Here is a 97,208-nt window from a genome sequence, read left to right on the forward strand (position 1 = left end):
ACGTACCATTATTATCCTACCGGACCGCTCCCAAAAGCAATCCGTTCCATCCTCATCGTTTCAATGAACTTCTCCCCGCGGATCAACCACGGGAAATGCCGGGAAACTACTCCCCCAGAAAGCGACCGCAAAGGTAATTGAATTTATTTCAACAACAATGCCTGGTCAATATTTTTTTGCAATTAAATCAAATGATCTTTACCGCTTTGGGAAAATCCTGCAAATGACGCAAAAATTTTCTCAAATGGGCTTCAAATGTAAGAGTCGAAAGCAAGATAAGCAAATGAAAAAGCCAGAAAATGAAATTGAAATCCAAAAAAACCTATTTCCCAACTTTGTAAAGCGGCACGGTGCTGCAAGGCTCTCCATACATGATAGATCTGGCAACAGGCTGCAATAATGATAATATCCTGCCATATGCATATAGAGGGACAGCAACCTTGCTACACCCCTTCACAACAACCGGTCTATTCCGATAGATTTCAATATCAATCTTTGTAAATGCCTTTTCAAACAAATACTGCTCCAAAGCATTCATATCGCCAACTACATATTCAATCCCCAATTTACCAAGGTAAGTTCCGACCAACATAAAGGCCCAATTGGGCACAATTGCATCTACACTGCAAAATACAGCCACACATCCATTTTCGAATTTACTCCATTCGAATTCCCTCAAGGCGTCCCTAAATTCAGCTTCCCTGAGAACAAGCCCTTGATAAAGATAATCCTTGATGTCAAACTGATACCTACTAAGTGGACTATAAAACTTCTCCAAATCAATGGTAACGATCGGACTATTTGCCACACGATTGACTATTTCATTCATATTTCCAAAGGATTTTTCTTCGAAGCGATAACTCTGAACTCCTTCAAGTAGTTCGGCTCGAAGTATGCCAGGTCTTCAAATTTTCCGTCCAAATATTTCTTGTACGCCAAAACCCCAACACCAATCGCGGAATTCCGCCCTTCCATAAAAACTGAGTTGGCGTGGCCCAAAACCGTTTTAAGTTTTTCTACACCATCACCGACAAAGTATATCTTGCCACTTTCCAACAAATCCAAAAATGGGTTGGTGTCCACAATAAGGGCATGGGAAGGCTTCAGTACACACCCATCCGAACCAAACACCGCCGTGTAGACTTCCCTACGCCTCGCATCCAGCATCGGGATTATGTAAGACACCGGATCGACAGATTTAGTTACTTGGCAAGCCATAGCCTCTAAGGTATCAACGCCAATCAATGGTATATCCTGCGCAAAACATATTCCTTTTGCCGTGGAAACACCAATTCTTAGCCCGGTGTAAGAACCTGGTCCCGCAGACACAGCCACAGCCTGTATTTGGGCAATATTCATTGACAATTCCGAAAAAAGTCCTTCGATCAAACGCAGTAGTTTTGCACCGTGGGCATTCTCGATGTTTAACTCAGAATGCCCCAAAAGAACGCCATCTCTGTGTAACGCTACCGAGCAGATCTGAGAGGCTGTCTCAATGGACAATATGGTAACGGCTTGATGCATTTCGCCTACTTGGCTGATGCAGTAAGGATTCCAGACATCTTGGCCGGGTTAGACAATATGCCCATAGCTGCCTTAATTTCGCTGTCATCTACGAGCGAAGCTTCGATCACGCCTTCCTGGAAGTAGTATCTAGAAACCAACTCCTCTCTCAATGCTTCCCGGATTTCACCTTGGAATGTTATCAAATCCTGCTCTTTATTATGGCTTACTTTCTTGCGCAGGTCCTCGATCGTGCCTTTGATTTCGTCGAAATATTTCTCCCGCTTCGCATACTTTTCAAGGTCATCCAAAGACTTTTCCACATAGGTAGTGTAATCGTATTCTTTTCCTTCCAACCATTTGACGAAATCATTGTAAACTACATCACTTACCACAAAACTCCTTGGGTTGCCAATTTCCTTATTTTCGAGGAAAAAATTATTCCCGTATTCAAAAATGAGATCCCGACCCACCAGGCTATAGGTAATCGGCGCATAGGATTTTGATCCGACCGCTTCGTCCGGTTCAATCCCCGCACCATCCAATACGATACGGCCATTTTTGGTCTTGAATTCTCTCCGCAGAGAATCTGGGATAGAATTGGAATTCCCGTTTTCATCTCTTTTCTCTCGGCTGTAATCAATCGCCTGGATACAGCGCCCACTCGGGATATAATACTTCGCGGTCGTAACCTTCACCTGCGCATTGTACGAAAGCGGGACCGTTGTCTGTACGAGCCCTTTTCCAAACGTTTTCCTGCCAACCAAAACCGCTCTATCATAATCTTGAAGTGCGCCGGCCACAATCTCGGCTGCAGAAGCACTTCGTTCGTTGATCAGCACTACCAAGGGAATATCCTTATCCAGTGGCGCTTTAGTGGTTTTGTAGGTGACATTGGCGCTTTGAAGCTTGCCAATGGTCCTTACCACTTCTTTTCCTTTTGGAATGAAGAGATTGACGATATCAACAGCCTCGTTGAGTATTCCTCCTGGATTGTCACGTACGTCAAGAACGAGCCTTGTGATTCCTTGGGACTTAAGATCGACCAATGCCTTTCGCACATCCGAACCGGCATTGGTAGTAAAATCGGAAAGCTTGATATAACCTGTATTTTCGTCCAATTTGCCATAGTACGGGACATTGGAAATGACGATCTTTTTCCTCATTAGATCCACTGAAATTGTATCATCTCCCCGTTTTACCTGAACGAAAACCGAGGTATTGGCAGGCCCTTTAAGCAATTTGGAAATTTCCGAGGTAGGCAAGTTGGTTGCCATTACTGTATCCACCTTCAATATCTTATCCCCGATCCTGAGTCCGCCTACTTGAGCAGGAAAGCCCTTGTAAGGCATCAGAATCATATTCGATCCCACCCTGTTGCCAATCAAAGCTCCGATACCTGCATATTCGCCCGTGGTCAAAAGGCGAAAGTCATCGGAATTTTCCTCGGGAATAAATTCGGTGTATGGGTCCAGTTCATTCAACATCGCGTTGATCCCGACGGGGACCAACTCATCCGCGTCAATCTCATCGACATAATAGGAATCCAACTCTCTCACAAGCGAAGCAAAAATGTCCAGGTTTTTAGCGATCTTAAAAAGCTTGTCATTTTTTGCCGCAAACGAAAAAAGGAGGCCAAGGGTCAGAATTACCAGTACAATGGAGATGTTTTTTCTAGTCATAAATCGTTTCATGCGAAAATCAATTACTTTTTGGGGAAAGGCTGGTAAGTACCTTCAGCATTTTTGCTTCAATGGTTTGAAAGGTAAGTATATCTGAGGAAACGTAAATAAAGGCGATTAATTTTTTGTCGGGCTCGGTTGCTGGTATGAGGTGCTTGTGAAGGCGATAGGCCTCACGCATCCTCCGCTTTACCAAATTCCTGTCCACGGCCTTTTTGAATTTCTTCTTCGAAACGGAAAATAGAGCCTGGTTGGTTCCAATTATTTCAGAGGGGACATTCAAAACCAACACCTTGAAGGGGAATAAAAAAAAAGAGGAACCTTTGTCAAAAAGTTCCTTGATCAATTTTTGGGAATGCAAACGTTCGCCTTTGGAAAACCCGTAAGTCATGGCATATGAATTGACGTATGATATACGAAAATCAAGGCCAGATTACTTTTTCAGCGTTTTCTCGGAAGAAACTGAGAGTTTATGTCTACCCTTTGCCCTTCTTGCCCTCAACACTCTTCTGCCGTTGGCTGTGGACATTCTTTCCCTGAAACCGTGCTTGTTTCTTCTTTTTCTACGAGAAGGCTGGAATGTTCTTTTCATGACTGTATGCTTTTATTGATTTCCGTATCTTTTGATTCATTTCGGAGGATGCCCCACCAAAAGGAACGCAAAGATAGAACCCATTTTTTTATTTACAAACGGTGGTCTTACTTTTGTTTGGAATATAAAGGCTCATGGAGTACTTCATCACACGTAGTTCAATCCCATCCCAATACATAGAAATCACGCTGAGCATTCACTGCGAAAGAAATGAATGCATATGCCTGCAGCTTCCAGCATGGCGTCCTGGGCGGTACGAGTTGGCAAACTACGCACAAAAGGTTCGGAACTTCTCTGTCAGGATTAGCGAAAAAAGCGTTGAATGGAAAAAAACAAGCAAGGATCGTTGGGAATTTGAAGCCAATGAACCCGGAGCGTATTCCGTTACCTATCAATACTATTGCAACCAAATGGACGCAGGGGGTTGCTGGTCGGACGATGAGCAGCTCTACCTGAATTTCAGTAATTTTTGTTTCGAGGTCAAAGGGCGCGAGGAGGAAGTGGTTTTGGTAAGTATAGACCTACCTGACAACTATATCGCAGCGACTGCGCTTCCCCCTCGTGGAAAATTCATCTGGTCTGCCGACACCTTCCTGCATTTGATGGATAGCCCATTATTGGCCGCAGCATCATTGACGCATTGTTCCTATCAGATCGACGGGACAGTGTTCCACCTTTGGTTTCACGGCCAAATCCATCTTGACGCGAGCGTCTTGGTAGATGTGTTCAAAAAATTCACACAGAAACAGATCGATGATTTTGGACAATTCCCGGCAAGCGATTACTACTTCATTTTCCAATTGCTTCCCTATAGGCATTATCACGGTGTGGAGCATGCATATTCTACGGTCATCACATTTGGACCCGCTGGCAGTTTGGTTGAAAAAAGCCAAATCGATGAATTGATTGGAGTGAGTTCTCATGAGCTCTACCACTTTTGGAATGTTTGCCGCATTCGTCCAAAAGAACTTCTTCCATACGACTTATCCAAAGAAACCTATTTGGAATCCGGGCTGGTGATGGAAGGGGTGACGACCTATTTTGGGGACATCTATCTTTTGCGATCCGGATATTTTACGCTGGATGAATATCTGGAAAACCTGAAAACCCAAATCCAAAAAGAATTTGACAGTTTTGGCTGGAAAAACCAATCGATCGTCGAATCCAGCTTTGACCTTTGGCTCGACGGCTACAAACCGGGCATTCCAAACAAAAAAGTAAGTATCTACAACAGAGGGGCACTAATTTCACTTTGTTTGGACTTGATGCTCTTGGAACAGGGGAGCAGTTTGGCGATTGTGATGCGGCAGATGTGGGAAAAATTTGGGAAGAATAGGATTGGATATACCCTTGCAGATTTTGAACAGTTTTTGTTGGAAGGTACAGATAGCGAAAAAGAGTTGTATGGTTTCTTGGAAAAAATCGTCCGAGGCAGGGAAGATCTTCTTCCCTATTTGGAACAACAGCTTTCTACCGTCGGCATTTCACTTCAAAAAGAACCCAATCCAGATCTCTTGACTGCAGACTTTGGAATCAGGATAAGCGAATCCAAGGAAGTCTTCGATGTGCATCCCGAGAGCCAAGCATATCAATTGGTCATGATTAGAGACCTTGTTGAATCTATAGGGGGATTGGAAGAGTCCAGATTGCAAGGAAACACCAAATCTGAAATTACGATCAATCTCATACGTGGGGGAAGAAAGTTAAGCGTAAAATTACATGCAGAAAACGTTGGATTCTTTCCTGTTTTCAAGCTTCAAAAATTCTCAAATCCTGACAAGCAAAAGCTTTGGATAAATTAATAATATCCTGATTTTCAATTTTTTGAATCATTTTTTCGTAACTTTTTCCATCAATCAAACCAGACGAAAAAATGAACACCGTATCCAAAATCGAAACTTGGGCGGATTCCCATCATCCAAAATGGATTGATTTCATCCGTGTGGCTTTAGGTTTATTTATCCTTTACAAGGGTGTCTTATTTGTCTCCAACGTTGACGTCTTGATGCAGATGACCCAAAATGCAGATATCGCATTCTTCAATATGGCCTTGGCACATTATGTGGCCTTTGCACATTTGGTAGGTGGACTATTGATTGCCATTGGACTGCTAACGCGAATTGCTGTTATTGTTCAGATCCCAATCTTGATAGGCGCGGTATTTTTCGTGAATATCAAAGAAGGATTTCTTTCTACGATCAACAACATGGAATTTGCATTTTCACTAGTCGTACTTGTCTTGTTGTGCGTGATTCTGTTCTTTGGATCAGGAAAATTTTCTGTGGATCGGTGGATGAAACAGCATCCAAATGAATAAAAGTCCGAATACTCACAAAAAAAAAATCATTTGCCGAAAACCAAAAAGCCTCCCGATGAGGGGAGGCTTTTTGGTTTGGAATATATTTGAAAACGGCGTCAATTCAGACCCCAATCGTAAAACCTGAGCTAAAGCTTCTAAACTTTTTCAATTGAAATCAGCTTCGGAGAGTTGTTGATTGAATGTTAATGACACCAACTTCGTCTGCAACTCCACGGGAAGCATCGGACTCTTGATGATGATCAGACTTGGGAACTTCATTCCATCATAATCTTTATATTCAGAATATGTGATCTCTCCCGCCGCATCTGATTTCGTCATCAATTTCAGCCCAGTGGCAACGGAGTAATACTCAGTCGTCACATTACCTGCAGAAGTTGTGATAGAAAGCTTGTGGGCTTCCTCTCCTTGGATAGTCTCTGTGCCATCCAAAGCAAGTGTGTATCCAAACTCTTTGTATCTCGATTCCGGAAATGCGTAAGTCTGTGCTTTCAAGGCCTCTGCCATTTCGGAAGGAAGCTCTTGTTGCTGGCCTCCCGCAAGGACGATTCCCTTACCGTCTTTGTAGATTGTCTTTGACGCCAAATTACCCGCTACGGTGGTCTCTTGCACCATGCGACTATTTTCGGAATCCGCTATCGCCTTGATGACGATGGACATCCCTTGGAACTCAGCTTCCATAACCATCGTGGAGTTCTTGATTTTGTCAGTTTTTGACTTACCTCCAACCGCTTCGATATACTTTGCAATAATCTGCTCAGGATCGTTCAAATTGTGTACAATGACGGTTTCAAATGAGGCAGTTTTGGTCGCTGCATTAGAAACGGGACTAACTACAAGCAAAGCAAGAGCTAGAAAAAGCGATGGGGATTTTTTCATGCGATACGGATGGTTTTTGGTTTTTATTTGAATTCTTCTTCTGAAATGGGCTTGTTCAATTCGAGTTTCTCCACCTTTGCAGCCATCGGAACAGGCAGCATGGGGGATTTGATTGTCATCGTCATGGGAAACTTAACCCCTTCCACTTCTTGATAATCTGAAAGATAAGTCTCACCCGCTTCTCCATTTTCGGATTTCACTTTCAACCCCGTGGATACGCTGTAATAGTTAACCTGTGAATTTCCAGTCGGGTTTTTAACGATCACCTTGTAGGCTTGATCGCCTTCCACATCTTTGATCCCGTCGAGTTCGAGCGTGTAGCCCATATCTTCATAGTGCAACTCTGGAATGATGAACATAGACATCTTCATCGCGTCCAATTCCTGGTCGTTGAGATCCCTGGAAGGCTGGCCCATTTGAGTCATTGTGCCCTTTCCGTTTTTGATGACTGTGTTCATTGCAACATTTCCCATGACCATCACTTTGTTGGCATACGCATGATTGGATTCGTCATAGGCCATGACGAAATTCAGTTTTGTGGTCCCAATTTCAGCGACTGACTCCATGCGGGAAGTTTTGATTGCACTTGCTTTTTGTTCGCCGCCGATAGCATTCAAATACACTTCGATAACTTGGTCCACGGTGACATTGGCGTCCATGGCCACCTGTACTTCTGGGTTGCCCATGTTGTTGAATTTGGAAACTTCACCAAATGCCGCAAGGCTCTTTTCGATCACCGCACCGTTGCCGACTACAGTGATGTACATATTGTCAGGTTTCAGGTATTTTTTTGCAGCTGCATTGATATCATCCACTGTCAGTGCGTTGAGACGCTGCAAATAGGTGGCGTAGAAATCTTTTGGGAGCTTGTAGCGCTCGGTGTTGATTGCAAAATTGGCAATGGTGGAAGGGCTTTCGAGAGACCGGCCAAAAGAACCGCTGAGGGTTGCTTTGGCGTTTTCCAATTCGGTGGCATCCACACCTTTATCCCTCAGGTTGCGGATTTCATAGATAAACTCGTTGATTGCTGAGTCAGTCGCCACTTGCTTCACAGAAGCTTCGGCGGAGAAAGTTGCCACCAGTTTATCCGCACCGATCGAAGAATACGCGCCATAGGTAAACCCTCTTTTTTCCCTCAAATTCATAAACAATCGGGAAGATGAACCGCCACCCAAGATGTAGTTGAGAAGGCGGGTTGCGATATAATCAGGATGGCTGAGGCTCATTTCCATAGGGTAGGTCACCTCCACGACAGATTGCACGGAAGCCGATCTGTCTACCAACGCGACCATGTTTTTTTCCGGAAGCTTTGGCATTGCATATTGATGGTTAGGGACAGTTCCTTTTTCCCATTTACTGAAATACTTTTTCACCAAAGCCTCTGCCTCGCGGCTATTGATGTCACCGACGATTGCGAGGTAGGCGATATTGGGCTTGAAATAAGTATTGTAGTAAGCCTTAATATCTTCAACGGTGATGTTTCCAATGGTAGCTTCGGTCTCAACTTCGCCATAAGGATGGTTCCTGCCAAAATTGAGAGCGGATGCCAACCGGGATGAAATCGCGTTGGGGTCATCCTTGCTTGCCGCCAAGCCGGAGATTGCCTGCTTTTTCAATTTATCCAATTCAGCTTGTGGGAATGTCGGGTTGTAGAGAACATCCGTCATCAACTCCAAAACCTTCTCCTGGTGTTTTTTCAAGGCAGAACCAAATATTGATGTAGAGCTGGCGCTAAGACTGGCTCCGATAAAATCCACTTCTTCATCCAATTGGTCCTTGGAGCGGTTTTTTGTGCCGCCGGTCAACATTTCGCCGACCATGCCCGACATTCCCGCCTTATCGCCTTCCATGATTGGATCCCTGTCAAGGACCAGAGAAAAGGCAACACGTGGCAATTTGCGGTTTTCCACAACAAATACTTTCAGCCCATTGGGAAGCGTAAATGAATGCGCGTCACCGAGTTTGATCTCACGGGCGGGACCAGCTGGCGGATAAGTTGATCTGTCCACTTGTGCCCAAGATGTCTGGACCAATAAGACAACAAAAAGATATATGATTAACTTTTTCATGATTTCTGGAATTAGTTGATTCAATGTCAGACAAGCTTCGATAATCAATTGGAGTTGGATTTGATTGCAGCACCCGCTGGAGTTTCAGGGGCTTGCGCGGACTTTGGCATGTAATACAACACCACCCTCCCGTCGAGGCTGAGGTATTGGTTCGCGACACGCTTCAGGTCTTCCGCGGTCACTTTACCATAATGTTTCATCTCCTCATTGATGTAGTTGGCATCACCGAAGAATACGCGGGACTGGGCCAAGTTCTGGGCAATGCCTGCCATCGAACTGTTTTTTATCACCAAGTTGTTTTCGATGATATTTTGGAGTTTTTGGAAGTCTTTGTCAGAAACGCCCTCCTGCTGCACTTTTCTCAGCAACGCATCGATCTCACCTTCCAAGGCTTTGGGTTCCACTCCCATGTTGGCGATGCCATACATGATAAATACACCGCCATCCTCAAGGTCGAGTGGTATCGCTGCTACGGCCAAGGCTTTTTGTTGTTTGTCAACAAGTTCCTTGGTCATGAGCGAAGAGTTGCCGCCGGTGAGGTATGTAGAAAGCATGGACAAAGCATACGAATCCGGATGGTTTTTCGGAGGCAAATTGTAGGCTTGGATGATTGCTGGTATTTGGATGTTGTCGTAAATCACGTCACGTACTTCCGCGGTTTTCTTTGGTTCGGTGACGTTTGGCCTAAAGAATGCCTGTGGTCCGGATGGAATTTCCTCAAAATAAGCCCTTACCCATTTTTCTGCCTGCGCATAATCTATGTCTCCCGCTACAGTCAACACGGCGTTGTTGGGCACATAATAGGACTTATGGAAATCCATGAATTCCTGCAAACGCGCAGAATCCAAATGCTCCATGGACCCGATTACTGGCCATTTGTATGGATGGACGTTGTATGCCCTCTTCATGGTTTCGGGCAAAATCGTCCCATAGGGACGGTTATCATAGCTTTGCCTTTTTTCCTCCTTGATTACCTCACGCTGCGTATCCACACCGATCTGATCGATTTTTGGATGCAGCATGCGCTCGGATTCCATATACAATGCAGTCTCCAACTGGTTGGAAGGAACGATCTCGTAGTAATAGGTAATGTCGTTGGAGGTAAATGCATTCAGCGTACCACCGATTGCCTGGATTTTATTCATATACTCGCCCCGACCGATGTTTTCTGTCCCCTCAAACAGCAAGTGTTCGAAGAAGTGCGCGAAGCCAGTCCTATTCGGATTCTCGTTCTTGGAACCCACATGGTAAAGCACAGACACCGCCACTATCGGTGTCGTGTTGTCTTGGTGTAGGATCACATGAAGGCCATTGTCCAGTGTAATTTCCTTGAACTCGATTTTGTTCTGGGCCAAGGCGGACAAGGACAGCACGGCCACTAGTAAGATTGAAAAGGTAAACTTTCTCATGATAGTTTATTTGGTTATTTCCGTTACATAAATACTATATTCTTTGGAGTTTGTTTCGCGATTTGCGGATAAATGCCGATTTCGGGTTATGGATAAAAGGTATCAAATCCTCCTAGAGGCAATTCGTTTCAGGTTGAGAAACTGCTTTGGAAACCGACAATTATCCAAGATTCATGATTTATCCTGTAACCACAGGCTACAAATCGAGGATCGGAGGATCTTACATCATGATTGGTTTTGTCCCATGGACCCCTTCACCGAAAATCCCCGACCAATATTTCCAAGATTTTGTCTGAGAGTCTTACTAGTGAAATAATCCACCAGAATCCTTTGCTAGTCTCTTGGAGGATTCCAATAGGGAGGTGGGTCGAGCGTCGCGCCGGGAACGGTGAGGCAGTCATCGGGGATAATCCTCGGAGTGATGGATTCAGAAAGCCTTGAACTTTCGATATAAAGCGGCATACGACTCACGGATGCCACGATGAAATAGCCCAAGACAACTTCGTCCGGATCGGTCAGACCAATGATATTACCGCGAATATTGGCAGGCGGCTGGTCAAAAACGCTTCCGGTAATGTTGATTTGCTGCTGCACTAAGCGCAAAAACCGATAGGCCTCTTGGGACACAGCCATCTGGAGAATCTCAGTCCTGTAGGTACGCTTGAATCTCAATCCATCATCCTGTATGTAGGCAACAGGAATTTTTTGTGACAAACCATTGAAACTCTCATCGGCTGCTATCGCAAAACTCTGTATCCTGGAATTTTCTTTGGCGAAGCATATTTCGCAGCAATCCTTCGGCGCTGGACCTCTTGGATTGGTCGGATGGGTCGGAGGAAGTGTATAAAGTTCCGGGTTGGCAACCAACACATAATCGCCTGGACCGGATCTCCAATAGTAAAAATTGGTCTGATCGCTCGGATCCTTGAAATACGCATAAATCTGGGTGCCTACTTTGTCGTTCAGCCGATCGCTGGTAAACGTTCGGACAGATTCATAGGAGAGCGAATCAATCTGGGGAACACTATTGGCGATCTCCGGCAACGAGGAATAGGTCTTCCCATTCTGAAGCTCTATTTGGAGGATGTAACTTCTCCCTACCTGCACCTGAAATCCTGCCGGAGTGAAATAGGAACCTCTTTCCACTTCCTCAGAAAGAAACGTAACGTTGCCTTCACTGTCCCTCAAAGCGACTTTCGCTTCGGTTACTGGCCTAATCAAGCCCTCAAATACACTTCCATAAGTATCGGACCTTGTCAAGCGAATCAAATGTGGTCCGGGTTCATTGGTAATAAAGCCCTCGACCGTCAAGAGTTGTTCGCCTTCGGGAATCTCTACCTTATAGGGGTCGATACAGGAAAGCGTAAACAAAAGCAATATATAAAGTGATCTCTTCAACATCGTCCTATCAGAATTTTACCGAATAACTTAAAGTTGGAAGTGGGACGCCCAAGATCGCCAATCGGTATGGCTGTGGCGGTGAACCCGGCTGGTCTGCAAAGAAGATCGAATATGGGTTCTTTCTTCCATACACGTTCATGATCGCAAAGGTCCAATCTCCTTGATAGAAAAGGCCTTTGCCCTTCAGCTTGAAATTGAATGAAATATCCAGACGGTGAAAATCCGGCAAGCGCTGCAAGTTTCTATTTGGGAAATAGGCAAGTGAGTTGCCTGCAAAGTCGAACTTGGCTTCCGGAAACGAAACAGGGCGACCTGTGCTGTAGGAGAATGTGGCCGAAAAAGAAGCGTTGGTTGCCAGCTTGTAATTTCCGATCAGCGTGAGGTCATGGGGTTTGTCAAAATTTGCCGGATACCATTCGCCGTCGTTGACGATTTCCTCCTCAAAGGGGGTGATCACACGTCGAAAGGTCCTGGAATACGTGTAACTCGCCCAACCTGTCGTCCTGCCCAGGTTTTTCTTTACATAAAACTCCGCGCCATAGGCTTTTCCCTGTCCCGGGATAATCTCCGTTTCGAGGTTGTTTTGTAGCAGTAGCCTAGCGCCGTCCTTATAATCAATTACATTCTGGATGTCCTTGTAATACACTTCCACTGAGGTTTCAAAGATGTTTCCTTTGAAGTTCTTGTACACACCCAACGAAAGCTGGTCCACAATCTGTGGCTTGAAGAATTGGTCACTTAGCTTCCAAACATCCGTGGGCGCAATGGTAGCGGTATTGGAAATCAGGTGGATAAACTGGTACATCCTGTTATAGCCACCCTTGATGGAGGTCTTGGAATCGAAGGAATACCTGAATGAAGCCCTTGGGCCGAGGCCATCATATGATTGGATCAATTCCCCGTCCCCGTAGGTTCTTTCCCCAATCACCGTCCCATTGCTAATTGGCAGGTTTGGAGCGTATTCCCGGACCGTTCGAGGGCCAAAGTATTGGTAAAAATCATAACGCAAACCGTAGGATATCCCAAATTTTTCACCAAACTCCAATTCGTGCTGTGCATACACTCCAGATTCCCGGCCAAACTCATTTTGGACACTTTGGGGCAGTACACTCGATTCGCCATCACTCGGCAGCGGAATCAAATCTCCTGGCCTGATCGTGATTTGTTTCGAATCAGCACCAAATGAAATCTTGTTCCGCTCTCCCAAATTGTAGGTAAAATTCAACCTCAATCCCAAATCTTGGATACCGGACTGCAGGTCGAAGTTGTTGATACCGGATTTGTTGAAAATGGAAAAATCGTATTCTGTGTAAAACCCGATAATATCCAGATTGGTCCGCTCTCCAAACTTGCCCTGATAGCGTAAGGTATGGCTCATATTGGTCCACGAAATAGTGGTATCCGAGGCCAAAGCGAAATCATCGTAACTTCTGTAGAAGCTGTACGTGACGTTGTGGTTTTCATTAATTTCCCCGTAAAGGATCCCATTCATGTCGTTGAAGTTGGCATTGGAGGAACGCAAATCAGGATTGTTGAGTGAGTTTAGCAACCAATTGATATATGAACCTCTAAAGCCTACCTTGGCGGAAAGATGGTTTTTGATAATCGGGCCGTTCAACGAGGCTTTGCCGGAAACTGTCCCGACCATGAGGTCTCCTCCCCAGCGATCCAGGCTACCCGACCTTGGCGTGATATCGAGGATCGAGGAACCACGCCCACCAAATTTGGTTGGGATGATCGCCTTGTAAAGTGTGAATTCATTGACCATATCCGGATTAAAAGCCGTAAACAAGCCAAACAAGTGGGATGGGTTGTACACAGGTGCCCCCGCGAAAAGTATCAGGTTTTGATCGGCGCCACCTCCACGGACATTGAGTCCCGAAGATGCTTCGCCCGCCTGGCTAACACCAGGCAAGGTCGCGATCGATCGAATTATATCCACTTCACCCAAAAAAGGAGGCAATTCCTTCAGCGTATTCATGTTGATGCTGACGGCTCCCATTTCCGTACTCCGGATGTTCTTCTCTGGATCCGAACCAAAAACCACCACATCATCCAAATCAAAATCCTCTTGGATCATCGTCAGGGTAATCCGACCATCTCCGACGGCCACAAAAGGGTAAATGATTGTTTCGTAGCCCACATACCTGATTTCAAGGATATACTCAGCACGATCCAAGACAAGGTTGAAGCTCCCGTTTGTGTTCGTCACCTCGGTTTTGTTAAGTTCTCTGACCGTGACGGTAGCGCCTACCAACGCCTCTCCGGTGATTTGGTCCGTCAGACGGCCACCGATCTTGATATCCTTCAGCTGGCCAATATCGCGACCAATGACGGTTTTCTGTTGACTGTACGCAGTCAAATGGCAAACCGAGAAAAGCACCAGAAGGAGTAAATATTTTCTCATATCGTATCGTTAAAAGCCCCTCGGATCAAAAACCCAAAACTGCATGGGACCTGACACCTGAATCTCCCCGTTTCTAAGGATATAAATGTTGCCGGAATCCTGGAAAGCACCCACATTTTGCCCTTGGGCAAGTCCAGGGAAATCATTCTTGGCCACCCAATTCATCGTACGCAGGTCAAGTTCCCAAACCTGTTCGGAGCGGTTTTCCATTCCGACGTAAGCAAGGTCTCCGATGGTCAAGCCAAATCCCCTTATATTTGTGAGTACACCCGGATAGACACTCACCACATTCCATGACTCATTAGCTGGATTGAATTCATACAGCCCTTTGCTGACTTGGTCGATGAAATACTGCTTGCCTTGGTAATGGAAGTTCATCACGTTGAGATTGATTGAAATGGGGGCATCATTGATCCTCGTCCAAGTATCAGTAGACTTGGAGTATTTTAGGACTTCCTTCTCTGCGCCAAAACCTCCACCCAAAACAAACACAGCGTCTGCAGTCTCAAATGCCGCAGCCCAATAAGCGGGCCGGGGAAGATCACGCAATTTCACAAATGCGCCATTTTCGAGTTTCCAAAAATCCAAAGTAGCGCTGCCAGGGTTGATAGAAAAACTCAACGAACCGCCTCCAAAATATTTCCCAGTGGAAAATGCCCTTAAATGATTGCCCCCAGGAAAAGACACTTCATTCCAAGTACCGGAACCGAAGTCATATTTCCAAAACCGGTTGTTGAGGTTTTGGGCCGATCCCTGGGTCAGGTTACCCAAACCCACATAAAAATCACGGCCTTCCTGAAGTGCGACGTTCTCAAACAGACGCAAGCCCTCCGGGAAAACACCGATTGTCGAAAACTTACCCGTGGTATATTCAAAAGGCTGCGGAAGCACCATTTCCCTGCCCTGACTGACGACACGCACCTGCACGACCGGACTCACCGTAGGCGCCGGGACGATTACCCGAATATTTGATTCAAAGTCTATTCCTAACACCTGCCCCCTATTGGGTCCGAAGAAAACTTCCGTGTCGGAAGTGAAATTCCTTCCCGAAATGGAAACTTCAATTCCTGATTTACCATTGTTGGGAGCCATGACCAAAGCAGCAGGAACCAGGCTTTCCAATGTGATCGCATTTCCAAATATCTCCCCTGAACCAGTCTTCAGATAAGTTCTGGCATAGTACCTGGTCCCTGCCTTAAGGCCCCCGGTTTCTCCGATAAACCTGCCGGGACCAGTTCTTTCGCCTAAAGAGATTACAATCGGTTGGGAAAACTGCTCCGATTCCGAAACTTGGAAACCGTGGTCGGAAGCCTCGATATTTTGGTTGGTGATCACCCTCCCCAATAGCCTTACCCTTTCTCCACTTAGGAACAAAACCTCCTCCGTAAGCAAGGAAGGCTCAAAATCGACCTCCTCTTGACAGGCATTAAACAATCCCAAAAGGACAAATAAGATGATGACGGGAGTAAACCTGAATTTATTCATTTACTAGATGCTATACGCAGCCGCCAAAAATAAAGGAATAATTATTCAAAAAAAATCAAATAGGGGGTCCGATTGCTTTCTAAAAACTAAAATATGATGAGGAAATCACGCAACAAATCAGAATATTCTTTGGAATAAATCCCCTCAGTGTCCTTGATTGAAATGATCCTGCTTTCAAAGCCCCGATCCAAAAAAGAAAAACCCTGAATCCGCCTGTGGCTCCTCTTTTGGGGCTGATCACAAATTTCCAACAAAAAAAATGGGAAAAGACCCCTTTTTTGCAACTCACTTTCCAAAGAAACCATTTGTATGGGTGGAAGAATCACCCAAAAAACTCCCGTTTCGCCAAGAAGCTTTGTGACACCATCCGCCAAAGCATCAAAATCCAAGCGCTCTTGGTGCAAAGCCAGATTCCGCTTTTGATCGACAGAAAGTAGGTGATTCGGAAAATAAGGCGGATTACTGACTATCAGGTCAAAGGTTTTCTCCCATGCTTTTGCGAAATCTTGGAAAGGGGTGTGCCAAACGTGTACCCGATCATCCCATGGACTTCCTACCACATTTTCCTTTGCCTGCAAAAAGGCAGACTCATCGATCTCTACCGCCTCGATCCTCGCGGTGGGAAATCGCTGGGCAAGCATCAAGGCAACCAGGCCAGTACCCGTGCCGATATCCAAAATCCGGTTGGGTGATCCCGTGCCCGCCACAGCCCCTAACAGCACCCCATCCGTGCCGACTTTCATCGCACATCGGTCGTGATGGATTTGGAATTGTTTGAATCGGAAAGGCTTGGACATGCGGGCTTCTTAAAAGAGTGAAGAATCTTCCTTCTCGTAGCCTTCGTCAGGGGGAAGATTGGCCTGACTTGCAGCCTCCACGGCAAGTTGGTCGCAGCGCTCATTCTCTGGATGTCCCGCATGGCCTTTGACCCAAATAAACTTCGGCTTGAACCGCACATGCAGCGTGATGTAGTGCTTCCAAAGGTCAGGGTTTTTCTTTCCCTGAAAGCCCTTTTTCTGCCAGCTCCATATCCAACCCTTTTCTACCGCATCTACGACGTACTTGCTGTCGGAAAAAATAGTCACCGGAATATCCCTGACTTTCAGCGCCTCCAATCCGCGGATCACGGCAAGCAGCTCCATACGGTTGTTGGTGGTCAAGCGAAAGCCTTCCGAAAGCTCCTTCCGGTGCTGCTTGTAGATCATCACGACCCCATATCCTCCCGGTCCAGGATTGCCTTTGGATGCGCCGTCGGTGTAGATGGTGATCATGGGTGGGTTTGGAGTATGGATTTATGTACGAAGTACGAAGAACAAAGTACCAAGAAATAGGGGCCTAAAAGAGGTTCCGAAAATTTTTGATGACACATCAAGCATCCGACAATTCCGGACACCTAAATCATCTCCCCCGAAAACATCGCGCTCTTGAAAATCTTGATCGCAATGGATAGCAGGATGATGCCGAAAATTCGGCGCAACACATCCAAACCGGTTTTGCCTAGCTTCTGCTCCAGCCAGTTGGTACTTTTCAAAACGGCATATACAACAGCCAAATTGATCACAATCCCAATGGCAATATTGGCCTGGGTATACTCAGACTTGAGGGTCAAAATCGTCGTCAAAGTCCCAGCCCCCGCGATCAGCGGAAATGCAATCGGCACAATACTCGCGCTCGTCGTACTCGCCTCCGGGTCCGGCTTGAACAGCTCGATTCCCAAAATCATCTCTGCCCCCAAGGCAAAAATGATCAAGGCTCCCGCTATCGCAAAGTCATCCACCCCAATCCCGAACAGCTTGAGGATGGATTGACCCAAGAAAAGGAAAAGGATCATCAGCAGACCCGCGGCAATGGTTGCCTTTCCGGATTGAATATGGCCGACCTTTTTGCGGAGATTGATGATGATGGGAATGGAGCCCAAAATATCGATCACCGAAAACAGTATCAAGGTCACGGAAAATATCTCCTTCAGGCTCAGCATGCTCAGTATTTCTTCAGAAAGGCAATCAATTTGTCAAACTCCGCATCGGTGATGGCGGGGAAGTTGGCAATGCGGAAACTGGTCGGCTTCAATGGTCCATAGCCGCCACCGAGCTGCATGCCCGCTTTCTCCGCTTCTTTCTTTACCTGGGCAATAAATTCCTCCTTGCCACTCACTGCCATGACAGTGCTGCTGCGGGCCTCGGGATTTTGGATCAGCATTCGCATGCTGGCGGTATTGGCAATCGTATCTTCCAATTTCCGCATCCGAGCTTTGGTCTTTTGATCAATATGCTGGATCTCGGGCATATCCTGCAGCACCCGGTACAAAAGGTAAATCCCAAAAACATTGGGCGTGTAATGCGTCTGATAGGTCGCGGCATTTTCCAGCATAAAATTCAGGCTGTTGTAGCGGCCCTTCTCGCCCTTGTCCGCGGCTTTTTGTACGGCTTTTGGGGAAATGATCAAAATACCCAAGCCTGCGGGCAAGCCAAAGCACTTCTGTACCGAGGCATACCAAATGTCAGCCAAGCCAAAGTCCAACTCAATCCCCGCCATGGAAGATGTGGTATCCACCGCAATCATCTTTTCGGGATACTTGTTTGCAATCGCCGCAATGGTCTCCATCCGCACTTGGGTGGCATTGGAAGTTTCATTTTGTGTTATCGCGATCAAGTCAAACTCCTCGCCGATATGCAAATTCGCCACGTCAACCGTTTGGTCGGCATCCAGCTTGTGCGCAAAGGTTTTCGGCTCGATGTATTTGGCGTACTCGTACCATTTTTTCCCAAAAAATCCCGAGAAAATATGGTAACCCGCCGACTGTACGATGGATTGGCTGATGATTTCCCAATTTTCCGTGGCAGAGGAAGTGAAAAGCAGCTTGTAATCGGCCGGCATATGCAGCTTCTCCCGCATCAGGGTCTCGGTCTCCTGATACAGATTCATGAAAACGGATGAGCGGTGGTTGGCGCTCAAAATACCTTTCTCGTAAGCCTCCTGCATGTAGCGGGGGAGGCTGTCATAGACCTTGGAAGGTCCCGGTGCAAAAGTCAACATGTAACTATGGGATAAAATAGCGGATTCCTAATTCGTAACCTCTGAGGCCCAAGCCCGAAATCATCCCCACGCATTCCTTGGTGATGATGCTTTTGTGGCGAAACTCCTCCCGCTTGTAGATATTGGAAATATGGACCTCCAATACGGGCGTCTTGATGCCTGCGATCGCGTCCGAAATCGCTACCGAAGTATGGGTATAGCCGCCCGCATTCAGCAAAATCGCATCATACGAAAACCCCACTTCATGGAGCTTGTTGATGATTTCGCCTTCGACATTGCTTTGGAAATAGTGCAGGTCGACCTGCGGAAACATCGCCCGCAGCTCGGCAAAATAGTCCTCAAAGGACCTGCTGCCGTAGATTTCGGGCTCGCGCTTGCCCAGCAGGTTGAGGTTGGGGCCGTTGATGATGATGATTTTCAAGGTAATGGTTGGGAGTGGTTACGGTCGCCAAAGTTAAGGAAGGATTTCTTTTTCTACTTTCCCGACCTTAGATTTAAATTCCAAAACCAGCGCCAACATGTCCCAATGGACTTCACTCCTGAAGCAATTCCAGCACCACCTCAAATTGGAGAGATCGCTCAGCGAAAATTCCATCCTGGCCTATACACAGGACATCGAGAAGCTCAGCCGCTACATGGAGTCGAGTTTCCCGGATGTGCATCCTACGACTGCCAAACTCGAACACCTGCGCTATTTCGTCAATAGCCTCGCCGAATTGGAGATTTCGGAATATACCCAAGCCCGCATCGTGTCGGGCATCAAGGCCTTTTACAGGTTTCTGATGTACGAGGACAAAATCCGCGAAGACCCCGCCCAACTCCTCGAAGCACCCAAACTCGGCCGCAAACTCCCCGATACCCTCAGCTTCCACGAAATCAACGATATCCTCGAGAGCATCCCCCTCGGCAGCCCCGAGGGCCACCGCAACCGCGCCATGCTCGAAATCCTCTACAGTTCGGGTCTCCGGGTATCGGAACTCACGGACCTCAAGACCGGCCAAATCTTCGCCGACATCGGCTTTCTGCGGGTCATCGGCAAGGGCAACAAGGAGCGCCTCGTCCCCATCGGCCGGGATGCCCTGAAGTACCTCCGCATCTACCTCGACGAGGTCCGCGTCCATGTCCAGCCTGCCAAAGGCCACGAACAGTTTGTCTTTCTCAACAAAAGGGGCAAAAAACTCAGCCGGGTGATGGTATTTCTCATCATCAAAAAACAGGTTGAGAGTATCGGGCTCAAGAAAAACGTCAGCCCGCACACCTTCCGGCACAGTTTCGCCACCCACCTCATCGAAGGTGGTGCCGACCTGCGTGCCGTACAGGAAATGCTGGGACACGAAAGCATCACTACCACCGAGATCTACACCCATCTCGATAGGGATTACCTGAGGCAGGTACTGAACGAGTTCCATCCCAGGAAGTAGGTTTTTGGATGCAGTGGCAGAGTTCAGTTGGCAGAAGCTTGATCAGTTGGCAGTAGCAGGGTGTTTCTTTCGGTGATCGCCGAGGGAAATCTTTCCATAATTGAGGAAAGAGCGTTTGCGATTTTTTTAGAACCAAATGTTACATCCTACTTTCTCTTAGGGTGAAAATCAATTTTTCCTACTTTTGAAAAGGGGAACCCGATCAATGCTTCACGGTTACTTCCGATCGCTTCCACAAACTTTGGTCAAAAAATCAATCCCAACCCATGTCCGAGGGAACAAGAATCAATAAATACCTGAGTGAAGTCGGTTTTTGTTCCAGAAGGGCTGCCGACCAACTCATCGAGGAAGGCCGCGTGACCATCAACGGCAAGGTACCCGAAATGGGCACCAAAATCCACCCGGGCGACGAAGTCCGCGTCAACGGCAGATTGATTTCCAAACCAACAGAGCAGCACGTTTATATCGCATTCAACAAGCCCGTTGGCATCGTCTGCACCACGGACGTCAAGTCCGAACGCGACAACATTATCGACTACATCAAGCACCCCAAGCGGATTTTCCCCATTGGCCGCCTCGACAAAGACAGCCAAGGATTGATTTTCCTCACCAGCGACGGGGACATCGTCAACAAAATCCTACGCGCAAAAAACAACCACGAAAAGGAATACGTGGTGACGGTCAACAGGCCCATCAACGGGGAGTTTATCGAACGAATGTCCAACGGCATTCCCATACTCGGGACCATGACCAACAAATGCCAAGTCAAACAGCTCGGCCCTAAGGTATTCAACATTATCCTGACCCAAGGACTCAACCGACAAATCCGCCGTATGTGCGAATACCTCGGCTATGAAGTCGTGAAGCTGCAACGCATCCGCATCATGAATATCCGCTTGGATATTCCCATCGGCAAATGGAGGGACCTCTCCCCAAACGAAATGAAACAAATCAACCTCATGGTTTCCGATTCCTCAAAGACGCATGATTGATGCTAATCTCTCTGCAATTTTTTTGAGAAGACTCGCCATCCAGAGGTTTGGGCTTTTGTGGCAGGTGATGATTCGATTTTACGCTATTTGGCTAAAGCCAGGAATATCTTTCGCCATTTCCCCAAATCCAATCTATCCAATTTTGAAGGGCTCACTTGTACTCATTAGACAAGGAAATCTGTCTCCAAAATTAGGGACCCGCCTTGCAGCTCTGTAAATGCATTTAAGGTCGATTCCGTCTACTTTGAAGCTGCGAAAAAAACTCCTTGTGTTCAATCTACGTCCATATAGCTTTTCATGATGTTCAATGAAATCATTTAAAAAATCAACCATATCATTGCCATTAAACCCTGATATGCGATAGGCTAGGCCTGTTTTTCGGTTTAGCGCCAAGACCATCTCGGTATTAGGACCATGGAAAAGACTAAGCAGCTGATCTTGTTGATCGAAGTCTGAAAAATTGTATTCTACATTCTTCAAATCCGAGTAGAAGAATGTAACAAAATCGTCCATCCCGCTAGGAGACGATGATATTCTCAATGAATCAATATCAAGGCGAACCGAGGATTTGAACTCCAAATACCTCCTGTGATCCTTGGCATATCCGATCGTCGTGTTTGCAACGACGTTTTTTCGATCCAAATAAACTTGCAGGTGAAAAATATCCTCTGCGTTTGTGTCTGTCTGGGCAAATTACTGTAGACTAAAAAGGACAGCCTGACAAGCAAATATCAACAGATTTCTCATCATTTTTCCCGATCATTATTTTCTATTGGCGAATTAAACCTTTCCTGCTAGCGTCTATTGCGTGATAAATGCAAATATCAGATATAGTTTAATTCTGATCCTTTTTCCAAACCGCCCACAATAGAACGATTTGTCGAAATTGAGTAAAATCCACCCCATCCTCACTTCATTTCCAATACCCACCAGTCGCTCCCGAAAGTCAGCCCGTTGCCTTCGTCGCCGAGACCGAGATAGACCTTTTCTCCAAGGACTTCAAGCACTTTCAGCGTAAACCCACTTCCCGGATAGTCACCGATCTTCTTCCAAGTCTTTCCCTTTGGCTCAAACTGCCAAATGTCGCGAAACCTTTGGTTTTTGCCAAAAAAGTCACTTTCCTTCCCTCCAATCAGGTAGCCATAGCCGTCCATCGCAAACCCACTCGCATCGTATCTACCCTTTTCCGGGAAATCGGGAAGTATCTCCCAAGTTCCGTTAACTAGATCGTAGCTGACACAGCGCTTGTTCCCAAGTCCACTATCCATACCCGTCGTGTAGTACATTTTATCATCAATTCTAAAAAAAGCCGCAAAATTGATGAATACAGGGGGAGCCGGTTTCTCAGTGTAGCTAAAGTCCAGCAAACTAATCTCGAAAGCCTTTTTATCGGTAACGAAAAACACCTTATCACCGATAAGTGTTGCATGGCCGTCCCGCAGGCTGGGAATGGATGAAAAGTCCGCGACCTGCTGCCAAGTATCCGAGGCTGGATCGTAGGCGTGGACATAGTTGTATTCAATATGATCGCAAGGCACTTCCGGACGACTGCACTCAACTGTGCCTCCAAAAAACACATATCCCTTGCCGTTGTAGGCAAAAGCGTCCTGCCCAAAAAATCGCCCTAATGGAAAAGGTGCTTTTTCGGTCCATGTGTTTGAGGCCACGTCATACTCCCAAAAGTCCGCCAAAAACGTCTGTCCCGAGGCGTCACGCCCAAATCCGGCACCTACATAAACCTTGTTGCCGATGGCAAACGAAAACGCGCTCCGGCGACCTGAACCGGGTATTGCACTTAAACCAGTGAAATCAGCTTCAATTTCTGTTTCCGGATCGCTGGGATCTTGGTCCGCCGATTCCGAGCAGGCAAAAAGAACAAAAGCCAAAAAGAATACAACCAATCGCATGTACATATTTGAGTTATTTAGAATTGAAAAATTAGGTAAAAATAAAAATCTTGGATTCATTTGTTCCTTTTTTTATATAAATAGTTTGAAGTCCAAATCGACTTTGGAACAAAACCCTCTTCAAGTAAAAAAACAGTACAAGAATGAAATTTTAGCGTGGAATTCCACGCTACATTCGCCCCATTTCCCAAATCAGTAAACACTTTCAAATCAAAAAGATGGATAATCAAATTAATCCCCAAAGAAAAGATAGATTTACCTTAATTTTACCCCAACATCAATTTTCCGAGAAGTGTACAAGTCCATCCTGAAGCCGCTGCTTTTTAAAATGAACGCCGAAAAGGCGCACCACCTCACTTTTGCCTGGATCAAACGGACCTTCAACCTTCCCTTCGCGCGGACGGTAATCCAGCGGCAGTTTGCCTACGACGACCCCATTTTGGAGCGGGAGGTGTTTGGATTGCGGTTCAAAAACCCGGTCGGATTAGCTGCAGGCTTTGACAAGGACGCCAAGCTCATCGACGAAATGGACCTCTTGGGATTCGGCTTTATCGAAATCGGGACACTCACACCAAAGCCCCAAGAGGGAAACCCAAAGCCGAGGCTCTTCAGGCTTCCCCAAGACCTTGCCCTTATCAACCGCATGGGCTTCAACAACGGCGGGGTGAAGGATGCAGCCATTCGCCTGCAGGAACGTAAATCGGATATCATCGTCGGTGGCAACATCGGCAAAAACAAAAATACGCCCAACGAAAAGGCGGAGGAAGACTACCTGATTTGCTTCGAGGCGCTGTATCCCTACGTGGACTACTTTGTCGTCAATGTAAGCTCCCCCAATACGCCGAATCTACGAGACCTCCAAGAAAAAGAACCCCTCAAAAAACTGCTCCTTTCTGTCAAAAAGGCCAACAAACGCAAGGATTATCCAAGGCCGATACTCCTGAAAATCGCTCCCGACCTCACCGTCGGACAACTCGACGATATCATTGAGATCGTGATGGAAACCAAAATCGACGGCGTCATCGCCACCAATACGACCATTGACCGGAGTTTGCTCAAAACAGATAAGAGTGCGGTAGAAGCCATCGGCGCGGGAGGCGTCAGCGGAAAGGTCCTCGCCAAACGCAGCACGGAAGTCATCCGCTACCTCCACAGCCAATCCAACGGTGCATTTCCAATCATCGGTGTCGGGGGGATTTTTTCGGCTACGGACGCCATCGAAAAGCTGGAAGCGGGCGCATCGCTAGTGCAGGTCTACACGGGCATGATTTATGAGGGACCCAGCCTGATCAAAAAAATCAAGAAGGGAATTGCGGCACACTACAAAAAGAACAAGGTCCTCGCATAGAATTTGTTGCATTGCTGCGTTAGGCTTTTTGGGCAGGAATCCCCGAAATATATCCGAACCGATTGTTTGGAAATCTGTATATTTCCGCCGCCTTCATAAAAAGAGATATGTAAGTTGATGCTCTATGGCTTCAGAGACTCCCAAGACAAATACCTTTAGAAAGAAAAACGAACCCAAACCAAGTCCCAAGGCAGCTTGGAAACCCGGGTTTTCCCTGTCTTTTGCCAAAGACCAACGCATTCCCCTGACTTTGGGGATCATTTTCCTATCGTTTTCGATCTTCCTCTTTTTCGCCTTTGTCAGCTATATCTTCTCCGGCAAGGCCGACCAAAGTCTGGTAGCCTCCGAAATCGACCAAAGCCTCCGGACCACGGCCACGGAAGCCCGCAACTGGCTTGGGTTGTTTGGCGCCAAGCTTTCTGACATTTTGATCAGGAGGTGGTTTGGGTTGGCTGCATTTTTCCTTCCGCCCTACCTGTTTTTGTTGGGATTCAAATTGACCTTCAAAAAATCCCTGATGTCCCTGAGTCGGTTCAGCAGCTTTGCACTGTTTTTCGTCTTTTGGTTGGGCCTGACAATCGGGTACTTGGTACAGCTGGCAGATGGATTCACAAGCTTTGGCTACCTCAGTGGGGGATTTGGCTATGAATTGGGCCTGCTGGCACAGGAATTTCTGGGTTGGGGAAGTTTTATCCTTATCCTGGGTTCGTTGATCATTTTCCTCGTTTTCTATTTTGACATCAGCCAACTCAATTGGTCATTCAAATCCGAGCCGGCCACAAAACCGGATCCGATGGCAGCTGAAACGAAGGAAAAACTGGAAGACGAACTGGATGAATTGGAGGACGAGGTTCCGATGTTGACAGAGGAAGAAATCGAGGAAGACGTCAGTTCATGGACATTGAAATCCGAGGAAAAAGAAACCAAAAAACCCCTGAGTACCCCCGTTTTCAACATCGAAGGTGAAGACGTGCTGTTGGACGAAGAACCGATCTTGCCAGCAAAAGAGGAGAAGAAATTCTCCGTCGTGACGAATATCGACGAGGAAAAAACCGCCGAAATGGTAGAAAACCTCGATCCCTATGATCCGACCTTGGATTTGCCGCATTACAAATACCCGACACTGGATCTGCTCAATGAATACGATGTCCAAAAAGTCACCGTATCCCGACAGGAACTCGAGGACAACAAAAACAAGATTGTCGAGACCCTTGTCAACTTCAAGATTGGTATCCAGGAGATCAAGGCAACCATCGGCCCGACTGTGACGCTCTACGAAATCATTCCTGATCCAGGGGTGAAGATTTCCAAGATCAAAAACCTGGAGGACGACATCGCGCTAAGCTTGGCAGCCTTGGGTATCCGAATCATCGCCCCGATGCCCGGCAAGGGCACCATCGGTATCGAGGTTCCCAACAAAAACCGGGAGCTCGTGCCTGCCAAAGCAGTATTGGGTACGGACAAGTTTATGAAGAGCGACAAGGACCTGCCTGTTGCCTTGGGAAAAACCATCTCCAATGAGGTCTTTGTAATTGATCTGGCCAAGATGCCACACCTCCTGATGGCGGGTGCCACGGGTCAGGGAAAATCTGTGGGTTTGAACATGATTTTGGCTTCCTTGGTCTACAAGAAGCACCCGTCCCAACTGAAATTCGTCCTTGTCGACCCCAAAAAAGTAGAACTCACCCTTTTCAACAAGATCGAAAGACACTTCCTTGCCAAGCTTCCCGGTACAGAGGAAGCGATCATCACCGACACCAAAAAGGTCATCTATACGCTCAATTCGCTTTGTATTGAAATGGACCATCGGTACGACTTGCTCAAGGATGCAGGCTGTAGGAATCTCAAAGAATACAATTCAAAATTTGTGGCGCGGAAGCTCAATCCGGAAAAAGGACACAAGTTTATGCCTTACATCGTTTTGGTCATCGACGAGTTGGCGGACTTGATGATGACGGCCGGAAAGGAAATCGAGGCACCAATCGCACGCTTGGCACAGTTGGCGAGGGCGATTGGGATCCACCTCGTAGTGGCGACCCAGAGACCCTCCGTCAACGTCATCACAGGTATCATCAAGGCCAACTTCCCGGCAAGGTTGTCGTTCCGTGTGACTTCAAAGATTGACAGCCGCACCATCCTAGATGCAGGCGGTGCAGAGCAGTTGATCGGGATGGGCGATATGCTTTTGTCACAGGGTTCGGATGTGACGCGCCTCCAATGCGCCTTCTTGGACACCCCTGAGGTGGATGCGGTATGTGATTGGATTGGTGAACAAAAAGGCTATCCGGATGCTTATCTATTGCCGGAGTTTGAAGGCGAAGAGGGCGAGGGCAGCTTGGCGGATATTGATTTGGCGGATCGCGATCCGCTGTTTGACGAGGCAGCGCGATTGATTGTCCTGCATCAGCAGGGAAGCACTTCCCTGATCCAAAGGAAGCTCAAACTCGGCTACAACAGGGCCGGTCGGATCGTCGACCAACTGGAGGCCGCGGGAATTGTCGGCCCATTTGAAGGCAGCAAAGCCCGCGAAGTGCTGATTCAGGATGAGGCCAGTTTGGAACGGTTATTGAACAGCCTGTAGATTAACTGTACAAAGTACCAAGTACGATGTACCAAGCCAGGGGTCCGTTTGTGAGAATTTAGGAACATTGGTCATCCTGCATCCAAACGAATAAAGAAACATATTTCATCATACCAAAATGAAGCGTTTACAGACATTACTTATTTTTTTTCTCGCATTTTCTACCATTGCCTTTGCGCAAAAGGATCCCAAAGCCAAGGAGGTTTTGGATGCCGTAAGCCTGAAATACAAGGGATTGAAAGGCATGAAAGCCAGTTTTGATTTCACCGTCACCGATGCGGGCGAATCGCGTGCGCAAAGTAAAACTGGCGAAATCGCTATCAAAGGCAACAAATACCACCTCAAGCTGCCGGAGCAGGAGATTTACAACAACGGAAAAACCGTCTGGACCTACATCGAAACAGATGGCTACAAGGAGGTTACGATCAACAACGCAGGAGAAATGCAGGATGAATTGACCCCGTCGACGGTGTACACGATTTACCAAAAGGGTTACAATTACCGGCTTGTCGGCGAACGGACAGAAAACGGGGTTCTGATCCAAGAAGTCGAACTAACGGCAGAAAAGGCGAATGCACCATTCAAACGGGTGAAACTCTTTGTCGACAAAAACAAAAAAGACCTGACCGGATGGGAAATCTACGACGACCAAGGCGGAATCTTCAAATACAAGTTCAAATCCGTCAATACCAACGTCGATCTACCGGACGAATATTTCAACTTTAACCCGCAGAAGTACGGCAAGGTTGAGATCATTGATTTGAGGTAAAAGCCCCTTTTCCGATCCATGAATAGACAGGAACTCATCCAGCAAATCAAGGCTAAGCAATCATTCCTTTGCGTCGGTTTGGACACCGATCTGCAAAAAATCCCCAGCCACCTCCAAGGCGCAAAAGATCCAATTTTTGAGTTCAACAAAGAAATCATCGACCAAACCGCCGATTTTGCGGTAGCCTACAAGCCCAATATTGCCTTTTATGAAGCACTCGGGCCCAGGGGTTGGGAAAGCCTCGCCAAGACCCTGGAGTATATTCCCAAGGACATTTTCACGATCGCTGATGCCAAAAGGGGCGATATCGGCAACACTTCCGGGCTGTACGCCAAGGCCTTTTTCGAAACGATGGATTTTGACTCCATCACTGTCGCACCATACATGGGAGTCGACAGCGTGGGTCCTTTTTTGGAATATGCGGGAAAATGGGTCATTCTGCTCGCCCTCACTTCCAACGAAGGCAGCCAGGATTTTCAGGTCACGACACTGCAAAACGGAAAACCGCTTTACCAAGAAGTGTTGGAAAAAAGCAGCCAATGGGGAAGCCCCGACAACATGATGTATGTGGTCGGAGCAACCCGGGGGGAAAAAATCGGGGCGGTTCGCAAGATTGTTCCTGATCATTTTTTCCTGGTCCCTGGTGTGGGCGCCCAGGGCGGAAGCCTCCAGGAAGTGGCAAAATATGGCATGAACAAAAACTGTGGCCTTTTGGTGAATTCCTCCCGCGGCATCATCTACGCAGGGAAAGACAAGGATTTTGGAAAAGCCGCACGGCAGGAGGCCAAAATACTCCAGGCCGAAATGGCCGATCTGCTGGCCCTTTACTCCGAATTGTAAGCCTTAAGCTAACTAGCTTCAAATTAGTCGACTAATTTCACCTCTAGGGACTCGGCAAAGTGCGGGCACCAAGATTATCTTTTTAAATTAGATCATATAGTTGATCTTGACCTAAGATAATTTTAGAAAGCCTATGGAATTCCGGGAAGATTTTCTCCAGGCAGTCTGGAAATACCAGTATTTTGACAAAAACAGCCTGTTCACCACGGATGGCCAGTCCCTCGAGATCAAAAAAATCGGCTATCACAACCAGTACGAGGGGCCGGATTTTTTGGAGGCACATGTCAGGCTTGGAAAAATCGACTACCACGGACATGTCGAAATCCACATCCATTCCTCCGATTGGAATGCACACGACCACTCAGCAGATACGAAATATGCTCCGGTAATCCTCCATGTGGTCTGGTCCCACGACAAGGAAATCAACAACCAAGATGGCACTGCCATACCGACATTGGAGTTACGTGGAAGGATTTTCCTCGATACGTTGCGCAACTATGAGCGATTGACCAGCAGCCGAGAGGAAATCATCTGTAGCCCCCACATCGAGCGGGTGCCAGAAATTGTCCGCTTTTCGATGCTGGAAAAAACCCTCGTAGAAAGGCTGGAACACAAATCCCAAAAGCTGGCGGGGATCTTGACGGCGACCAACAACGACTGGGAAGAGACTACTTTCAGATGGTTGTTGTATTGCTTTGGGTTCAAAACCAACGCAGATACTATGCTGCAACTTGCCAAAAAGCTCCCTTTCCGGCAATTGCTGAAGCTTCAGCAACAACCCCAAACGATTCGGGCGATCTTATTTGGCATGGCAGGATTGCTACCTGATCAGCCCGAAGACGAAGAGGGAAAAGCGCTGCAAAAAGAATTCGCCTACCAACACAAAAAGCTGAAGCTTTCTCCCCCACTCCACCGCAACGACTGGAAATTCCTCAGCGTCAGGCCTCCGGGTTTCCCGACGGTACGCTTGGCACAATTGGCCGAACTGATTGGTAAGCAGCAGGGATTTTTCTCGACGCTTTTGAATGGACTGGATTCATTTGGTCAATTCCAAAAATCAATGGACATCCAGTTACCCGAATACTGGCGAAACCATTACCAGCTCGGGCAGCCAAGTCCAAGAATCCAATCAGCGAAATTGGGTTCTTCCACATTGCACCTTTTGGCCATCAACCTACTTGTCCCCCTTTGGTATGAATATGGAAAATATACCCAGCAAAACGAATGGAAGGAAAAGTGCTTCGATTTTCTCCAAACGCTGCCTGCCGAGGAAAACCACATCATCCGAAAGTACACTTGGATAGAATCCCAGCAACAATCTGCTTTCGAATCGCAGGCGCTAATCGGGCTTTTTCAGGATTACTGCCAGCCCAAACGATGCCTGCATTGCAAAATTGGCCAAAGTCTGCTCAAACCAGAAAAGAAATGAATGTTGGTTAGGTAGTCATTTTCCCGTATTTTTGCACTCCGAATTCGCAGAAACCATGGAAAAACCAGTCATAATTTTGGGTGCAAAAGGCATCGCCCATCCTGCTTTGGAGATATTCAACAGCAACCAAGTCATGGTCTATGGATTTCTCGACGAAGACGAAAAGCTCTTTGGACAGGAAATCAACACCGTTCCTATATTGGGCCATACCGAAGATGAAGGCTTTCTCAAATTGATTGGAAAAAAATGCGAGGCCTTTGTCGCCGTGGATGACAACAAGTACCGACAGTTTCTGGTGAAAATGCTCCACGAAAACCGTAAGGTACAGCCAGTCAATGCCATCCATGGCATGGCGTATATTTCCACAGACGCAACGATCGGGCACGGAAATTTCATCAACGCGAAGGTTACCCTAGGTGCAGGTAGCAAAATCGGCAGCCATTGTATCCTCCACACGGGCGCGATTGTGGAGCATGGGGTAGAATTGGCTGATTTTGTGCAAATTGGCGCAGGGTCTGTTATCAACTCTGGTGTACACCTTGGCGAAGGTGCATTTGTAGGCTCCGGGGTCACCGTAGTATCCGGGATCTCGATAGGCAAAAACGCCCGAATCGGCGCAGGTTCGGTGGTGATCTCAAATGTAAAGGACGGTGAGACCGTCTTTGGAAACCCTGCTGCACCCATCAAGAAGTAAATTATTTCTATTCAAATAAAACCAAACACCCTGCTTGAAACAGGGCGATCGTTATGGAAAACAACAATTACAGCATTCTGCTTTACTATTGCTATGCCCAGATCGAAGATCCGGAGGCATACCGCGAGGAACATCACCTCTTTTGCGTCGAAAACAATATCCGCGGACGAATCATCATTTCACCCGAAGGCTTGAACGGAACCGTCTCGGGACTCAAGGAAGACTGCGAAAGGTACATGGCCTATATCCATGGCGACCCGAGATTTGCCAAGACCGAGTTCAAGATCGAATCCCACAACAAGCATGCCTTTGCGAAAATTCACGTGCGGGTAAAGCCAGAGATCGTGCATTCAAGCCTACGACATATTGATCCCAACGTCCGCACAGGGAAGCATTTGGAACCAGAGGAATTCAAGGCGCTCAAAGACCAAGAAGATGTAGTCATCCTCGATGTCCGATCCAATTATGAGCATGAATTGGGCAGGTTCAAAAATGCCATTACGCTGGATATCGAGAACTTCCGGGACTTCCCTGACAAGGTAAAGGAGCTCGAACACCTCAAAAACAAAAAAGTCCTCACCTATTGTACCGGGGGTATCAAGTGCGAAAAGGCATCCGCATTCCTCTTGGAACAGGGATTCTCAAATGTGTACCAGCTGCATGGCGGCATCATTAAGTATGGCCTCGAAGCGGGTGGTGAGGACTTCGAGGGAAAATGCTACGTGTTTGACAACAGGATCGCTGTAGACGTCAACAAGGTCAATCCTGTGGTGATATCAACCTGCCACGTATGCGGCACTACCTGCGACCGCATGGTCAACTGTGCGAATCCAAGCTGCAATGCCCATTTGGCGATTTGTGAGAAGTGCGGCTGGGAATTGGAAGGAGCTTGTTCCACAGAATGCAAGGAACATCCAGAAAAAAGGCCATATGATGGCACTGGATATTACCAGAAAAACACCAATGGCTACAATCCCTACAAGGGACTATTTCGAAGACAGGACAAAGAGAAAATCAAAACTACGATCCATGGCCAAAAGGATTCCAGAGTCGGAACTGATCATCAATCCTGACGGGAGCATCTACCACCTCAACTTGAAGCCAGAACACCTGGCTTCAAATGTTATTGCCGTAGGTGATCCTGATCGGGTGCCAAAGATCTCAAAGTACTTCGACGAAATCGAGTTCAAAATTTCCAAGCGGGAATTTGTGACCCATACAGGATGGTACCGGGGTACCCGAATTACCGCGATTAGTACCGGAATGGGGACGGACAACATCGAGATTTTCATGACCGAACTCGATGCCTTGGTCAACATAGACCTAAAGGAAAGGATGGTAAAGGATAAACATACCAGCCTCAACATCGTGCGCGTCGGCACCTCCGGCAGTATGCGTCGAGAGATTCCAGAAGGTTCACTCCTTGCATCCGAATATGGAATTGGATTGGATACGTTGATGGCATTCTACAAGACCGATTACACCGAATTGGAGGAAAAAGTCGCCGAGAAAATCCAAGGTTCATTGGGGCTGGGCTTTCGACCTTACTGCATTCGAGGCTCAGAAAAGTTGATGCAGACGGTAGGAAAGGGACTTATCATCGGCAACACCGTAACCTGTCCGGGATTTTTCGGGCCACAAGGACGGGAAGTTCGGCTTAAGCCCGCTATGCCGGATTTGATCGAAAAACTCGGAAACCTGGAAATCGGCGGTATGATCTTGACCAATTTTGAAATGGAAACCGCCGGATACTACGCCATGGGACGGCTACTTGGGCACGAGGTACTAAGTCTCAATGCCATCATCGCCAACAGGATAAGCAAAAAGTTCTCCAAAGATCCGTACGGTCTTGTGGATCAACTGATCCGACACACATTAAATGAAATGGCGGGTATCTAGCCCGCCATTTGAGTTTATTACTGGTAATTACTAGGCATTCGACCTGTAAAACACCTGTTCCTGATCTACCTGAAGGTGGTCCCAATCTTTGTAATCAATGTTTTTCAACATTTCGTTAATCGCCTCCAGACATTCCCGTTTTTTCAGGTAGACGCCAAACACCGCATCTCTTTTATCAATCATAAAAATCCGACTTGCTTCAAAAAGATGCTTCAAGCTTTCCCATTTGGACAACACAAGGAGTTCATCCTTATCGCTAACAGATTGGATTATCTTGAACTTGCCAAACCCACATTGAATATTCATATCTTAAAAATTTAAACAATACAACAAAAATAAAACCTATTGACGTCATTTTCAATACGTATTAGTACTTATTTTTCTTTGAATAATACCAAACTAACTGATCAACTCTTTGTTTTTCTGTGCCCAAATCAATAATGCGTTCGGTCGTTTGTCCAAAGAAAGCTTTTTGATGATGTTACTCCTGTGCTTATCCACCGTTCGTTCGGCAATCGAAAGCGTATCAGCGATCTCCTTGGTCGTCAGTCCATCCGCTACATATTTGGCAATCTTCATTTCTGACCGCGTCAACAAATCGCCTTTCTCATCCTTCTTCTGCATGTTCGTCGCCTTCTCGCCACCAATGCCAAAGTACTGCCCACCGCCCAGGACTACTTCGATGCACTTTAGCAGGTCTGCAGGTTCAAACTCCTTGGAAATAAAACCCCCGACTTGCTCAATCTTTGCCAGTTGGAGAAACAAAGGGTCCTTATGGAAAGTCAGGAAAATAACCTTTGTCGGGAGTTTGGCAGCTTTGATTTGCCTCGCCACCTCTAATCCTGACTTCACGGGCATTTCATAATCCAAGATCGCCAAGTCCGGTCTCAACTCTAAAATCAAATCCAAGGCCTCTCCCCCATCCGTCGCTTCCCCCACGACTTGGAAATTTTGTTCATTCAGAAAGGTCATGATACCCCTTAAAAACAAAGGGTGGTCGTCGGCAATCAGAATCGAAATACTCATATCAATAAAAGTAGGTTAGAATAAAATGAATTATTCAATGATTAAACTTAAACAAACAATTAATATTTTAACTTTTGTGAACTTTTCAAAAGTAAATTTAAATATACTTGTTAGATTCGAATTATCTTAATGATTGGAATTTCTTTTGGCGCGGGACATTTGAAAATGGGATAATTCCCTTTCTTCCAATTATCTGGGCCCTATCAGTCGACCACGGCGCTTAGAATTTCCACATGCCACAACCAGCAATACTCCATGACTGCTAGCGCGATAATCCAAGCACTCTCAGATTTGTCAGATCCCGAAAAAGCCGCTTTTCTTCCAGGTTTTTTTAAGGCATTCCCGGGTGGATATGGAGACGGGGACAAATTTTTGGGTGTGACGGTCCCCAACCAAAGAAAAGTTGCCGCACAATTTGCCAAGAAGACGACCGAGGGGGACTTACAGCAACTTATCGAAAGTCCCTATCACGAGGTGCGGCTCACCGCGCTCCTGATCCTCGTTTCAAAATTCAGAAAAGCCTCTGAAAAGGGATTTTGGGTCGATTTCTACTTGCGAAACCTGAAATATGTCAATAATTGGGACTTGGTGGACAGCTCGGCGCACTTTATTCTTGGTGAATGGCTTTGGGATAAGGACCGAACAATGCTGCATGACATGGCGCGGCGGGGAAACCTTTGGGAGCAACGGATCGCGATCATCAGTACTTACCATTTTATCCGGAAACAAGACTTCGCAGACACCTTCACAATCGCCGAGACACTCATAGACCACCGGCATGACCTGATCCGTAAAGCCGTGGGTTGGATGCTACGGGAGATTGGCAACCGGGACTTCGAAGCTGAAAAGGTGTTTTTGGAAAAACATTACAGACAAATGCCCCGAACCATGCTGCGGTATGCCATCGAGAAATTCCCGGCAGTGGAAAAGGAAAATTTCATGAAAAAGGGATGATTTTTCCTTACTTTAGCGTAGTCCCAAACCCAATAGCCATGAAGACTTTGTTCACGTTCGCCCTTTTTTTCGGATTCCATATATTTGGATTAGCACAGACTATTCCCTCCAAAGAAATCCAAATAAAGACTGCGGTGATGGCTGCGCCTGAAGAAAAAAGGGACGGGGCGACCGTGTTGGGTTTCGATGAAAAAGGAAACCTTGTAACGCTACGGAAAGGCAGCAATGATCTCATCTGCCTTGCCGACGACCCCCATTCAACAGGATTTAACGCTTCCTGCTACCACAATACCCTAGAACCATTTATGGCGCGGGGCAGGCAACTTAAGGCTGAAGGCAAGACTCCAAAGGAGATTTTTGATATCAGGGAAGCCGAAGCAAAAAGTGGAAAACTCAAAATGCCCAAGGATGGCGCTACGCTTTTTGTTCTGACAGCAGACCAACAAAATTTTGACCCAAAAACCGGTGAAGTCAAAGACAGTTACCTACGCTATGTCGTTTACATTCCGTGGGCCACTGAGGCTAGCACTGGTTTACCATTGAAGCCTTCAGGGCCTGCTATGCCTTGGATTATGGATCCAGGCACCCATCGGGCCCATATCATGATCAATCCGCCGAGAAATTAGAAATTTGAAAGATTTCCAAAAGGCAGCGGTCACTTCTTGTATTTCCCTTGGGCACCTAATTGGTTCCGGTTTTTCTTGGCCTTAAACTTCTTGCCTTTCTTCTTTTCAGTAGGCTTTTCGTATTTTGAAAATGGCTTCTTTTCATGGAAAGCGCCCTTGAATTCAGGATTTTCCTTCCGTTTCTGATTGTCAATTTCCCGTGCGTACTCCTGTTTTTCTTCAAAGGGAGTTTCGGTCACCTCGACGATATCAGGAATACTTTCCTGGGGCACTGGCATCCGGATGATTTTTTCGATTTTTTCGAAATGATATTCCTCTCCCGGATTCACAAATGTGATGGCCATCCCTTCATTTTCGGCCCGTCCGGTCCTCCCGATCCGATGGACATAATCCTCATAGATCAAGGGGACGTCGAAGTTGATCACGTGGCTGACCATACTGACATCAATCCCACGGGCTGCCACATCAGTCGCGACAAGGATTCTGACTTCCCCGGATTTGAAATCGTCCATGGAATTGATTCTCGTGTTTTGGCCCTTATTGGCATGTATCACACGGATTTGGCCGAGGTTTTTCCTACCAAGATATGAAAACACGGCCTCGGCATTCTTCCTTGACTTCGCAAAAATCATTACCCTGCTGACACCTTCGTCCTGCAAAAGGAAGTGTAGCAAGTTAATCTTTGTCTTGATGTTTGGCACAAAATACTTGATCTGCCTGATTGTGTCAGCAGTAGTCGCCTGAGGCGCCACTTCCACCCGCTCTGGGAATTCGAGGAATTCCTCGGACAATCGCTCTACCTTGGAACCGAAAGTGGCCGAGAAAAGCAGGTTTTGACGCTTGACCGGAATCACTTCCAAAATCGCCCTGATTTGAGGTAAAAAGCCCATATCCAGCATTTTGTCGGCCTCATCCATGACCATGGTTTTAATCTCCTTGGTCAAGATCGCCTCCTTCCTATATAGGTCCATGAAGCGGCCTGGCGTGGAAATAATGATATCGACCCCCTCTTGAAGTTTTTCGATTTGGGTTTTTGGTCCCAATCCTCCAAAGAGTGCCACATAACGTAGGTCGGTGTTCTTGCCAAGCTGCTGCACAGCTTCCTCTATCTGCAAAACCAATTCCCGTGTCGGCGCGAGTATCAGCGCTCGCGGCAACCTACCCTGTGCATATTTCACCTTCATCAAAATGGGAAGAACATAGGCTGCGGTTTTACCGGTCCCTGTCTGTGCTATGCCCAAAACATCATGTCCTGCCAAAGCCAGAGGAATCGCCTTTTGCTGAATCGGCGTGGGTTTGTCGTATCCGGCTTCGCTGATGGCATCCCACAACTGTCGGTTCAATTTAAAATCTTCAAATTTTGGGAGGCTATCGGACATGTTTTGTAATTTTGAAATGAATGAAATTGTGGAACGTTGCTTGGGTTTCACCTGCGTCTAAGCAATTTCATGATACAGAAGCATTCTCCTAAAACCATGAATCTGGCTACATTGTACTAATATGAAAAAGAAAAGCATTCTTATCACCGGGGCAAATATAGTGAATGAAGGCCGAATCAGGCCATCGGACGTATTAATTAAGGATGGTTTCATCGAGCGTATTGATGCGAACCTCTCCTCACTCTCCGCCGATATCCTGATCGATGGCAGTGGAAAATACCTCTTCCCTGGGCTTATTGACGATCAGGTGCACTTCCGTGAACCGGGCCTGACACACAAGGCGGACATCTACACAGAAAGTAAATCAGCAGTCGCGGGAGGCGTAACTTCCTACATGGAGATGCCAAATACGGCTCCCCCGGCGACGACGATACCGCTTTTGGAGCAAAAATTCAGGATTGCCTCCGAAAAATCACTTGCCAATTACTCGTTCTTTTTTGGTGCTTCCAATGACAACATAGCGGAAATCCTACAGGTAGATCCTCAGAACGTCTGCGGCGTAAAAGTATTTCAGGGTTCATCCACCGGGAATATGCTCGTCGACAATCCGGAGAGCTTAGAACGGATATTCGCAGAATGCAAGCTGCTTATCGCCACCCATAGCGAAAACGACGATATCATCAAAACTAATCTTGAAAAATACAAGCGCGAGTTTGGGGAAGATATTCCAGTCAAATATCACCCGCTGATTAGATCCGCAGAAGCATGTTATGATGCCTCCAAGAAGGTGGTAGCATTGGCAAAAAAACATGGAAGTAAGCTCCATATTCTCCATATCAGTACCGCAAAGGAAGTTGGGCTCTTTGACAATTCCTTGCCGCTGGAACAGAAACGAATTACCGCTGAAGCATGCATCCACCATCTATGGTTCTGCGACGAAGATTACGAAAGCAAGGGGAACTTCATCAAATGGAACCCTGCTGTCAAGACAAAAAATGATCGGGCTACAATCCTCCAAGGGGTATTGGATGGGCGGATTGATGTGATCGCAACCGACCACGCCCCCCATACCCGTGAGGAAAAGTCCAAAGCGTATTCCTCTGCACCATCGGGCGGCCCCTTGGTACAGCATAGTCTAGTAGCTCTTTTGGACATGTACCACCAAGGTAAAATCAGTCTGGAAATGATCGCCCAGAAAGCCGCACACAATGTTGCGATATTGTTTGAAATCGAAAAACGTGGATTTATCAGAGAAGGCTTTTATGCCGATTTGGTATTGGTCGATTTGAATTCTCCTTGGACAGTGGCACCAGACAATATCCTGTCGAAATGTGGATGGTCGCCTTTTGAAGGACATACTTTCCGCTCAAAGGTGACGCACACGATCGTTTCCGGACATTTGGCATACGAAAACGGCACTTTCCATGAAGAACAAAAAGGTGTGCGTTTAAAATTTTCCAGAAAAATCAATAGCTAATATTGTAAACAAATCCGGCAAGCGTTACCTTTGCAGTCCAATCAACAAGCTGGTTGTATTGGAAAATAAAATGGTGATTGTAGCTCAGCTGGTTAGAGCGCTGGTTTGTGGCACCAGAGGTCGCCGGTTCGATCCCGGTCATTCACCCAATAAGACCCCTTTAGAATTGAGGGGTCTTTCTTTTTGAATTAGGCAGTGAACCCAAATGGCATTAAATTTGTACTAAAGGTTGAAATTTAATTTGAAAGGTATGTTCACGTTATTCATGAATTCTCCCAGGTTTCCAAAAGTGAAACCTGTCAATTTGAAATTTGTGCAATCCTACATCCAGAAATTTGAGGAATCCTTCAAAGTTTACGAAGAACTCCAAAAGGAAAGCGCACGGTAAAATGCAGGACAATCGATAGCAATAAGGTTATGGTAACGTAACCTTTTATTTTTATACCAATATTTTTTTCTTTCACACTCAAAAAAGTATTTTTATCCTGAATCTCAAATTTTTGACCCAATGAGTTATATCCACTTCGACAAAACCCAATTAATCAATCTTAATTACTCTTTGGATCGGGAAATCATCAGGACCAACAGAGGCGGATGCTATACAAGTACAACTATCATTGGATGCAACACCCGAAAATACCACGGGCTTTTGGTTGCCCCACAGCCGCAGATCGATGAGCAGCTCCATGTGATGCTGTCGACAGTTCATGAGACGGTGATCCAACGTGGTGCATCCTTCAATTTGGGAATCAGCAAGTTTCCAGGAAATTACTACCCTAGGGGCCATAAATATTTGGAGGATTTTGATTCCGAACCTATTCCAAAGCTCACTTACCGGGTCGGAGGTGTTTTGCTTCAAAAGGAGCTTATCCTCGACACCAACCGCGACAGGGTGATGATTCGGTACACGCTGCTGGAAGCCCATTCACCGACAAAAATCCGGATCAGCCCATTTATGGCATTCAGGGGCTACCACAATCTGTCCAAGGCCAATGATAGAATCCAGAAGGACTTTGAAAAAGTGCCAAATGGAGCAAAGTATCAACTCTACCCAGAGTATTCTCCGCTGTACCTACAGCTTTCTAAGAAAAACGAATACGTTTCCAAACCCGATTGGTATTACAACATCGAATACATCATGGAACGGGAAAGGGGTTATGATTACCAAGAAGACCTTTTCGTGCCTGGTTATTTCGAGTTCGACATCTCCAAAGGCGAATCGGTGATTTTTTCCGCAGGACTTACGGAAGCAGATCCGAGTACAAGACAGCGCGCATTTGAGAAAGAATTGGCAAGAAGGATACCCAGAAACAATTTTGTGAATTGCCTCAAGAATTCGGCGGGACAGTTTATCCAAAGACGAGATGGCAAAACCCACGTAGTCGCGGGGTATCCATGGTTTGGATGGTGGGGAAGGGATACTTTCGTCGCATCGCCAGGCTTGGTTTTGACCCAGGGCGACAAGGAGACTTTTCTTGAGATAATGGATACCATGGTCGCCGATCTACATGGCCCGCTTTTTCCAAATGTTGGCAGCGGGGTGATGCGAAACTTAGCTTCCATGGATGCACCACTTTGGTTTTTCTGGTCACTTCAGCAATACATCAAGTTTACCGGAGACGAAAAAACCGTCAAGAAGAAATACCTCGAAAAAATGAAGGGAATCATCGGCGGCTACATGAAAGGAACGGATTACGGCATCCACATGCTTGAAAACGGACTCATGTACGGTGGTCAGGAAGGGGTAGCATTGACTTGGATGGATGCCGTCAACTCAGATGGCCCGGTAACTCCAAGGATTGGCTGCCCGGTAGAAATCAATGCCCTTTGGTACAATGCGCTTTGTTTTTATGCAGAACTGACAGGAGACAAAGCGATATCGGAACTTTCCGAAACTGTCAAAAAATCCTTTGTGGAAGTATTTTGGGACGAGAAGAGAGGCTATCTGGCAGACTACGTAGATGGGTTTTATAAAGATTGGGCCATTAGGCCAAATATGGTTTTTGCGACATCTTTGCCGTATTCACCATTGGAAGAATCCCAAATGCAGCGCATTCTCGAGATTGTCAAATCAAAACTGCTTACTTCCCGTGGATTGAGATCGCTCTCGCCTGACGACCCCGGATACAAGGGATATTATCAAGGCAACCAATTTTCCCGTGACAATGCCTACCACAACGGTACGGTTTGGGCTTGGCTGTTGGGGAATTTTGTCGAGGGATACCTCCGGCTACATGGGAAGTCAGGAAAGCATTTTGTCGAAAAAATCGTCCAGGGGTTTGACGAAGTAATGAGCCAATACGGGATCGGTACGGTAGCGGAAATATACGATGGAGATCCACCCCACCGGCCAAAAGGTTCGATTTCTCAAGCTTGGAGCGTTGGGGAATTGCTCAGGATGATGTATTTGTTGGAAAAAATATAGATAAACTCTTTTTGTATGAAGGTACTGATGTTTGGTTGGGAGTTTCCTCCACATATTTCCGGAGGCTTAGGTACTGCTTGTTACGGATTGGTGAAGGGACTTGTCCACCACAAGCAAGACATAATTTTCGTGGTTCCAAAATTGTGGGGTGACGAGGAGCCTTTGGCGGATTTCGTCAACGCCTCGGACGTCACTATCGATTACCGTGAAAGGAAATTCAAGAAGATATGGAAAAACCTCACCTATCTAGAGGTCAGTAGTTTTCTGGTACCCTACCTGGGTCCCGAAGAGTTTAAAAAATACACGGACTATGCGATGCACGACCGGGTAGATGTCGACGAAAGCGTGTTTTCCAACAAGTTCGAATTTAGTGGCAAGTATGGAAAAGACCTGATGAAGGAGGTATCCCGTTATGCCCTTGTTGCCGCCCAAATCGCCAAATCCAAGGAACATGAAATTATCCATGCGCATGATTGGCTGGCGTTTCCCGCAGGTATTGCCGCCAAGGAAATCAGTGGTAAACCACTTGTATGCCATGTACATGCGACCGAATTTGATCGGTCTGGCGAGTCAGTCAATAAGCCGGTCTACGATATCGAAAGGGCTGGGATGTTGGCAGCGGACCATGTGGTCGCAGTGAGTCATTTGACACGAAAGGTTTGCATCGAGCGCTATGGAGTCCATCCTGACAAAGTCAGCGTACTGCACAACGCCGTCTTGGACGCAAGCATAATCAAATCGGACGCCAAGAAGCATGTTCCAGAAAAGATCGTGACCTTTTTGGGTCGTATCACTTTCCAAAAGGGACCGGAGTATTTCGTCGAAGCTGCAAAAAAGGTGCTGGAACGCGATGACAATGTGCGATTTGTGATGGCAGGAAGCGGAGATCTCCTCAACCGTATGGTTGAACGCGTCGCCGAACTTGGCATGGGTACCAAATTTCACTTCACCGGGTTTTTGAAAGGTAAAGATGTGGACGATATGTATGCCATCAGTGACGTATATGTAATGCCATCCGTTTCCGAACCCTTTGGCATTGCTCCCTTGGAAGCCGTACGTCACAATACACCTGTTATAATTTCCAAACAGTCTGGCGTCGCGGAAGTGCTTCGAAATGCCATCAAGATAGACTTTTGGGATGTGGATGGCATGGCAGATGCAATCTTTGGATTGCTTCATTATGAGAGCATCGCCAAGATGTTCAAAGAACTTGGAAGCGAAGAGCTCAAGAAGCTCAAGTGGGAACACGTCGCAGCCAAGTTAGTTACTGTTTATGAAAAACTCACAAAAGAATAGCCATGAGAAATATCTGCTTTTACTTTCAGGTACATCAGCCACTCAGAATCAAACCTTATCGCTTTTTTGATATTGGCGAAGACCATTATTATTGGGACGACTACAGCAACAAAAGCATTATCCGAAAGGTAGCCCAAAAATGCTACCTGCCGATGAATGCCTTGCTTTTGGAACTGATCCATGCATACAAAGGCCAGTTCAAAGTCGCTTTTTCGATATCGGGTGTTTGCCTGGACCAATTTGAAGCATATGCGCCTGATGTATTGGAAAGTTTCAGAAAATTGGTGGCAACCGGACATGTAGAGATGCTAAGTGAAACAGACGCCCATGCACTTTGCTCTTTGAAAAGCAAGTCTGAATTTGAGCGGATGGTAGGTCGGCACAAGGACAAGCTGAAGAAACATTTTGACGGTTACGAACCAAAGGTTTTCAGAAACACTGAGCTGATTTACTCAGATAAGATCGGAGCAATGGTCGCAGAAATGGGATTTGAAGGCATGTTGACCGAAGGTGCCAAACATATTCTAGGTTGGAAGAGCCCAAATTTCGTGTATCAAAACGCCATCGATCCAAATTTGAAAGTTCTCCTCAAGAACTTCCAACTCAGCGACGACATCGCGTTCCGATTCAGCAACAAGACCTGGAACGACTATCCTCTGACGACGGAGAAATTCGTCACTTGGATCAATGCCATCCCTAAAGAGCAGGAGGTCCTGAACCTGTTTATGGATTATGAGACATTCGGGGAACATCAGTGGGCCGAAACGGGGATTTTTGAATTTATGCGCGCCTTGCCTGGGGCAGTTTTCAAATACACTAATTTCGGCTTTGCAACACCGACTGAGGCTGTACGCCAAGGCACTCCTGTCGCAAAAATCCACGTTCCCACGCCAATTTCGTGGGCGGACGAGGAAAGGGACTTGACCGCATGGCTGGGAAATGATCTGCAAAAGGAAGCATTTACCAAGCTTTATGAGCTGGAATCCAAGGTCGTTAAAATTGATGATCCGGATATCCAACGCGACTGGAACTGCCTGCAGACCTCCGACCACTTCTACTATATGTCCACCAAGGCCCTGTCAGATGGTGCTGTACATACCTATTTCAGCCATTACGATACGCCCTATGATGCGTTTATCAATTACATGAATGTGCTCAGCGACTTTATCCTTCGGGTGAAAAATAAAGAAAAACAACTGGCTGAGGCTGCCGAATAAATCCAAACTCAGAGAAAGGCTTGAATTTCAAGCCTTTTTTTAATCAAATCTATCCCTGCGATTATGAAAACCCTGCCATTGATTCTATTCACAGTCTTGTTATCATCTTGCTTCACTTTTTCAAAAAAGGAAGAAGTGGTGGAGCACTTGGCACCCATCGTTCGATACGACAGGTCGGATGCAGCAATTTTGAAGGGAGTTTTTATACCGGAGGGAAAAAGCTACTACCTGACTTCTGGCTTGGTGGCTACGGCAAAAAACCCTGACGCAGTGCCGGGAACTTATGAGCGTTACGGAAATACCTACGAGCAGAGCATCAGCATCTTGGAAAAAATCAAGGCGACCCTCCAGGAAGCTGGCTTTGAAATGCACAATGTGGTTTTTCTGCGGGTTTATCTCGCTCCGGACAATGAGGGGAAAATAGACTGGGACTCTTGGTTCAAGGCCTACGGCGAGTTCTTCAACAATGAACAAAACCCAAATAAAGTAGCGAGATCGACGATTGGCGTTTACGCTTTGGCAAATCCTGATCTCCTGGTAGAAATCGAAGCCGTTGCTGCGAAATGAAACCCATCAAACTTGGCCTAGCTCTTCTAGGCTTTTCAATCCTATTGCAAGCCTGTTCCTGCGAGCCCGAAAACCTCACGAAAGGATTGTTTTGGGGATTCAACAAAATCGCGGGTGAAGGATATTTCCCTTCGCCCGAGCTTATTGCTCTGGGCGGTTTTGAACAAGTGGAAGTAGCCGTAAACCATAGCATCGTCAATGGTGAAGACCAAAGCAGGATAGAACTGAAACTCTATAATGGCAAAAGCAGGGAGTTTTTGGAAAATGAGGCCAATGTCGCCAGAAAATGCGCCGAATTGTACGCCGCCAACTATTCTAGAATCAGCGAATTCAAGACAATAGACATACAATTTGTAAAAGTCGACCCAATCAATCCGGAGAACTACACCATCGCAGAATACAATTTTGAAGTAAATGACCTTTTGACCAAACCCTAAACTCAGCCATGGACAACTACATGAATTTCCCCGAGCAGCCAAAAGCGCCAATTGTCAAAACCAGCGATTGGTTTTTGACGATATTGATTTCAAGTATTCCACTGATTGGATTCATCATGCTTGTCGTTTGGGCAATAGACAAGGAAGGCAATCCCAATAAATCCAATTGGGCAAAGGCGACCCTTATTTGGTATGCCATTGGATTTGGCTTCGTAATGCTGGTTTTGTTCTTTATCGGATTTGGGGCGATCACCGGGGTATTTGACGACGTTCCCACTTGGGATTAAGGAAATAAACCTACAGCAAACCCCCTCCATCTAAGCGTAGTATAGACTTTCGGTGGAGTCTGGGTGTATCCGGATAGCCGTCGCGGATGCAATTTCCCCTCTAAGCGTAGTATTTACTTTCGGTGGTGGCTGGGTGGATCCCGAGATTCAATGCGGATTCAATCCACCTTTTTATCCTATTCAATAGAAATACGATCCTAAATCACTGATCGGAATATAGATTGAGATCAGTTGAATTACAAATTCAACTAGATACAAAGGGATAAGTAAAAAAACTACAGCAAACCCTCACAGGTCTCGGAGTCTTCCACTGCCCTGGACAGGAAATCATGAAAGGGCTTCATGATTTTGAATCCCTCCACGGCCTTCTCTTTATAACTTCCATCTTCAATTTCCTTGTCGGACAAGGGACTCGAGACAATGAAGCTTTTGAACTTCAACAAATCCAGGTAAGGGTGCTCGCTGTCAAATCCCTTTGGCGCCGACTTCAACTGCTCCCCTTCTATTCCTTTGAAAACACTTTTGAATGAAGGCGCTTCCAGAATTTCCCTGAGTTCATGGCCGGAATAATCGATTTCCTGCCTAATCTTCTTGAGAGAGTCCGCCTCGGGCATCCAAATCCCTCCGGCAAAAAAACTCTGCCCCGGCTGCACATGGACATAATATCCCGGACCCATTGATTTTTTTCCACCCAAAGCGAAGTATGCGGCAAAATTGGTCTTGTAGGGATCTTTGTTGGCAGAAAACCGGATATCACGATTTTGCCTGAATACACAATCCTTGGGCTGAAAGGAAGCAAAACCGGGTTCCCATTCACTGATGTGGGCTATCATCCAAGCGACGTCCTCCAAAAACCTTTCCCGATTCTTCTGATACCAGTCTTTGTTGGCATCCATCCATTGTTTGGTATTGTGTGCGCTGAGTTCGCTGAGAAAATGCAGGTATCGCGTGTCCATAAGGAAAAGGTCTACGGATGAAGTATTGGTATAGAATCCCGTGAAGTTACAAATCCAACGACGGACGACCACGGATCTTACCAACAAAAAAACCCAGGATAGTCTCCCGGGTTTTATATTGTTCGATTTTTTTTTTCAGAAAATATGCGTGTTGACCCAATCCAACTCCTCCTGGCGAATCGTATGCATCGTGTCTTGGAAAATCAGCTTTTGGACATTTGCACCCAGGGACTGCATCAATTTGGCAGAAGCCTCAATTCGCTCCAAGGGCACATGCATGTCACGGAAACTCGCTCCGATAAATACCGGTGTCCCTGCAAAATCCCCCGAGTATTTCCCAGGCTGAAGTTGCTCGCCGATGAGTCCTCCCGTGAAAGCCACAACCCCTCCATACCTCTTGGCATGTCGGGTGGCAAACTCCAAGGAAAGACAAGCACCCTGCGAAAATCCAATCCAGAAAATCTGTTTCGATTCAAATCCTTGATTGTACAAGCCGGACACCAAATCCTCCAAGTGCCGAATGGAATTGGACAAGGCTGGTTCGTTGCTTGCATCGGGCGCCATGAAACTGAATGGATACCAGGTGTTTCCCTTTGCCTGTGGCGCTAACAAAGCAAAATCTTCCAGGTTCAGATATTTCTCGAGCTCCAAGATGCTATGTGCCGAGGCTCCGCGACCATGCAGCATGATGGCTACTTTCTCCGCCCGATCCAAGGAAACGCCGCGTTGTACGATCTCAAGCATAGTTTTCTACCTGTAGTTTGACTTTTGGCAATCTCTTCTCGATACCCTCCCGTTGTGGTTCAGCCCATCCCGGCAGCTTGAGCGCTTCTCCCAAGTGTGCCTCGTCCTCGTCGATGGCGAATCCAGGTTCATCTGTCGCAATTTCAAACAGGACGCCTCCCGGTTCACGGAAATAGATGGATTTGAAATAGTTTCTGTCACGTACTTCGGTGACATTGAAGCCATTTTTGAGCAAAATATCCTGTATCTCCAGTTGGGTTGAGGTATTCGGGGTACGGAAAGCAATGTGGTGTACAGTTCCAGCGCTTTGAATCCCATGTCTCCCGTTTGGATCCAGGACGATATCCACAATATCACCCGGCTTGCCTTCGGTTCCGTAGCGATAACGGCCATTTTCCTCGGCAATAAATCGGTAATCCATCAATTCGACCAAGAGTTTTTCAGTCAAATCCTTGGAACGCAGATTCAAAGTCGCACCATAGAAGCCACGAATCGACATTTCCAAGGGGATATGCCCATAGGTCCACCCTTTTCTCGAATCCGAACTATTGGCAATCAGTTCTATACCCATCCCATCATGGTCTTCAAAACGGATCAGTTTTTCCCCAAACCGGGTCAACACCGTCGAAGTTGGAATATCATATTTCGAAAGCCTGTCGATCCAAAAATCCAAAGCATCCTCCGGTATCGAAAAGGCCGTGTAGGTCAACTCCCCGGTTCCTTTCGTACCTTTTCTAGCGCCATCAAATGGAAACGTCGTGAAAACCGTACCCGGTGCGCCCAGTTCATCCCCAAAATAAAAATGGTAGACGTCCGGTGCGTCGAAGTTGATGGTTTTCTTTACCATGCGAAGCCCCAAGATTCCAGTATAGAAATCGAGGTTTTTTTGCGCATTTCCCGCGATTGCGGTAATATGATGTATTCCTTTGATGAGCGTTGCCATGGGAATAGGATGTTTTTAGTGAATTTAGTGATAATAGCCGCCGATACAGCTGTACCGGCGGATTTTGTGGCAAATTATGCCTGCTTGACAACTTGGATGTTGGCAAGGATTCTCACTTGGTCGCCCACGACCACGCTTCCTGCCTCCGTCACATAGTTCCAAGTCAAGCCAAACTCTTTGCGGCTGACTTTGCCTTCCAATTCAAATCCAGCCTTGGTGTTGCCATATGGATCCTGTACCACGCCACCGAACTCGACGTCCAACTCAACGGCCTTTGTGGTACCTTTGATTGTTAAGTCACCTTTCAAGGTATTGCCTTCCAACACACCTTCGAAAGTCATTTTTGGAAATGTCTCGGCATCGAAGAAATCGGCAGATTTCAAATGGTTGTCACGGTCTGCTTGGTTGGTGTCGATGCTCGCGATATCCGCAGAGAAAGAGATTTTTGCGCCTTGGAAATCATCGGAAGCAGTCTCGGAACTGGCGTCGAAAGTCTTGAAATAACCAGTGACGGTGGAGATTACAAGGTGCTTTACCTTGAATGAAACCTCAGAATGTGTAGGGTCCAAACCCCATTTTGTAGTTGTTGCTGTTGCTGTTGCAGTACTCATTTTGATTATTGTTTAAGTGAATGAAAATTGATTTATCTACATTATTTGTATATACATTAAATATTTTAAATTTTTTTACCCCCTGAGTTTGTCCAACAAATCGTTCAGCTGGTTGACTTCCTGCTCGTCCAGTTGGATCAACGCTCTGTTGTGTCCATCGGTTTGTTTTTCGATTTCAGCCAAGACGTCGAGTCCCTTTTCCGTGATCAATACATCGACTTGCCTCCTATCGCTTTCGCATTCCCTGCGGATGACCATGTCTTTTAACTTCAACTTCTCCACCAACCTCGAAGCGTTAGACATGCGATTCAACATGCGCTCCTGTATCGAAGAAACGGTAATCGCATTTCCTTTTTGGCCTCTCAGAATTCTCAGCACGTTGTATTGCTCCGGTGAAAGCCCGTATTTCTTGAACAAGCTACTTTGGGAATTGACAATATAACTTTGCGTGAAAAGAAGATTCACCACTGCCTTGTTATAAGGATCCTTGAATTCCTTCTGCTTGATGGCGTCCTCTATTCTCATCTGTATATAATGTTTTTGTATTTAATGTATATACATACAAATGTACGGGAAAGTTTCAGAACTTGAAAAAATATTGGAAAAAAATATCTGGGTCCCACTCCGGTATGTTCTGTCAGGTAATGAATTAATCTGTTACATTTAACATTTTACTTCCATTCTTTCAACCCTTCCAGGGTTGGAATGCTCTCCATGCGATGTCTTCGCTTCTCACCGTTCCGATAGCTATCGGAATTACCCGGGGTAAATACCACCTTGTGGATTCAATCACTTCGTGATTACGTAAATCCACCCAATTCTTCATACCTCATTCCCCATCCCTCATTTGCAATTTCATTTCTCCCTATCTTTGCGCCCGAAACCCAAATAAGAATACCCATGAAAAAAACCATGATGGCTTTAACAAGCAGCATTTTACTCGCCTGCGGTACAGCTGACCAAGAATCCATGAGCACCAACCCCTTCTTTGAGCCTTACAATACCCCGTTTGAGGTTCCTCCTTTTGACAAAATCAAAAACGAACATTTTGCGCCCGCCATTCGGGAAGGCATCAAGCAACAGCAAGCAGAGATCGACGCGATAGTCAACAATGCGGAAGCTCCGACTTTTGCCAATACGATTGAGGCGATGGAAAATTCCGGCGACTTGCTCGCTCGGGTATCGACGGTATTTTACAACCTGAATTCCGCCAATACCAACGACTCGATTCAGGCAATCGCCAAAGAATTGGCACCTGAGATTTCAAAACACGGAGACAACATTTCCCTGAATGAAAAGCTTTTTGCGAAGGTCAAGGTGATTTGGGATGGCAAGGACCAACTGGGTCTGAATCCCGAGCAACAAAAACTTCTGGAAAAAACTTACAAGTCATTTGTCAGAAATGGGGCAAACCTCAATGAAGCTGACAAGGAAAAACTACGGGAAATCAACTCCAAGCTTTCTGTCCTGAGCCTGCAGTTCGGCCAAAATATCCTTGCCGAGACCAATGCATTCAAGCTCTTCATCGACTCCGAATCTGATTTGGCAGGGCTTCCACAGGAATTGCGGGATGCAGCATTTCAGGATGCTGAAACTGCCGGCGAAGAAAACAAATGGCTGTTTACCCTTCAAAATCCAAGTGTGATGCCATTCTTGCAATACGCCGATAACAGGGAATTGCGGAAACAAATTTGGGAAGCCTACCAAATCCGTGGAAACCAAGGAAACGACAAGGACAACAAAACGATCCTGATCGAAATGGCAAATTTACGCCAGCAGAAGGCCCAACTTCTTGGCTACAAGACCCATGCGGATTATGTTTTGGAAGAATCCATGGCCAAAAATGCCGACAACGTCTACAAACTGCTCAACCAACTTTGGACACCTGCCTTGGCCAAGGCAAAACAGGAACGTGACGAGATGCAGGTTTTGGCCAAAACCGAAGGCGCAGACTTCAAAATCGAGCCATGGGATTGGAGGTATTACGAGGAAAAGCTTCGCAAGCAAAAGTTTGACTTGGACGAACAGCAAGTCAAGCCGTATTTCTCCCTACAAAATGTACAGAACGGTGTATTCATGGTCGTCAATAAGCTTTTTGGTCTGACTTTCGAAGAAATCAAAAACATCCCAACGTACCATCCTGACGCGAAAGCCTACGAAGTAAAAGAGGCCGACGGACGCCATGTGGGGGTACTGTACATGGACTTCCACCCAAGAGCATCCAAAAGAGGCGGTGCCTGGATGACATCCTATCGCCCGCAAAAGACTATCAACGGCGAAAGAAAAGCTCCCGTTATCTCCATCGTATGTAATTTCTCCAAACCGACTGGAGATGCCCCTGCCCTATTGACATTTGATGAAGTGACGACATTCTTCCATGAATTTGGACACGCGCTTCATGGATTGCTTTCCAACGTGCAATACAGAAGCCTGGCCGGAACCTCCGTGCCGCGGGACTTTGTCGAGCTGCCCTCCCAGATTATGGAGAACTGGGCTACCGAACCGAGCGTCCTCAAGCAATATGCGCTTCATTATCAGACGGGAGAAGCCATTCCCGATGAGTTGATCGCCAAGCTCCAGAATAGTGGAACATTCGGCCAAGGATTCGCGACGACCGAATACCTTGCTGCTTCGCTTTTGGATCTGGATTACCATACCCAAACCAGCGCTATCAGCGTTGGCGCCGATGAATTCGAGAAAGCGTCGATGGAAAAAATCGGATTGGTTTCCGAAATCATCCCACGCTATCGCAGTACCTACTTCCAGCATATCTTCTCCGGTGGATATTCCTCGGGCTATTACAGCTACATTTGGTCAGGTGTATTAGATACCGATGCTTTCCAAGCTTTCAAGGAAACCGAGCTTTTCAACCAGGAAAAAGCTCTTGCCTTCCGAAAAGAAATCCTAGAGAGAGGCGGCACGGATGAACCCATGAAAATGTATGTCAATTTCCGTGGCGCAGAACCTAAAATCGACGCGCTGCTCAAAAAACGTGGCCTCGATCAGGTGACGGTAGATAAAAAGTAATTTTTCAAAAAGCTTTCCGGAACCCAAACTCCGGAAAGCTTTTTACTTTCTCAAGTTTGAAGTGTTGATTTTTTTTTAAAATCAAGATTGAACCTTGAATAGCGTTTGCCGAAAAGCGACAAAAAAACCGATTCCCGAATTCCACTTTTCGAATAAAAATCAGTGGGAAATTATCACTCCTTTGGCTTGAGTTTGAAATTCAATCCTTCCAAATAATCCCCTTCCGCCAAGGCGCGGATTTCAAATTCCAATTCGCCTGGCTCGGACTTCACATTCATGAATTCCAATTGTTTTGGATCGACAAAAGCGCGGTATTTCCCTGGCATCAAGCCAAAGAGATAGAATCCTCCATCGGAGAAGGTCCGCACAATCTGCAATTCCTCTCCGGAATGATCCAATCGCTCAACAACTAGGCGCAATCCGCCCAAGCCTTCGACCCTGCCATATTGCTCGATGGTCACAACCCCTTCGATCAAACCGGTCTGGTAGAGCGGGATATCGATCGTACGGAACCTGTTTGGCTCGGCAACGAATTCGAACCGACTGACTTTCGGCGCCAAATTTGGATTGGGCAGCGCATGCTGATCCACCTCCATGATGTATTTCCAGTAGGATTGGAGTTGGGTGATCCTCAAAATCCCATCGGAGCCTAGAAGCATATTTGCGGACCGGTCCAACCTTACTGCCTTGGCTGGTATGACGAGCTCGTTGGCATCGAATTTCCCGTTTTCATTGGCATCGACAAAAAGCCTCACAGCCACGCCAGATCTGGTAACCTGATCCCGGTTATCTGGAAGGATGAAGCCCTTGGGGTCGATCCCAAGCGAGCCTGTGAATGCCTGTTGGGCGATGTAGCCAACTTCATTTTTGGTAAATTGCGTAGAAGTCCTGATGCCTCTGAAGTCATACAAAAAGCCAATCTGCAATAATCCTGTCTGTCGGGGAATGTCCCTATCATAGCCAATGGTAAGCCTTCCCATTTTGAACAAAGTCTGTGAAAGCATCAAACTTACCGTCGCAGGCTGCTTGTGATAGGTGTCATATTTGAACTGGCCACGGAGGAAAAGACCCCGCACAAAAACGGGGACGCTTGGCGTTCTCTTTAGGGTGTAAGTAAGTGACGCTGTTGCTTGCCCCATAGACAAAGACTGCTCCGGAAGCGGCGGTAAATTGCCCAAATCCTCAATGCCATTGATCCGTGTGCGGTAGTTAAAACGGGCGATAACCCGGCCGATCTGAGTATTAAAATCAGACTGCAGGTTGGTACGGAAGCCATTGTCAAACCACTGCCTTTCACCCGTCAGCCTAAATCCCGAAAACCGCCCGAAGGCTTTGAACGGGAAAAAAGTATTCAAGCTTGCCTCCCGCAGCTTGCCCATCGGGTTGAATTCAGAACCTTGGACAAACTCGGTGAATTGGCCATTGATACTCGTATTATTGGCATAAAACACAGAACCTGAAGCTTGGTAATAGCGGTCAGGAAGCACATCCACGTTGACCAGATATTGCTCAAAGACCCTCGCCGACAATCCATAAACAGGATAGGTTTTGTTCAAGCCGAAAACCGCTCCATGGTCCACTCCTGCCCTTACGGTCAAGGCATTGGTCAGCCCGTATGCAAAATCCAAATGGGCAATCGGTTCTTGATCGAAGTTCAAGGTATCTCCCATCGGCAGGCCAGCCTGGAAATTATAGGTTGCAAATCCTTTTGGCAAAAAAGTAAAGGGAATCTGCAGTTGCCGGTCTTGGATAATCACCTCGCCCTGTGGGGTGTAAATCCTGGTGGTGATCCGCACCACTCCAAAGGTAATCGGTGCATTGAAACGATAATAGCCGACCTCGTCAGCTCTCAAAAAATCCACCAACTGTCCGCCAATCAGCAATTCCACCTCTGAATCAGGCTCCGTGTAGCCATCGATCACAAATACATCCAGCTTCATGCGGGGAATGATCGGATTATTGGTCACGGCCAAGCCAAGAATACGAGCGGAATTGGTCATGCCAGTCGTCTGTAATTGACCTACGGCGATACTGGTAATGCCGACATTGTCATCAGGTTCCAGTCCACCTTTGAAAACGTACCTCCACCGGGCGCCAGATACCCTTGATACCAGGTTCCCGTCGATCACATTGCCCGCATAAATTCCTTGCAAATCGCCCCCAAACAACTCCATACCGGCATTTAACAGTGTGGAAAATGTCGAATTGCTCTCCGTTTGGGTATAGCTGAAATTGTAATCGAGCATGCCGGGTGCAAAACCCTTTCGGTCACGATCATACATCAAAGGTGCAGGCGCTTGTTCGCGGGCCGCTCCCATCTGTTGCATTTTTCGACGGAGTGCTTCACGCTTTTGCCGCTCGTCTATCGGAAGCGGAAAATCAGCCTTCAGACTGAGTGTAAGCGAATGGAAATTCACGGAGAAATTGAGTCCAAACATCCGGCTGAAATACTCGGGATGGAGGTAAAGGTCCATTTCGCCCAAATAAAATTTATCGGCAGGAAGTACTTCAGTATTGTTGCGCATGGTAATCACACCCTGTACCGGGTCGACTCGCCAGGCATCATTTTTGGTCGGATAAAATCCAGTAAGTCCTTTTCCACTTTCGGTCTTTTCGTTGTGGATGTACATCATACTCAAAATCTCCCCAAGCGGCAGGTAAGGCACCTCCTCAAAAAATACCACGTTGACATATTCCTGTCCCAAAGACGGATAGGCAAAAAGCACCAAAGCTTCGCCATCCGGCTCACGCTGCGCATGCGCTTTGGTCGATGGCAATAGCCACCAAAGCGCCATGCAGACAGTAAGAGCCTTTGCTGTCTGGGTAAGGGACAGAAATGATAATTCTTTTAACAAAACAATGAAGAGTAAAAATTGGGTGACTAAGATGGGCTTGACTGTAATGCGACCGTGGCGGCCTTATGGAATCTTGACAAAAACCCGCTTCGCAACTGAGCTGGCTTGCACCAAATCCGTGGATGGAATATCGGATCGCTTGGTTTCAAACCGCATTTCTACCTGATATTCACCTGAGGGCAAACCTTCCGGAATAGCGATGTCCAAACCTTTCTTTCCGCCGAAATACAAGGCAATGGATTGCTGCTCCTCGGTTACGGTTTTGTTGTTGCTGTCCTTGAGCGAGGCGATAACACTTCCCAAAAACGGAGAATTTCCAGTAGTCTGGTAAGGAGCAATGACCCTGATTTTTTCGGTATCCTGCTGCATTTGCAAGTCGCCAAGTTCCAATCCCGTGGATGTCTGTCCCTGCTTGAAGAACACCGCGATCACTTGGTCAAATTTGAAATTGACTTGGGTTGCAACCTCGTTTTCGACTGGCTGACCAACTTCCTGGGCCACGTTGTTGGAGGTGACTTTTACCCTGGTGAAATAAGTACCCGCAGGCAAAGACCTATCCGGCCTCAATTGAAGTCTAACCGTCTGCTGTTGCTGGGGAGCGAGGACAAATGTCCTTGGGAAAGAACGCAGCCTGTCTCCCATGCCAAATTGTTTTTCTTTGACGCTATCGCCATAGACCATAATCAGGTTGCCGAGGTCGTCATTTCCAGGATAGCCAAAAACAAAGCTGACGCTGACTTCCTGAGGAACTTCAGCAGGGTTGGTTACATAGATCGAAGCAATTCCATTTTCATCCAAGAAAACGGAAGTAGGGGCAATGGAAATCTGGGAAAAAGCAGGAAAGGTCATTCCCAGCATCATCACGGCCAACAGGTTTTTAATGTGCTTTTTCATTGATCGAAGAGTTTTGATTGAAGGAGAAATAGGCCGACGGGAAATCCGTCGGCCTTGGGTTTTTGATGATTAGTTGTATTCAACACTGATATTGAATGTACCGATATAAGTACCTACAGGCTGCGCGGTCAATTGAGGAATAGTACCACCAATCCAAAGGAAATATGCATTCGAAGCCAGTGTCACAGTTGAGCCGCTGGCAACCGCAGTGGCAATAGCCCTGTTTGCAGTCGATGCATTTCCGACCACCTGAGGGGTCATTACAAAGTTGTCAGGTCCTGAAGTCATGGTAACAGTCGGATCATAAAATACGGTTGCACCACCATTGGCACCAGCCAAGTCGAATCTTGCCACGTTGGTTACCGAACCAGTGTTCAAGTTGTTCGCATCAGTGTTGGCATCCAGTCTGATAATACCTGGCGTAGTAGAGGATACGCGACCAAAGTTGATAGCGTTCAAGGTTCCATCCAAAGTGATGGTCAAATCCTGAAGGATTTCAGCCGATGCGGTAGCAGATGAAGCTTTCTGAGCAGATGCTACTTGAGACAAGCCTACCATAAAGAAGGCCAAAGCGAGAATTTTTACTGTTGTTTTCATAATTTGTGTTGTTTTTAATTGTTTAGATTTTGTTTAGAATTTGTACTTGTTTGTTGTTTGCTTGAATTGTTTTTGAGAATAAATACTTTACTGAATTTGAGATAATTGGTGATCTTTTGATGTTTCATAAGCATTTGATTGAAGGGTGATTTTATCGTTTGATTAGAAATATTCAATTGTTGTGATCGTTCCGTTTTTTGCCGGAACACCTATCCAGGTACTTACTTGGTTGATTTTGGGCCTTATGTTATGTACCAAAGTTCCGTGTCGCATCATTGTGGTACTGACATAGCCTCTTGTAAACTGGTCGGCATTGGCAAAATCAGCGCTGCCGTCGTTTAGTATGTAAATCGGGTTCTTGGAAAAACTCCCCGACTCATCCCGCAGCGACACAAAGAGTTGGATGTTCTCCCGCGTCACCATCTCGATCCACATATAGGCCTCAAACCCGTCCTTTTCCGCAGCCTTCAGCACCCGCGATCCCAAACTAGCGCCTGCAGGAATCTCAAGCCGAAATGACAAGGCCTGCGCATTAGCCTGCGAAAACCCGCAAACTCCCAATAGAACCGCTATCGTCATCGCCTTAATCATTGGTGGTGAAGGATACATTGATGTTGATTTCCGCTTCGTAGCGACCCGTTGGTACATTGCCAATTGGGCCCAAGGAACCATAGAAGTAGACAAAAGCCTTGGTCTTTGGTCTGGTAAATCCTCCGTACTCTGGACTAGGTGGTGCAGCAGGCAAACCACTACTGTTGCGGCTGACTGGAAATGTGATGCTATTGAAACCAATCGGCATTTCGACGGCTTGTAATTTTCCCGACACCGGATCGATAGGACTTTGGTTGTTGTAGGCCATTCGCATTTGAAAAGGAATGGTCTCGCTCGGATTATCCAACAAAGTGAATGCGATCGGCGCGCTTACCTCAACAGTCAAATCGTACCCTTCCGGCGCCTCCAATTCGAAGATTACCGCCAGGTTATCGTTTAAGTCAATCGAAACCGCCTCTGAATTGGGCAAAATCACCCGCTTCTTTTGGCTGAAATCCAAAGCTGGAAGGACACCCTGCGGAGAAGTGATATTGATCTCGTCACTACCGGTCCAAGTACTGAATGTGATCCGCTGAGCCAAGCACCAGCCATGGGTCTGCAACATCATGACTGCGATGACAGTCAAGATTTTGCCTTTGAGACGATATGGATGCATACTTTTCATCGATCAGATATATTCCAGTTCGAGGATAAATTCAGACAAATACAAGCCAGGACTCGATTTGGACAAGTCAAGATTGGCACCCAGCCATACATAGAGAAAGCCATCCGGTCCAATCCTGAAAATGCCTTCACCAACATCCAGCAGCACACTTTGAAACTGCAGGTCTTCGAAACCCGCACTCAACACGTATTTGGCCTCGACTTCACCGTGACCTTCATAGATTTCGCGCAGGACCTCCGATTGCAGATAAGTAATCCTGATCCTTGAACCGGGATTTCCGACGATTTTGAACATGCCGGCATGTTCACTCGTGATCGGTGACACCACAATGGCATCATTCTGCACGGGCGGGTTGACCAAATCCACGTTTCTGATCGTCAGCATCTGGAGGTTGTCCGTGACGGTAGCTGTTGCCTTCACGTTCAGCGTGGCAATCCTGCCGTTCTTCTGCGCCAACGAGACTGTACTCCAAAAACAGCCGATCATTAGAATCAACAATACTTTTCTCATGGATTAGCTCTTTATCAGTTTTTGGGTGAATCGATAATTTCCCGCCGTCATGCTGACGACATATAGGCCCGATCGAAGGGAATTTCCTTCAGCAGACCATTGGATTTCATGTGTTCCCGTTGGGTAGGTTTTGGCCGGAAATGAAGCAGCTACCTTTCCCATCAGGTCATAGATATTGATTTCGACCATGGTCGTTTCAGGTACAAAAAACTTAATCGACGCCTCATTCCTGAATGGATTCGGATAGGGTGCAAACAGCTTTGGCAAGTCCGGAAGGTACTCTTGGGATTCCCCTTGTATCGCCTTGCCGATGTAGATCGTAAATGGACGCTGTGGCGCGTCAGGACTTTTTCTTGCAGCCGGATCACCTGTTGCGAACGGTGATTGGAAAATCGGGTTCCCGGGCGTCTTGAAGGAATCTGATCCCAAGCGTGTATTTTTCGCTGGCCGTTCGGGACCTTGGAAGGAAAAAGCGTAAACCGATTCCTCCTGCATGTTGACTGCCTTCTGATGGATATGGTCCATCAGCGTGACGGTCTTTTCAGAGGGCCAGCCCAGGGGCAACTCCCAGCTGAGTAGGTAATCTCCTGACACTGGTTTTCCACCTTTGGAAGCCGCCAGGTGCAGTGGGATAATGCGATCCTCATCTCCCAATTCAGGCAAGTGATTGATCACCAGAGGCATATCAGCCCTTAGTGAACTATAAGAGTAAAGGAAAAGCCAGTCATTTCCCAAAGACTCCAATTGATATGCGTCATAGGCATCCGGGCCCTCGACTCCACCACGACCAAAACTGATATAGGAAGCCGCTTGCATGGTTTCACCATTGATCCTTAACCTGATGGCAAAAGGATCTTCTTCTTTTTTCCTGCCAAAAAATTCCTTCGAAGTGCTTGTCTTTGCGTCGTTGTTGGTCAGTTGAAGAACCGGGTTGGATCCATTCGCCTTTACCCAAAACGCCTGGTAAGGTGCGATGCGACCATTTTCTAATGTTCCCAAAACCCCGTTATGGGTCAGGAAAGCGTTTGTTTCAGGATCCCAAACATAGATCGTATTGTCGATATTGGTCTTTGTCCAACCTGAAGGAGAAAAGAAATCAATAAAGGAAGCTGTCGGATTTGCGAGGAGATTGAAGCCTTCATCGGCCAAGCTTACTTCTGAATAGTCATTGCCGTTTTGGACGAGATCGGTACTTCTTGGCGTATAAGTGACGCTAAAATCAAATGTGCCTGTGTTTAGGTTGGGCTCGGTTCCAGTCACATCAGTCGTGAGTGGCAGCAGGTCTGCGTATGTTCCCCCACCCGGCTTGTCCGCGCCATCAAACACAAATAGGTAATGGCCACGTCCAGTTGGAACAATGTCGGCGATTTGGGAAGGTGCTCTCCATCCCTGAAGGCTGGTTCCGTTATCCGTTTCATCAAACCACAAAACATTGGGTTGTAGTGAAGGATTGGTAGAACCAGGAAAGCCTTGGCTCTCCACACTTGAAAGTAGATCAGCATAAGTCGAACCAACGGGCGTTCCCATCATGCGCCAACCACGCGATCCGTTGAATTCCTGCCTTACCTCCAGCGTCGGATTGCTGGCGGACAAATTCAAGTATCTGGCGCTGGGTTGCAGGATAATCTTAGCAGAACCCGAAGTAGAAACACTGACATTGGCTGGAACCTGCATAAGGGCATTGGACGCCAAGAGCAAAGACGATCCATCCAATAGTTCAATTGGACTATCAACTACAAAACCTTCCGTAATTGTAGCCGGGGCGCTGAATGTCTTCAGTCCAGCACCCTGTACCACCAACTCTCTGAATTCACCGCCCGGTATATTCAGGGGAGTCAATGAATTGATCACTACGCGACTGCCCGCACTTTGAAGTTGCCCTTCCAGGTTCCAAGCTTGTGCCTGAAGTGTGAACTGTTGGGTTTGAAAGACCGCATCAGGCCCGAGTGAAAATTCCCCTCCGATCGAAAGGTCGTTTCCGGCAACAGCGGTGACGGTACCTGTAAGTGCCAAGTCACCGCAAATAGAGGTAGTACCTCCTTGGAACGTCTTGGTCCCAGAACCACTCAATATGATGTTGCCATAATTCGCCCCGCTATTGAGGTCTGCGATGCTTTGGTTGGTTCCTGTGTATGCTACGGTCGCGTCGCATCCCATGGTGTGGGTTTGAAAATTGGCAGGAAAAGTATTGGTTCCCCCTATTCTCAAGGAGGCACCATCTGCCATCAGGATCTGTCCACCAAAAATCGACCGATTAGCCAAAAATGTACTGATGTCAAAAGTCCCATCGGAAATGCTCAAATTACCTGTAATGCTGGTGTTTCGAGCAAGGCTGACGACATTGCTGCCTTCAGCCCCTGAATTGGCCACCGTGAGGTTATTCACCGTGACGGGCAATCCGTTTCCGACGGTTTGGTTAGTATTACCATTAAAAATATAATTCGCTGCGGTATTGTAAGTTCTTGTTCCCGTGACCCTCACCAAGCCTGTGGCGCCGGACGTGGTGATCCCCTGTGGGGACCTGATTCCAAGCGTAGCTCCGGCCGAAAGTGTAAAGGTACCTCCACCCAAGATGGCCGTATTGGCGTCTGCCGCCTGTACGACTGCCCCTGAGGCAATCGTGTAATTGATCGTATTGGAAACAGTACCGCCGGAAGTGAATGTCTGTGTCTGCAAGCCGTTTCCATTGAAAGTAATTCTGCCGGAACCCGAGCTTGTTTCTGTGATCGTGCCAGCGGTGTGGGTGAAATTTCCCGCGACATTGATGTTACCAATGGCGCCGCTACTGCTACTCATGAACAACGTACCCCCAGCCACGTTGACGTTTCCGGCTACAGTAAGAGATCGGTTTGAGTTGGTTCCGTTGCCGATGGCATACCTTCCACCGAGCATTTCGAAATTACCTCCAATTGCTATGTTGTTAACTGTTTGGCTGATTTGTCCAGTCGTGTTGGCGTTGTTTATGATGAGGTTACCGGCGATGGACAATGGTGCAAAGGACATATTGACCGTTTGGGCAGGAGATTGGAAAATCACGTTTCCAAAATTCTGGTTGGTGGACCCAACAGTCGAAGAAGTGATCGCCGTAAACCTCACCGTCGATGTCGCATTCCAAGTAGCGACTGGCAGAGAACTCCCATTTCGTGCGTGATTATATTCGGATCCAGGCCCGAAACGCATCTTTGCCGCGGTTGTAGAAGAAAACGAGCCGTTGATATTTGTCAACTTGCCATTCACTGAAAACAAGACTCCGGAACTAGCCAAGTTGATGTTTCCTAGGTTACCCAAAATCAATTCTCCATTGATTTCCGCGGTGGCACTTGCCGCCAAGGTAATTCGAGATTGGGTTGTTGTGCTTGTTAGCGTTAGGGAAGAGTTCCCATCCACCACCATGTCGGTACCAGTACCATTGTTGATAGTAAGTGTTGTACTAGTGGAAGACGAAAGGGTGATTCTGGATCCGTTGGTGATAAACAGTCCGCGGATTGTCTGGGAAGGCACGCCTGTTACGGTCAACGTTTGGCCAGATGTGAATTGGAGAATATCAGTAGTCGCTACCGGCGTTCGGGTTGGAGACCAGTTGGTAGCAGTTGCCCAAGATCCGTTGTTGGGACCTATCCAGGTGTATGTAACCTGCGCCAGGCCAACGAATGGCAACAACAAAAGCATCCACACCAATACTGCCGTGGCAGCTGGAAACTTTGGAAGCGATATGTTGAATTGCCTTGTCATTTTGTGTTCAAAATATTTTCTTCAGAATTGGGCATAGCTATTCCAGGGAAGGGACTCACGTTTTCCTGAACTATAAACACAGGAATTTGAGTATCCAAGCCGGAAGCCTAGGCTTCAGTCAAATCTGTTTGATGAAATCGGTTTTGTTTTTTAAAAAGGATGATCTCGGTTTTGGGCTTTTACAAAAGCTCGGTCTGCTTTTGGGAAAAGTCAAAATTCAATCAATCACTAGGGCGAAAGGGTAAAATCAAAAAAGGTGAATCAACCAGTGAAGTTTTTGCGACTTCGGTAACTTGTTTTAAAATATCGGTCAGTTAAAACAAATCGGGTGACGCTGGTGAATACGCTCCGTTGATTTTTTCGAAATATCGAGAAAAAAAAATCTACCAAACAAATGCAAACCCCTCAGAAGCTGCCCAGCGGGGGGATTTGGCAAGGAAATCGAAAAACCCGATTTTTTACAAAATTTCTATTTTGCATTATCCCTTGGACATTTTGTTTTTCATGTGGCATTTTTTCATGCGTTTGACTTTTGTCAAAATAATAACAGGAATCAATTATTTTTTACCAAAAAAAGGGATTTTGATCACCGATCAGGGAATTAATTGAACATTTCCCAGTGGATGGTGTAATTCAGGATCACGTTCACATGAATCATGTTGACCTTATTGTATATCCACTGTGGCTTCATTTCCCCTGATTTCATATTGAATTTGCCCATGACCAGCGCATGGATGTCGAGACCTCTCAGAAAATCCTTGGGCGCGTATTTCCATCCCAGGTTTACCTGTGCATAGGACGGAAAGGCATATTTGTTCACTTCAAAATCAGTCGGATCGGGAAGTCTCACAAATCCTCCATGTACATAAACCTGACCCTGATTTTCGCCATAGGATCTTTGAATCAAGCCAGTAATTGATTGGGCATAGCCATATCCCTCGGTCCTTTCTCTCGGAATAAATGTAAAAAACGGCTCCCTACCCCATTCCCTAGGGCTCAAAAAACGCCCATCCCCACTGATATTGGTATAGGCAAGCACCACTTGGGTTTGGCGATCTTTCCATCCGAGTCGACCACCAAGGATGTAATTTATATCATCGGGATTCTTGTATCGCTTGTTTGGGTCATCATTTCCACCATTTCCAAGGCCCTGCTGCACGATGACTTGCAGGCCTGAAATGATTTTGGATTGGGTTCCATCTACAGACCAATCTTTGGTAAATTGGGAAAATACCGTGCTGGAGATGTTTTGGACCAGAGTGTGGTTGAGGTTCAGTTCGGTAGAGCTATCCAATTTCCATTTCCAATCCAATGAATTGATAAAATCACTCTTGGTGACTCCAAAATAAGCTCCGGGCTTTCCTGATTCACCCAAACCCATGGGATAGAGCCCCATCGATTCTCCAACACCAAACCATCCCGAGGTCGACCGCGGACTTATCCTTGTGATCAAATCCCAGGAAAATTGGTGCTTTGGATTTGGACGAAAGCCAAGCTTCAATCCCTCTGCAAAGGTCGGCCCGAGCCTGCCGTCCTGCGGATTGATGAAAGGCGTATTGACAGACATTTTGCCAATGGTCGCGGAGAGTTTTTTACTTTGGTAGGAAATCTGCAGCTCCTCGACTTTTCCATAGGCCCGACTTTCGGGATTTGCGATATCAAATAAGCCAACTTCATAGCGGTTTCCCGCGCCGGTCCTCGGATCGGGAGCGAGCAGGTCAGAACTCAATACGCGCCCATAAGCACCGAATCGGGCCTTTGCTGAAAAACCTTTGAAACGCTTCGTGGCGAGTTGAACATAAGCCCCTTGGCCAAGGGCATAATCATTTTTGAAATCCTCCCAATAGTTGGTCGACATCCAAAATGTCCTCAATCCAACGGTCGCCGCAACCGGCGCTTGGGATGGCGTCTTGGTCTTGATGGTATCCTGCGCAAAACCCTGAAAAACTACGCCTATCGCGAATAACAAAACCAGCAAACCTCTCATTTTGCGGCTACCTGTCTTGCTTCCTTGATGGGTTTGAAAGGTCCAAACTTGTGCTGCTCCTCTGTGAAGCCATCAGAAAATGGCCCAAATGGATGATCTATCGGTTTTTTGGAAATATCAGGCCAGTCGGCACTCAGGTCTTTTTTGGGCCTAGGGAGCGAATTGACATAGGCAGCCACGTCCCAAGCCTGCTCGTCGGTGAGTAAGGGTCTTTCGAAAGTAGCTCCCAGCGGCATGTTGGTTTTCACATAGCCTGCGAATCTTGACATCCTGAAAAGGCCGGCACCTTCATTGTAGCTGTTTTCTCCCCAAAGCGGCGGATAGATGTAACCAGTCTTGTCGGGTTTCATCATGCCTTGTCCATCTTCCATGTGGCAACTTTGGCAGAGTTGGGCATAGGCAGCCTTGCCTTTGATGGGGTCGGCGGGTCGATCCAAATAGGCCAATTCGTATATTCCAGCACCCTGCGGAGTTTCTCCCTTTGGAACGTCTTTGCCCAGCCATTCCATATAGGCAACCATCGCCTGCATCTCTCGGCTGTTCCGTTCAAGTGGTTTGCCATTGAGGCTTCGTTCAAAGCAATCATTGATACGTTTTGGGATATCCTCCATTTGGCCGGAGCGGGCACGGACCTTTGGATAAGTAGATGCGACAGCACCATAGTTGTTACCCAAAGGAGCGGTACCGGCATTCAGGTGACAGTTTTGGCAATTCATCCCGTTGCTCATTTTGCGCACTTTGCCCTGTGGGCCGAGGTACTCGGAGGTATTTGCGACCAATTCTTTGCCATATTTGATCATATCCGCATTGGGCTCGGCATCAACCGTCGTCCATTCAGGAGCCTGCCACATTCCCTCTTTGGGAGCAACACCCCGATAGATTTCCTTCTCAACCGGGGCTGCTGCTGATTGTACTGCGACCCCAGCATCCTTGGATGGTCCCAATATATTTGGATTATGTGCCAAAAAGACCGTACCAATGATGATCACGACCAAAAGCGTGACCCCGACCATCAATCCCAGTATCAGGGTGAGTAATTTGACAAAAGCCTCTGAATTGTTTTTCATAGGAAGTAATGTAAGCAAGCACAAATTTGCCACATAAGCATGCTTGCTTGCAGTGATTTAAATCACAGTTGGGCTTATTCGATAGCTGCCGAAAATATCCCTTTGCCTTCGTGCATCCCGGAGATAAAGGTTTGGTTTCCGACTTTTGTAGCTGCGATGTCGATTGCCTCACCACAAAGAGCTTCCGCCAAGTAATTGATTCTAAGCGAATTCATTGAAAATTCATTGCTCAGTGCTACGTCTTCGATCCAGCGGATATAGCTCACGTTATTGACATGGTTGTTCATGTCCAAGTCGGAAGGTAAGACCTTGATTCTTGTGTGATGATCTTGGATAAGAGGGATTTCGACCCTGGATGGCACAATATTCTCATCCGCAATGGGATCAAAAAGTTCACTTGGCAATACCGCCGCGGGGCGTTGTGGTCGTTTGGAATTGATATCCAACAGTAGCCAAGCAGACATGGCCCAGGCAAGTTGGTTTCCCGATACATCTGAGACAGAAAATTCACGTAAGGCAAATAGCTTAGATACGCCGCGCCCCGCGGTTTCGACTCTTATTTTGTCTCCCCAGCGCGGCATTTTCTTGACCTCTATGTGGAATCTTGAGAGTACCCAGACCAGTCCTTTGTCAAAAAGTGCCTGTCCAAAATCCCGGCTGTCGGCATGCTTCCAGGCCACTTCCTGCAATAAGTCCCCCAATGAAGCCCAACGCAAGTTTCCCTTCGGGTCTACTTGAAAGGACAAAACCTCAAATTCCTTGGAATACTGAAAGGGCTGATTGGTGGGCATATTGAATACAATTGGAGCATCGGAAGGTACGAAAAATTGAGAAATTGACCGACCTAACCTAAGCATTAGGTAGGCAAATGGCAGTCCTGCGTACGGGTCATTTTCGCGTTACCTCCATCGACTCAAACACTGCAAGCCTGATACTGGTCAACAGCGCGATGCCCAAGCCTGCAATCCCGACCAAAATAAAGGAAGCCTTCAAACTCAGTAAATCCGCAATAAAGCCGATCATCGGTGGCCCCAACAAAAATCCGAAGAAGGAAATCGTAGAAATCAAAGCCAAAGCCACTCCGGGGGAGTAAAGCTTGGACCGGCCTGCAATACTGTAAGAAACAGGGATAATCGCCGCGACGCCCAAACCAACCAACAAAAACCCTATCGTCGCCAATACGGGCGTTGGGAAGATCACCGAAAGCAACAAACCCGAAAAAATCAAAATGCCGGAAATCCGTAGGATCAAAATCCTTCCAAATCGGTTATTTAAACTGTCCGAGGCAAACCTTCCCGTCGCCATAGCCCCCATAAAAGAAACGTAACCCAAGGCCACCAAACCGGGGTCGATCTGCACCACTTTCTTGAAATACACCCCACTCCAGTCAAACATACAGCCTTCGCTCAACATGCCCAAAAAGGCAATAGCTCCAATCCGCAGCAACAAATCATCGGGTTTTCGCAGCACCAAGCCACCGCCGCCGCCATGGCTTTTCTCCTTGATGAGGTAAGATTGGGATAAAAGCAACATGAGCAATACGAGACCGGAGACAATCAGAAAGTGATACCTAGGCATCATGTCCAAATAAATCATCACCGCGCCAATCCCAGCACCGGTGAAACCCGCCAAACTCCAAAGCCCATGAAAAGAAGCCAAAATACTTCTGCCATAGCTATCCTCGAGTGCCAAAGCTTGGGTGTTAAGGGATATGTTCATCATATTTCCCAACATGCCAAAAACCACTAAGACAGGTACCAGCATCCAAATCGACGTACTCCATCCGATCAAACTCAGAAAGCTCAGATAACAGAGCGCACTGATGATAATCACGATCTTGCTGCCAAACCTATGTACGGCCCAACCCGCCAAGGGAAGCGCCACCAAAGAACCTAACGGTAATCCAAGCAGGAGGCTGCCCAATTGGGACTCCGAAAGGTTGAATCGAAGCTGGATATCCGGAATTCGGGAAGCCCAGGAAGAAAAACAAAGCCCCGCCAAAAAAAACAGGCTGCCGAGAGCGATTCTCCTTTTCTGCAACAAGGTCATGAAGTTCAATAGGTTTTGGCGCGCAAGTTAACTCAGAATGAGCCAATATTTTGACCGGTGGGAAAAAAATCGAGTTCGGACAAACCTATTCCCGCGGGCGTTGTTATTTCGGAAACATTGCACATGGAATTCGTCATCGTCGGCACCATCATCGTCGCCATCATCCTGATGATCAGGTTTATTTACAAGCGGGTTTTTGAATAAAAAGAAAAAACCATCCAGCAATGGATGGTCCCGTTCTTTGTTCAACTTTGAAATGTATCATGTCAATTCGGCAGCCTGTCCGAAAACTTGCCATACACCCAAGTTCCCGCAATCGCGCTCAATAGCGTGACTGCGACCACCGTGAATCCACTTCCGATCTGTGCGAAAATTGGTCCCGGACAGGCACCCGTCAGCGCCCAACCCAATCCAAAGATGAATCCTCCAATGATTTGGCCTTTTCTGAATTCTTTTTTCTGAAAGTTGACCTTCTCGCCCTGGATGGTTTTGATGTTAAATTTTTTGATCAAAAACACTGAAATCATCCCCACGACGACAGCCGAACCAATCACGCCAAACATGAAGAATGATTGTAGTCTGAACATCTCCTGAATCCTAAACCAGGAAACGATCTCGGCCTTGACGAATACAATGCCGAAAATGATCCCAACGACGAGGTATTTCAACAATGCTGCACCACGTTCTTCTGATTTCTGAAGGTTAGGTGCCTCGCACTCGATGGGTTGACCATTGAGGGAGATATTTTTTTCGATTTCTTTAACTGCGCTCATGTTCCTGTTTATTTTAGAATCCTACCAATTTGACCAAAGGCTCAAAAAACACATGGGTCATCAAGAAACCACCGACCATGAAGAAGATGGTGGCTACAAGTGATGGCCACTGAAGCGTGCTAAGTCCCATAATCGCATGCCCTGACGTACAACCTCCGGCATATCTGGTTCCGAATCCGATCAAGAATCCACCAACCACAAAAAAGAGAAGTCCTTTTGCCGTAAAGACGTTTTCCCAAGTGAAGATATCTGATGGCATCAAACTCGTGTAATCGGTGATTCCCAAGGCAGCCAAATCACGCTGCGTGCTCTCCGCAATCACAATCGCGTCAGGATTGGCAAGAAAAAACGTAGCGATCACGCCACCGATCAAAACACCAAATACAAACACCAGATTCCACAATTCCTTTTTCCAATTGTAGGTGAAGAAAGGGATCCCGGCAGGCATACATGCGGCACAGATGTGGCGGAGTGATGATGAAATCCCGAAGGATTTATTGCCCAATAGCAACAGCGCGGGCACCGTCAGACCAATGATTGGCCCTGCGACCCACCAAGGCCACGGCTGAGAAACCAATTCGATGAATTTTTCCATGTAATTTGAATTAGAATGATTTAGCGAAATCTATAACATTTGATAATCACAAAATTGTTCACAAATGTCAGGTTTGCCAGTGACATTTATCACGTTTTTGGCAGGAAATCAAAAGTCCATTCACAGGACTCTCGAATAATAAAAAAACAGGACCGTAGTCCTGTTTTTTTGGGGTAATGTAAACAACGTTGTTCTACCTAATGCTTACAATAGCGTCGTCGGGCACACATATTCGCTCACTGGGAACAGTCCGGAAGACTTCAGCGCGGTAAAGCCACCTTTTACGTCAATCAAATTATCATATCCTCTGGCTTTGAGAATCGAGGCAAAGACCATGGACCTGTAGCCACCCGCGCAATGTACATAGTAGGTCATGTTTTTGTCCACTTTGGTCATACTGTCATTGATGTAATCCAAAGGTGCATTTTCTGCATCCAGCACGTGTTCGCTCAGATACTCACTGTTTTTACGCACGTCCAGGATGTTCACTTTCCCTTTTTCCTCGATGATTTCGGCCAATTGCTCAGCGGAAACTGACTCGATATGGTCAACTTCCCTTCCATCGGCCTTCCAAGCAGCAAAACCTCCCTTGAGGTACCCGATGCAGTAATCATAGCCTACCCTCGCCAATCTGGTAATTACCTCTTCTTCCCTTCCTTCTTCTGCCACTACCAATATCTCCTGTTTTAGATCAGGGATTAAAGCACCAACCCACACAGCGAAGCTGCCATCGATGCCGATGTTGATTGAGTTAGGAATGAAACCTTTTGCAAATGTCTGAGCATCCCGCGTATCCAGGACAACCGCTCCAGTCTCATTTGCCGCAGCCTCAAATGCCGCAGGACTCAATGGATTGATGCCTCTGTGCAAAACCTCGTCGATAGAATCATATCCTTGTATGTTCATCATGACATTTTGCGGAAAATAGGATGGCGGAGGCGTCAAACCTGTTGTCACTTCCTTGATAAATTGCTCCTTGGTCATGTCTTGGAGCGCATAGTTTGTCTTCTTTTGGTTACCCAAAGTATCGGAAGTCTCTTTACTCATGTTTTTGCCGCATGCACTGCCCGCACCATGTGCAGGGTAAACGATGATATCGTCGGCCAAAGGCATAATTTTATTTCGCAAAGAATCATAAAGATGTCCAGCCAATTTATCCTGGGTCAAATCCTTCACGACTTTTTGCGCCAAGTCAGGTCTACCGACATCACCGATAAACAAAGTGTCTCCGGTAAACAATGCTTCCTCTTTTCCTTCCTCGTTGATGAGCAAGTAGCAAGTACTTTCCATGGTATGTCCCGGAGTGTGAATGACCCTGATCTTTGCCTTTCCGATTGGGAATTCCTGGCCATCGGTAGCGACAATCGCATCAAAACCCATCTTCATGGAAGTAGGTCCAAACACGATGGGGGCACCGGTTTTTGCGGAGAGATCCTTGTGACCGGACACGAAATCAGCGTGAAAGTGCGTCTCAAACACATATTTGATCTTGGCGTTCCTTCTTTCGGCCTTTTCGATGTAAGGTTGTACTTCCCTCAATGGGTCAATGATAGCTGCTTCTCCATTAGATTCGATGTAGTAGGCACCTTGTGCAAGACATCCAGTGTATATTTGTTCTATCAACATATTTTTTAGATTTTCTAGTTTTTCCAAATTTATTGGTGACCAGTTTGGCACCAAATGACTTTTGTCACAATTTGAATTTACACGTTTTCGGTCACATTGTCCTCCACGACTTTGACCAAATGATGTGCAGGGACCACTCCGGATTGTCTCCAAAGTACCTTACCATTTTGGAACAAAATCAAGGTCGGAACGCCACGCACTTGGAATTTGCTGGCGGCCAAGGGATTTTTGTCCACGTCGACTTTGATGATCTTGATCTTGTCACCTAGCTGCTGGGCAGTATCCTGGAGGATTGGCTGCATCATTTGGCAAGGACCGCACCAAGTGGCGAAGAAATCCACCAATACGGCTTGGTCTGAATTGATCAACTCGCTGAATGTTTTTGGTTGTGCACTCATGGTTGTTTTGATTTTAATTTGTTTCAAAATTAACTGAATCCCTTCCGGTCAACAGTAATTTTTATCACAATGCCTTAAATGAGGTTAAATCCACCGTCATTCAGGATTAATTCTTTATTTTCGCCCGTCATTATTTCTTCAAAAACAATGCTTGAATATAGAAAAGTCAATAACCTGACAGGTTGGCTGGTATTCTTGGTTTCCACCATTGCCTACGTGCTTACCGTAGAAGAAACCGCCAGTTTCTGGGATCCGGGAGAATTTATCGCGGTATCCTATAAGTTGCAGGTGCCACATCCTCCGGGAGCTCCTTTTTTCCTGTTGATATACCGGATGTTTGGCTTTCTGGCTTTTGGCGACGGTCTTTCGGTAGCCTATTGGATGAACATCGGTAGTGCGCTGTTTTCAGGTTTTACCATCTTATTTCTGTTTTGGACCATCACCCTGTTTGCCCGCAAATTGATGGGCATTGAATGGGGAAAAGAAACCAAAGGCCAAATCCTGACCCTGATGGGTGCAGGATTGGTCGGTTCACTAGCTTATGCCTTCACGGATAGTTTTTGGTTTTCCGCAGTAGAAGCGGAAGTATACGCCATGTCCTCATTCTTCACAGCGATTGTGATTTGGGCATTTTTGAAATGGGACGTAATCCAAGACCCAAGGGAGGAAAACCGCTGGATGATTTTCATCGCGTACCTGGTCGGACTTAGCATCGGTGTCCACTTGCTGAATTTGGTCACTTTGCCGGCTTTGGCTTTGATTTATTACTTTAAAAAATACCCAAACCCCAACATCAAAGGAGGAATCATCGCCTTGGCTTTGGGCGGTGTAGCATTGATTGTGATCAACAACATCATCATTCCAGGATTGCCGAGCATCGCCGGTTCGATGGAAATTTTCTTTGTCAATAACATCGGCCTGCCATTTGGATCGGGAATCGTCGTCTTCATTGCGCTATTCTTGGCTGTTCTGACATATTCAATCAGGTATTCGATCAAGCATCAGAAGGTGGTACTGAATACAATTTTGGTCTCTTTGATCTTCATTCTGATCGGATATGCCTCCTATACCTTGATCATCATCCGCTCCAACCAAGACCCCGTTATCAACGAGAATGCTCCTAAGGACATCATTAGCTACGTGTCTTACCTGAAGCGGGAGCAATATGGCTACAGGCCATTGCTTCACGGACAATACTTCGATGCCGAACTGGTGGACCAAAAGGAAGGCGCGCCAATCTATCTCAAAGGGAAAGACAAATATGAGATAGTCGATTACGCGACTGTCAATGTCTATGACCCCGAGCGGACAACCATCCTTCCGAGGATCTATTCGACCCAAGATCGCCACAAGCAGATTTACAAATCCAAACTCGGCCTACGGGAAAACCAAAAGCCGAAGTTCGGCGACAACTTGGCCTTTATGTTTTCGCACCAGCTTGGCCATATGTACTGGCGTTATTTCATGTGGAATTTCTCCGGTCGGGAAAGTGACTTCATGGATGCACCTTGGATGGGTATCACTGATTTCTTCTCAGACATTTATCCGGACTATATCAAATCCAACAAGGCGCACAACAACTACCTGATGCTCCCACTGCTGCTGGGGATCATCGGATTGGTCTATCAGGCACGTAAGGACCAAAAATCCTTCATCGTCAATACCATGCTTTTCCTCATGATGGGCGTGGTCCTGGTACTTTACCTAAATTCACCGCCGGTTGAGCCGCGCGAACGGGACTACATCTATGTGGGTTCCTTTTATGCCTTTGCCGTTTGGATGGGCTTGGGTGTGATCGCGTTGGCCAATTGGATCGCCAAATTGACCAAAAATACGGTGACGGCCGGCGTGCTTGCAACGGCACTGACACTTGCCGTTCCCGGTATTCTTGTGGCCGAAAACTGGAATGACCACAACAGACAGGGTAGATTTTTCTCTGTCGATTCAGCAAGAAACTTCCTCGCCTCCTGCGCTCCAAACGCGATTTTGTTTACGGGCGGAGACAATGACACTTTCCCGCTTTGGTACGTACAGGAAGTGGAAGGATTCAGGACGGATGTAAGGGTAGTTGTGCTGAGCTATTTCGACACGGACTGGTATGTGGAGCAAATGACCAAAAAAGTCAATGATTCAGATCCGCTGCCTTTTTCCCTGGATTATGACAATTACAAGAAGGGCACCAACGACGTGCTCTATGTGATGGAGCGGGAAAACCTAAATGCGATTTCTTCCAGGGAATACCTGAAACTCCTGAAAAGTGGAAGTGACCTGCTGAAGCTGAATTCCTCAGGAAGAATGCGGTACAATATGGTACCCTCCAGAAACCTGATCTTGGACGTGGACATCCAAAAAGTCTATGACCAAGGTCTGATTCCTGCAGGAATGGAAAGCCTGATGACCGAGCAAATGAACCTCCGCATCAAGGGCAACTACCTGACAAAAGGCAACCTGATGTTGATCGACCTGATCACTTCCAACAACTGGGAGCGGCCAATCTATTTCAACAACACATCCATGGCAACGATTAGTCTGGATTTGGAAGAATACGTGGTCATGGAGGGATTGACCTATCGCTTGCTGCCAGTGCGTAAACCACAAGGCATGCGCTCTGAATTGGTCAATAGCGACTTGGCATTTGAAAACATGAAGGAGAAATTCGCCTACCGTGGCATGGACGATCCGAGCAACTACTTCGACGACGAGTTCCGAAGGTTTACTTCCAACCACAGGTCGGCGATCAATTCCGTAGCAATCGCCCTTTTGGACGAAGACAAAATGGACAAGGCTGCAGAACTACTCAAGCACGGCCTCGAGGTAATGCCTGACAAAGCCGTAGCCTACGATCTTGCGAGTGGGCAATCCGTTCCTTTGTTGTTTGAGGTAGGTGAAGATGAATTGGCCTTGGATATTGTGGAGAAAATCTCCCACAAATCCGTGCAAATGCTGGATTTTTATTCGAAAACCAATCGGCCTTATGATCGGGAAGCGATGATTTCTGCAGAGATGCTGAAGTTTTTCGTGCCATTACTGGAGGAACGCGGATACGATGAACTTGCTTCTAAGTTGAAAAAAGATCTGGACAGAACCCTTGGGCCCGGTGCAAGCAGAGGCAGTCTTTTGGATCCGAGATAAAGAAAAACCGGGAAACTAAGCCCGGTTTTTCTTTTTCGTTTTGGGAATAAAATTCATCGCTATTTTGATAGAAAATCTATCTCTTAAGCCCAAAGGAAACGATTGATAAATATGCTGGAATTTGTAAGCGATTCCATTCAGGTTTTCAAATTTGATATTGATATATTTAGGATATGGAAACGATTTCAATAGAAATCCTCGATGAAAAAGCCAAAGCGCTTCTTGATAATCTCGTAAAGAATAATCTCATCAGGATCAAAAAGTCTCGTAAAACCCAAAAAGTGAAAAATCAACCGAAAGCAGGTTCAATTTTTGATTTTGCGGGAATTTGGAAAAACAGAGAAGTGGATTTAACAGCGCTTAGGGAAAAAGCATCGCCAAAAAGGACCTAGTTCTTTGTGATACGAATATTCTGATTGAATTGCTGAAAAACAATCCGACGATTGTGGAACGGCTCAACTCAATTGGCGAGGAAAGGATATCCATCTCTATGGTTACAGCTGCGGAATTGATTTTCGGCGCTTTAAACAGAACTGAGCAAGATCAACAAGCTGATTGCACTGACGAGTGTATTTCAGATTAATGAAACGATATCTTCGATTTCACTTGAACTCTTAAACAAGTACACACTAAGCCATCATCTCATCCTACCTGTTTCGATCATTGCGGCCACAGCGATTTTTTATGAAATTCCCCTATTCACCCTGAACACCAAAGATTTTCGTTACATTGATGGCATCACGCTGTGGGGCTAGACAGTTTTATACAACACATAAAACAAATCCAGTCCTTCTTCTGGATTATCCACCACCAAGTAATCCTCATGGCTGATCGCCGTTACCGATTCGGCGTCTTGTTGGTGGAGTTTGTTCCTGTTGATCCGGTTGAGAATTTCATAGGGCAAGCGGAGTACAGCGGCTGGAAGCCGATGCTGCAGATCCAGGATATCAAAGCGCATGATCTTATTGACGGATTTCCGATTGGCTTCATGATAAGCCCAAACTTTGTCGTTTCCTCCAATACCCTTGGCCTCGACAATATCAAATATCCGCCCGCAGATTGATTTCAATCCACCAGGCTTGTATTCCCGGATATGCCAGGGATTGCGTGACAGCGTATGGTTGATATTGGGCGTTGATATGATAGCCTTTCCTCCGGGTTTCAAAACCCTGTAGATTTCCTCCAGAAACAGGCGGTCATTTTCGATATGCTCGATGACCTGAAAGCTAACCACGGTGTCGAAAGTATTGTCCTTCAAATTCGAAAACGGCGGTATGATTGCCTTTTCAAAAGACACAGTCGGATATTTGGCTTGCAGTTTCTCCACGACTTCGCCGATCTTATCTATTCCGAGATAGCTCGTCGCATGCTCCAACAACACCTCCACGCCTCGCCCTTCCCCACAGCCCACTTCCAACACATCTCCTCCCACAAGTGGCTTGGCGGCAATGTAGGCTTTCAGCAGCCGCATGTGGATAGGATTGTCAGAAACCAACTTGTCCGAAGCTATTTCCGTTGTATAGGTAGCCATTTAAAATTTCATTAATTTGGGCAAAATTAAGCTTAATTTTTAAAACCAGATGTTCAGAAAAAAAATCAACCCTGTGCGAATTTTCATCCCCATACTTTGTTTGACATTTTTCGCAACGCTGAATTTTTCTTTTGCACAGCAAACCTTGGAAACGATCAACCAAGCACTGCGGTATTCCCGGTACGCAAGGGTGTCCCCAAAAATCATCCCAAGACTTGAATCCGAACGGACCTTCTTGCTGCAAATGCCCGTAGAAAAAATCGAGCCTGAAATCGAATTTGAGACCTATCAGTTTGCCTATGCTGTCCTCTCCAGTTTTAGCGAACCGATTTCTGCCCAAAACCTAGTCAACCTGGAAAAAAGCGATGTCATCCGGGAGACAGATTATCATTATTACTTTGAAAAAAGAGTTACAATACCTGAGGGACAGGAAATGGCCTTTGCTCTGATTCAGGTCACTGACACAAGGCAGGGTGATGTTTACTATTTTCACGTCGATCTCCTGAGTCCATACATCTTTGGGCATACGAGCTATTGGGCCTATTACGCTGATGGGATACCTTTTGACCAGAGTTTCCTGAGCATCAAGGAACCACTTGAGTTCAAGGGCCGCTCGGTTTTTACCCTACATAGCTTTCATTATCCGGCCACTTTTGAGCCGCCTTTACCGCCGATGGAAATTCGTCCACCAGCGGTCCCAAAGGAAATCCAAGTCAATTATGAGGGTGGTTTTTTGCTCAATATCCCTAAGTCCTTTGACCAAGATGGTTATTATTTCATCCAATCGGATACCACATCGGCCATAGGGATGATGGTCAAAACGGTGCACGAAGCTTTTCCTCGAATCAAAGACTACGACGAAATGGTGGACATGGTCGCGTACATTTCGACAAGAAAAGAGCACGAAACCCTCATGGCTGCCGAAAACAAAAAGATAGCCTTGGACCAATATTGGTACGGGCTGACCAAGGATGAGGAACTGGCCAAAAAAGTCATCAGGGAGTACTTCAAACAGATTGAGTTTGCCAATATCCTGTTCACAGACTTTAAAGAAGGCTGGAAGACCGACCGTGGCATGGTCTTCACCGTGATGGGACCTCCAAATGAAGTCGTCTTCCGGCTCAACGCCGAGATTTGGTCATATGTCAGCCCGGATGCCAATTCGAAAATTACCTTTACCTTTACGCGGGTCAAAAACATTTTGACCAATAGCTACTACACACTCAACCGATCCCGGGCCCTCCAGCCTGATTGGTTCAAAAGCATCACGACATGGAGAAACGGACAGATGGATTTCTGATCAACAAAGGCGCACAGGACAAGGACTTTATTTTTGGAACACGGGCCGTCATGGAAGCCATCCATGCTGGCAAGGAGATCGACAAAATCCTCGTCGAGAAAGAGGCCGACAATGAGTTGATCAAGGAATTGCTGCATCTGGCCAAAACGGAAAGGATCCCCGTGGTCCGAGTGCCGGAAGCCAAACTCAACCGGATCACCCGTAAAAACCACCAAGGCGTCGTTGCCCATATGTCGGCGATAGAATACGCATCCCTGGACAACGTCGTGGATGAATGCTATTCCAATGGTGTTGCTCCATTGATCTTGGTTTTGGATAGAATCACCGATGTGCGCAACTTTGGGGCGATCGCCCGTACCGCCGAGTGTGCAGGAGTCCACGCGATTGTCATTCCTGAAAAAGGAAGTGCCCAAATCAACTCCGATGCAGTCAAAACTTCTGCCGGAGCCTTGAATCACTTGCCGGTAGCTAGGGTCAAAAACCTCTATTACATCGTCAAAGACTTAAAGAAAATGGGCCTCAACGTCGTAGCCGTGACTGAAAAAACTGACCGGCTCATGTACGATACCGACTTCACGAGTCCGACTGTTTTGATCTTGGGATCGGAGGAAGATGGAATTTCTCCAGAACTTATGGGACTGAGTGACGAATCCATCAAGATTCCAATGGCCGGAAATATCGAAAGTCTCAACGTATCCGTATCCGCGGGCGTAGTGATCTATGAGGCGATCCGCCAGAGGAGATGATTACTTGTACCCTGCCTGCATCAAGAGGATCAACAACGCCTGTTGGGCTGCTTTATGTCCTTCCCTGTTGACAAACCATTCGTCCAGACTGTGGGCGCCGCCTCCTTCTCCCCCGCGACCGATCGTCACGGCAGGTATCCCCATCGATAATGGGACATTGCTGTTGGTTGAAGCGGCGCTGAGCTCAGGGTTTTTTCCACCTGTCATAAAGTCTGCTGCAGCCATCACTTGCTGAATCAGCGGCGAGTCCGGAGATGCAAGGCCACTTGGCCTGTCACCTACTTTGTCTATTGACACTGTCAGTGGGTTTCCGCTTCTAACAATGCTGTTTTCTTTTCTCAGTCCCTCCTCTACAGATTCCAAAAAGAGTTTATTGATACCTTGAAGTCTTTCTTGGCTTTCGGAGCGCATATCCACCAGCATCCAAGATTCGAATGGGATAGAATTGACCGAGGTACCGCCGCCAAGAACAGATATGCTGTAAGTGGTTTTGGGGCCCTCTTTGGTGAAGGCGTCAGCTTTTGGAATAAACGCGGCAACTGCTTGCGCCAAAGCGTTGTGTGGATTACCAATGCCGAAAGCGCCATAGGAATGTCCTCCAGGTCCCTGATACGCGACTTTGTAGCGCAGCGAACCTATGCCACCGTTGACAATGTCCTCTAATCCACCTCCATCGATCGCGATAAATGCATCGATTCCTTTTCCTCCGTCCCGGAAAAGATGCTTCATGCCCTTCAAGTCTCCCAAACCTTCCTCACCGACCGTTCCGGTAAACCAAATATCCTTATCGGTACGGATGTTATTTGTATGCAGCGTTTTCACCAAAGCGACTACAAGTGAAAGCGAGCGATTCGCATCCGTAATTCCCGGAGCCAATAGGGTATCCCCACGCTGTTTGACGGTCACATCGGTCTCGAGTGGAAACACCGTATCCAGATGCGCATCGACGATGATTTTGCCACCTTTGCTTTTTCCTTTTCTGAGCGCAATCACGTTGCCGACCTCATCCATCCAGACAGAATCCGCTCCAGCAGTCCGCAACATGTCGGCGTATACTTTGGCTTTGTTGGCTTCCAAAAAAGTCGGAGCCGGAATCTCCGTCAGCCTAATCATATCCCGAATCGTCTCGGAGTCGATAGTTTCGATGTAGGAGAATGCCTTTCTGATCTCAGGCTTTTGGGAAAGGGCACTGACTTGGGCCTTATAGGTGGGCTGGATGGACTGGGGAAGTGCAGCAAACTGAAAAAGGAATGCAAGCGCTAACGTGAGGAGAAATCTCATTTTTTACTTTTTACCTGAAAATTGGACAAAACGTGACTATTTGGCAACACCGCCTGTAAATTAAAATTCTTGAAACAAAACCAAAGGATCCTGCCGAAGCAAAACAGCCAAGGTCTCATACAGCTCCGCCCGTGCGGACTTCAGTTCGGCCGGCTTTTCGAAAAAGACTTCCACCGCCACAGCAAAGAACTCGTGGAGGTTTCTGGTGGCGGAATTCCTGAAAATCGATTCTCCGCCGTTGTCAATCAACGCGATTTCTTGATTTGCAAGGTCTTCAAAAGCCTTCCAAGTCCGAGGATTGAAAAAATTGCTCTCATTGTTGTAATGGATCAGGTTTTCGAGCTTCAGCGCGTGGGCCATCTCGTGGATACCGAGATTGATGCCGTCTTGGGCATGCCCCAGCCCATGGACAAAATTGGACCAGGAAACCACAATAATCCCCAACTTCGGATTGACCTCGCCCTTGTGGTACTGTTTGGTGATGGTCGAATAGTAATTATCGGGATACACAAGGATTTTCTTGAAGTGCAGAAAATTGACCGAATCAAATCCATAAGCAACCATCACAGCCGTCGCGCTGATCAAAACGACCATTTCCCGCGTGACCGCTTCGAGGCCACCCCGAGGGACGAACTTCTTGATAGAAATAAAATAAGCAAGCTTTTTCCTGAACGCTTTCTGATTTTTTGGGGAGAGTTTGGCGTAGTAAGGGAAATGCTTTGCGAGGATCTCAAGGTCCTTGGAGGGCATCAATCTCTCTAGCAGGGAGTAGCGGATTTGCCTGTATTTCTGGTAAAGGATTTCACCAATCTCGAAAAAAGCTTCCTGACTCATAGGAAAAGGATTGGATCAAAAAAGAAATTCCGGGCCAAATGGCCCGGAATTCCAACTGGATAATTCAATTTATTTTGCATAGCTGACTGCGCGCATCTCCCGAATGACGGTGATTTTGATCTGACCGGGATACTGCATTTCCTTTTCGATTTTTTGGGAAATGTCGAAGGAAAGCTTGTTGGCTGTCTGATCGTCTACGTTTTCGGCATCGACCATGACCCGAAGTTCACGCCCTGCCTGCATCGCAAAGCATTTGTTGACACCGTCGAAGCTCAAAGCCAAGTCCTCCAACTCTTTCAACCGCTTGATATAGCTGTCCATGATTTCACGCCTTGCGCCAGGCCTAGAGCCAGAAACGGCATCACAGGCTTGCACGATTGGGGAAATCATGGAAGTCATCTCGATCTCGTCATGGTGTGCACCGATAGCGTTGCAGACTTCGGGATGCTCTTTGTATTTTTTGGCGAGTTCCATGCCCAAGACCGCGTGTGGAAGCTCAGCTTCCTCGGGCCATACTTTACCGATATCGTGCAACAATCCGGCTCGCTTGGCGAGCTTAGCGTTGAGTCCCATTTCAGCGGCCATTGTGGCGCACAGCTTGGCGACTTCACGCGAGTGCTGCAAGAGGTTTTGACCGTAGGAAGACCTGAATCTCATCCTTCCGACCATCTTGATCAACTCTGGATGCAATCCATGGATACCTAAATCAATGCAGGTGCGCTCGCCGATTTCGACGATTTCCTCGTCGATATTCTTTTCGGTCTTTGCCACGACCTCCTCAATACGGGCGGGGTGAATTCTGCCGTCTTGGACCAATCTGTGGAGTGAAAGCCGCGCTATCTCTCTTCTTACAGGATCAAAACCAGATATGATGATGGCTTCGGGTGTATCGTCCACAATGATCTCCACACCTGTCGCCGCCTCCAGCGCACGGATATTACGTCCTTCGCGACCGATAATTTTCCCTTTCACATCATCCGATTCGATATTGAAGACAGAAACACAGTTTTCGATAGCGTGTTCTGTTGCGGTACGCTGGATTGTATCGAGAACGATTTTCTTGGCTTGCTTCGTCGCCGTCAATTTCGCCTGGTCAAGGATATCCTTGATTTGGGAGGATGCTTTTGTTTGGGCTTCGTCTTTGAGCATTTCCACCAACTGTTCCTTGGCTTCATCCTTTGTTAGACCCGCAATCTTTTCAAGATCCGCGATACGTTGATTGGTAACCCGATCGAGTTCTTCCTTCTTGACCTGAACTGAATGCAACTGGGCAGTGAGGTTCTCTTTCTTGCTGTCGAGTTCTGCTTCTTTTCTCTTGATTTGCTCCAATTCCTTGGAAAGCACCTGTTCCCTTTGCTTTAGCTTGTTTTCATTGGTGATGATGATGGCCTTCTTTTTGTTGGCATCCTCCTCAAACTCTGCCTTAAGTTTTAGATACTTTTCCTTTGCTTCAAGGATTCTGTCTTTTTTCAGGGCCTCTGCATTAATCTCAGCCTCACGAATGATACTTTTTGCTTTTTCTTTAGCTTCTTCCTCAAGCTTTTTGGCATTGTTTTTCAGAAATAGGCTGGCAATAAAGCCGCCCAACCCTAGACCGACTAGGGCTGCGATGATAATATATGTTGTTCCCATAGGTATAAAATATGTAGTTTACCTACCGGGATCAGAAAAAAATCCACGAAAAAAGAGATTACTCTGGGTTATAAAAGGGAACTCAATTGGTCATTGACCTTGGACAGACTCGCTTCGATAAGTTGGCTGTCATCTGAATTGACCATATCCTGGTTCATGGACTCCACCATGCTATCAAACGCGACCATGGCCAGCAAATCCTGTCTATCATCGAGGCCAAATTCCTCTCGATACCTTTTGATTTTATCATTGATCAGTTTTCCCGCGTGCCTGATTTTGGCCTCATCCTCCGCCTTCACTTTCATGGGATATTCCCGATCACCGATTTTCAACCTGATTGAAAGTGTCTCCATAGTTACTCAGACAAGTAGGCAATGATATTATCGATTTCCTTTATATAATGATTGATCTTTTCTCTCAATTCGGCAGATTCCATTTCCTCCACCGGTATGCTATTCACAAGTTTAGCTATTTTAATTTGATTTTTAAAATCCTCCAACGCCAGTTCCCTTTCCTCCAGCTTTCTTCGGGTAGCCTGAATCTCTTCCCGAAGGGACTGATTGTCCTGCTCGAGTTGGGTTAATTTCCTACCGACCTGGAGGGTCAGTTTTTCCAATCGTTGAAGTTCTTCTTGAATCATTTTCTATTTTCTGATAAAGGCTCCTACCTCATTTTCAAAGCTTTGGATCAATCTGGACATGGTCCGCTCGATCACTTGGTCTGTCAAGGTCTGCTCGGAATCCTGTAGGAAAAAGCTCAAAGCATAGGCCTTTTTGCCTGCCTCGATCTTGTCTCCTTGATACACATCAAAAACCCCGATACGCTGAAGCAATTTACCTCCGGCTTTGACCGCGACTTTCTTGATTTTGTCAAAACTCACCTGTCTATCAATCACCAAGGACAAATCCCTCCTAACCTCCGGGAATTTGGATATTTCTTGGTACTTTTTCAAGCCTTTGGCTTTTTTCGTCAACAAATCCCAACTCAGCTCTGCAAAAAACACCTCCTGCTTCACTTCCCCCAGCTTACATATCTCCTCTTGCAGCAAGCCGACAGTGCCCAGAACCTTGGTACCCAATGTCAACTTGAGCGCGTAATCATAGGGCGCTTCGTGGATGATTTCGACTTCCGCCCCTTCATATCCAAGCTTTTCCAGGATCAAATCCACCACGCTGTACAAATCTGCAAAACCGACGGGCACAGATGCCATTTGCCAAGACTCGATATGCTTGTCACCTGTCATGAAAATACCCAGTCGCTTCTCCTCTTGGTATCCATTTTCGGTTTTGGCATACACTGTACCAAACTCAAACATCTTGAGATCCGTCTGCCGACGGTTGATGTTGTATGCCAAGACCTCCAAACCAGAAAACAACAAACTCTGCCGCATCACTCCCAAGTCTTCGCTGAGTTTATTGAGTATCTCGACATTCTGTTCAGGATTCAGAAAGCCGGATTTTTCCGAATAGACAGGTTTGGTCAGCGAATTGGTAATGATCTCGTAAAAGCCGATCCCGGACAATATCTCGCTGAGTCTGTACTGAAGTTTGTTGAAGTCCTTAGCTGGATGTTCGGCCAAAGAATCTGCTTTCAGTGTCTCGGACAAAGGCACATTGTCAAACCCGTGGATTCTCAGGATTTCTTCTATGACATCGGCCTCGCGGGTCACATCGACGCGGTACGGTGGCACTGAAACTTTGAAACCATTTTCCTGCTCATCAAAAACCCGAATATCCAAAAGACCCAAAGTGGTCCTGATTTCGCTTTTCTCCAATTCCTTGCCAATGAGCCTGTTGATGTTTCGATAGGAAACCTCTATCTCAAGATTTTGGATTGGATTCGGATACACATCCACTACTTCGGAAGAAATCTCCCCTCCTGCGATCTCTTTGATCAAGAGCGCAGCGCGTTTCAATGCGTATATAGGCATATTTGGATCGGTGCCCCTTTCAAATCGGAAGGAAGCATCGGTCTTGAGGCCGTGAAACTGTGAGCCTCTTCGAATCACGTCCGGAGAGAAATAGGCAGATTCCAAGAAAATGTTTTGGGTCGTGTCGGAGACGCCGGAGCCTTTCCCTCCAAAAATGCCCGCTATGCAAAGGCCTCCTTTTTCATCACAAATCATCAATTCCCCTCCTGAAAGCTTTCTTTCCTTATCATCCAAAGTGACAAAAGTGGTGCCTTTCGGCAGTTTCTTCACGATGATTTTTCCGCCCTGAATTTTGTCTGCATCAAACGCATGCAACGGCTGACCCAAATCATGGAGAATAAAATTGGTCACGTCCACGATATTGTTGATGGGCTCGAGGTCCAAGGTACGAAGGTAGTTTTGCAACCAAGCCGGAGAAGGTCCAACCTCTACATTTGAAATGGTCAAGCCTGAATATTTTGGGCAATCCGCCGCGTTTTCTACCACGACACTGATCGGTCGCTGATTGCTGTCCGACTGGAATGCATCCACGGAGGGAATGCAAATTTCCCTTTTCAAAAGCGCCTTGAGATCCCTAGCCACTCCCAAATGTGAAGCAGCATCGGCCCTATTCGGCGTCAGGCCTATTTCCAGTACATGGTCTTTACTCACTTTGAAGTACTCGGCGGCGGGAGTCCCATTTGGCAAATCCGTATCCAAGACCATGATGCCAGCATGGCTTTCACCGATACCAATCTCATCCTCGGCACAGATCATACCTTGGGAAACCTCTCCACGGATTTTTGCTTTTTTGATTTCAAAAGGTTCGCCCGAAATGGGGTAAAGCGTGCTACCTTCAGTGGCCACGACGACCTTCTGCCCCGCGGCGACATTGGGCGCACCGCAAACTATCGGCACAATGGCAGTCCCGATATCGACGGTAGTCACGCTCAGCTTGTCTGCATTGGGATGCTTGGCGCAAGTCATGACCTGTCCGATTACCACTCCATCCAGGCCGCCTTTGATAGATTCAAAGACCTCGATTCCTTCCACTTCCAATCCAGAGCCGGTAAGCAAAGCGGCGATTTCCTCCGGCTTTTGGTCCAGGGCTATAAAATCCTTTAATCTATTGATCGATATCTTCATGAAAATCCGCTTTTTTCAGAGCAAGGCACAAATTTAAGAGAATTGACATAGGGGGGAACCCCTTGCCGAAAAATTGTCGCAGCAATCTTGGCATTTACTTCTTGTAATCTTTCTCCCCTGCCAAGATGCCCACTTCCAAAATATTCTCCCTTGGCGGTAGCGGGCATGCAAAATCCGGGTTGTAGGCGCAATAAGGGTTGTATGCTAAATTGAAATCAATCGTGATGCTGTTTTTGCCATCCTGTCTAAGGTTCAGGTAACGCCCGCCGCCATAGGTATCGCTGCCACTCGTCGCGTCGGCAAAGGCCAAAAAGAAATTCCGCTTGTCCTGCTCCTTTGCAGCTTGCAGCAGCAGCAAACGGATAGTTTTTCCTTCCCATTCGAATTCGGCCCAAGAATGCTTCAAATATTTTTCAATTGAGCCGTCAGTCATCGGCAATTCCAACATCCTGCGGTCCTCCACCGGCACCATCTTAGCCCTCACCTTGTATTTGGGGTCAATTGGATAATGTTCCAAATCCGTCAAGTCCCTTTTTTGGCTTTCAGTAAGCGGAGACTCGATGTTGTACTTGAGGTATTTGAACTGGCGCTCACGCTCTTTTTCGACCTTTTCAAGGTAGGCTTCAGGAGACTCGGTGGCGGTCAGCGTGTAGCCGACAGCGATAGCAATCACGGCAAGAACGCCCAAAATCAGGATATTTCTACTTTTCATAATTCACATCAAACCTTCATCGGCGAAGCTAAAATAGCCAACATCCGTGAAAATGAGATGGTCGACGACGGGAACATCGAGATTTTTCCCGACCTCCTTGAGCTTTGTCGTCAGGCGGCGGTCTTGTTCGGAAGGCTTGGCACTACCTGAGGGATGGTTATGTACCAAAATGATGGAATTGGCGAGGCTGTCCAAAGCATATCTGAAGATAATTTTGGGATCGGCCACGGTGCCACTCGTGCCTCCGGAGCTGATCAACTGTTTTCTGATCACATAATTCGTCCTGTTGAGCAGCACGATATAAAAATGCTCTACAGGTTCGTCCAAAAGTTCTGTTTTCATCAGATTATATACATCCGCAGAGGATGTGATTTTTGGGCGCTTGGGGGAATCGGTGATCAATTTCCGCCTGCGGCCTAGTTCCAAAGCCGCCACGATACTTATCGCCTTGGCTTCGCCGATGCCTTTGAACTTCTGGAGGTCCGCCAGGCTCAACTTAGCCAATTCCGCCAAATCATAATTGACCTTGGAAAGGATATGCTTGGAAAGATCAACCGCGGAAAGGTTTTTGGACCCCGAGCCGATCAGGATCGCGATCAACTCCGCATCAGAAAGTGCCGCTTTTCCTTTTAATAAAAGTTTTTCCCTAGGTCTGTCCTCCTCCGCCAAAGCCGAAATCTTGATAGAATTGTATTCCTCCATAAAAATTCACCAATGATACTGTTGGAAAATTGTATCGACTAAAAATACCGAATGCACAAAAACAAAAAAAGCCCCAAGCTGCTGCAAGGGGCTATTTAAACGTTTAATTTCTTGTTTAGGAAAGCGAGCTAACGAATTTCGCCAATTTTGACTTCTTGTTAGCTGCGTTGTTTTTATGAATGATATTCTTCTTGGCGAGCTTATCAATCATAGAGGTAACTGTTTTGAACAGTTCGAGCGCTTCGACTTTATCGGTCACAGACTTCAACTTCTTGATAAAAGTCCTTGTCGTCTTGTGCTGATATTTGTTTCTCAAACGCTTGGCTTCGTTTGCACGGATTCTCTTAAGTGCCGATTTGTGATTTGCCATATCCTTAATTTACTTAATGTCGATTTACAACCCTTTTTCCCTAAAACGGAGTGCAAATGTAATTGATTAATTTTTAAACACAAAGGGAAATTCGAACAAAACCTGGTCAAGCCCGAAAATCAATGAATGTTGGTGATTACCGCCTACGGGCACAAAGGTAAATCAAAAAAAATTCAATTTTAATCACTAAAGAGTTATTTTTACACTATGCGACTGATCATCCTCTTTCTTTCCATTGTTATTCTTTCTTCCCAAAAAAGCCAAGCCTGGGGATTCTATGCCCACCAGCGGATCAATCGGCTCTCAGTATTTTCCCTGCCGCCTGAAATGATCGGTTTTTTCAAATACCATATCGACTTTATGACCGAAAATGCCGTCAACCCCGACAAACGGCGCTACGCGGTCCTTGGCGAAGCCGAAAAGCACTTCATCGACCTGGACGCGTATGGGGATAGCGCAGTACACAAACTCCCACGCTATTGGCAGCAGGCCTTGGAACAATATTCCGAAGCCGAACTTCGCTCCAAAGGAATCGGCCCATGGAATGTCTACCATACCAAAATCCTGCTGACCGAGGCCATGAAGCGCAAAGACCCCAAAGCCATCCTTCGCCTCGCAGCAGATTTGGGACATTACATCGGCGACATGCATGTGCCCCTGCATACCACCAAAAACTACAACGGCCAACTGACCAACCAATACGGGATCCACGGTTTTTGGGAAAGCAGGATTCCGGAACTACTATCGGAGGAATACGACTTCTTTGTGGGGAAAGCGGACTATCTCAGAAGCCCTCAAATCGAAATTTGGAACACGCTTATACAAACCCATGCGGCGCTGGATTCAGTACTCAGCTTTGAAAAAACCATCAGCACACGCTTTCCCGAGGACAAAAAGTACACATTCGAAGAGCGCGGAGGCATCAATACACGACAATACAGCCGTGAATTTACCTTGGCCTACCACCAAGCCCTCGGCGGACAGGTCGAGCGGCAAATGCGCAGGGCGGTCAAGATGGTGGCTGATTTCTGGTACACCGCTTGGATAGATGCAGGCCAACCCGATTTGGATGGTTTGATACAAAACAAGCTCGATATCGATCCCGAAAAATTTGATCGGGACGAAAAGCTAAACGTCCGAGAACATGAAGGCGGACTCGCGCTGCATGATAAAAATCGCCGGGATTTGTTTCGAAGAGAGGAACTTCTCTGGCTGATTGGGCCAGCCTAGTTAAGCCAATTCCTTCTTGGTCGAATTCAAATAAGCTTGGATCGCCCTGCCCAATTTTTCGAAAGTCTGCCTGAACACGGCTTCGTCTTCCTCCAGAAGCGTCACGCGAAAGCCCCGCAAGTCTGAGCAAAAGGATGAAATCGGCACGACACAGATATTTGCCGAAGCCAATAGATAGTAGACAAACCGTTTGTCCAAAGGCATTTCCGGATCCTGTGCCAGCCAGCCGTCCAGCAGTTCCTTGAGCTTGGGATCTGTGATGGGCAGAAATTGGTCTTTTTCCAAAAAGTTTTCATCGAAAACGACCGTATTGTAAAAGGCACCCTTGGTAGGGTTAAACTTTATCCCGGGAATATCGCCCAAAATCTCCGCCATGATACGGCTGCGTCTGCCAATCTTCTCGTTGGCGTCGGCACGATAGGCCGCGTACTGTGGATGCGACATGATCTTTGGAATGGAAAGCTGTGGCAGTATCGTCGAGCAAACCTCGATCATTTTGGCATTTTCGAGCGTCTGGACCAGCTTACTGAATTCCTTGGAAGCATTGCGGTTGTAAAACTCCATCCAGCCGCAGCGTGAACCCGGCCAAGGAAATTCCTTGGAAATTCCTTTCAGCGAAATCGCCGGCAGATCCCCAATCACTTCAGAAAGTGCCGTGGCCTTTACGCCGTTATAAGTAATGTTTTGGTAGATCTCATCTGCTATCAGCAGCAAATTGAACTCCCGTGCAATGTCCACAAAGCCCTGCAGGACTTCCTTAGGATACACCATGCCCGTAGGATTGTCGGGGTTAATGATCAAAATGCCGACAATCGCTGGATTGTACTTGACCTTGTTGTACAGGTCCTGCATGTCGGGTAGCCATTGGTTGGCAGGGTCAAGGGTATAGGTGACCGGGGCGGTATTGGCATGCGCGGCCTCAGCGGAACTGTGTGTACTGTACGCAGGCGAAGGTCCGATAATGCGGGCAGTGGGTAACAAGAATTGATACAACTTGGCAATCGCATCGCCCAAACCATTGAAAAACAAAATATCCTCTGCAGAAATTTGGGCGCCACCTTTTTGGTTGTTGAGTCCCGCGAGAAATTTCCTTGTTTCCAATACGCCTTTGGAATCAGCATACCCATAGGAACGGTCTTCGTTGACAAGCTCAGAAACAATCTCCTTCATCCATGCAGGCACCTTGTTGTGCTTCTGGATTGGGTCGCCGATATTTTCCCAGGTAATATCATAGCCCAAGGCCTCGATCTGACGGGCCTTTTTGACTATTCCCCTGATCTCGTAATTCAACTCTTCGGCGCCCGGCCGCAGCAAAATCGTCCTCATGGTGTGGGTATTTGGAAATTAGCAACAAATAAACAAAAAAGCGAAAGGAATATTCAGGATTCGACAGGAATTGTGGGGGAGCGATGCAAAATCGGCAACCCTAACCAGCGTTACCTAGAAAAAACGAACCAGAAAAATTTTCCTGAAATCAGTCACAATTCCAGCGGCGAATTCGCCTAGGATTTTAAAAATAGATGTAGCTTAACGTCATGAAAAAGTACCCAAAAGTCAAAACCCTGATTCCTGTAGTTCTTCTATTTGCTGCAGCCGGCGTGATTGGCTGTTCCAGAGACTGCGAGCCGAACTTTGCAACTTGCAGCGAAGTCCCTCAGACCGGTGAAGACTGCTCAGCCTATTTCGAAAGGTGGTTTTACAACAAGCAAAAACTCAGGTGTGAGTTGGTCGGCCACAGCGGCTGCTCACCTAAAGGCTTCGAGACAGAGGAAGAATGTAAGGAATGCAAGTGTTTGTGATTTGAGGTCCGTATTACCTGGGAGATTTGAAAAAAACTTCTACCGCACAATTCGATTCATTCAGGCTATAAGCAATCTGATGTTTTTGCGCAAAAGCGGATTGAGGTACCGCGATAGGCCTTTTTTTTGATTGTTTTGCTCGGAAAACACCAAAAACATTATCGTTTACTTTTGGAAGCCGTCCATACTGTAAGCGTCCGATCAGGTAATTTTCGGACCAAAAATTCAAAAATCAAGTCCGATTCTCTTTTTTCAATATCAGCTCGATCTCGATTTCAAACTTTGGAAGTACGTTTTCGACAACTCCCCAAACAGCCCAAATGTCAACGCCTATATAGTCGTGAATCAACTTATCCCGCATGCCGGAGATTTTCTTCCACTCGACTTGCGGATATTTTGCCCGGAAATCTTGAGGTAGCTTCTTGGCCGCTTCACCGATGATTTCAAAATTACGAATCACCGCATCCTGAATCATATAATTTTCCAGAAATCCAGCTTCTTCCAATCCCCTTGTATACTCCTTGATCCTTGAAATACAGGCAGCAATATGCTCGATATAGATGACCGGATCTTTCATCCGACGAGTTTGATAACATCCGATTCAATGTAGGGAATCAAGGACCGATTTAGCGAGCGCAGTGTAACAAGGTCGACTTTTACCCCCAGCACTTCACTGAGTTCCTGTTCGACCCCGATCAACTCAAGCAAATCCACTTTGTCGCCAAAATCAATCAAGATATCAAGATCACTGTGCTCGTTTTCTTCTCCGCGCGCATAGGAGCCAAAAACACCCAGGAAGGTTGGATTCAGCTTTTTTGTGACTGCCTTGATGATTTCCTTTTGCTGATTTGAGACCATAGCCTAAAGTTAGCTATTTTTCGTAAAAGACTTCTGCTTCCAGCTGTACCCCAAGCAGATTTAGGCATTGGAGGTAATCAGTCATTTATGCCTCCTACAAAACCCCTCAGGTAATATCGACAAGGCCTCTGAAATCCTCAGATTCAGGGATACCACCCCAAATCCTACTTGTTCACAGAAGTTTCAAATTGTCATTTCCATGATTTTGCTCAGACATTCCCAAAACAGCGCTATTTTTATTTTTTTGGTAAATCCCTCAAAAGCATAAATCCCTATTTTTACAACAGACTGAAAAGCCAACCCAGACACCTTTCGACGTCGGCTTTCTTCGAAAAAAATCCAAAATAACGAACCAACAGCCATGTCAGATAGCACCCGTTTTGCCGCATTTTTGTGGGAAGTTTTGAAGCAGCAAAGTGAAGCATCTTCAATGGATTGGCTGGGGCTACAGGGCGAAGAAATCCAGAAAAGCCAAGCTTCGATGAAGTTTTTCCTCGCCTTTGGCAAAGCCTCCCGGTACTTCAAGAAAGAACCTTTGATCCTCTCCGCCTCCAAAATCCATGAAGCAAAATCCCTTCGTCCGGGATTCAGTCCCGAATCCTGGGACCAGTTGCAGGCGGCGCGGACTTATTTACTGTTGCAATACCCCAGCCAGGACGAAGCCGCTTGGATGAAAAGTGTGCGCCAGCTTTTCGAAACAGCCGACATGCACGAGTTGAAATCGCTTTATGCTGCCCTGCCGCTGATGCCATTTCAGGAACACCTTGTAGCCAGGGCAGTAGAGGGCCTACGGACAAATATCACGTTGGTGTTTGATGCTGTTGCGCTCAACAATCCCTTTCCGGCAGAGCACCTGGAAGAAGCTGCTTGGAACCAAATGGTTGTCAAAGCCATCTTCATGCAGCGTCCGTTGTTCCAAATCCTTGACTCAGACCGCCGCGCCAATGAAAACCTGGCGCATACCCTGGTCGATTTCGCCCACGAAAGATGGGCTGCGGGAAGGTCCGTGATGCCGGAAGCATGGCGGTTTGTGGCTCCGTTCCTGAATTCCCAGCGCTTGGGCGATATCCGGAAAGTGATTGCCACAAAAGACCCCTTGCAGGTAGAGGCAGCATTGTTGGCCTGTCACCAAAGTCCGCTGCCTGAGGCAAAAGTCTTGCTGGGCGAATTTCCAGAGCTCAAGAAAGAAATCGAAAGCGGTTCGATCAACTGGACCTCCATCGGGGAACGGTTCCGCGAGGCGAATCCATAATGCCCCAGAATCCTTGCCTGCATCCCAATTAACCGATTAAATTTACCATCCTTTAGATACCCTTACCCATGGAAATGTACATTGACCCACATATTCACGTCACTTCACGCACCACTGATGACTACGAAGCCATGCGCAAAGCAGGCGTAGTGGCCATCATCGAACCGGCATTTTGGCTGGGTCAGCCCCGCACCGAGGTGGGAACCTTCAAGGATTATTTCAGCAGCTTGGTAGGCTGGGAGAGGTTCCGCGCCAAAAACTTCGGGATCGTGCACTACTGCACGATCGGCCTGAATTCCAAGGAAGCCAACAATGAAGCTTTGGCGGAGGAGGTGATGGAACTACTGCCGCTTTTTGCAACCAAAGACGGCGTGGTGGCAATCGGTGAAATCGGCTACGATGACCAAACGGCCGCGGAAGACAAGTATTACCGCCTGCAACTGGAGTTGGCAAAAGAAGTCGGATTGCCCGTCTTGATCCATACCCCACACAGGGACAAGAAGCGCGGTACTACCCGCAGCATGGACGTCAGCGACGAGCATGGCCTCGATCCCAAAATGGTCATCGTCGACCACAACAATGAAGAAACAGTGAAAGAAGTCCTGGACAGGGGATTTTGGGCCGCGTTTACGATCTATCCCCATACCAAAATGGGCAGTGAGCGAATGGTGGAAATCGTCAAGCAATACGGACCCGAGCGCATCATTGTAGACTCTGCGGCTGATTGGGGCGTAAGCGATCCCTTGGCCGTGCCAAAAACGGCGGCGCTGATGCGCAAGCATGGAATCCCAGAGGAACACATCCGCATGACTTGTTACCAAAACGCCCTGACCGCCTACTCCCAAAGCGGACAAATGCACGAATCGGACTGGCTCAATGCCGCGCCGATCGACCAAAGACAAAAACTATTTGGAAACACGGTCCTTCGTGGAGGGCAAGTGCCCCGCGTCGAAGGGCCTGCAGATAAAGTTGAGAATTAAACCATGACCTTGATTTCGAGATTCAAAGCTTACGCCCAGCTCCTCCGTCCTGCCAATATCGTGACCGCTATCGCGGATATATGGGCGGGATTTACCGTCTCCGGTGCGGCGGTTTTGCTTTTTCTCCCCCAAGTCCAAGAACCTAGCTATTGGTCAATTTTGGCTTGGCTGACGCTGTCCACCATAGGCCTTTACGGTGGCGGAGTAGCCTTCAACGATATTTTTGATGCGAAGCTTGATGCTGTCGAAAGGCCAGAGCGGCCCATACCCAGCGGCCGAGCTTCCAAGTTGGGAGCGGTTTTCATGGCATCACTCTTTCTAATCGGAGGAATTTTGGCTGCTTTCCAGGTAGGAAAATTGAGCGGGTACATCGCCATGGCTGTGGCTGCCTGCGCCCTGCTTTATGACGCTTGGGGAAAGCACCAATCGATCTTTGGCCCAATCAATATGGGCCTTTGCAGGACAGGAAATTTGCTGCTTGGAATTTCTGCCATCCCTACCCAGGTGCCCGAATTATGGCCTTTGGGGCTGATTCCGCTAGCCTACGTGTCCGGGATCACGATGGTCAGCCGCGGCGAAGTCCATGGGAAAAACAAAGGCGCCCTGTACGGGGGATTGGGCCTCTATGGTGGCATCATAGTGACTTTGGTGATAATCTCCTTCGGCAAAGGAAAAGCCGGCATACAGGCGCTTCCTTTCATTGGGCTCTTGGCCTACATGGTTTTTCCGCCATTGATCAAGGCGATTCAGAAACAAGAACCCAAATTGATTGGAAAATCTGTGAAAGCTGCCGTTATTTCCCTCATCATTCTCAATGCGTCCTTGGCAGCGGGTTTTGGGGGCTGGTTGTACGGTTTGGTGATCTTGTTGCTCTTGCCAATATCCCTACGGTTAGCCAAGATTTTTGCTGTAACCTGAGGATTTTTTGGGAAAGATGCGCCGATCATTTTGAAAAGAAGGTCCCATGAATACGATTTTGAAGCAAAATTTTACAGTTCCCTTTCAATACAATGTCTGTTTTTCGGAAGATATTTTCGATCCGAAAAACACTTTGCTGGCGGGAACCTTGGGAAAGGAAAAGGCTTCAAAAACATTTTTTGTCATCGACAGCGGCGTGGCGGAACACCATCCGAATTTGGTCGAGCAAGTAAAATCCTATGCGAAAGCACATACCGACAAGCTGTTTCTCTGCGCTGAGCCTTTGATCGTACCGGGAGGTGAGGCGAGCAAAAACGACCGCGCCATCATGGAACAAATCATGGAAGCCACGCACCTTTATGGGATTGACCGACATTCCTACATCGTCGCGATTGGTGGCGGGGCGGTACTCGACATGGCGGGTTTTGCAGCCGCTATCTCCCACCGAGGCATCCGGCATATCCGCATCCCGACCACCGTACTTTCCCAAAACGACTCGGGCGTGGGCGTCAAAAACGGCATCAATGCCTATGGTAAGAAAAACTACCTGGGCAGCTTTGCACCGCCGTACGCAGTCATCAACGATTTCAATTTCCTCAAGACGCTCGACGACCGGGATTGGCGCTCGGGTTTGGCGGAAGCGATCAAGGTGGCTTTGATCAAGGACGGATCGTTTTTCGACTGGCTGGAGCGGCATGCCGCAGCACTTGCCAAGCGGGATATGGACCCGATGAAAACCTCCATCATCCGCTGCGCGCAGATGCACTTGGACCATATTGCAGGCAAAGATCCCTTCGAAATGGGTTCATCGCGACCATTGGATTTTGGGCATTGGGCGGCACACAAATTGGAGCATTTGACCAATTATACCATTCGCCATGGTGAAGCGGTCGCTATCGGCATCGCGCTCGACAGCACCTATTCCCACCTTAAGGGCTGGCTCAAGGCCGAAGAATTGCAACGGATTCTAGCGCTGATCTCAGCCTTGGGATTTGATCTTTTTGATCCTGCACTTACAGGAGAAAACCTCCTCAAAGGCCTCCAGGAGTTCCAGGAGCATCTTGGTGGCCAATTGACCATCATGCTGCTGCGCGGCATCGGAACTGGGGAAGAAGTGCACGAGATGGATGGGGATTTGGTCAGGAAAGCGGTAGCCTATCTGGAACAAATTTCCCTGAAAAAGGAACCAGTTTGACCATGTTGATCGCCAACCACCTCCTCACCTACTGCAGCAATATCCACCCCGGCGAGACTTGGCAGGACACCTTCAACAGCCTGAAAGTCCATATCCCCAATGTCAAAAAGGCTGTGAGTCCTACCCAAGCATTCGGCATCGGCCTGCGGCTTTCAAATCAGGCTAGTAACGAATTGGATCAGGGGAATAACTTGACGGAATTCAAGACTTGGCTCCAAAGCGAAAATTGCTACGTCTTTACGATGAACGGCTTTCCCTACGGTGATTTCCATGAGACGGTCGTCAAAGACCAGGTCCATAGCCCCGACTGGTCCACTCCCGAAAGACTTGACTATACACTCAGGCTTTTCAGGATTTTGGCGGAAATCATACCCAGCGGCATGGAAGGCGGGATTTCTACCTCACCGATTTCTTACCGCTTTTGGCAAAAGACTGCGGAAGAACGAAACAGCGTCTTGGAGCGCGCCGCGGTGAATCTAGCCGAAGTCGCTGCAAATCTGCACTTTCTTGAAAACCAGACCGGCAATTTCCTTCACCTCGATATCGAACCCGAACCGGATGGCATCTTGGAAAATTCAGACGAAACAATCGCGTTTTTCCAAGATTGCTTGCTGCCTATCGGCACCAAATACCTGGCTGAAAAACACCATATCCCAAGCGGAGATGCGACGCAAATCATCCTCAGGCATATCCAAGTCTGCTACGACGTTTGCCACTTTGCGATCGTGTATGAAAAGCCGACAGCTACCTTCGCTAAATTTGAACTAGCGGGCATCAAGATCGGCAAGATACAAATCAGCGCTGCGTTGAAAGTGGATGTTCCTGCTGCGCAGCTGGAACGTGACAAGCTCAAAGAAAAACTCAGCCAGCTATCTGAATCGACCTACCTCCACCAAGTAGTGGGAAAAACGGCTTCCGGGGAAATGGAATCCTATCCCGACCTGCCCGAAGCGGTACGCTTCCTTCCCAAATCGAATGCGGAGGAATTCATGATCCATTTCCACGTACCCTTGTTTCTCAAAAACTACGGCTATTTCTCGTCAACCCAAGACGCGATTGTGGAGGTCCTCGATGCGATCGCGCACAAGCCCGTCTGCAAGCACCTGGAAGTGGAAACTTACACTTGGGGCGTACTCGAACCAGCCTTGCGAATCGACCTTTCCCAGTCCATCATCCGAGAACTAGAATGGGTCATCCAACACATGAAAGCATGAAAAAAACCGTTGTCCTTGATGTCGTGGCCCTGTCTTCCCGCGTGATTGGGAAGCATACCCCATTTTTGAAACATTGGATCGAAAAACGCAGCAAAACCTTCATCAATCCGGTCCTTCCGGCGGTGACTTGTTCGGCACAATCGGTGTACCTGACGGGAAAATCCCCAGCAGAAAACGGCATCGTCGGCAACGGCTGGTATTTCAGGGACGAGTGTGAAGTGAAGCTTTGGCGCCAATCCAACAAACTCGTGCAGGCACCCAAAATCTGGGACAAACTCAAAGAACTGGACCCGAATTTCACCTGTGCCAATATGTTTTGGTGGTACAACATGTACTCCTCCGTCGATATTGCCGTGACACCGCGCCCGCTTTACCCAGCCGATGGCCGAAAACTCCCAGATATCCACAGCCAACCGATGGAACTTCGGGACCGCCTGCAGCAGGAACTCGGCCAATTTCCGCTATTCTCCTTTTGGGGGCCAAATGCCAACATCGAATCCACCGCTTGGATCGCACAAGCCGCCAAGAAAATCGATGAATGGTACAACCCAACCCTCAATTTGATTTATCTCCCCCACCTCGATTACGGACTGCAGCGCTATGGCCTCGATTTTTCCAAAATTGGAAAAGACTTGGAAGAGATCGATGCTATTTGCAAGGACCTGATCGAGTATTTTGAGGCCCATGGCACGGAAATCATCCTGCTCTCCGAGTACGGCATCACGACCGTCAACCGGCCCGTGCACATCAATCGGATTCTCCGGGATAAAGGTTATATCGCCGTAAAAAATGAATTGGGCCGGGAAACCCTCGATGCTGGAACCTGCCGGGCTTTCGCAGTTGCCGACCATCAATTGGCGCATGTGTACGTGACAAATCCGACCGACATTCCTACCGTCAAAAAACTGCTCGAAAACACGCCAGGGATTGAGAAGGTCTTGGACAATGAAGGTAAAAAAGCGTATCAAATCGACCACGAACGCGCAGGGGAATTGGTGGCCGTAGCGGATAAGGACGCATGGTTTACCTACTATTTTTGGCTGGACGATGTCAAGGCGCCTGACTACGCCCGCTGTGTGGATATCCATAGAAAGCCGGGCTACGATCCCGTGGAAACCCTCGCCGACCCCAATATCAAGTTCCTCAAGGGTAAAATCGGCCTCAAACTCCTCAAAAAGAAACTCGGTTTCCGCTATCTGATGGACGTGATTTCACTGGATGCCACTTTGGTCAAAGGCTCCCACGGCCGAATTCCCGAAGACAAGCAGGACTGGCCGATTTTGGTGACCAACAAGCAAGTCAAACCAAATGTCGAAGGAAAAGAAGTGTTTGATATCATCTTCGAAACGGTGGCCGGACATTAGGAAGCGCTCCTGTTTCCCCAAACTTTCGAATTGAAATATCCCACCGAAGGAAATCGATTTTTTTCAATAGCCTCTTTATCAGATATTTGCAAAAGTTTGTATTATAAATACAAGATATTTTGTAGTCATAATACAAGGTTTATCAAGTTCATTGATAAACTATAAATGCACTATTTAGAAAATCGACGACCAATTGCTGCGAGCCAAATATTTTATTTTCCAAGTATCGCAGAATCTGGATCATTGGCAGTCCAATGGATATTTAGTGGGAATACAAGTTGGAGATCGGCCATAAAAAAACCCGGTCTCCCGGGTCTTTTTCTTTTCCAAGATGTCCTTATTTCGATATCCGCTTGGCGGTCGAGCTCATTTGGCCCATTACCATGCCCTGCAGGTTATCATTGTCCACTTTGGTGAGCTTCAGGTCGATATCGGTTCCTTCGGCATAAAAATAAATGGTGATGCTATCACCGTTTTCTTCGACACGGTCAATGGGGACTTTGCCGGGAGAAGGTTCCATGACAGGTTCCAAGTCGCCGGACAATTTGCCGTCTACACGCGACAGCTGGGCAATCATCTTGACATCGCCATAGGGGGTACCGAGGATCACTACTTCCCAAGAACCGACAAAGAAGTCTTCGGAAGGCTCAGACTGGGCAAAACCATTGGATACCAGCATCGTGGACACCAACAGCATGAGAAACAACACTTTTTTCATAAAGGGAATTGGTTAAGATGAATTAGAGGGATTATTGTAGGTTGAATTCAAAGGATTCTTTTTTCAAGCAAAAATGAGAAACGATACATCCGATTTGACCAAAAAAAGAAACCACTCGAATGCCGAAATATATACTTTTTCCTCCAATATCAATCAAGTCGTTCCTTGCAAATGAGCCTCGGGTTCGGGCTCCGAATTGAGGCCGGACGCCAGAATCTCCGCGAGGTTATAGAGCAGCATGGTAGAGATGAATATAACGTCCACTTAATCAGCGCTTGCGGTAGGATTACTACAATCTTCTTACAACATGTCTTTGATTCAAATCAAGGTCTTCACAAGATACTTACTACTAGAGGGGGATCAGTCCCCCTCAACCAATTCCCAACATTCACCGTCCGTTTTCTCATAACGAACCAACCCTTTCGACTTGCTCCAATACAAATTGGAAATAAATCTTTCTCGGTTGGAAAAGTACGGGTCGCTGGAGAATACCAAGACATCTTCATATTCTGCCTGTGTTGTAACTAATGTGATAAAGCCATCGGCTAAAAGATCCTCGATAAGAAGTTCATGACGATAGCCATAAAATGCTGCCTTCTTTGTCCTTAATTGAACATCAATCGATGTCTTATTCTGTTTATTTCTAAAAACCGAAAAAAATTCTCCAGTCAAGTATCTATGACCGCCCTTTATCGGACTTGTATGCCTACAATAAATTACCACGTGTTGTGTCACGATTCCATTGAACTTTTGTGCCTCCGGGTACCCAAAAATTGTATCCTTTTTCAAAAGAAATATGGTGTCAATTTCTCCAAAATTTGATTTGAATACGAGCGTCTGGTTTTCACCATATGGCATCCAAGCGTAATCCTCCGCAGTTAGCCTATTTACCCTATCGCAGGAAAAAGTGGCCAACAATAAAACTGAAACAATAAGTTTATTCTTCATGTACGATTCAATCCTCTAACGTTTCAAAGACGTTCACCTGTATCCCGAAGCTTCGCCAGTAACCAACCATATGATCCAACCAAGTGTCAACCATATGTCCGCCTAATCCCCCATCATATTTTTCTCTTTCAATCCCCCGAGTGTAGTATAGACTTCCGGTGGTGGCTGGGTGGATCCCGATATTCATCGTGGATGTAATTCCACCCTATTATCAACCCAATTTGTAATTGGAAATCAAAACCGAACAATACAGCTGAATATAGTTTGAGATCAGGTGAAAAACAAATCCCAGTGCTGGACGGGAGTAATTGCATCCGCCGCTGATAACCCAAAAAAAACAAAAAAGCAGGCCACCAGCCTGCTCCAAGTGATCAAGTGATCCCGCTGGGATTCGTCCCGATAGCCATCGCGGACCAGGACCAATACTACACCACCGAAAAACCCCAAAAACAAAAAAGCAGGCCACCAGCCTGCTCCAAGTGATCAAGTGATCCCGCTGGGATTCG

General features: G+C 46.9%; 91 protein-coding genes and 1 tRNA gene. 37 read left to right on the top strand and 55 right to left on the bottom strand.

Going from position 1 to position 97,208, the window contains the following annotated elements:
* Positions 1–322: 322 nt before the first annotated feature.
* From L0U89_RS17215 to rpmH, 5 genes are read right to left on the bottom strand one after another with little or no spacing between them, the layout of a single operon-like run.
* Positions 323–829, bottom strand: coding sequence for a DUF2480 family protein (locus L0U89_RS17215; RefSeq protein WP_234862651.1), 507 nt, complete (start codon positions 827–829; stop codon positions 323–325).
* On the bottom strand, positions 826–1,524 hold the full coding sequence (gene tsaB / locus L0U89_RS17220) for a tRNA (adenosine(37)-N6)-threonylcarbamoyltransferase complex dimerization subunit type 1 TsaB (RefSeq protein ID WP_234862652.1): 699 nt from the start codon (positions 1,522–1,524) through the stop codon (positions 826–828). The genes L0U89_RS17215 and tsaB overlap by 4 nt, the downstream gene beginning before the upstream one ends.
* Positions 1,525–1,529: 5 nt before the next feature.
* Complete coding sequence (locus tag L0U89_RS17225) at positions 1,530–3,197, bottom strand: S41 family peptidase (protein WP_234862653.1); 1,668 nt, start codon at positions 3,195–3,197, stop codon at positions 1,530–1,532.
* A gap of 7 nt (positions 3,198–3,204) precedes the next feature.
* A complete protein-coding gene (gene rnpA / locus L0U89_RS17230) occupies positions 3,205–3,576 on the bottom strand; it encodes a ribonuclease P protein component (RefSeq protein ID WP_008629982.1) in 372 nt (123 codons plus the stop codon).
* A 42-nt stretch (positions 3,577–3,618) separates the two neighbouring features.
* Positions 3,619–3,777, bottom strand: a complete 159-nt coding sequence (gene rpmH / locus L0U89_RS17235; protein ID WP_008629984.1) for a 50S ribosomal protein L34 — start codon at positions 3,775–3,777, stop codon at positions 3,619–3,621.
* 134 nt (positions 3,778–3,911) lie between these two features.
* Between rpmH and L0U89_RS17240 the strand changes: the two genes are divergently transcribed.
* Entirely contained in the window at positions 3,912–5,579 is a 1,668-nt protein-coding gene (locus L0U89_RS17240; RefSeq protein WP_234862654.1) for a M61 family metallopeptidase, read from the top strand.
* Positions 5,580–5,650: 71 nt separating this feature from the next.
* A complete protein-coding gene (locus L0U89_RS17245; protein ID WP_234862655.1) occupies positions 5,651–6,094 on the top strand; it encodes a DoxX family protein in 444 nt (147 codons plus the stop codon).
* 147 nt (positions 6,095–6,241) lie between these two features.
* Here L0U89_RS17245 and L0U89_RS17250 read toward each other — a convergent pair whose 3' ends face one another.
* The 11 genes from L0U89_RS17250 to aroQ all read right to left on the bottom strand — a co-directional run bounded on the left by L0U89_RS17250 (position 6,242) and on the right by aroQ (position 19,201).
* Positions 6,242–6,973 (bottom strand): peptidase, M16 family protein, encoded by a 732-nt coding sequence (locus L0U89_RS17250; RefSeq protein ID WP_234862656.1) that lies wholly within the window; start codon positions 6,971–6,973, stop codon positions 6,242–6,244.
* A gap of 23 nt (positions 6,974–6,996) precedes the next feature.
* Positions 6,997–9,042 carry a M16 family metallopeptidase gene (locus tag L0U89_RS17255; protein ID WP_234862657.1) on the bottom strand — a complete coding sequence of 682 codons (2,046 nt, stop codon included), beginning with the start codon at positions 9,040–9,042 and terminating at the stop codon, positions 6,997–6,999.
* Positions 9,043–9,086: 44 nt separating this feature from the next.
* Positions 9,087–10,451 carry a M16 family metallopeptidase gene (locus tag L0U89_RS17260; protein ID WP_234862658.1) on the bottom strand — a complete coding sequence of 455 codons (1,365 nt, stop codon included), beginning with the start codon at positions 10,449–10,451 and terminating at the stop codon, positions 9,087–9,089.
* 333 nt (positions 10,452–10,784) lie between these two features.
* On the bottom strand, positions 10,785–11,852 hold the full coding sequence (locus L0U89_RS17265) for a DUF4249 domain-containing protein (protein ID WP_234862659.1): 1,068 nt from the start codon (positions 11,850–11,852) through the stop codon (positions 10,785–10,787).
* Between the two features lie 7 nt (positions 11,853–11,859).
* The gene (locus L0U89_RS17270; RefSeq protein WP_234862660.1) at positions 11,860–14,259 is read right to left on the bottom strand and encodes a TonB-dependent receptor; all 2,400 of its coding nucleotides are present in this window, start codon (positions 14,257–14,259) and stop codon (positions 11,860–11,862) included.
* A 9-nt stretch (positions 14,260–14,268) separates the two neighbouring features.
* Positions 14,269–15,744, bottom strand: coding sequence for a Kelch repeat-containing protein (locus L0U89_RS17275; protein ID WP_234862661.1), 1,476 nt, complete (start codon positions 15,742–15,744; stop codon positions 14,269–14,271).
* 86 nt (positions 15,745–15,830) lie between these two features.
* Entirely contained in the window at positions 15,831–16,541 is a 711-nt protein-coding gene (locus L0U89_RS17280; RefSeq protein WP_234862662.1) for a tRNA1(Val) (adenine(37)-N6)-methyltransferase, read from the bottom strand.
* Between the two features lie 9 nt (positions 16,542–16,550).
* Positions 16,551–17,015: a ribonuclease HI gene (gene rnhA, locus L0U89_RS17285; RefSeq protein WP_008630003.1), complete on the bottom strand. Its 465-nt coding sequence runs from the start codon at positions 17,013–17,015 to the stop codon at positions 16,551–16,553.
* A 122-nt stretch (positions 17,016–17,137) separates the two neighbouring features.
* The gene (locus tag L0U89_RS17290) at positions 17,138–17,722 is read right to left on the bottom strand and encodes a MarC family protein (RefSeq protein ID WP_234862663.1); all 585 of its coding nucleotides are present in this window, start codon (positions 17,720–17,722) and stop codon (positions 17,138–17,140) included.
* A 2-nt stretch (positions 17,723–17,724) separates the two neighbouring features.
* The gene (locus L0U89_RS17295; RefSeq protein ID WP_234862664.1) at positions 17,725–18,780 is read right to left on the bottom strand and encodes an aminotransferase class V-fold PLP-dependent enzyme; all 1,056 of its coding nucleotides are present in this window, start codon (positions 18,778–18,780) and stop codon (positions 17,725–17,727) included.
* A gap of 4 nt (positions 18,781–18,784) precedes the next feature.
* Positions 18,785–19,201, bottom strand: a complete 417-nt coding sequence (gene aroQ / locus L0U89_RS17300) for a type II 3-dehydroquinate dehydratase (RefSeq protein ID WP_008630008.1) — start codon at positions 19,199–19,201, stop codon at positions 18,785–18,787.
* Between the two features lie 97 nt (positions 19,202–19,298).
* Here aroQ and xerD point away from each other — a divergent pair, with 97 nt between their 5' ends.
* Both xerD and rluF read left to right on the top strand, forming a co-directional pair.
* Positions 19,299–20,201 carry a site-specific tyrosine recombinase XerD gene (gene xerD, locus L0U89_RS17305; protein ID WP_234862665.1) on the top strand — a complete coding sequence of 301 codons (903 nt, stop codon included), beginning with the start codon at positions 19,299–19,301 and terminating at the stop codon, positions 20,199–20,201.
* Between the two features lie 266 nt (positions 20,202–20,467).
* Positions 20,468–21,193 (top strand): 23S rRNA pseudouridine(2604) synthase RluF, encoded by a 726-nt coding sequence (gene rluF, locus L0U89_RS17310; RefSeq protein ID WP_234862666.1) that lies wholly within the window; start codon positions 20,468–20,470, stop codon positions 21,191–21,193.
* A gap of 908 nt (positions 21,194–22,101) precedes the next feature.
* Here rluF and L0U89_RS17315 read toward each other — a convergent pair.
* Positions 22,102–23,106 carry a Kelch repeat-containing protein gene (locus L0U89_RS17315; RefSeq protein ID WP_234862667.1) on the bottom strand — a complete coding sequence of 335 codons (1,005 nt, stop codon included), beginning with the start codon at positions 23,104–23,106 and terminating at the stop codon, positions 22,102–22,104.
* Between the two features lie 286 nt (positions 23,107–23,392).
* On the opposite strand from L0U89_RS17315, the gene L0U89_RS17320 reads away from it, so the two are divergent.
* The 8 genes from L0U89_RS17320 to L0U89_RS17355 all read left to right on the top strand — a co-directional run bounded on the left by L0U89_RS17320 (position 23,393) and on the right by L0U89_RS17355 (position 32,660).
* A complete protein-coding gene (locus L0U89_RS17320) occupies positions 23,393–24,448 on the top strand; it encodes a quinone-dependent dihydroorotate dehydrogenase (protein ID WP_234862668.1) in 1,056 nt (351 codons plus the stop codon).
* A 124-nt stretch (positions 24,449–24,572) separates the two neighbouring features.
* Entirely contained in the window at positions 24,573–27,029 is a 2,457-nt protein-coding gene (locus L0U89_RS17325; RefSeq protein ID WP_234862669.1) for an FtsK/SpoIIIE family DNA translocase, read from the top strand.
* A gap of 118 nt (positions 27,030–27,147) precedes the next feature.
* The gene (lolA1, locus tag L0U89_RS17330) at positions 27,148–27,798 is read left to right on the top strand and encodes an outer membrane lipoprotein periplasmic chaperone LolA1 (protein WP_234862670.1); all 651 of its coding nucleotides are present in this window, start codon (positions 27,148–27,150) and stop codon (positions 27,796–27,798) included.
* 18 nt (positions 27,799–27,816) lie between these two features.
* Positions 27,817–28,638, top strand: coding sequence for an orotidine-5'-phosphate decarboxylase (gene pyrF, locus L0U89_RS17335; RefSeq protein WP_234862671.1), 822 nt, complete (start codon positions 27,817–27,819; stop codon positions 28,636–28,638).
* 133 nt (positions 28,639–28,771) lie between these two features.
* Positions 28,772–30,067, top strand: coding sequence for a DUF2851 family protein (locus tag L0U89_RS17340; RefSeq protein WP_234862672.1), 1,296 nt, complete (start codon positions 28,772–28,774; stop codon positions 30,065–30,067).
* A 55-nt stretch (positions 30,068–30,122) separates the two neighbouring features.
* Positions 30,123–30,761 carry an acetyltransferase gene (locus L0U89_RS17345; protein ID WP_234862673.1) on the top strand — a complete coding sequence of 213 codons (639 nt, stop codon included), beginning with the start codon at positions 30,123–30,125 and terminating at the stop codon, positions 30,759–30,761.
* 53 nt (positions 30,762–30,814) lie between these two features.
* Positions 30,815–31,834 (top strand): oxygen-dependent tRNA uridine(34) hydroxylase TrhO, encoded by a 1,020-nt coding sequence (gene trhO, locus L0U89_RS17350; protein ID WP_234862674.1) that lies wholly within the window; start codon positions 30,815–30,817, stop codon positions 31,832–31,834.
* Entirely contained in the window at positions 31,791–32,660 is an 870-nt protein-coding gene (locus tag L0U89_RS17355) for a nucleoside phosphorylase (RefSeq protein WP_234862675.1), read from the top strand. The genes trhO and L0U89_RS17355 overlap by 44 nt, the downstream gene beginning before the upstream one ends.
* 30 nt (positions 32,661–32,690) lie before the next feature.
* On the opposite strand, the gene L0U89_RS17360 is transcribed toward L0U89_RS17355, so the two are convergent.
* Together L0U89_RS17360 and L0U89_RS17365 are read right to left on the bottom strand one after the other, a co-directional pair.
* On the bottom strand, positions 32,691–32,966 hold the full coding sequence (locus L0U89_RS17360; RefSeq protein WP_008630042.1) for a hypothetical protein: 276 nt from the start codon (positions 32,964–32,966) through the stop codon (positions 32,691–32,693).
* A gap of 93 nt (positions 32,967–33,059) precedes the next feature.
* Positions 33,060–33,686: a response regulator transcription factor gene (locus L0U89_RS17365; RefSeq protein WP_234862676.1), complete on the bottom strand. Its 627-nt coding sequence runs from the start codon at positions 33,684–33,686 to the stop codon at positions 33,060–33,062.
* Positions 33,687–33,941: 255 nt separating this feature from the next.
* Here L0U89_RS17365 and L0U89_RS17370 point away from each other — a divergent pair, with 255 nt between their 5' ends.
* Both L0U89_RS17370 and L0U89_RS17375 read left to right on the top strand, forming a co-directional pair.
* Positions 33,942–34,640 carry a DNA alkylation repair protein gene (locus L0U89_RS17370; protein WP_234862677.1) on the top strand — a complete coding sequence of 233 codons (699 nt, stop codon included), beginning with the start codon at positions 33,942–33,944 and terminating at the stop codon, positions 34,638–34,640.
* Between the two features lie 38 nt (positions 34,641–34,678).
* Positions 34,679–35,266 carry a hypothetical protein gene (locus L0U89_RS17375; RefSeq protein WP_234862678.1) on the top strand — a complete coding sequence of 196 codons (588 nt, stop codon included), beginning with the start codon at positions 34,679–34,681 and terminating at the stop codon, positions 35,264–35,266.
* 29 nt (positions 35,267–35,295) lie between these two features.
* Here L0U89_RS17375 and L0U89_RS17380 read toward each other — a convergent pair whose 3' ends face one another.
* Complete coding sequence (locus L0U89_RS17380) at positions 35,296–36,645, bottom strand: DEAD/DEAH box helicase (protein ID WP_008630048.1); 1,350 nt, start codon at positions 36,643–36,645, stop codon at positions 35,296–35,298.
* A gap of 121 nt (positions 36,646–36,766) precedes the next feature.
* Here L0U89_RS17380 and L0U89_RS17385 point away from each other — a divergent pair, with 121 nt between their 5' ends.
* The 8 genes from L0U89_RS17385 (at position 36,767) to L0U89_RS17420 (ending at position 44,351) form a co-directional block, all read left to right on the top strand.
* Positions 36,767–38,122, top strand: coding sequence for a dihydroorotase (locus tag L0U89_RS17385; RefSeq protein ID WP_234862679.1), 1,356 nt, complete (start codon positions 36,767–36,769; stop codon positions 38,120–38,122).
* 72 nt (positions 38,123–38,194) lie between these two features.
* Positions 38,195–38,270 (top strand) — tRNA-His (locus tag L0U89_RS17390).
* Positions 38,271–38,630: 360 nt separating this feature from the next.
* Entirely contained in the window at positions 38,631–40,547 is a 1,917-nt protein-coding gene (locus L0U89_RS17395) for an amylo-alpha-1,6-glucosidase (protein ID WP_234862680.1), read from the top strand.
* Positions 40,548–40,562: 15 nt separating this feature from the next.
* A complete protein-coding gene (locus L0U89_RS17400) occupies positions 40,563–41,843 on the top strand; it encodes a glycosyltransferase family 4 protein (protein ID WP_234862681.1) in 1,281 nt (426 codons plus the stop codon).
* A 2-nt stretch (positions 41,844–41,845) separates the two neighbouring features.
* Positions 41,846–43,060 carry a glycoside hydrolase family 57 protein gene (locus tag L0U89_RS17405; RefSeq protein ID WP_234862682.1) on the top strand — a complete coding sequence of 405 codons (1,215 nt, stop codon included), beginning with the start codon at positions 41,846–41,848 and terminating at the stop codon, positions 43,058–43,060.
* A gap of 63 nt (positions 43,061–43,123) precedes the next feature.
* Positions 43,124–43,627: a RidA family protein gene (locus L0U89_RS17410; RefSeq protein WP_234862683.1), complete on the top strand. Its 504-nt coding sequence runs from the start codon at positions 43,124–43,126 to the stop codon at positions 43,625–43,627.
* Positions 43,624–44,064, top strand: a complete 441-nt coding sequence (locus tag L0U89_RS17415; protein WP_234862684.1) for a hypothetical protein — start codon at positions 43,624–43,626, stop codon at positions 44,062–44,064. Before L0U89_RS17410 ends, L0U89_RS17415 begins: the two co-directional genes overlap by 4 nt.
* Before the next feature lie 8 nt (positions 44,065–44,072).
* A complete protein-coding gene (locus L0U89_RS17420; protein WP_008630066.1) occupies positions 44,073–44,351 on the top strand; it encodes an ATP synthase subunit B family protein in 279 nt (92 codons plus the stop codon).
* Positions 44,352–44,626: 275 nt separating this feature from the next.
* Here the strand turns inward: L0U89_RS17420 and L0U89_RS17425 are convergent, their stop codons facing one another.
* From L0U89_RS17425 to L0U89_RS17445, 5 genes are all read right to left on the bottom strand, one after another.
* Positions 44,627–45,307 carry a DUF2461 domain-containing protein gene (locus L0U89_RS17425; protein ID WP_255777935.1) on the bottom strand — a complete coding sequence of 227 codons (681 nt, stop codon included), beginning with the start codon at positions 45,305–45,307 and terminating at the stop codon, positions 44,627–44,629.
* Positions 45,308–45,442: 135 nt separating this feature from the next.
* Positions 45,443–46,051: an alpha/beta hydrolase gene (locus L0U89_RS17430; protein WP_234862685.1), complete on the bottom strand. Its 609-nt coding sequence runs from the start codon at positions 46,049–46,051 to the stop codon at positions 45,443–45,445.
* Positions 46,044–46,994 carry a ring-cleaving dioxygenase gene (locus tag L0U89_RS17435; RefSeq protein WP_234862686.1) on the bottom strand — a complete coding sequence of 317 codons (951 nt, stop codon included), beginning with the start codon at positions 46,992–46,994 and terminating at the stop codon, positions 46,044–46,046. The genes L0U89_RS17430 and L0U89_RS17435 overlap by 8 nt, the downstream gene beginning before the upstream one ends.
* A gap of 74 nt (positions 46,995–47,068) precedes the next feature.
* On the bottom strand, positions 47,069–47,605 hold the full coding sequence (locus tag L0U89_RS17440) for a YceI family protein (protein WP_234862687.1): 537 nt from the start codon (positions 47,603–47,605) through the stop codon (positions 47,069–47,071).
* Positions 47,606–47,680: 75 nt separating this feature from the next.
* Entirely contained in the window at positions 47,681–48,130 is a 450-nt protein-coding gene (locus tag L0U89_RS17445; RefSeq protein WP_234862688.1) for a MarR family winged helix-turn-helix transcriptional regulator, read from the bottom strand.
* Between the two features lie 375 nt (positions 48,131–48,505).
* On the opposite strand from L0U89_RS17445, the gene L0U89_RS17450 reads away from it, so the two are divergent.
* Positions 48,506–50,632, top strand: coding sequence for a M3 family metallopeptidase (locus tag L0U89_RS17450; protein ID WP_234862689.1), 2,127 nt, complete (start codon positions 48,506–48,508; stop codon positions 50,630–50,632).
* Between the two features lie 173 nt (positions 50,633–50,805).
* On the opposite strand, the gene L0U89_RS17455 is transcribed toward L0U89_RS17450, so the two are convergent.
* From L0U89_RS17455 to L0U89_RS17505, 11 genes are all read right to left on the bottom strand, one after another.
* Complete coding sequence (locus L0U89_RS17455) at positions 50,806–53,427, bottom strand: fimbria/pilus outer membrane usher protein (protein ID WP_234862690.1); 2,622 nt, start codon at positions 53,425–53,427, stop codon at positions 50,806–50,808.
* 123 nt (positions 53,428–53,550) lie between these two features.
* A complete protein-coding gene (locus L0U89_RS17460; RefSeq protein WP_234862691.1) occupies positions 53,551–54,381 on the bottom strand; it encodes a fimbrial biogenesis chaperone in 831 nt (276 codons plus the stop codon).
* A 69-nt stretch (positions 54,382–54,450) separates the two neighbouring features.
* A complete protein-coding gene (locus L0U89_RS17465; RefSeq protein WP_234862692.1) occupies positions 54,451–54,978 on the bottom strand; it encodes a DUF4402 domain-containing protein in 528 nt (175 codons plus the stop codon).
* Positions 54,979–55,140: 162 nt separating this feature from the next.
* Entirely contained in the window at positions 55,141–55,557 is a 417-nt protein-coding gene (locus L0U89_RS17470; protein WP_234862693.1) for an ADP-ribosyltransferase family protein, read from the bottom strand.
* 4 nt (positions 55,558–55,561) lie between these two features.
* Complete coding sequence (locus L0U89_RS17475) at positions 55,562–56,185, bottom strand: hypothetical protein (RefSeq protein WP_157198587.1); 624 nt, start codon at positions 56,183–56,185, stop codon at positions 55,562–55,564.
* Positions 56,186–56,197: 12 nt separating this feature from the next.
* Positions 56,198–56,704, bottom strand: coding sequence for a hypothetical protein (locus L0U89_RS17480; protein WP_234862694.1), 507 nt, complete (start codon positions 56,702–56,704; stop codon positions 56,198–56,200).
* A gap of 3 nt (positions 56,705–56,707) precedes the next feature.
* Positions 56,708–60,436, bottom strand: a complete 3,729-nt coding sequence (locus L0U89_RS17485) for a T9SS type A sorting domain-containing protein (RefSeq protein ID WP_234862695.1) — start codon at positions 60,434–60,436, stop codon at positions 56,708–56,710.
* 601 nt (positions 60,437–61,037) lie between these two features.
* Positions 61,038–62,423 (bottom strand): hypothetical protein, encoded by a 1,386-nt coding sequence (locus tag L0U89_RS17490; RefSeq protein ID WP_234862696.1) that lies wholly within the window; start codon positions 62,421–62,423, stop codon positions 61,038–61,040.
* Positions 62,420–63,490 carry a c-type cytochrome gene (locus tag L0U89_RS17495; protein WP_234862697.1) on the bottom strand — a complete coding sequence of 357 codons (1,071 nt, stop codon included), beginning with the start codon at positions 63,488–63,490 and terminating at the stop codon, positions 62,420–62,422. Before L0U89_RS17495 ends, L0U89_RS17490 begins: the two co-directional genes overlap by 4 nt.
* Before the next feature lie 74 nt (positions 63,491–63,564).
* Positions 63,565–64,281, bottom strand: coding sequence for an acyl-[acyl-carrier-protein] thioesterase (locus L0U89_RS17500; RefSeq protein ID WP_234862698.1), 717 nt, complete (start codon positions 64,279–64,281; stop codon positions 63,565–63,567).
* 97 nt (positions 64,282–64,378) lie between these two features.
* Positions 64,379–65,539, bottom strand: coding sequence for an MFS transporter (locus tag L0U89_RS17505; protein WP_234862699.1), 1,161 nt, complete (start codon positions 65,537–65,539; stop codon positions 64,379–64,381).
* 57 nt (positions 65,540–65,596) lie between these two features.
* Between L0U89_RS17505 and L0U89_RS17510 the strand changes: the two genes are divergently transcribed.
* Positions 65,597–65,743, top strand: a complete 147-nt coding sequence (locus tag L0U89_RS17510) for a hypothetical protein (RefSeq protein ID WP_008630112.1) — start codon at positions 65,597–65,599, stop codon at positions 65,741–65,743.
* 62 nt (positions 65,744–65,805) lie between these two features.
* Here L0U89_RS17510 and L0U89_RS17515 read toward each other — a convergent pair whose 3' ends face one another.
* The 4 genes from L0U89_RS17515 to trxA all read right to left on the bottom strand — a co-directional run bounded on the left by L0U89_RS17515 (position 65,806) and on the right by trxA (position 68,931).
* Positions 65,806–66,312, bottom strand: a complete 507-nt coding sequence (locus L0U89_RS17515) for a DUF6691 family protein (protein ID WP_234862700.1) — start codon at positions 66,310–66,312, stop codon at positions 65,806–65,808.
* 13 nt (positions 66,313–66,325) lie between these two features.
* Complete coding sequence (locus tag L0U89_RS17520; protein ID WP_234862701.1) at positions 66,326–66,907, bottom strand: YeeE/YedE family protein; 582 nt, start codon at positions 66,905–66,907, stop codon at positions 66,326–66,328.
* A 204-nt stretch (positions 66,908–67,111) separates the two neighbouring features.
* Positions 67,112–68,533: an MBL fold metallo-hydrolase gene (locus tag L0U89_RS17525; RefSeq protein ID WP_234862702.1), complete on the bottom strand. Its 1,422-nt coding sequence runs from the start codon at positions 68,531–68,533 to the stop codon at positions 67,112–67,114.
* 77 nt (positions 68,534–68,610) lie between these two features.
* Positions 68,611–68,931, bottom strand: coding sequence for a thioredoxin (trxA, locus tag L0U89_RS17530; RefSeq protein ID WP_234862703.1), 321 nt, complete (start codon positions 68,929–68,931; stop codon positions 68,611–68,613).
* 147 nt (positions 68,932–69,078) lie between these two features.
* On the opposite strand from trxA, the gene L0U89_RS17535 reads away from it, so the two are divergent.
* From L0U89_RS17535 to L0U89_RS20635, 3 genes are all read left to right on the top strand, one after another.
* Complete coding sequence (locus tag L0U89_RS17535; protein ID WP_234862704.1) at positions 69,079–72,063, top strand: glycosyltransferase family 117 protein; 2,985 nt, start codon at positions 69,079–69,081, stop codon at positions 72,061–72,063.
* 173 nt (positions 72,064–72,236) lie between these two features.
* The gene (locus tag L0U89_RS17540) at positions 72,237–72,455 is read left to right on the top strand and encodes a hypothetical protein (RefSeq protein ID WP_234862705.1); all 219 of its coding nucleotides are present in this window, start codon (positions 72,237–72,239) and stop codon (positions 72,453–72,455) included.
* Positions 72,437–72,646, top strand: a complete 210-nt coding sequence (locus L0U89_RS20635; protein ID WP_369413258.1) for a PIN domain-containing protein — start codon at positions 72,437–72,439, stop codon at positions 72,644–72,646. Before L0U89_RS17540 ends, L0U89_RS20635 begins: the two co-directional genes overlap by 19 nt.
* Before the next feature lie 168 nt (positions 72,647–72,814).
* Here the strand turns inward: L0U89_RS20635 and L0U89_RS17545 are convergent, their stop codons facing one another.
* Positions 72,815–73,594 (bottom strand): class I SAM-dependent methyltransferase, encoded by a 780-nt coding sequence (locus tag L0U89_RS17545; protein WP_234862706.1) that lies wholly within the window; start codon positions 73,592–73,594, stop codon positions 72,815–72,817.
* 145 nt (positions 73,595–73,739) lie between these two features.
* Here L0U89_RS17545 and L0U89_RS17550 point away from each other — a divergent pair, with 145 nt between their 5' ends.
* Complete coding sequence (locus tag L0U89_RS17550; protein WP_234862707.1) at positions 73,740–74,894, top strand: GWxTD domain-containing protein; 1,155 nt, start codon at positions 73,740–73,742, stop codon at positions 74,892–74,894.
* A complete protein-coding gene (gene rlmB / locus L0U89_RS17555) occupies positions 74,867–75,640 on the top strand; it encodes a 23S rRNA (guanosine(2251)-2'-O)-methyltransferase RlmB (RefSeq protein ID WP_234862708.1) in 774 nt (257 codons plus the stop codon). The genes L0U89_RS17550 and rlmB overlap by 28 nt, the downstream gene beginning before the upstream one ends.
* On the opposite strand, the gene L0U89_RS17560 is transcribed toward rlmB, so the two are convergent.
* The 9 genes from L0U89_RS17560 to rpsT form a co-directional block, all read right to left on the bottom strand.
* Positions 75,641–76,921 carry a M20/M25/M40 family metallo-hydrolase gene (locus L0U89_RS17560; RefSeq protein ID WP_234862709.1) on the bottom strand — a complete coding sequence of 427 codons (1,281 nt, stop codon included), beginning with the start codon at positions 76,919–76,921 and terminating at the stop codon, positions 75,641–75,643.
* A gap of 60 nt (positions 76,922–76,981) precedes the next feature.
* On the bottom strand, positions 76,982–77,755 hold the full coding sequence (locus L0U89_RS17565; RefSeq protein WP_234862710.1) for a zinc-dependent peptidase: 774 nt from the start codon (positions 77,753–77,755) through the stop codon (positions 76,982–76,984).
* Between the two features lie 69 nt (positions 77,756–77,824).
* Complete coding sequence (gene rny, locus L0U89_RS17570) at positions 77,825–79,387, bottom strand: ribonuclease Y (protein WP_234862711.1); 1,563 nt, start codon at positions 79,385–79,387, stop codon at positions 77,825–77,827.
* A 68-nt stretch (positions 79,388–79,455) separates the two neighbouring features.
* Entirely contained in the window at positions 79,456–79,740 is a 285-nt protein-coding gene (locus L0U89_RS17575) for a cell division protein ZapA (RefSeq protein ID WP_008630135.1), read from the bottom strand.
* A gap of 2 nt (positions 79,741–79,742) precedes the next feature.
* A complete protein-coding gene (locus tag L0U89_RS17580) occupies positions 79,743–80,027 on the bottom strand; it encodes a hypothetical protein (protein WP_008630137.1) in 285 nt (94 codons plus the stop codon).
* A gap of 3 nt (positions 80,028–80,030) precedes the next feature.
* The gene (gene pheT, locus L0U89_RS17585) at positions 80,031–82,442 is read right to left on the bottom strand and encodes a phenylalanine--tRNA ligase subunit beta (RefSeq protein WP_234862712.1); all 2,412 of its coding nucleotides are present in this window, start codon (positions 82,440–82,442) and stop codon (positions 80,031–80,033) included.
* A 94-nt stretch (positions 82,443–82,536) separates the two neighbouring features.
* Complete coding sequence (locus L0U89_RS17590; RefSeq protein ID WP_234862713.1) at positions 82,537–83,154, bottom strand: DUF1684 domain-containing protein; 618 nt, start codon at positions 83,152–83,154, stop codon at positions 82,537–82,539.
* A 3-nt stretch (positions 83,155–83,157) separates the two neighbouring features.
* Positions 83,158–83,856 carry a RadC family protein gene (gene radC, locus L0U89_RS17595; protein WP_008630143.1) on the bottom strand — a complete coding sequence of 233 codons (699 nt, stop codon included), beginning with the start codon at positions 83,854–83,856 and terminating at the stop codon, positions 83,158–83,160.
* A gap of 115 nt (positions 83,857–83,971) precedes the next feature.
* Positions 83,972–84,226 (bottom strand): 30S ribosomal protein S20, encoded by a 255-nt coding sequence (gene rpsT, locus L0U89_RS17600; protein ID WP_008630145.1) that lies wholly within the window; start codon positions 84,224–84,226, stop codon positions 83,972–83,974.
* 207 nt (positions 84,227–84,433) lie between these two features.
* Between rpsT and L0U89_RS17605 the strand changes: the two genes are divergently transcribed.
* Positions 84,434–85,456 (top strand): zinc dependent phospholipase C family protein, encoded by a 1,023-nt coding sequence (locus tag L0U89_RS17605; RefSeq protein ID WP_234862714.1) that lies wholly within the window; start codon positions 84,434–84,436, stop codon positions 85,454–85,456.
* On the opposite strand, the gene L0U89_RS17610 is transcribed toward L0U89_RS17605, so the two are convergent.
* Positions 85,457–86,782 (bottom strand): pyridoxal phosphate-dependent aminotransferase, encoded by a 1,326-nt coding sequence (locus tag L0U89_RS17610; protein ID WP_234862715.1) that lies wholly within the window; start codon positions 86,780–86,782, stop codon positions 85,457–85,459.
* A 209-nt stretch (positions 86,783–86,991) separates the two neighbouring features.
* Between L0U89_RS17610 and L0U89_RS17615 the strand changes: the two genes are divergently transcribed.
* Complete coding sequence (locus tag L0U89_RS17615) at positions 86,992–87,255, top strand: BPTI/Kunitz-type proteinase inhibitor domain-containing protein (RefSeq protein WP_234862716.1); 264 nt, start codon at positions 86,992–86,994, stop codon at positions 87,253–87,255.
* Between the two features lie 232 nt (positions 87,256–87,487).
* Here L0U89_RS17615 and L0U89_RS17620 read toward each other — a convergent pair whose 3' ends face one another.
* The gene (locus tag L0U89_RS17620) at positions 87,488–87,832 is read right to left on the bottom strand and encodes a HepT-like ribonuclease domain-containing protein (RefSeq protein ID WP_234862717.1); all 345 of its coding nucleotides are present in this window, start codon (positions 87,830–87,832) and stop codon (positions 87,488–87,490) included.
* The gene (locus L0U89_RS17625) at positions 87,829–88,113 is read right to left on the bottom strand and encodes a nucleotidyltransferase family protein (RefSeq protein WP_234862718.1); all 285 of its coding nucleotides are present in this window, start codon (positions 88,111–88,113) and stop codon (positions 87,829–87,831) included. The genes L0U89_RS17620 and L0U89_RS17625 overlap by 4 nt, the downstream gene beginning before the upstream one ends.
* A gap of 361 nt (positions 88,114–88,474) precedes the next feature.
* On the opposite strand from L0U89_RS17625, the gene L0U89_RS17630 reads away from it, so the two are divergent.
* From L0U89_RS17630 to L0U89_RS17655, 6 genes are all read left to right on the top strand, one after another.
* The gene (locus tag L0U89_RS17630) at positions 88,475–89,365 is read left to right on the top strand and encodes an EboA domain-containing protein (RefSeq protein ID WP_234862719.1); all 891 of its coding nucleotides are present in this window, start codon (positions 88,475–88,477) and stop codon (positions 89,363–89,365) included.
* Positions 89,366–89,433: 68 nt separating this feature from the next.
* Positions 89,434–90,345 carry a TatD family hydrolase gene (locus tag L0U89_RS17635; protein WP_234862720.1) on the top strand — a complete coding sequence of 304 codons (912 nt, stop codon included), beginning with the start codon at positions 89,434–89,436 and terminating at the stop codon, positions 90,343–90,345.
* Positions 90,346–90,348: 3 nt separating this feature from the next.
* The gene (gene eboC, locus L0U89_RS17640; protein ID WP_234862721.1) at positions 90,349–91,263 is read left to right on the top strand and encodes a UbiA-like protein EboC; all 915 of its coding nucleotides are present in this window, start codon (positions 90,349–90,351) and stop codon (positions 91,261–91,263) included.
* 46 nt (positions 91,264–91,309) lie between these two features.
* Positions 91,310–92,458, top strand: a complete 1,149-nt coding sequence (locus tag L0U89_RS17645; RefSeq protein WP_234862722.1) for a 3-dehydroquinate synthase — start codon at positions 91,310–91,312, stop codon at positions 92,456–92,458.
* A gap of 2 nt (positions 92,459–92,460) precedes the next feature.
* Positions 92,461–93,672: a metabolite traffic protein EboE gene (gene eboE, locus L0U89_RS17650; RefSeq protein ID WP_234862723.1), complete on the top strand. Its 1,212-nt coding sequence runs from the start codon at positions 92,461–92,463 to the stop codon at positions 93,670–93,672.
* Positions 93,669–95,036, top strand: coding sequence for an alkaline phosphatase family protein (locus L0U89_RS17655; RefSeq protein ID WP_234862724.1), 1,368 nt, complete (start codon positions 93,669–93,671; stop codon positions 95,034–95,036). The genes eboE and L0U89_RS17655 overlap by 4 nt, the downstream gene beginning before the upstream one ends.
* 337 nt (positions 95,037–95,373) lie before the next feature.
* Here the strand turns inward: L0U89_RS17655 and L0U89_RS17660 are convergent, their stop codons facing one another.
* Entirely contained in the window at positions 95,374–95,754 is a 381-nt protein-coding gene (locus L0U89_RS17660) for a hypothetical protein (RefSeq protein WP_008630172.1), read from the bottom strand.
* A 360-nt stretch (positions 95,755–96,114) separates the two neighbouring features.
* Positions 96,115–96,702 carry a hypothetical protein gene (locus tag L0U89_RS17665; RefSeq protein WP_040481119.1) on the bottom strand — a complete coding sequence of 196 codons (588 nt, stop codon included), beginning with the start codon at positions 96,700–96,702 and terminating at the stop codon, positions 96,115–96,117.
* Positions 96,703–97,208: the final 506 nt, after the last annotated feature.

The sequence above is a fragment of the Mariniradius sediminis genome (assembly GCF_021491425.1).
In the GTDB taxonomy this organism is placed as follows: Bacteria; Bacteroidota; Bacteroidia; order Cytophagales; family Cyclobacteriaceae; genus Mariniradius; species Mariniradius saccharolyticus.

Excerpts from the sequence above, each read along its gene's own strand:
- L0U89_RS17615 (WP_234862716.1), top strand. The coding sequence starts at position 86,992 with ATGAAAAAGTACCCAAAAGTCAAAACCCTGATTCCTGTAGTTCTTCTA.
- L0U89_RS17345 (WP_234862673.1), top strand. The coding sequence starts at position 30,123 with ATGGAAAAACCAGTCATAATTTTGGGTGCAAAAGGCATCGCCCATCCT.
- L0U89_RS17470 (WP_234862693.1), bottom strand. The coding sequence starts at position 55,557 with ATGACGATAGCGGTTCTATTGGGAGTTTGCGGGTTTTCGCAGGCTAAT.
- L0U89_RS17435 (WP_234862686.1), bottom strand. The coding sequence starts at position 46,994 with ATGGCAACGCTCATCAAAGGAATACATCATATTACCGCAATCGCGGGA.
- tsaB (WP_234862652.1), bottom strand. The coding sequence starts at position 1,524 with ATGCATCAAGCCGTTACCATATTGTCCATTGAGACAGCCTCTCAGATC.
- L0U89_RS17660 (WP_008630172.1), bottom strand. The coding sequence starts at position 95,754 with ATGAAAAAAGTGTTGTTTCTCATGCTGTTGGTGTCCACGATGCTGGTA.
- L0U89_RS17395 (WP_234862680.1), top strand. The coding sequence starts at position 38,631 with ATGAGTTATATCCACTTCGACAAAACCCAATTAATCAATCTTAATTAC.
- trhO (WP_234862674.1), top strand. The coding sequence starts at position 30,815 with ATGGAAAACAACAATTACAGCATTCTGCTTTACTATTGCTATGCCCAG.
- L0U89_RS17505 (WP_234862699.1), bottom strand. The coding sequence starts at position 65,539 with ATGACCTTGTTGCAGAAAAGGAGAATCGCTCTCGGCAGCCTGTTTTTT.
- L0U89_RS17420 (WP_008630066.1), top strand. The coding sequence starts at position 44,073 with ATGGACAACTACATGAATTTCCCCGAGCAGCCAAAAGCGCCAATTGTC.
- L0U89_RS17480 (WP_234862694.1), bottom strand. The coding sequence starts at position 56,704 with ATGAGAAAAGTATTGTTGATTCTAATGATCGGCTGTTTTTGGAGTACA.
- trxA (WP_234862703.1), bottom strand. The coding sequence starts at position 68,931 with ATGAGTGCACAACCAAAAACATTCAGCGAGTTGATCAATTCAGACCAA.
- L0U89_RS17645 (WP_234862722.1), top strand. The coding sequence starts at position 91,310 with ATGAATACGATTTTGAAGCAAAATTTTACAGTTCCCTTTCAATACAAT.
- rluF (WP_234862666.1), top strand. The coding sequence starts at position 20,468 with ATGTCCGAGGGAACAAGAATCAATAAATACCTGAGTGAAGTCGGTTTT.
- L0U89_RS17405 (WP_234862682.1), top strand. The coding sequence starts at position 41,846 with ATGAGAAATATCTGCTTTTACTTTCAGGTACATCAGCCACTCAGAATC.
- L0U89_RS17400 (WP_234862681.1), top strand. The coding sequence starts at position 40,563 with ATGAAGGTACTGATGTTTGGTTGGGAGTTTCCTCCACATATTTCCGGA.
- L0U89_RS17270 (WP_234862660.1), bottom strand. The coding sequence starts at position 14,259 with ATGAGAAAATATTTACTCCTTCTGGTGCTTTTCTCGGTTTGCCATTTG.
- L0U89_RS17325 (WP_234862669.1), top strand. The coding sequence starts at position 24,573 with ATGGCTTCAGAGACTCCCAAGACAAATACCTTTAGAAAGAAAAACGAA.
- L0U89_RS17520 (WP_234862701.1), bottom strand. The coding sequence starts at position 66,907 with ATGGAAAAATTCATCGAATTGGTTTCTCAGCCGTGGCCTTGGTGGGTC.
- L0U89_RS17540 (WP_234862705.1), top strand. The coding sequence starts at position 72,237 with ATGGAAACGATTTCAATAGAAATCCTCGATGAAAAAGCCAAAGCGCTT.
- L0U89_RS17430 (WP_234862685.1), bottom strand. The coding sequence starts at position 46,051 with ATGCTTGAGATCGTACAACGCGGCGTTTCCTTGGATCGGGCGGAGAAA.
- L0U89_RS17610 (WP_234862715.1), bottom strand. The coding sequence starts at position 86,782 with ATGAGGACGATTTTGCTGCGGCCGGGCGCCGAAGAGTTGAATTACGAG.
- L0U89_RS17500 (WP_234862698.1), bottom strand. The coding sequence starts at position 64,281 with ATGCCCACCAATCAGCCCTTTCAGTATTCCAAGGAATTTGAGGTTTTG.
- L0U89_RS17260 (WP_234862658.1), bottom strand. The coding sequence starts at position 10,451 with ATGAGAAAGTTTACCTTTTCAATCTTACTAGTGGCCGTGCTGTCCTTG.
- eboE (WP_234862723.1), top strand. The coding sequence starts at position 92,461 with ATGTTGATCGCCAACCACCTCCTCACCTACTGCAGCAATATCCACCCC.
- rny (WP_234862711.1), bottom strand. The coding sequence starts at position 79,387 with ATGGGAACAACATATATTATCATCGCAGCCCTAGTCGGTCTAGGGTTG.
- L0U89_RS17255 (WP_234862657.1), bottom strand. The coding sequence starts at position 9,042 with ATGAAAAAGTTAATCATATATCTTTTTGTTGTCTTATTGGTCCAGACA.
- L0U89_RS17295 (WP_234862664.1), bottom strand. The coding sequence starts at position 18,780 with ATGTTGACTTTTGCACCGGGACCTTCCAAGGTCTATGACAGCCTCCCC.
- L0U89_RS17415 (WP_234862684.1), top strand. The coding sequence starts at position 43,624 with ATGAAACCCATCAAACTTGGCCTAGCTCTTCTAGGCTTTTCAATCCTA.
- L0U89_RS17215 (WP_234862651.1), bottom strand. The coding sequence starts at position 829 with ATGAATGAAATAGTCAATCGTGTGGCAAATAGTCCGATCGTTACCATT.
- L0U89_RS17565 (WP_234862710.1), bottom strand. The coding sequence starts at position 77,755 with ATGAGTCAGGAAGCTTTTTTCGAGATTGGTGAAATCCTTTACCAGAAA.
- L0U89_RS17275 (WP_234862661.1), bottom strand. The coding sequence starts at position 15,744 with ATGAATAAATTCAGGTTTACTCCCGTCATCATCTTATTTGTCCTTTTG.
- rpsT (WP_008630145.1), bottom strand. The coding sequence starts at position 84,226 with ATGGCAAATCACAAATCGGCACTTAAGAGAATCCGTGCAAACGAAGCC.
- L0U89_RS17360 (WP_008630042.1), bottom strand. The coding sequence starts at position 32,966 with ATGAATATTCAATGTGGGTTTGGCAAGTTCAAGATAATCCAATCTGTT.
- L0U89_RS17630 (WP_234862719.1), top strand. The coding sequence starts at position 88,475 with ATGTCAGATAGCACCCGTTTTGCCGCATTTTTGTGGGAAGTTTTGAAG.
- L0U89_RS17590 (WP_234862713.1), bottom strand. The coding sequence starts at position 83,154 with ATGAAAAGTAGAAATATCCTGATTTTGGGCGTTCTTGCCGTGATTGCT.
- rpmH (WP_008629984.1), bottom strand. The coding sequence starts at position 3,777 with ATGAAAAGAACATTCCAGCCTTCTCGTAGAAAAAGAAGAAACAAGCAC.
- L0U89_RS17545 (WP_234862706.1), bottom strand. The coding sequence starts at position 73,594 with ATGGCTACCTATACAACGGAAATAGCTTCGGACAAGTTGGTTTCTGAC.
- L0U89_RS17635 (WP_234862720.1), top strand. The coding sequence starts at position 89,434 with ATGGAAATGTACATTGACCCACATATTCACGTCACTTCACGCACCACT.
- L0U89_RS17535 (WP_234862704.1), top strand. The coding sequence starts at position 69,079 with ATGCTTGAATATAGAAAAGTCAATAACCTGACAGGTTGGCTGGTATTC.
- L0U89_RS17460 (WP_234862691.1), bottom strand. The coding sequence starts at position 54,381 with ATGAAAAAGCACATTAAAAACCTGTTGGCCGTGATGATGCTGGGAATG.
- L0U89_RS17655 (WP_234862724.1), top strand. The coding sequence starts at position 93,669 with ATGAAAAAAACCGTTGTCCTTGATGTCGTGGCCCTGTCTTCCCGCGTG.
- eboC (WP_234862721.1), top strand. The coding sequence starts at position 90,349 with ATGACCTTGATTTCGAGATTCAAAGCTTACGCCCAGCTCCTCCGTCCT.
- L0U89_RS17485 (WP_234862695.1), bottom strand. The coding sequence starts at position 60,436 with ATGACAAGGCAATTCAACATATCGCTTCCAAAGTTTCCAGCTGCCACG.
- L0U89_RS17365 (WP_234862676.1), bottom strand. The coding sequence starts at position 33,686 with ATGAGTATTTCGATTCTGATTGCCGACGACCACCCTTTGTTTTTAAGG.
- L0U89_RS17370 (WP_234862677.1), top strand. The coding sequence starts at position 33,942 with ATGACTGCTAGCGCGATAATCCAAGCACTCTCAGATTTGTCAGATCCC.
- rlmB (WP_234862708.1), top strand. The coding sequence starts at position 74,867 with ATGGAGAAACGGACAGATGGATTTCTGATCAACAAAGGCGCACAGGAC.
- L0U89_RS17250 (WP_234862656.1), bottom strand. The coding sequence starts at position 6,973 with ATGAAAAAATCCCCATCGCTTTTTCTAGCTCTTGCTTTGCTTGTAGTT.
- L0U89_RS17620 (WP_234862717.1), bottom strand. The coding sequence starts at position 87,832 with ATGAAAGATCCGGTCATCTATATCGAGCATATTGCTGCCTGTATTTCA.
- L0U89_RS17575 (WP_008630135.1), bottom strand. The coding sequence starts at position 79,740 with ATGGAGACACTTTCAATCAGGTTGAAAATCGGTGATCGGGAATATCCC.
- pyrF (WP_234862671.1), top strand. The coding sequence starts at position 27,817 with ATGAATAGACAGGAACTCATCCAGCAAATCAAGGCTAAGCAATCATTC.
- L0U89_RS17240 (WP_234862654.1), top strand. The coding sequence starts at position 3,912 with ATGGAGTACTTCATCACACGTAGTTCAATCCCATCCCAATACATAGAA.
- L0U89_RS17245 (WP_234862655.1), top strand. The coding sequence starts at position 5,651 with ATGAACACCGTATCCAAAATCGAAACTTGGGCGGATTCCCATCATCCA.
- L0U89_RS17410 (WP_234862683.1), top strand. The coding sequence starts at position 43,124 with ATGAAAACCCTGCCATTGATTCTATTCACAGTCTTGTTATCATCTTGC.
- L0U89_RS17425 (WP_255777935.1), bottom strand. The coding sequence starts at position 45,307 with ATGGACACGCGATACCTGCATTTTCTCAGCGAACTCAGCGCACACAAT.
- L0U89_RS17560 (WP_234862709.1), bottom strand. The coding sequence starts at position 76,921 with ATGAGATTTCTCCTCACGTTAGCGCTTGCATTCCTTTTTCAGTTTGCT.
- L0U89_RS17625 (WP_234862718.1), bottom strand. The coding sequence starts at position 88,113 with ATGGTCTCAAATCAGCAAAAGGAAATCATCAAGGCAGTCACAAAAAAG.
- rnhA (WP_008630003.1), bottom strand. The coding sequence starts at position 17,015 with ATGATCACCATCTACACCGACGGCGCATCCAAAGGCAATCCTGGACCG.
- L0U89_RS17455 (WP_234862690.1), bottom strand. The coding sequence starts at position 53,427 with ATGGCGCTTTGGTGGCTATTGCCATCGACCAAAGCGCATGCGCAGCGT.
- L0U89_RS17450 (WP_234862689.1), top strand. The coding sequence starts at position 48,506 with ATGAAAAAAACCATGATGGCTTTAACAAGCAGCATTTTACTCGCCTGC.
- L0U89_RS17265 (WP_234862659.1), bottom strand. The coding sequence starts at position 11,852 with ATGTTGAAGAGATCACTTTATATATTGCTTTTGTTTACGCTTTCCTGT.
- L0U89_RS17440 (WP_234862687.1), bottom strand. The coding sequence starts at position 47,605 with ATGAGTACTGCAACAGCAACAGCAACAACTACAAAATGGGGTTTGGAC.
- L0U89_RS17355 (WP_234862675.1), top strand. The coding sequence starts at position 31,791 with ATGGCCAAAAGGATTCCAGAGTCGGAACTGATCATCAATCCTGACGGG.
- lolA1 (WP_234862670.1), top strand. The coding sequence starts at position 27,148 with ATGAAGCGTTTACAGACATTACTTATTTTTTTTCTCGCATTTTCTACC.
- pheT (WP_234862712.1), bottom strand. The coding sequence starts at position 82,442 with ATGAAGATATCGATCAATAGATTAAAGGATTTTATAGCCCTGGACCAA.
- L0U89_RS17580 (WP_008630137.1), bottom strand. The coding sequence starts at position 80,027 with ATGATTCAAGAAGAACTTCAACGATTGGAAAAACTGACCCTCCAGGTC.
- L0U89_RS17225 (WP_234862653.1), bottom strand. The coding sequence starts at position 3,197 with ATGAAACGATTTATGACTAGAAAAAACATCTCCATTGTACTGGTAATT.
- L0U89_RS17475 (WP_157198587.1), bottom strand. The coding sequence starts at position 56,185 with ATGCATCCATATCGTCTCAAAGGCAAAATCTTGACTGTCATCGCAGTC.
- L0U89_RS17315 (WP_234862667.1), bottom strand. The coding sequence starts at position 23,106 with ATGTACATGCGATTGGTTGTATTCTTTTTGGCTTTTGTTCTTTTTGCC.
- L0U89_RS17375 (WP_234862678.1), top strand. The coding sequence starts at position 34,679 with ATGAAGACTTTGTTCACGTTCGCCCTTTTTTTCGGATTCCATATATTT.
- L0U89_RS17490 (WP_234862696.1), bottom strand. The coding sequence starts at position 62,423 with ATGAGAGGTTTGCTGGTTTTGTTATTCGCGATAGGCGTAGTTTTTCAG.
- L0U89_RS17525 (WP_234862702.1), bottom strand. The coding sequence starts at position 68,533 with ATGTTGATAGAACAAATATACACTGGATGTCTTGCACAAGGTGCCTAC.
- L0U89_RS17445 (WP_234862688.1), bottom strand. The coding sequence starts at position 48,130 with ATGAGAATAGAGGACGCCATCAAGCAGAAGGAATTCAAGGATCCTTAT.
- L0U89_RS17465 (WP_234862692.1), bottom strand. The coding sequence starts at position 54,978 with ATGAAAACAACAGTAAAAATTCTCGCTTTGGCCTTCTTTATGGTAGGC.
- L0U89_RS17515 (WP_234862700.1), bottom strand. The coding sequence starts at position 66,312 with ATGAGCGCAGTTAAAGAAATCGAAAAAAATATCTCCCTCAATGGTCAA.
- L0U89_RS17385 (WP_234862679.1), top strand. The coding sequence starts at position 36,767 with ATGAAAAAGAAAAGCATTCTTATCACCGGGGCAAATATAGTGAATGAA.
- radC (WP_008630143.1), bottom strand. The coding sequence starts at position 83,856 with ATGGAGGAATACAATTCTATCAAGATTTCGGCTTTGGCGGAGGAGGAC.
- L0U89_RS17665 (WP_040481119.1), bottom strand. The coding sequence starts at position 96,702 with ATGAAGAATAAACTTATTGTTTCAGTTTTATTGTTGGCCACTTTTTCC.
- L0U89_RS17380 (WP_008630048.1), bottom strand. The coding sequence starts at position 36,645 with ATGTCCGATAGCCTCCCAAAATTTGAAGATTTTAAATTGAACCGACAG.
- L0U89_RS17605 (WP_234862714.1), top strand. The coding sequence starts at position 84,434 with ATGCGACTGATCATCCTCTTTCTTTCCATTGTTATTCTTTCTTCCCAA.
- xerD (WP_234862665.1), top strand. The coding sequence starts at position 19,299 with ATGTCCCAATGGACTTCACTCCTGAAGCAATTCCAGCACCACCTCAAA.
- L0U89_RS17290 (WP_234862663.1), bottom strand. The coding sequence starts at position 17,722 with ATGCTGAGCCTGAAGGAGATATTTTCCGTGACCTTGATACTGTTTTCG.
- rnpA (WP_008629982.1), bottom strand. The coding sequence starts at position 3,576 with ATGACTTACGGGTTTTCCAAAGGCGAACGTTTGCATTCCCAAAAATTG.
- L0U89_RS17340 (WP_234862672.1), top strand. The coding sequence starts at position 28,772 with ATGGAATTCCGGGAAGATTTTCTCCAGGCAGTCTGGAAATACCAGTAT.
- L0U89_RS17280 (WP_234862662.1), bottom strand. The coding sequence starts at position 16,541 with ATGTCCAAGCCTTTCCGATTCAAACAATTCCAAATCCATCACGACCGA.
- L0U89_RS17495 (WP_234862697.1), bottom strand. The coding sequence starts at position 63,490 with ATGAAAAACAATTCAGAGGCTTTTGTCAAATTACTCACCCTGATACTG.